General features: G+C 39.0%; 97 protein-coding genes, 3 tRNA genes and 1 pseudogene (1 of these 101 running past the window's edge). 63 read left to right on the top strand and 38 right to left on the bottom strand.

Annotation, left to right across the window (positions count from 1 at the left end; all coding sequences use genetic code 11):
• Window positions 1-711: 711 nt before the first annotated feature.
• The 3 genes from DBR40_RS09835 to DBR40_RS09845 all read right to left on the bottom strand — a co-directional run bounded on the left by DBR40_RS09835 (window position 712) and on the right by DBR40_RS09845 (window position 5,871).
• The gene (locus DBR40_RS09835) at window positions 712-2,901 is read right to left on the bottom strand and encodes a bifunctional alpha,alpha-trehalose-phosphate synthase (UDP-forming)/trehalose-phosphatase (RefSeq protein WP_124559582.1); all 2,190 of its coding nucleotides are present in this window, start codon (window positions 2,899-2,901) and stop codon (window positions 712-714) included.
• Window positions 2,902-3,060: 159 nt separating this feature from the next.
• Window positions 3,061-4,419, bottom strand: coding sequence for a sensor histidine kinase (locus tag DBR40_RS09840; protein ID WP_124559583.1), 1,359 nt, complete (start codon window positions 4,417-4,419; stop codon window positions 3,061-3,063).
• Window positions 4,420-4,500: 81 nt separating this feature from the next.
• Window positions 4,501-5,871 carry a sigma-54-dependent transcriptional regulator gene (locus DBR40_RS09845; protein ID WP_124559584.1) on the bottom strand — a complete coding sequence of 457 codons (1,371 nt, stop codon included), beginning with the start codon at window positions 5,869-5,871 and terminating at the stop codon, window positions 4,501-4,503.
• A 229-nt stretch (window positions 5,872-6,100) separates the two neighbouring features.
• Here DBR40_RS09845 and DBR40_RS09850 point away from each other — a divergent pair, with 229 nt between their 5' ends.
• The 20 genes from DBR40_RS09850 (at window position 6,101) to DBR40_RS09945 (ending at window position 36,039) form a co-directional block, all read left to right on the top strand.
• Window positions 6,101-7,345 (top strand): efflux RND transporter periplasmic adaptor subunit, encoded by a 1,245-nt coding sequence (locus tag DBR40_RS09850; RefSeq protein WP_124559585.1) that lies wholly within the window; start codon window positions 6,101-6,103, stop codon window positions 7,343-7,345.
• 171 nt (window positions 7,346-7,516) lie between these two features.
• Window positions 7,517-8,215, top strand: a complete 699-nt coding sequence (locus DBR40_RS09855; protein WP_124559586.1) for an ABC transporter ATP-binding protein — start codon at window positions 7,517-7,519, stop codon at window positions 8,213-8,215.
• A 277-nt stretch (window positions 8,216-8,492) separates the two neighbouring features.
• Window positions 8,493-10,862, top strand: a complete 2,370-nt coding sequence (locus DBR40_RS09860) for an ABC transporter permease (RefSeq protein WP_124559587.1) — start codon at window positions 8,493-8,495, stop codon at window positions 10,860-10,862.
• An 87-nt stretch (window positions 10,863-10,949) separates the two neighbouring features.
• Window positions 10,950-13,310 carry an ABC transporter permease gene (locus DBR40_RS09865; protein WP_124559588.1) on the top strand — a complete coding sequence of 787 codons (2,361 nt, stop codon included), beginning with the start codon at window positions 10,950-10,952 and terminating at the stop codon, window positions 13,308-13,310.
• A gap of 86 nt (window positions 13,311-13,396) precedes the next feature.
• The gene (locus DBR40_RS09870) at window positions 13,397-15,772 is read left to right on the top strand and encodes an ABC transporter permease (RefSeq protein WP_124559589.1); all 2,376 of its coding nucleotides are present in this window, start codon (window positions 13,397-13,399) and stop codon (window positions 15,770-15,772) included.
• Between the two features lie 70 nt (window positions 15,773-15,842).
• Window positions 15,843-18,215 (top strand): ABC transporter permease, encoded by a 2,373-nt coding sequence (locus DBR40_RS09875; protein WP_124559590.1) that lies wholly within the window; start codon window positions 15,843-15,845, stop codon window positions 18,213-18,215.
• Window positions 18,216-18,284: 69 nt separating this feature from the next.
• Window positions 18,285-20,666, top strand: coding sequence for an ABC transporter permease (locus DBR40_RS09880; RefSeq protein WP_124559591.1), 2,382 nt, complete (start codon window positions 18,285-18,287; stop codon window positions 20,664-20,666).
• Window positions 20,667-20,856: 190 nt separating this feature from the next.
• Window positions 20,857-23,247, top strand: a complete 2,391-nt coding sequence (locus tag DBR40_RS09885) for an ABC transporter permease (RefSeq protein ID WP_124559592.1) — start codon at window positions 20,857-20,859, stop codon at window positions 23,245-23,247.
• Window positions 23,248-23,316: 69 nt separating this feature from the next.
• Window positions 23,317-25,713: an ABC transporter permease gene (locus tag DBR40_RS09890; RefSeq protein WP_124559593.1), complete on the top strand. Its 2,397-nt coding sequence runs from the start codon at window positions 23,317-23,319 to the stop codon at window positions 25,711-25,713.
• Between the two features lie 73 nt (window positions 25,714-25,786).
• On the top strand, window positions 25,787-28,207 hold the full coding sequence (locus tag DBR40_RS09895; RefSeq protein WP_124559594.1) for an ABC transporter permease: 2,421 nt from the start codon (window positions 25,787-25,789) through the stop codon (window positions 28,205-28,207).
• A gap of 75 nt (window positions 28,208-28,282) precedes the next feature.
• Window positions 28,283-28,966, top strand: coding sequence for an ABC transporter ATP-binding protein (locus DBR40_RS09900; protein ID WP_124559595.1), 684 nt, complete (start codon window positions 28,283-28,285; stop codon window positions 28,964-28,966).
• Window positions 28,967-29,019: 53 nt separating this feature from the next.
• Window positions 29,020-29,817 (top strand): helical backbone metal receptor, encoded by a 798-nt coding sequence (locus tag DBR40_RS09905; protein ID WP_124559596.1) that lies wholly within the window; start codon window positions 29,020-29,022, stop codon window positions 29,815-29,817.
• A 57-nt stretch (window positions 29,818-29,874) separates the two neighbouring features.
• Complete coding sequence (locus DBR40_RS09910) at window positions 29,875-30,177, top strand: hypothetical protein (protein WP_124559597.1); 303 nt, start codon at window positions 29,875-29,877, stop codon at window positions 30,175-30,177.
• Between the two features lie 275 nt (window positions 30,178-30,452).
• Window positions 30,453-30,534: transfer RNA gene (locus DBR40_RS09915), tRNA-Leu, on the top strand.
• Window positions 30,535-31,096: 562 nt separating this feature from the next.
• Window positions 31,097-31,178, top strand: a tRNA-Leu gene (locus tag DBR40_RS09920).
• A 168-nt stretch (window positions 31,179-31,346) separates the two neighbouring features.
• A complete protein-coding gene (gene tig, locus DBR40_RS09925; RefSeq protein ID WP_124559598.1) occupies window positions 31,347-32,696 on the top strand; it encodes a trigger factor in 1,350 nt (449 codons plus the stop codon).
• A gap of 53 nt (window positions 32,697-32,749) precedes the next feature.
• Window positions 32,750-33,109, top strand: a complete 360-nt coding sequence (locus tag DBR40_RS09930) for a four helix bundle protein (protein WP_124559599.1) — start codon at window positions 32,750-32,752, stop codon at window positions 33,107-33,109.
• Window positions 33,110-33,163: 54 nt separating this feature from the next.
• Window positions 33,164-33,871: an ATP-dependent Clp endopeptidase proteolytic subunit ClpP gene (gene clpP, locus DBR40_RS09935; protein ID WP_124559600.1), complete on the top strand. Its 708-nt coding sequence runs from the start codon at window positions 33,164-33,166 to the stop codon at window positions 33,869-33,871.
• Complete coding sequence (gene clpX / locus DBR40_RS09940) at window positions 33,825-35,093, top strand: ATP-dependent Clp protease ATP-binding subunit ClpX (protein ID WP_370526539.1); 1,269 nt, start codon at window positions 33,825-33,827, stop codon at window positions 35,091-35,093. Before clpP ends, clpX begins: the two co-directional genes overlap by 47 nt.
• Window positions 35,094-35,175: 82 nt before the next feature.
• Complete coding sequence (locus DBR40_RS09945) at window positions 35,176-36,039, top strand: AMP nucleosidase (protein ID WP_124559602.1); 864 nt, start codon at window positions 35,176-35,178, stop codon at window positions 36,037-36,039.
• 89 nt (window positions 36,040-36,128) lie between these two features.
• Here DBR40_RS09945 and DBR40_RS09950 read toward each other — a convergent pair whose 3' ends face one another.
• The 10 genes from DBR40_RS09950 to DBR40_RS09995 all read right to left on the bottom strand — a co-directional run bounded on the left by DBR40_RS09950 (window position 36,129) and on the right by DBR40_RS09995 (window position 44,731).
• Window positions 36,129-36,788 (bottom strand): ATP-binding cassette domain-containing protein, encoded by a 660-nt coding sequence (locus DBR40_RS09950; RefSeq protein ID WP_124559603.1) that lies wholly within the window; start codon window positions 36,786-36,788, stop codon window positions 36,129-36,131.
• A gap of 402 nt (window positions 36,789-37,190) precedes the next feature.
• A complete protein-coding gene (locus tag DBR40_RS09955; protein WP_010601359.1) occupies window positions 37,191-38,051 on the bottom strand; it encodes an RNA polymerase sigma factor RpoD/SigA in 861 nt (286 codons plus the stop codon).
• A gap of 714 nt (window positions 38,052-38,765) precedes the next feature.
• Window positions 38,766-39,965 (bottom strand): ADP-forming succinate--CoA ligase subunit beta, encoded by a 1,200-nt coding sequence (gene sucC / locus DBR40_RS09960; protein WP_124559604.1) that lies wholly within the window; start codon window positions 39,963-39,965, stop codon window positions 38,766-38,768.
• 261 nt (window positions 39,966-40,226) lie between these two features.
• Window positions 40,227-40,538 (bottom strand): hypothetical protein, encoded by a 312-nt coding sequence (locus DBR40_RS09965; RefSeq protein WP_124559605.1) that lies wholly within the window; start codon window positions 40,536-40,538, stop codon window positions 40,227-40,229.
• A 141-nt stretch (window positions 40,539-40,679) separates the two neighbouring features.
• On the bottom strand, window positions 40,680-41,231 hold the full coding sequence (locus DBR40_RS09970) for a hypothetical protein (protein WP_124559606.1): 552 nt from the start codon (window positions 41,229-41,231) through the stop codon (window positions 40,680-40,682).
• Window positions 41,232-41,240: 9 nt separating this feature from the next.
• On the bottom strand, window positions 41,241-41,840 hold the full coding sequence (locus tag DBR40_RS09975) for a hypothetical protein (RefSeq protein ID WP_124559607.1): 600 nt from the start codon (window positions 41,838-41,840) through the stop codon (window positions 41,241-41,243).
• A gap of 15 nt (window positions 41,841-41,855) precedes the next feature.
• Window positions 41,856-43,424 (bottom strand): DUF4173 domain-containing protein, encoded by a 1,569-nt coding sequence (locus DBR40_RS09980; RefSeq protein WP_124559608.1) that lies wholly within the window; start codon window positions 43,422-43,424, stop codon window positions 41,856-41,858.
• A 12-nt stretch (window positions 43,425-43,436) separates the two neighbouring features.
• The gene (locus DBR40_RS09985; RefSeq protein ID WP_124559609.1) at window positions 43,437-43,742 is read right to left on the bottom strand and encodes a hypothetical protein; all 306 of its coding nucleotides are present in this window, start codon (window positions 43,740-43,742) and stop codon (window positions 43,437-43,439) included.
• A 55-nt stretch (window positions 43,743-43,797) separates the two neighbouring features.
• Window positions 43,798-44,094, bottom strand: coding sequence for a winged helix-turn-helix domain-containing protein (locus DBR40_RS09990; protein ID WP_124559610.1), 297 nt, complete (start codon window positions 44,092-44,094; stop codon window positions 43,798-43,800).
• Window position 44,095: 1 nt separating this feature from the next.
• Window positions 44,096-44,731: a hypothetical protein gene (locus DBR40_RS09995; RefSeq protein ID WP_124559611.1), complete on the bottom strand. Its 636-nt coding sequence runs from the start codon at window positions 44,729-44,731 to the stop codon at window positions 44,096-44,098.
• 169 nt (window positions 44,732-44,900) lie between these two features.
• Here DBR40_RS09995 and DBR40_RS10000 point away from each other — a divergent pair, with 169 nt between their 5' ends.
• From DBR40_RS10000 to DBR40_RS10030, 9 genes are all read left to right on the top strand, one after another.
• The gene (locus tag DBR40_RS10000; RefSeq protein ID WP_124559612.1) at window positions 44,901-45,551 is read left to right on the top strand and encodes an ABC transporter ATP-binding protein; all 651 of its coding nucleotides are present in this window, start codon (window positions 44,901-44,903) and stop codon (window positions 45,549-45,551) included.
• Between the two features lie 122 nt (window positions 45,552-45,673).
• On the top strand, window positions 45,674-46,153 hold the full coding sequence (locus DBR40_RS10005) for a hypothetical protein (RefSeq protein ID WP_124559613.1): 480 nt from the start codon (window positions 45,674-45,676) through the stop codon (window positions 46,151-46,153).
• Window position 46,154: 1 nt separating this feature from the next.
• Window positions 46,155-46,763 (top strand): HAD family hydrolase, encoded by a 609-nt coding sequence (locus DBR40_RS10010; protein ID WP_124559614.1) that lies wholly within the window; start codon window positions 46,155-46,157, stop codon window positions 46,761-46,763.
• 2 nt (window positions 46,764-46,765) lie between these two features.
• Window positions 46,766-48,265, top strand: coding sequence for a S41 family peptidase (locus tag DBR40_RS10015; RefSeq protein WP_124559615.1), 1,500 nt, complete (start codon window positions 46,766-46,768; stop codon window positions 48,263-48,265).
• A 148-nt stretch (window positions 48,266-48,413) separates the two neighbouring features.
• Window positions 48,414-48,680 carry a hypothetical protein gene (locus DBR40_RS10020; RefSeq protein WP_124559616.1) on the top strand — a complete coding sequence of 89 codons (267 nt, stop codon included), beginning with the start codon at window positions 48,414-48,416 and terminating at the stop codon, window positions 48,678-48,680.
• Between the two features lie 51 nt (window positions 48,681-48,731).
• Entirely contained in the window at window positions 48,732-49,001 is a 270-nt protein-coding gene (locus DBR40_RS27200; protein ID WP_317125526.1) for a helix-hairpin-helix domain-containing protein, read from the top strand.
• The gene (dprA, locus tag DBR40_RS10025; protein WP_317125528.1) at window positions 48,914-49,645 is read left to right on the top strand and encodes a DNA-processing protein DprA; all 732 of its coding nucleotides are present in this window, start codon (window positions 48,914-48,916) and stop codon (window positions 49,643-49,645) included. Before DBR40_RS27200 ends, dprA begins: the two co-directional genes overlap by 88 nt.
• A 69-nt stretch (window positions 49,646-49,714) precedes the next feature.
• Window positions 49,715-49,825: a hypothetical protein gene (locus DBR40_RS27205; RefSeq protein ID WP_317125529.1), complete on the top strand. Its 111-nt coding sequence runs from the start codon at window positions 49,715-49,717 to the stop codon at window positions 49,823-49,825.
• Between the two features lie 282 nt (window positions 49,826-50,107).
• Complete coding sequence (locus DBR40_RS10030) at window positions 50,108-51,469, top strand: pyridoxal-phosphate dependent enzyme (RefSeq protein WP_124559617.1); 1,362 nt, start codon at window positions 50,108-50,110, stop codon at window positions 51,467-51,469.
• 249 nt (window positions 51,470-51,718) lie between these two features.
• Here DBR40_RS10030 and murA read toward each other — a convergent pair whose 3' ends face one another.
• The 6 genes from murA to DBR40_RS10060 form a co-directional block, all read right to left on the bottom strand.
• The gene (gene murA, locus DBR40_RS10035) at window positions 51,719-53,044 is read right to left on the bottom strand and encodes a UDP-N-acetylglucosamine 1-carboxyvinyltransferase (RefSeq protein WP_124559745.1); all 1,326 of its coding nucleotides are present in this window, start codon (window positions 53,042-53,044) and stop codon (window positions 51,719-51,721) included.
• Between the two features lie 91 nt (window positions 53,045-53,135).
• On the bottom strand, window positions 53,136-53,822 hold the full coding sequence (locus tag DBR40_RS10040) for a DUF4290 domain-containing protein (RefSeq protein WP_124559618.1): 687 nt from the start codon (window positions 53,820-53,822) through the stop codon (window positions 53,136-53,138).
• 224 nt (window positions 53,823-54,046) lie between these two features.
• Complete coding sequence (locus tag DBR40_RS10045) at window positions 54,047-54,544, bottom strand: SixA phosphatase family protein (RefSeq protein ID WP_124559619.1); 498 nt, start codon at window positions 54,542-54,544, stop codon at window positions 54,047-54,049.
• Complete coding sequence (locus tag DBR40_RS10050; protein ID WP_124559620.1) at window positions 54,537-55,568, bottom strand: glycosyltransferase family 9 protein; 1,032 nt, start codon at window positions 55,566-55,568, stop codon at window positions 54,537-54,539. Before DBR40_RS10050 ends, DBR40_RS10045 begins: the two co-directional genes overlap by 8 nt.
• 113 nt (window positions 55,569-55,681) lie before the next feature.
• The gene (locus DBR40_RS10055) at window positions 55,682-56,284 is read right to left on the bottom strand and encodes a DUF4254 domain-containing protein (RefSeq protein ID WP_124559621.1); all 603 of its coding nucleotides are present in this window, start codon (window positions 56,282-56,284) and stop codon (window positions 55,682-55,684) included.
• A gap of 108 nt (window positions 56,285-56,392) precedes the next feature.
• Window positions 56,393-58,069 (bottom strand): helix-hairpin-helix domain-containing protein, encoded by a 1,677-nt coding sequence (locus DBR40_RS10060; protein ID WP_124559622.1) that lies wholly within the window; start codon window positions 58,067-58,069, stop codon window positions 56,393-56,395.
• A 91-nt stretch (window positions 58,070-58,160) separates the two neighbouring features.
• Here DBR40_RS10060 and DBR40_RS10065 point away from each other — a divergent pair, with 91 nt between their 5' ends.
• Window positions 58,161-58,790: a hypothetical protein gene (locus tag DBR40_RS10065; protein ID WP_124559623.1), complete on the top strand. Its 630-nt coding sequence runs from the start codon at window positions 58,161-58,163 to the stop codon at window positions 58,788-58,790.
• Between the two features lie 156 nt (window positions 58,791-58,946).
• Here the strand turns inward: DBR40_RS10065 and sppA are convergent, their stop codons facing one another.
• On the bottom strand, window positions 58,947-60,713 hold the full coding sequence (gene sppA / locus DBR40_RS10070; RefSeq protein ID WP_124559624.1) for a signal peptide peptidase SppA: 1,767 nt from the start codon (window positions 60,711-60,713) through the stop codon (window positions 58,947-58,949).
• Window positions 60,714-60,753: 40 nt separating this feature from the next.
• Here sppA and folK point away from each other — a divergent pair, with 40 nt between their 5' ends.
• Together folK and DBR40_RS10080 are read left to right on the top strand one after the other, a co-directional pair.
• Complete coding sequence (gene folK / locus DBR40_RS10075) at window positions 60,754-61,260, top strand: 2-amino-4-hydroxy-6-hydroxymethyldihydropteridine diphosphokinase (RefSeq protein ID WP_124559625.1); 507 nt, start codon at window positions 60,754-60,756, stop codon at window positions 61,258-61,260.
• 56 nt (window positions 61,261-61,316) lie between these two features.
• On the top strand, window positions 61,317-61,607 hold the full coding sequence (locus DBR40_RS10080) for an Hpt domain-containing protein (RefSeq protein ID WP_124559626.1): 291 nt from the start codon (window positions 61,317-61,319) through the stop codon (window positions 61,605-61,607).
• 46 nt (window positions 61,608-61,653) lie between these two features.
• Here the strand turns inward: DBR40_RS10080 and pssA are convergent, their stop codons facing one another.
• Window positions 61,654-62,346 (bottom strand): CDP-diacylglycerol--serine O-phosphatidyltransferase, encoded by a 693-nt coding sequence (pssA, locus tag DBR40_RS10085; RefSeq protein ID WP_124559627.1) that lies wholly within the window; start codon window positions 62,344-62,346, stop codon window positions 61,654-61,656.
• A 76-nt stretch (window positions 62,347-62,422) separates the two neighbouring features.
• Window positions 62,423-64,153 (bottom strand): transcription termination factor Rho, encoded by a 1,731-nt coding sequence (gene rho, locus DBR40_RS10090; protein WP_124559628.1) that lies wholly within the window; start codon window positions 64,151-64,153, stop codon window positions 62,423-62,425.
• Window positions 64,154-64,577: 424 nt separating this feature from the next.
• On the opposite strand from rho, the gene pyrF reads away from it, so the two are divergent.
• The 5 genes and pseudogenes from pyrF to DBR40_RS10110 all read left to right on the top strand — a co-directional run bounded on the left by pyrF (window position 64,578) and on the right by DBR40_RS10110 (window position 67,497).
• Window positions 64,578-65,408, top strand: coding sequence for an orotidine-5'-phosphate decarboxylase (gene pyrF / locus DBR40_RS10095; RefSeq protein ID WP_124559629.1), 831 nt, complete (start codon window positions 64,578-64,580; stop codon window positions 65,406-65,408).
• Between the two features lie 206 nt (window positions 65,409-65,614).
• A pseudogene (locus DBR40_RS10100) lies at window positions 65,615-66,621 on the top strand (DUF2851 family protein).
• A 112-nt stretch (window positions 66,622-66,733) separates the two neighbouring features.
• Window positions 66,734-66,898, top strand: coding sequence for a hypothetical protein (locus DBR40_RS27005; protein WP_233603855.1), 165 nt, complete (start codon window positions 66,734-66,736; stop codon window positions 66,896-66,898).
• Between the two features lie 32 nt (window positions 66,899-66,930).
• A complete protein-coding gene (locus DBR40_RS10105; RefSeq protein ID WP_124559630.1) occupies window positions 66,931-67,146 on the top strand; it encodes a hypothetical protein in 216 nt (71 codons plus the stop codon).
• Window positions 67,147-67,278: 132 nt separating this feature from the next.
• Window positions 67,279-67,497, top strand: coding sequence for a PspC family transcriptional regulator (locus DBR40_RS10110; RefSeq protein WP_124559631.1), 219 nt, complete (start codon window positions 67,279-67,281; stop codon window positions 67,495-67,497).
• A 120-nt stretch (window positions 67,498-67,617) separates the two neighbouring features.
• On the opposite strand, the gene DBR40_RS10115 is transcribed toward DBR40_RS10110, so the two are convergent.
• Window positions 67,618-68,274, bottom strand: a complete 657-nt coding sequence (locus DBR40_RS10115) for an ankyrin repeat domain-containing protein (RefSeq protein WP_124559632.1) — start codon at window positions 68,272-68,274, stop codon at window positions 67,618-67,620.
• 465 nt (window positions 68,275-68,739) lie between these two features.
• On the opposite strand from DBR40_RS10115, the gene DBR40_RS10120 reads away from it, so the two are divergent.
• The 5 genes from DBR40_RS10120 (at window position 68,740) to DBR40_RS10140 (ending at window position 74,482) form a co-directional block, all read left to right on the top strand.
• A complete protein-coding gene (locus DBR40_RS10120) occupies window positions 68,740-71,340 on the top strand; it encodes an FtsK/SpoIIIE family DNA translocase (protein WP_124559633.1) in 2,601 nt (866 codons plus the stop codon).
• 63 nt (window positions 71,341-71,403) lie between these two features.
• Window positions 71,404-72,054, top strand: a complete 651-nt coding sequence (locus DBR40_RS10125; RefSeq protein ID WP_124559634.1) for a LolA family protein — start codon at window positions 71,404-71,406, stop codon at window positions 72,052-72,054.
• Window positions 72,055-72,360: 306 nt separating this feature from the next.
• Window positions 72,361-72,633, top strand: coding sequence for a hypothetical protein (locus DBR40_RS10130; RefSeq protein ID WP_124559635.1), 273 nt, complete (start codon window positions 72,361-72,363; stop codon window positions 72,631-72,633).
• Window positions 72,634-72,756: 123 nt separating this feature from the next.
• A complete protein-coding gene (locus DBR40_RS10135) occupies window positions 72,757-73,668 on the top strand; it encodes an alkaline phosphatase family protein (RefSeq protein ID WP_124559636.1) in 912 nt (303 codons plus the stop codon).
• 49 nt (window positions 73,669-73,717) lie between these two features.
• Complete coding sequence (locus tag DBR40_RS10140; RefSeq protein ID WP_124559637.1) at window positions 73,718-74,482, top strand: MBL fold metallo-hydrolase; 765 nt, start codon at window positions 73,718-73,720, stop codon at window positions 74,480-74,482.
• Between the two features lie 222 nt (window positions 74,483-74,704).
• Here DBR40_RS10140 and DBR40_RS10145 read toward each other — a convergent pair.
• From DBR40_RS10145 to DBR40_RS10155, 3 genes are all read right to left on the bottom strand, one after another.
• Window positions 74,705-74,788: transfer RNA gene (locus tag DBR40_RS10145), tRNA-Leu, on the bottom strand.
• A gap of 260 nt (window positions 74,789-75,048) precedes the next feature.
• Complete coding sequence (locus DBR40_RS10150) at window positions 75,049-75,510, bottom strand: DsrE family protein (RefSeq protein WP_124559638.1); 462 nt, start codon at window positions 75,508-75,510, stop codon at window positions 75,049-75,051.
• Window positions 75,511-75,518: 8 nt separating this feature from the next.
• Window positions 75,519-76,427: a c-type cytochrome gene (locus DBR40_RS10155; protein WP_233603846.1), complete on the bottom strand. Its 909-nt coding sequence runs from the start codon at window positions 76,425-76,427 to the stop codon at window positions 75,519-75,521.
• Between the two features lie 540 nt (window positions 76,428-76,967).
• Here DBR40_RS10155 and DBR40_RS10160 point away from each other — a divergent pair.
• Window positions 76,968-78,641, top strand: coding sequence for a two-component regulator propeller domain-containing protein (locus DBR40_RS10160; protein WP_124559639.1), 1,674 nt, complete (start codon window positions 76,968-76,970; stop codon window positions 78,639-78,641).
• A gap of 410 nt (window positions 78,642-79,051) precedes the next feature.
• Here DBR40_RS10160 and DBR40_RS10165 read toward each other — a convergent pair whose 3' ends face one another.
• The gene (locus DBR40_RS10165; RefSeq protein ID WP_124559640.1) at window positions 79,052-79,903 is read right to left on the bottom strand and encodes a hypothetical protein; all 852 of its coding nucleotides are present in this window, start codon (window positions 79,901-79,903) and stop codon (window positions 79,052-79,054) included.
• Window positions 79,904-80,893: 990 nt separating this feature from the next.
• Between DBR40_RS10165 and DBR40_RS10170 the strand changes: the two genes are divergently transcribed.
• From DBR40_RS10170 to DBR40_RS10180, 3 genes are read left to right on the top strand one after another with little or no spacing between them, the layout of a single operon-like run.
• Complete coding sequence (locus DBR40_RS10170; protein ID WP_124559641.1) at window positions 80,894-81,946, top strand: sensor histidine kinase; 1,053 nt, start codon at window positions 80,894-80,896, stop codon at window positions 81,944-81,946.
• A 24-nt stretch (window positions 81,947-81,970) separates the two neighbouring features.
• A complete protein-coding gene (locus DBR40_RS10175; RefSeq protein ID WP_124559642.1) occupies window positions 81,971-83,119 on the top strand; it encodes a TlpA disulfide reductase family protein in 1,149 nt (382 codons plus the stop codon).
• Window positions 83,116-83,820: a LytR/AlgR family response regulator transcription factor gene (locus tag DBR40_RS10180; protein ID WP_124559643.1), complete on the top strand. Its 705-nt coding sequence runs from the start codon at window positions 83,116-83,118 to the stop codon at window positions 83,818-83,820. Before DBR40_RS10175 ends, DBR40_RS10180 begins: the two co-directional genes overlap by 4 nt.
• A 443-nt stretch (window positions 83,821-84,263) precedes the next feature.
• Here the strand turns inward: DBR40_RS10180 and DBR40_RS10185 are convergent, their stop codons facing one another.
• The 3 genes from DBR40_RS10185 to DBR40_RS10195 all read right to left on the bottom strand — a co-directional run bounded on the left by DBR40_RS10185 (window position 84,264) and on the right by DBR40_RS10195 (window position 88,831).
• Window positions 84,264-85,010, bottom strand: a complete 747-nt coding sequence (locus DBR40_RS10185; protein ID WP_233603847.1) for a LytR/AlgR family response regulator transcription factor — start codon at window positions 85,008-85,010, stop codon at window positions 84,264-84,266.
• A 1-nt stretch (window position 85,011) separates the two neighbouring features.
• Window positions 85,012-86,616, bottom strand: coding sequence for a sensor histidine kinase (locus DBR40_RS10190; protein WP_124559644.1), 1,605 nt, complete (start codon window positions 86,614-86,616; stop codon window positions 85,012-85,014).
• A gap of 328 nt (window positions 86,617-86,944) precedes the next feature.
• Window positions 86,945-88,831, bottom strand: coding sequence for a mechanosensitive ion channel family protein (locus tag DBR40_RS10195; protein WP_124559645.1), 1,887 nt, complete (start codon window positions 88,829-88,831; stop codon window positions 86,945-86,947).
• 256 nt (window positions 88,832-89,087) lie between these two features.
• Between DBR40_RS10195 and DBR40_RS10200 the strand changes: the two genes are divergently transcribed.
• The 5 genes from DBR40_RS10200 (at window position 89,088) to DBR40_RS10220 (ending at window position 97,390) form a co-directional block, all read left to right on the top strand.
• Window positions 89,088-89,654, top strand: a complete 567-nt coding sequence (locus DBR40_RS10200; RefSeq protein WP_124559646.1) for an RNA polymerase sigma factor — start codon at window positions 89,088-89,090, stop codon at window positions 89,652-89,654.
• A gap of 98 nt (window positions 89,655-89,752) precedes the next feature.
• Window positions 89,753-90,922, top strand: a complete 1,170-nt coding sequence (locus tag DBR40_RS10205) for a FecR family protein (protein WP_124559647.1) — start codon at window positions 89,753-89,755, stop codon at window positions 90,920-90,922.
• Between the two features lie 205 nt (window positions 90,923-91,127).
• Window positions 91,128-94,529, top strand: coding sequence for a TonB-dependent receptor (locus tag DBR40_RS10210; RefSeq protein WP_158674023.1), 3,402 nt, complete (start codon window positions 91,128-91,130; stop codon window positions 94,527-94,529).
• Window positions 94,530-94,539: 10 nt separating this feature from the next.
• Window positions 94,540-96,321, top strand: coding sequence for a RagB/SusD family nutrient uptake outer membrane protein (locus DBR40_RS10215; RefSeq protein ID WP_124559649.1), 1,782 nt, complete (start codon window positions 94,540-94,542; stop codon window positions 96,319-96,321).
• 151 nt (window positions 96,322-96,472) lie between these two features.
• Window positions 96,473-97,390, top strand: a complete 918-nt coding sequence (locus DBR40_RS10220; protein ID WP_124559650.1) for a metallophosphoesterase family protein — start codon at window positions 96,473-96,475, stop codon at window positions 97,388-97,390.
• Between the two features lie 395 nt (window positions 97,391-97,785).
• Here the strand turns inward: DBR40_RS10220 and DBR40_RS10225 are convergent, their stop codons facing one another.
• The 3 genes from DBR40_RS10225 to fucP all read right to left on the bottom strand — a co-directional run bounded on the left by DBR40_RS10225 (window position 97,786) and on the right by fucP (window position 101,734).
• Complete coding sequence (locus DBR40_RS10225; RefSeq protein WP_124559651.1) at window positions 97,786-98,568, bottom strand: SDR family oxidoreductase; 783 nt, start codon at window positions 98,566-98,568, stop codon at window positions 97,786-97,788.
• Between the two features lie 184 nt (window positions 98,569-98,752).
• Complete coding sequence (locus DBR40_RS10230; RefSeq protein ID WP_124559652.1) at window positions 98,753-100,390, bottom strand: UxaA family hydrolase; 1,638 nt, start codon at window positions 100,388-100,390, stop codon at window positions 98,753-98,755.
• Window positions 100,391-100,423: 33 nt separating this feature from the next.
• Window positions 100,424-101,734 carry an L-fucose:H+ symporter permease gene (gene fucP / locus DBR40_RS10235; protein ID WP_124559653.1) on the bottom strand — a complete coding sequence of 437 codons (1,311 nt, stop codon included), beginning with the start codon at window positions 101,732-101,734 and terminating at the stop codon, window positions 100,424-100,426.
• A 332-nt stretch (window positions 101,735-102,066) separates the two neighbouring features.
• Between fucP and DBR40_RS10245 the strand changes: the two genes are divergently transcribed.
• On the top strand, window positions 102,067-102,936 hold the full coding sequence (locus DBR40_RS10245) for an AraC family transcriptional regulator (RefSeq protein ID WP_124559654.1): 870 nt from the start codon (window positions 102,067-102,069) through the stop codon (window positions 102,934-102,936).
• An 87-nt stretch (window positions 102,937-103,023) separates the two neighbouring features.
• Here DBR40_RS10245 and DBR40_RS10250 read toward each other — a convergent pair whose 3' ends face one another.
• Window positions 103,024-103,983 carry a GlxA family transcriptional regulator gene (locus DBR40_RS10250; protein ID WP_124559655.1) on the bottom strand — a complete coding sequence of 320 codons (960 nt, stop codon included), beginning with the start codon at window positions 103,981-103,983 and terminating at the stop codon, window positions 103,024-103,026.
• 136 nt (window positions 103,984-104,119) lie between these two features.
• Here DBR40_RS10250 and DBR40_RS10255 point away from each other — a divergent pair, with 136 nt between their 5' ends.
• From DBR40_RS10255 to DBR40_RS10290, 8 genes are all read left to right on the top strand, one after another.
• Window positions 104,120-104,614 (top strand): DinB family protein, encoded by a 495-nt coding sequence (locus tag DBR40_RS10255; RefSeq protein ID WP_124559656.1) that lies wholly within the window; start codon window positions 104,120-104,122, stop codon window positions 104,612-104,614.
• Between the two features lie 3 nt (window positions 104,615-104,617).
• Window positions 104,618-105,133, top strand: a complete 516-nt coding sequence (locus DBR40_RS10260) for a DinB family protein (protein ID WP_124559657.1) — start codon at window positions 104,618-104,620, stop codon at window positions 105,131-105,133.
• Between the two features lie 4 nt (window positions 105,134-105,137).
• Window positions 105,138-105,554, top strand: a complete 417-nt coding sequence (locus DBR40_RS10265; RefSeq protein WP_124559658.1) for a hypothetical protein — start codon at window positions 105,138-105,140, stop codon at window positions 105,552-105,554.
• A gap of 21 nt (window positions 105,555-105,575) precedes the next feature.
• Window positions 105,576-105,965 carry a DUF1801 domain-containing protein gene (locus DBR40_RS10270; RefSeq protein ID WP_233603848.1) on the top strand — a complete coding sequence of 130 codons (390 nt, stop codon included), beginning with the start codon at window positions 105,576-105,578 and terminating at the stop codon, window positions 105,963-105,965.
• A gap of 33 nt (window positions 105,966-105,998) precedes the next feature.
• On the top strand, window positions 105,999-106,421 hold the full coding sequence (locus DBR40_RS10275) for a VOC family protein (protein WP_124559660.1): 423 nt from the start codon (window positions 105,999-106,001) through the stop codon (window positions 106,419-106,421).
• Window positions 106,422-106,548: 127 nt separating this feature from the next.
• Window positions 106,549-106,926 carry a DoxX family protein gene (locus DBR40_RS10280; protein WP_124559661.1) on the top strand — a complete coding sequence of 126 codons (378 nt, stop codon included), beginning with the start codon at window positions 106,549-106,551 and terminating at the stop codon, window positions 106,924-106,926.
• Window positions 106,927-107,024: 98 nt separating this feature from the next.
• The gene (locus DBR40_RS10285; protein WP_124559662.1) at window positions 107,025-107,456 is read left to right on the top strand and encodes a DUF2147 domain-containing protein; all 432 of its coding nucleotides are present in this window, start codon (window positions 107,025-107,027) and stop codon (window positions 107,454-107,456) included.
• 9 nt (window positions 107,457-107,465) lie between these two features.
• Window positions 107,466-108,479: a WD40/YVTN/BNR-like repeat-containing protein gene (locus tag DBR40_RS10290; RefSeq protein ID WP_199748314.1), complete on the top strand. Its 1,014-nt coding sequence runs from the start codon at window positions 107,466-107,468 to the stop codon at window positions 108,477-108,479.
• Between the two features lie 57 nt (window positions 108,480-108,536).
• On the opposite strand, the gene DBR40_RS10295 is transcribed toward DBR40_RS10290, so the two are convergent.
• Entirely contained in the window at window positions 108,537-109,388 is an 852-nt protein-coding gene (locus tag DBR40_RS10295) for a dienelactone hydrolase family protein (RefSeq protein WP_124559663.1), read from the bottom strand.
• A gap of 62 nt (window positions 109,389-109,450) precedes the next feature.
• Complete coding sequence (locus tag DBR40_RS10300; RefSeq protein WP_124559664.1) at window positions 109,451-110,455, bottom strand: phosphotransferase enzyme family protein; 1,005 nt, start codon at window positions 110,453-110,455, stop codon at window positions 109,451-109,453.
• Window positions 110,456-110,564: 109 nt separating this feature from the next.
• Between DBR40_RS10300 and DBR40_RS10305 the strand changes: the two genes are divergently transcribed.
• On the top strand, window positions 110,565-111,158 hold the full coding sequence (locus tag DBR40_RS10305) for a 2OG-Fe(II) oxygenase (RefSeq protein ID WP_124559665.1): 594 nt from the start codon (window positions 110,565-110,567) through the stop codon (window positions 111,156-111,158).
• 3 nt (window positions 111,159-111,161) lie between these two features.
• Here DBR40_RS10305 and DBR40_RS10310 read toward each other — a convergent pair whose 3' ends face one another.
• A complete protein-coding gene (locus DBR40_RS10310) occupies window positions 111,162-111,890 on the bottom strand; it encodes a LytR/AlgR family response regulator transcription factor (RefSeq protein ID WP_124559666.1) in 729 nt (242 codons plus the stop codon).
• A complete protein-coding gene (locus DBR40_RS10315; protein ID WP_124559667.1) occupies window positions 111,887-113,383 on the bottom strand; it encodes a sensor histidine kinase in 1,497 nt (498 codons plus the stop codon). Before DBR40_RS10315 ends, DBR40_RS10310 begins: the two co-directional genes overlap by 4 nt.
• Window positions 113,384-113,608: 225 nt before the next feature.
• Between DBR40_RS10315 and DBR40_RS10320 the strand changes: the two genes are divergently transcribed.
• Together DBR40_RS10320 and DBR40_RS10325 are read left to right on the top strand one after the other, a co-directional pair.
• Entirely contained in the window at window positions 113,609-114,505 is an 897-nt protein-coding gene (locus DBR40_RS10320) for an ABC transporter ATP-binding protein (protein WP_124559668.1), read from the top strand.
• A protein-coding gene (locus DBR40_RS10325; RefSeq protein WP_124559669.1) for an ABC transporter permease/M1 family aminopeptidase crosses the window boundary here: on the top strand, window positions 114,502-115,343 show its 5' portion. 2,677 nt of this gene lie beyond the right edge of the window; 842 of the gene's 3,519 nt are visible here — the first part of the coding sequence; it begins with the start codon at window positions 114,502-114,504; its stop codon lies beyond the right edge, outside the window. Before DBR40_RS10320 ends, DBR40_RS10325 begins: the two co-directional genes overlap by 4 nt.

Here is a 115,343-nt window from a genome sequence, read left to right on the forward strand (position 1 = left end):
CTAATTACAAATCCCGACCAACCTATGGTTTTTGGGAAACAAGATTAGCTTGTCATCCTGAGCCTGTCGAAGGACGGATTAAATCTTTTTAAAGGGGAAAACCCAGAATGGGATTATTAATCGGCCAACTTCTTGATCGTCATTCCCAGCTTGACTGGGAATCTTAATGCTGTAGCTATTCATTTATTTCGCTTTAAGATTCCCGTTTTCACGGGAATGACGGGTTTGTGTAGCCGGATCAAATCATTTTAAATCTTTTCAAAGGGGAAATCCAGGATGGGATTATTAATCGACCCACCACTTGATCGTCATTCCCAACTTGACTGGGAATCCTAATGCCTTAGCTACACATTTATTTTGCTTTAAGATTCCCGTTTTCACGGGAATGACCGGATTGCATACCGAACCAACGTTTAATTATTGTGGCAACTTTTGCGCACATAAGAAAAACCGCCACAAAGTTGTGACAATTTTTTTTGTGACAATTTTTTCGGTCACAAAAAAAAATGTCACAAAAGTTTTAAATGGTTAAAATAAAATATTAATAAGGCATTTATCCTCGGTTAGTATCTCCATCTATAGAAATAAGGGAGTATCGTTTTGCAGATAGGGCTACTGTAGGTATGTTAATCCGTGGTTGTCGGTGATGACACCGATAGCTAGTGTAAAATGATGTTCCGAACAATATGGTGTACACCGATCGGTAAAAGATTAACCCCGCTCCACAAATTCTTCCTTAACTAAACTCCACAATAATTTCCTCACCTCTTTATAATCGTTAAGGTAATATTTGGCTTCTGATATGTTATTGCCAACCTTAATCGTAAAAGCATCATCAGGTAAGGCCTTAAAAATATCTTCATCTGTATGGTCATCACCCAGCGCCAGTATAAAATCCGGATGTTTATTGTAAAGCCAGTTTAAAGCGGCTTTCCCTTTATTTACCTCCATATTTTTAAACTCAATAACCTTGTTGCCCGGCATCAGCTGCAAACCTTTATCGGCTGCTAAAATTTTTAAATGGCTCACAATTTCATTCGCCCGCAATTCGCCCAACCCTTCATCCGCTTTGCGATAATGCCAAACCAGCGAATAACTTTTTTCTTCAATAAAAGAACCGGGCGTTCTATCGATATAGGTTTCTAAAATGGCTTTCATCTCCTGCTTCCATTGGTCGGTTAAAAGGGGCAGGCAATTCCATTTATCGCCTTGTGTTTTTTGCCAGGCACCATGTTCGGCAATCATATCTACCTTTAAATGTCCGAACCATTTTTCCAGTGTTTCATTTCTTCTTCCACTTATAATTACCACTTTATTGGCTTCATCGCCGGTTAGTTTTTTAATCAGTTCATACAGTTCCTCATCTGGCGATGCATCATCTATATTTCCGGTAAAATCAACCAGGGTTCCGTCGTAATCGAGAAATAAAACACGATTGGCTGTTTGCTGGTAATGCCTGGTAATATTTTCGTTGATCAGGTTTACTGCGTGTTTGGTTAATAATGATTGTTGCGAATTTTTCACTTCGTTTAGTCTTAAAATAAAATTATTGACCCAATGTTTAACATTAAATTTTTGTACAATACCCCGCATGGCTTTCATGCGGGTTTGTTGTTCTACTAAAGGCATTTTTAAGGCCAGAACAATGGCCTCCATAATATCGCCTATGTTATTGGGGTTTACAATTACTGCATCGGTTAATTCTTTCGAAGCACCTGCCATTTCGCTCAGAATAAGCACACCATCATTGTTTTGCCTGCTGGCCACGTATTCTTTGCTCACCAGGTTCATGCCATCGCGCATGGGGGTAACCAGGCAGATATCGGCAGATGCATATAGTGCCGAAAGTACTTCGATAGGGAAAGAGCGGTAAAAATAATTAACCGGAATCCAGTTAATAGAACGGTAACGGGCGTTCAGGTTACCTACAAACTGATCGATTTGCTCCTTTAAATCGCGATATTGCGGAACAGTATCGCGCGAGGGCACTACCACCATATACAGCTCTATTTTTCCAATGTATTCGGGATGCAATTGCAGCAAGAGATCGAGTGCTTTTAACCGTTCTAAAATCCCTTTGCTATAGTCGAGCCGGTCGATAGAAAGAATCAGTTTAACATCTTCTTTACCCTTGCGGAAATATTCGATTTCTTTTTGAACTTCATCGCGCGAGGTTAGTTCAGAAAATTTATTGAAATCAATGCCCATCGGAAAGGCCTCAACTACAATTTGCCTTTCGTTGCTGTTTAAGATGTTGGCCGATGAGTTTACCGGAAGTAACCGGGTGGCTGTGCTTAAAAAATGGCGTACATCGTCGTAGGTGTGGAAACCGATTAGATCGGAACCGAGCATACCATTTAAAAGTTCGTCCCGCCAGGGAATCAACCTGAATATTTCGTAAGAGGGGAAGGGGATATGCTGAAAAAAACCAATGGTTGATTGCGGTAAATGCTTACGCAATATGCCTGGTAAAAGTAATAATTGGTAATCCTGTATCCATATTTTATCTTTTTTAGCAAGTACTTTTAAAGCTGCAGTAGCAAATTTATGATTAACAGACTGGTAACAATCCCAATAACTTTGTTCGTAATGGGCGTAAGTAACCAGGTAATGAAAAACCGGCCATAAAACTTCGTTCGAAAAGCCTTCGTAATAAAGGTTAATTTCATCTTGTGTAAGAAATACGGGGTAGAGGTTAAGTTTGGCAAGTTTAGCTGTTACTACTTGTTGCCGTTCTTCTGGCACTTCAATTCCGGGCCAACCAATCCATATGGAATTGCCCGATTTATAAACGTCGCCAAGCCCGGTGGCCAGGCCACCCTCGCTTGGGATAAACGTGTACTCATCATTTTCTTCAATAATCTTAACGGGTAGTCTGTTCGATATTATAACTGTCTTCATGCTTATATTTAATGTATCTACATTAATAAAGCCCGTTAAACTGTTTTTGTTTGAATTTTTAGGTTAAAAAACATTCAGATGATTGAGCGAAATATGATTATTGGCGTTGCTTTTGAAAATTAACTGCTGTTGTTGCACTATAGCTACAGTTTCGGTTGTTTACACATAATTAAATACAAGCGAAAAAGTAGTCAGTTCTTTTGGTGCAGATATAACTTCTATACTACCGCGATGCATTTTCATAATGTTGCGGCTAATGGTAAGGCCAATGCCCGAACCATTTTTTCTGGTGGTATAAAAAGGCACAAATATTTTCTCGAGGTCGGCTGCTTCAATTCCTTTTCCGTTATCGCTCACATCGATATATAATTTGGTATGCTCTAAACGGTAAGCTACCGAAATGTGCGGGTTTGCTGTTTCCTCAACCGAATAAATGCTGTTGGTAATCAGATTGATCAGTACCTGTTCAATTAACTTTAAATCGAGCTGAACAGTAATTTTGGATGAAGTTTGTTCTACATCCAGCACTACATTTTTTACCCTGGCAAAAGGCTGCATTAATACTTTGATGTGCTTCAGGATTTCGCCAATGGTATGCGATTCGAGATTTGGTGTGGGCAGCTCGGCAATTAGGCGGTAATCTTTTACAAAATCAAGCAAACCGGCAGAACGTCTTTTGATCGTTTGCAAGGCTGTTTTCAGATCCTCCATTTCAGACATGTCGAGGTTTTCCTTGTCGCTCACCATGCTGTTAATGGTATCGGATAAAGAACTGATTGGGGTAATGGAATTGAGGATTTCGTGCGAAATAACACCAATTAACCGGTTCCAGGCTTCGGTTTCTTTCTGCTCAATTTCATCTTTTATATTTTGAAAACTGATTATGGTATAGTTTTTCCCATATAGGTTCAGTGGAATAACCTCAGTAGAAAGCTGAATGAGTTTATCCTGTATTTTTAATTCCAAAAACCTTTTTCCGCCCTGAACAATGTGCTCTATTTCGTTGGCAAAGGCAGGCAGGTGCTGTTTTAACCTGTGCCAGTATTTATAAGCCGGAATGCTTAATAAGTTGGAGGCTGCCTGGTTAAAAAAGGCAATTTCCTCGTTTTCTTCGGCTGTTTTGGTATTATTGATCACAATTACGCCAACAGGAACCTGCTCAAGTATGGTTTTAATCAATTGAAACATGGCTTCCTGCTCCAGCCTGATTTGTTTATGTACCAGCAGGATTTCGCCAAAAGATTCATATAGCTCCGGAAAACTACCTTTTGTTGCTTTATTCTTGAAGTTTAAGGTATGATCGCGCGTTTTTACAGCCAATATAAAGCGTTTAATATCTGATCGGATTTCGTTAATGTAGTAATAAAGGGAAATAATGGCCCCCAGCAATACAAATGAAACACCAATAATAGTAAACCAGAGTTGGGTATTACTAATGAGGTAAAACAAAAGATAACCCAGCAGGTTGATAACCAACAGGCGAAATATTAAACGAAAAGTAAAGCGTTTGTAGAACATATTTTAAGGTTAAAGGAAGAAGGTTTAAAGGTAGGGGGCATAGCGAAAACTACCTTCTGCCATTTTACCCTCCACCTCCAATTAAATTCCAAATTTCTCAATTCTCCGGTACAATGCGGCACGGGTTAGGCCCAGCTCGGCTGCTGCCTTTGATATATTGCCCTTGTGCTTGTCAATTGCTTTTTGCACCATCATTTTCTCCATATCTTCTAAAGCCATTTCATCAGGCAAGGCAGTATTCTGCGCAAATCGCTGCGGACTTAACTGTAAATCTGCTTCAGAAATGTCGGTTCCATCGCTCATAATTACCGCCCGTTCTAAAACATGCTGCAGCTCACGCACATTGCCTGGCCATTTGTAATTTAGGAGTACTTCTTGTGCCTTAGCACTTAAATTACGGATTTCTTTGTGGTATTTAGAACTAAAAACCTGCATAAAATGATTGGCCAGGAGCAAAATATCTCCGCCGCGTTTGCGTAAAGGCGGCAGCAATAACTCAACAGTATTAATCCTGAATAATAAATCCTGCCTGAAGGTATTTTTGGCCACCATCTCATCAAGGGGCATATTGGTTGCTGTAATTAACCGCACATTTACCTTACGCTCTTTACTCTCGCCTAAGCGGGTAACGGTTCTGTTTTGCAAAACACTCAATAACTTGGCCTGAAGCGGTAGGGTTAAATTGCCAATCTCATCTAAAAAAATGGTACCTCCATCTGCCAGTTCAAAGCGGCCGGGTTTATCTTCCCGTGCATCGGTAAAGGCTCCTTTGGCGTAACCAAAAAGCTCACTTTCAAATAAATTTTCATTTAACGAGCCCAGGTCAACATGCATAAATACCTGATTTTTCCGTTGCGAGTTTCCATGTATTTCGTAAGCAAAAACCTGTTTTCCGGTACCATTTTCGCCTAAAATAAGCACATTGGCATCCGTAGGAGCAACTTTTATTAAGGTGTTTTGTAAATGTTTTATTCCTTCGGCCTGACCTACAATGTTATCAAAACCACGGGTCATATCTTTTTGCAGAGAAGAATGTATTTTTTCGAGTTTCTTAACCTTCCGGGTCGATTCGCGGAGTTTAGATGCGGCTGAGATCGTGGCAAAAAGCTTTTCATTTTCCCAGGGCTTCAAGATAAAATCGGTAGCCCCGTTTTTAATTGCTTTTACGGCAAGTTCAACGTTGCCAAAAGCCGTCATTAAAATGACCACATAGTCCTTATCGATCGATAAAATATGTTCGAGCCAGTACAGCCCCTCGCGACCATCGCTTGCACCTTTTTGATAGTTCATATCTAAAAGGATAATGTCGACTTCGTTTTTGCTTAGTAAAACATTGATCTCTTTCGGCGATTTGCAGGTAATCACCTGTTTAACCTGTTGCTTTAAAAATAAACGCGCACTCAATAGAATGTCGTCATCATCATCGATAATTAAAACTGTAGTGTCTAACATAACCTCTCCCTATTAAAGTTACTATACATATATTCTTTTTTACTATCCCTCTCCTGGGGGAGTGAGGCAAAATTAACTAAACTGTCCGCTCCCGCACATAAACTGTTCGATAATGAACAGGTTAAAATAGTGAAAACTTTTAAATATTTGATTATTAGTATTTTAATTGTGTTTTTGGGTTTTGGCACAAGCTTGGTTATTAGAGAAACCGAACAGTACAAGCGAACACATGGACAAGAAAATAGAGAAGAAAAGATTTAGCAGAAAAACCTTATTGATGATAGGCGGCGCCGTTGCTTTTGTGGCAATTGTAATTTATGGCTACACCTTATCGCTAAAGAAAGTATACAGTGCCGATGCCGATAAATTAACCATCAGCAAAGTAGAGTTTGGCGATTTTGAAGATGTTGTTTTGTTAAATGCCAGTGTGGTTCCACTAACCTCGGTAATTGTAAGTTCATCAGAAGGCGGAACAGTAGCCGAAATCTTTACCGAAAATGGTGCTTCGGTAGTAAAAGGTACGCCACTGTTACGGATCTCTAATTCGAATGCGATGTTAAGTTACACTTCGAGCCAAACAGCAGCTACCGAACAGATTAACCAATTGCGTAAATCACGTTTGGATTTGGAGCAAAACCAAAGGGTGCTAAACCAGGATTTACTGGATGTTGAAAATAACCTGCGTACAGCGACAAGACAGTTTCGTTTGGATAGTAACCTGTTCAGTAAAAAAGTAATTACGCTGCAGGAATTTAACAAATCGAGTCAGGATTACGAGTATTACCAGGGAAAACGTAAAATTGTAAGACAGGCTATTGCCCAGGAAAACCAAAGCAGAAAAATGCAACTCGCACAAATCGACCAATCGATGGGACAAATGAACGAGAGTTTGGAAATGATCAGGAAAAACATCGAAAATATGACGATCAAGGCACCCGTTTCAGGTAAATTGTCTTCTTACGATCCGGTAATTGGTAAATCTTACAATTCGAACGAAATGATCGGAAAGATTGATGTATTGCAAGGGTATAAATTGCAGGCAGGCGTTGATGAATATTACATTAACAGGGTAAAAGAAGGGCAAACCGCTACCTGCGAATTTAATGGTAAAACCTATAATTTAACCGTGAGTAAAGTAATACCAGAGGTTACAGCAGGGCAGTTTCAGGTAGAAATGGTGTTTAAAACTGCCGCACCTGATGGTTTACGTCGTGGCTTATCACTGCAAACCAAGTTAACCTTGTCTGATAACAGTAAATCGTTGCTTTTGTCGCAAGGGCAGTTTTTTCAAAGTACAGGCGGCTCGTGGGTGTTTGTGGTAAACAACGGCAAAGCGACCAAGAAAAATGTGAAAATTGGAAGGAAAAACTACCTCTACTACGAAATATTGGATGGTTTGCAGAAAGGCGATGAGGTAATAACTTCTTCTTACGATCAATTTAACCAGTACGATCAGGTAGAGATTAATAAATAAGATAAGCGATTGCGATAAGCCTTTGGCAGAAATTTTAAAATTAAATAAACAATATAATCAAGTCTTGCTACTAAATACCAGGTAATCGCTACTAAATACTTATTACTAGTTACTTGCTACTAAAATACTTGCTACTAGCCCTGCAACACTTGATACTCAATACTAAAAGCTATGATTAAAATAGAAAAACTGGAAAAAGTTTACAAAACAGAAGAAGTAGAAACAACAGCCCTTAACGGGATCGATCTTCATGTAAAAGAAGGCGAGTTTGTATCCATTATGGGGCCATCAGGCTGCGGAAAATCTACCCTCTTAAACGTAATGGGCTTGTTAGATAAACCAGAAAGCGGAAGCTACAAGTTTATTGATACCGAGCTTTTAACGCTTAACGATAGAGAACGTTCCAATTTCCGCAAAAGAAATATGGGCTTCGTTTTCCAGAATTTTAATCTGATTGATGAACTTACTGTTTTTGAAAATATAGAACTGCCTTTAATTTATAATAAAGTTCCGGCAACCGAGCGCAAGAAACTGGTTAACGAAATTATTGAGCGGATGAACATTGTAAACCGTAGCGGGCACTTTCCGCAACAGTTATCCGGTGGTCAGCAGCAGCGTGTGGCAGTAGCCCGGGCTTTAGTAACCAAGCCTAAATTGGTTTTGGCCGATGAGCCTACCGGGAACCTGGATAGCTCGCACGGTAACGAAGTGATGGAGTTGCTTTGTGAGTTAAACGAAACAGGAACCACTATTGTAATGGTAACACACTCGAGCCATGATGCCAGTTTTTCTAACCGGATTATTAACCTGAAAGATGGCCATGTAATTTCGGAAAAGATAAACAAGAGTAGAAACGAAGAGCTGATATAGGAAGGAAGGCAGAAGGTCAAGTTATACCAACCTTTAAGCTTCTGCCTTCAGCCATTAAAAAAGATTTTAGTTTAGTTTAATGATAGCCACCCAACAATCTTCCCGGATGGGGAGATTTGGGACAGGCAAGAGAAAGTCTATCGCTGCTCAACCCTTGATATTAACTACTTGATACTAACTACTTGATACTTTATACTAACTACCTGCTACTAACCACTTGATACTCGCTACTAAACACCTGCTACCTAAAGTACCCTAACTACCTGATACAAATAATATGTTCAAATTAAACCTGAAAATAGCCTTACGCAACCTTTGGAAAAACAAGGGATTCTCACTGATCAACATCGGTGGATTAGCCATTGGCCTGGCCAGTTGCCTGATTTTGCTTCTATATGTGGCTTACGAGTGGAGTTACGATAAGCAGTTTACAAATAACGAAAAAACGTATGTAGTTTATCAAAGTGTGGTAGCTAATGGTAAAACCTTCAGCTGGTCGTGGACACCCAATGTAATGGCCGGCGAGCTGCAGGAAAAATTACCCGGAGTAAAATATGCCTCTCATTCAACTTATCCGCAAACGAATTTAATCACTGCCGGCGAAAAAAAGATAAGCAGCAGAGTTGTATATGCTGATCCGAATTTTCTTAAAATATTAGATTATAAATTTATTAAAGGTAACTCAGCCAGGGCTTTAAAAGATATAAATACCATTATCCTTACTAAATCTTACGCCGAAAAATTATTTGGCAATGAAGATCCTGTCAATAAAACTGTAAAGTTAGAAAATGAGGATGTTTTAAAAGTAGAAGCAGTAATAGATGATGTGCCGGCCAATAGCAGTATAAATTTTGAGTGCATTATGCCCTGGGAATTATTCGAAAAAAGAGAAACCTGGGCAAAAGAGGCTAACTGGGGGAACAACATGTGCCTTACCCTGGTACAACTAAAAGATAATAATGCTTTTACTGAGGCGAATGCAGATATAAAAGACATTTACAAAAGACATAATAAGGAAATTGTTTCTGTAGCACTACTTCATCCCTTAACTAAATGGCATTTGTATGCCGATTTTGAAAACGGAAAATCAGTAGGCGGTAAAATAGACCAGCTGAAGATATTTTTGTTGCTGGCCTTTTGCATATTATTAATTGCCTGTATAAATTTTATGAATTTATCAACTGCCCGATCAGAGCGCAGGGCTAAAGAAGTTGGTGTTCGGAAAGCAATCGGATCCACACGTAGATCTTTAATAAGTCAGTTTTTTTTAGAATCGCTGCTAATCACATTTATTGCTACAGTGTTTGCATTTATTTTGGTTGAAGTTAGTTTGCCCTATTTCAATAATATACTAAATATCAAACTCACAATTGATTACCACAATAGTTTATTTTGGCTAATCTTAGTGGCATTAATGATTTTTACCGGATTCGTAGCAGGTAGTTATCCGGCATTATATTTATCATCTTTCGAGCCGGTTAAAGTATTAAAGGGCTTTAGCTTGAAAACAGATTCATCCGTATCGATCAGGAAAATTTTGGTGGTAGGGCAATTTGTTTTTGCCGCCTGTTTAATTGTTTGTACGATGGTGATTTACCAGCAGTTAAATTATATTAAAAATAAGCCCATCGGATATAATCAATCCAACTTAATTCAGATAGCCGTTGATGGAAAATTGCGTGATCAGCAAAAACTCGAATTGCTTAAAACGCAATTAATAAAATCGGGTGCAGCCAGTAATGTAACTTTTTTCAGCTCAGACTTTACGGAAGGAGGGAACAATACTACAAATATTGAATGGGAAGGAAAGAATCCGAAAGAATTGATTTCATTTAACCATAGGGGCATTGGATACGATTTTGTTGAAACAATCGGCACAGAAATAATTAGTGGAAGAGAGTTTTCTGCAAAATTTCCGAACGATACAAGTAGCGTTATGCTTAACGAAGCTGCCGTTAAAATGATGAATCTAAAAAATCCCATTGGTGCCACAATTAAATTTTGGGGTACCAGGTTAACCAATGTTGGTGTGGTAAAAGATTTTGTTGTAGAAAGCGCTTATCAAAAAGTAGCACCCATGATTTTCTATTTAAATACGAAAGATAATGCATCAATGATTATTGCCCGTTTAAACCCCAATCAGAATATCAGTTCTTCATTGGAGAAAATAGATGAGTTGGTTAAAGAAATGGAACCCAATTATCCTGTTAACCGAAAATTCGTGAACGAGTCTTTTGAGGTGAAATTTCAGGACGAAAAACTTTTGGGCACGCTTTCTAACTGGTTCGGAGGTTTTGCAATATTCATTTCGTGCTTAGGATTACTTGGTCTTGCACTCTTTATGGCCGAGCAACGCAAAAAAGAAATCAGTATCCGCAAGGTATTGGGGGCCAGTACAACCAATATCCTCACTTTACTGAATAAAGATTTTATTAAACTGGTGGCTATTGCCAATATCATTGCATTTCCGCTGGCTTACATCATTATCAATAAATGGTTATCCGCTTTCGAATATCGGGTTTCGATTTCACCATTGCCCTTTATTGTTGCGATTACACTATCGGTGCTGATTGCCATTTTAACCGTAAGTATCCAGTCGGTAAAAGTAGCCAAGGCTAACCCGGTTGATGCTTTAAAATATGAATAAAGCTGAAAGCAAAAAGACCAAAGACTAAAGTGAGCCACCACGGTCTTGATACTAAATACTTTTATCCTGATACTAAGAGACTGAAAAATGTTCAAATTAAACCTAAAAATAGCCTTACGTAACCTTTGGAGAAACAAGGGCTTCACGCTGATTAATCTGGGCGGATTAGCCATTGGTTTGGCAAGTTGTATGATTTTGCTATTGTATGTAGCCTACGAATATGGCTACGATAAACAGTTTACCGATTACGACAAAACTTATGTATTGTATAATAATCAGAAAACAGCTACAGAAACCTTCAGTTTTATGGCTTTTCCCGGGAAGTTGAAAGATGAAATCAGCGAGAAAGTACCTGGTGCTGCGCAGGTTAGTCGCCTGTCTTACCCAGAAGAAACGCTCCTGTCATACAACCAGAACAACTTTAAAAAGAGTGCAGTTTTTGGCGATCCCGGTTTTCTCAGGATGTTCGATTATAAGGTTTTAAAAGGGAATAAAAATACCTTTTTACAAAGCACTGATGGTGTGATTTTATCAGAAACCCTGGCTAAAAATCTTTTTGGTAATGAAGATCCTCTAAACAAAACAGTAAAGCTTGATAATAAAGAGAATTTAAGGGTAGAAGGAGTTATAGCAGACCGCCCTAAAAATTCGACTCTAGGGATTGATTATATCATGTCGTGGAAACTGTACGATAAGCTAAATCCGTGGACCCAAACCAGTGGCTGGGGTAATAACTACTGTATGATGTTTGTTCAACTGCAGGACAATGCGACTTTTGACCGGGTTAACAATCAGCTAAAAGGCATGATTAAGGCACATGATAAGGAGGCTACAGGCGAGCCCTTTATGCACCCGCTTTCCAAATGGCATCTGTACGATAAATTTGAGAACGGCAAAAATGTTGGTGGAAGAATAGACCAGTTGCGGATATTTTTTCTTTTAGCCTTTTGCATCCTCCTTATTGCATGTGTTAATTTCATGAACCTTTCTACAGCCAAATCCGAAAAAAGAGCACGCGAAGTTGGAGTACGAAAAGCCATCGGTTCATCACGTAATAACCTAGTAGGTCAGTTCATGTTCGAATCCGTTTTGCTTACCACGCTGAGTATGATGGTCGCTTTTGTATTGATCGAAGTTAGTTTGCCTTATTTTAACAACCTGTTAGGCATCACGCTAGGGATCGATTACAGCGATTATAAATTCTGGTCAGTATTTTTAGGTTTAACATTGCTAACCGCCATCATAGCAGGAAGCTACCCTGCATTTTACCTTTCTTCTTTCGATCCGCTTAAAGTGCTCAAAGGATTTAAACTCTCGGGCGGTTCATCTTTATCCATCCGTAAATTTCTGGTGGTTTTCCAGTTTGTGTTTGCGGCCTGTATAATCGTTTGTACCGCGGTAATTTATCAGCAGTTAAACTACATTAAAAATAAGCCAATAGGATATAACCGGACAAATTTAGTGCAAATTCCTACCGAAGGTGAGTTTGCAAAGCCCGAAAAACGTAAAATACTGCAAGATGAATTAATGAAAGCAGGCGCCATAACTGCTTTTACAGAGTATAGCCAATCTCTAACTGCCGGTGGCAACAATACCTATGGCATAAGCTGGCCTGGTAAAAACGCTAAAGACAAAGTACTAGTAAATTTTAGGTTTACCAATCTCGATCTGACCAAAACCACTGGAATGGAAATTTTGCAGGGAAGGGATTTTTCAAAAGAGTTTGTCGATACTGCCAATGTCCTGGTTAATGAGGCACTGGTTAAGGTAATGGGCATGAAAGATCCGGTTGGTAAAATGATTAGCTGGGACCAGCCAATCAGGATTATCGGAGTATTGAAAGATTATGTAATGGAATCGCCTTATCAGAAAGCTGCGCCATTGCTTATTGCGCAGAATCCTGATCGCGCTACCACCATCATTATGCGTTTAAACGATAAAAATAACATTACAACATCGGTTAATCAGATTAGCGAAGCCATTAAAAAATTAAATCCATCTTATCCGGCTGAGGTTAAGTTTGTGGACGAAAATTTTAAGGCAAAATTTAGAAACGAACAGCTATTGGGCACACTTTCTAACTGGTTTGGTGGTTTTGCAATATTTATTTCTTGCTTAGGATTACTTGGTCTTGCACTATTTATGGCCGAGCAGCGCAAAAAAGAAATTAGTATACGCAAGGTATTGGGAGCCAGTACAGCCAATATCCTCACTTTACTGAATAAAGATTTTATTAAACTGGTGGCCATTGCCAATATCATTGCATTTCCGCTGGCTTATATCATTATCAATAAATGGCTTTCCGCTTATGAGTACAGAATTAATGTTTCTGCTTTGCCTTTTATTGCTGCCATTACCTTGTCGGTGCTGATTGCCATTTTAACAGTAAGTATCCAGTCGGTAAAAGTAGCCAAGGCTAACCCGGTTGATGCTTTAAAATACGAGTAAAGCTGAAAACAAAAAGACCAAAGACTAAAGTGAGCCACTGCGGTCTTGATACTAAATACTTTTATCCTGATACTAAAAACTAAAAAATGTTCAAATTAAACCTAAAAATAGCCCTGCGTAACCTTTGGAGAAACAAGGGGATTACTGCCATTAATGTTGGTGGTTTGGCCATTGCTTTAGCTGCGTTTATTTTAGTAATGCTGTATTTTACTTACGAAACCAGTTTCGATAAGTCTAATCCGAACTATAAAAATATTTATGTTGTTGGGCGGATATACCCCGATTTTAAGACCAATTATACCCCGCCACCATTAGCAAAGGCAATTAAACAACACTTCCCCGAAGTTGAAAAGGCAGGTATCACCAAAGGTAGCTTTTTTGAACTTGTGCTTAAAAACGGCAAAAACACCATTTTTACCAATAATTTCATGCAGGCCGATTATGCTGCTGCCGAAATACTAGATTTAAAACCAACTGGTGGACTGGAAAGACCTGCGGGTAATGAAGAACGTGTTTCCTATTTAAGCAAGGAAAGTATGAAAACACTTTTCCCAAATAAAACAGATAATAAGCCTGAAATGGTGATCGTGGGAAGCAGTGTTATGGGGATAACCAGTAAGATTAATGGCTCAATTGTAAATAACACCCATTCAAATGTAACTTTCGATGGTATTTCAATTGGGAACGAGATAGGGCAGGGCGAAAATTATGGCCATAACAATTACACCACCTACATACAGGTTAAACCTGGAACTGATGTTGCCAATTTAACAGAAAAGATAACGAGCTTATATCGGGCAGAGTTACTGAAAGAAGAAACGGATCGGGAAACGATTGATAAAATAAAAGGAATCTCTACGTTTTTAGATCCCTTATCAAACCAGCATTTAAAACCTAAAGCAGGTAACGATGCACCTTATAAAATACTGATTGCACTTTCGGTTTTAGGAGTTCTGATTTTGGTAATTGCCAGTGTTAATTTTACTAACCTAAGTATTGCGCAGGCCACCAAACGGGCAAAAGAAGTTGGTGTTAAAAAAGTAATGGGGGCATATCGTTTCCAGTTAACTACACAATTTCTGGTCGAGATTTTAATGCAATGCTTTGCTGCTACCATATTGGCCTTAATTTTGGCTGAGCTTGCTTTGCCGGGCTTTAACAACCTGTTTCTTTTAAAGCTTTCTATCTGGCATGTAGATAATGGTTTGCTTTGGCAACTGCCTTTAATTTTACTTTTAATCACATTGATTGCAGGCATTTACCCGGCAATGGTTTTATCGGGTTTTAAGCCTGCACTGGTTTTAAAAGGCAATTTTTCTACCAGCAAGCAAAGCTATTGGTTACGCAATGGTTTACTGGTTTTTCAATTTAGCATTGCTGTTATTTTTATTATTGGCTTGTTCATTATCAATGCCCAGCTAAAATACATGCGTAGTCAGGATTTGGGTTTTAAAGCCGAACAGGTGGTTTACATTAAAAATATTAATTTGTTTAACAACCCGGCCAAATTTGAGCCAGTAAGAGAACGCATGTTAAAAATACCTGGTATAAAATCGGCAACAGTAGCAACCGGAATTCCGAATGGCGCAGCCAACGGAACCAATACCTATACCTCAAATGGGGTACAAGCCAGTATTGATTACCTGGATGTAGATTTCGATTACTTCGAAACCTTGGATATCAAGTTAAAAGAAGGTCGGTTTTTCTCCAAATCCTTTAAAACCGATACAGCAAATTCGGCCGTAATTAACGAGAGTGCTGCCGCCAAATACGGATTAACCAATCCGATTGGCCAAACCATAAGCGGTTGCCATACCGATTATAAAATAGTTGGGGTAATTAAAGATTTTAAGGCCCAGGGTTTCGAAAATGCCACCCAGCCAACCATTTACGCCATTAAAGATCCTTGCGGAAATGCGAAGATGGAAATCATGCTTAAAATTGAAGAGAATAAAATGGCGAGCGCATTGGCAGCATTAAAAGCACAATGGCCGGAAATTAACAAACTGGATGGAGAAGATTTTCGCTATGCGTTTTTAGATGAGCTTTACGGTAAACTCTTTAAAAAACAAGAACAGCTGCAGTCTGTCTTCTTCGCCGCTGCGGTGCTTACCATTTTTATCGCTTTGCTGGGTTTATATGCTTTTGCCAAATACATTACCAATGGCCGTTTAAAAGAAATTGCCGTGCGTAAAATATTGGGTGCAACCGATGTGCAGTTGCTCAAACTAATCAATAGTTCATTTTTTATCCTGGTGGTTATTGCCAACGTTATTTCATGGCCAATTGCCTACGTTATTACCAATATGTGGCTCAAAACCTTTGCATACCGGATCGATTTTCCTGTTTTGCCCTTTGTAACCACCACATTGATTACCATTTTATTAACCATTATAACCGTAAGCATACAGGCTAAAAAGGCAGTTAATGCCAACCCGGTTGATGCTTTGAAATACGAATAAACCAATTGGCAGTTTTCAGTTGGCAATTTAACAATTAACCAGTTTAACAATTAATACAGTTAACCCTACGATGTTCAAATTAAACTTAAAAATCGCATTACGGAACCTGTGGAAGAACAAAACCTCTTCTTTCATTAATGTAATTGGTTTGGCCATTGGCCTGGCTGCCTGTTTAATGTTGTTGCTTTATGTAACCTACGAATGGAATTTTGATAAGCAAGCTAAAAAATCGGCCCAGGTTTATACCACCATGACCAACATTGAGAGCGACAATAAGAAAATTTCGGGCACTTTTGAAGGTTCAGTTACCGCATTTGGACCGGCAATAAAAGCAGCTTTGCCTGAGGTAATGTATACTGCCCGTATGGATTATGGCAAAGAAAATCTGATTGCAAATGGTACGAACGCATTTAAACGGAAATCAAAATTTGCCGAGCCCGGTATCCTGAAAATGTACGATTATAAATTTACCAGCGGGGATGCTAAAACAGCTTTGAGTAGTCCAAATTCAATTGTGTTAACCGAATCTACAGCTAAACTTTTATTCGGTAATACCGATGTTTTGAATAAAGTGGTACGGTTTAAAGATAAGTACGACCTGAATATTACTGCTGTGATTAACGATCTGGCAGAAAACAGTTCGAATAAGTTCGATTATTTAATGCCTTGGTCGTTTTACGAATCGATAGATGAAAGCGCAAAATCGGTTAATTGGGGGAATTACAGTTACATCACGTTGGTAATGTTAAAGGAAAATGCCGACTTAACTGCTGTAAACAAAAAAATCATGGGGGTAATTAAAACAAATACCCAGGATGATTTCCAAATACAGGCATTATTCCCTTTAAGTAAACTACACCTCTACGGAAAATTCGAAGATGGAAAAAGCACTGGCGGAGCTATTGAACAGATATATCTTTTTATTGGCCTGGCCTTTGGCATCCTTTTAATTGCCTGTATCAACTTCATGAACATGGCCACGGCCAAATCAGAAAAAAGGGCCAAAGAAGTAGGAATAAAGAAAACCATTGGCGCAAACCGCAGTTCGTTAATTCTCCAGTTTTTAACAGAATCGATGGTGCTAACACTTATTGCGGTAGTTATTGCCATCGCCCTGCTCGAAATCTGCCTGCCGGCCTTTAATCATTTACTCAATATTAACCTGGGCATATCTTATTTCAATGTAAGCAGTTGGAAAGGAATTTTGGCCATTGTATTTGCTACAGGCTTAATTGCAGGAAGTTATCCGGCATTTTATCTTTCTTCCTTTAATCCGGTTCAAACCCTTAAAAGAAAAATAGGTGCAAAAGGATTGTGGTCGGTTAGTTTGAGGCAGGTACTCGTTGTAGGGCAGTTTTGTTTTGCCATTATTCTGATCATTTCAACCCTTGTTATTTACCGTCAGATTCAGTTCATTAAAAACAGGCCGGTTGGTTTCGATATCAATGCTTTAGTCGAAATTCCGCAGGATGGCGAGTTGAAAGGGAAGTACGAACTGTTAAAAAGCGAATTACTTAAATCAGGCGCTGTTTCTGCCATGTTCCAGTCGTCGGTAAGTTTATCGCACCATGGCTCCAACTTCATGGATATGGCCTGGGAAGGAATGACTAAACCAACCAACACTGTATTATTTAATCAGGTAGCTACCACATACGATTTCATCAAAACCAATGGAATTAAGCTAACCGATGGACGTGATTTTTCAAAGCAATTCGCTTCCGATTCAGTAGGCGTATTAGTAAGTGCTTCGGCAGTAAAGGTTTTTGGTTATAAAAATCCGGTAGGTAGAACTGTAAGTGCTTTTGGCGATAAATACCACATCATTGGTGTGTTTGACGATTACGTTTGGGACTCACCTTATAAATCGAACAATCCGATGCTTGTATTTTTCGACCCACGCAGAACCGGATACATTACCATGCGTTTAAACGAAGAAAACGGCTTGCAGCGCAACATCGAAACAATAAGCAAAGTTACCCAGGCATTAAATCCGGCTTTTCCGGTCGAAATAAATTTCCTAAACACTTTGTACCTGGATAAATATAAAACCGAAAAAACACTGGGAGTACTATCTAACCTCTTTGGTGGCCTGGCTATTTTCGTTTCCTGCTTGGGTTTATTTGGGTTAGTTGCCTACAGCGCTGAACAACGTACCAAGGAATTTGGTGTACGGAAGGTTTTGGGTGCATCGGTTGCCAATTTAATGCAGTTGCTATCGCTTTCTTTCCTTAAAATGATTGCCGTAGCCATTGTAATTGCTATACCAGTAAGTTATTATGCCATGGGCAAGTGGCTTATAAAGTTCGAATTTCATACCGATATCAGCTGGTGGATTATGCTTGTGGCAGCTATGGGTACCTTATTGATAGCCTTAATTACGGTGAGCTTTCAGGCCTATAAAACTGCGAAGGCTAACCCGGTAGATGCTTTGAAATACGAATAAACCAATTGACAGTTTTCAACTGGCAATTCACAATTAACCAGTTTAACAATTTATACAGTTAACCCTACGATGTTCAAATTAAATCTAAAAATCGCATTGCGCAACCTGTGGAAACACAAAGGCTTTACGTTAATTAATGTAGGTGGCCTGGCCATCGGCATGGCTTGCTGTTTAATGTTGTTGCTGTATGTAAATTACGAGTGGAGTTTCGACAAGCAATATAAAAATGCAGATAAAGTGTATTTTGCCGCATTAAACCTGAAATTTAACGGTAAACTGGCTACTACAATGGCCGTACCGAATAAGTTGGCTAATGCAGCCGCAACAGAATTGCCAGGTATTAAAAACGCAGCACGTATTTCTATGCCCGGTGGCTCCAGGCTTTACAGTCACGATCAGAACCATTTTAAGCTGGAAGCACTGAGTGTAGATCCAGCTTTTCTGAAAATCCTCGATCAGAAATTTATTTACGGCGATCCCGAAACAGCATTGGCCGAACCCCATAATGTGCTAATCAATGCCTCTACTGCTAAAAAGTTATTTGGCGATCAAAATCCACTTGGCCAAAGCATTACTTACGACAATAAGATAAGTTTGAAGGTGAGTGCAGTGATTGAAGATCTGCCTAAGAACCAAAGTATTCAATTTGATATTTTACAGCCATGGGCATTTCTAGAACAGGAAAACCCAGCAGAGAAAGAATATGGTTGGGGTGCTATTACCTGCTTAACTATATTCCAGCTGAAAGATAATGCCAATTTAGAAGCTACGAATACAGCCATTAAAAATTTTGTGGTAAACAAAGAACCTAACCTGAAGGAAATGACCTACCAGATTTTTCTTTTTCCACTGGCTAAACTCCATCTGTACGATAAATTTGATAATGGAGAATCGACTGGCGGTAAAATAGATCAGCTAAAATTATTCGTTTTTCTAGCCATTTGCGTGTTGCTTATTGCCTGTATCAATTACATGAACCTTTCTACCGCTAAATCTGAAAAACGGGCGAGGGAAGTAGGGGTACGTAAGGCTTTAGGCTCTACCCGCAATACCATCATGGGACAGTTTATGATCGAGTCGCTTTTGTTATCGGTTCTGGCCATGGCCATTGCTTTTATTACGCTCGAGGTTTCTTTGCCTTATTTCAATAACCTGCTTGATATTTCGATTAAGATCGACTACAGTTCATATCAGTTTTGTGGATTGTTACTTTCGATGGTATTGATTACCGGCTTACTTGCCGGAAGTTACCCTGCTTTCTATCTTTCCTCTTTTATTCCTGTCAAAGTACTTAAAGGTTTTAAAGGCTCCACCGGTTCACTTTCTATCCGCAAAACATTGGTGGTGGTGCAGTTTAGCCTTTCTATTTGTATGATTATTTCGGCCATTGTAATTTACAGCCAAATTCAGCACCTTAAAAATAAACCACTGGGCTTCGATCAAACTGCGCTTGCTCAGATTGATCTGGAAGGCGAGTGGGCCAAGCCGGAGAAGCTCGCACTGTTTAAAAATGAATTGCAAAAAGCAGGAGCTATTACCTCGGCTACAGAATATGCTGGCTCATTTACCAGCGGCGGCTCTATTACGGGCGATATTTCATGGCCCGGAAAGCCTAAAAATGATGTTTCGATTATTAATTATAGAAGCACTGGTTTCGAATTCGCCAAAACTACCGGTGTAAAAATCGTAGCGGGAAGAGATTTTGATCCTAAATTTTCTGCCGATACTGCCACCTCACTTTTACTTAATCAAACCGCTGTTAAAACCATGGGATTAAAGAATCCGGTTGGCACTGTGATTCATTGGGGCGATAATCCACCGCTTAAAGTAGTAGGCGTAGTGCAGGATTATTCAAATGAATCTCTTGCTTCCAAAATACAGCCAACAGTTTATTATTATAACATCAAGACCAGCAAGGTTTTATTGCTTAAACTAAACCCTGCGCAATCGTTAGGTACTTCTGTTGAAGCGATAAAATCGGTTAGCAGCCGTTTAAATCCTGCTTATCCGGTTGAAGTAAAAATGGTTAGTCAGGGGATGGCCGAAAAACTCCGTAGCGAAAGGTTGCTCAGCGTACTTTCTAACCTGTTTGGCGGCTTTGCCATTTTTATTTCATGCCTTGGCTTGCTTGGCCTGGCCTTGTACACTGCCGAACAGCGGAGCAAAGAAATCAGTATCCGTAAAGTTTTAGGAGCTAATCTTTCTGACATTCTGATCCTGTTAAACAAAGATTTTATGAAACTGGTGGTAATAGCCAATCTGATTGCCATTCCGGTGGCTTATATCCTTGTGGCTAAATGGCTGGAGAAATACGATTATAAAATTTCGATCAATCCATGGCCCTTTTTGCTGGCGCTTTTAACCTCGGTACTCATTGCCCTGATAACAGTAAGCATGCAGACTTTTAAAGTTGCCAAAGCCAATGCCGTTGATGCACTAAAATACGAATAAGGATAAAGGTAGAGGAAAGGAAGGTAGGCGGCTCTAATGTCCAATCCTGTCTCCCAATCTTTAATCTTAAAATATGTTGAATTAAACTTTAAATTATAAATAATGGTGGGTAAGTTGATAATAGGTAAGCATAAGGGTTAAACGCCCAGTCCTTCAACCTTCTGGCCTTCCAACCTTCAACCTTAAAACAATGTTCAAACTTAACCTAAAAATAGCCTGGCGCAACCTCTGGAAAAACAAAGGTTATACGCTCATTAATATTCTTGGTCTTTCTATCGGGATGGCAAGCTGTATTTTGATCTTTATTTTTATTCGTTATCAGATGAGTTTTGATGAGGGTTTTAAAAATGAGGACAGAATTTATCGGGTAGTTTCGACCTGGGATTATGCCGATGGAAACCAGTTTTCTTCGCAAGGTGTTCCTTTGCCGCTTACTCCTGCCATGCGCAATGATTTTTCACCTTACATGGAGAAAATTTCGGCGATAGAAAATGGCTCAGGATTAATTAAAATTACAGATAACAACGGGAAGGAAAAGCTAAAAGCAATAGAAAATGTATTCTATGTGGAACCCGATTTTTTTGAAATTTTCAGCTACAGCTGGCTTTCAGGTAATTTTAATTCATTGGCTAATCCCGGCAATGCAGTGTTATCTAAAGAGATGGCTACAAAGTTTTTTGGCGATTGGCAAAATGCTTTAGGTAAAAGTTTAAGTTTTGATGGAAGTATAAATTATACGGTTAGTGGGGTAATTGATGATGTTGCAGAGAATAACTCAGTTCCGCTAAAGATTATGCTCTCTTATAAATCATTCAAAAATAGAAATTTAACCAACTGGGGTTCGGTTGGATCTAATTCTGAGAGTTACTTTAAACTGAAACCAAATATTAAGATCGATGCGCTTTCAGAACCTTTAAAAGCTTTTATTAAAAAGTATTATGTAGAAAAGGCACCAGGCAAAGAAGGACATTTGTTTCAGCCCTTAAACGATATCCATTACAATCCTAAGTATGGGAATTTTTCGGGCAGAATTATGCCGAAGAAACAACTTTATGGCCTGGCTGTAATCGGGTTTTTCCTCATCATCACGGCATCAATAAACTTTATCAATCTGGCAACAGCACAGGCAGTAAGCCGTTCAAAAGAAGTAGGCGTACGCAAGGTAATGGGCAGTCAGAGAAGCCAGCTTGTTGTACAGTTTTTAACCGAAACGTTAACCATAGTAGTTATTTCATTGCTAATTGGTTGTGTGCTAACCGAAATTGCTTTGCCCGGAATGCAGCGCCTTTTTAACTCAAAAATCTCTTTCAGCATTTTTCAGCATCCCATTATTCTGGTTTTCATGTTAGGGCTGGTTGTTTTTGTGAGTTTCCTTGCCGGATTTTATCCTGCCGTTGTCATGTCTCGTTTTAACCCGGCGCTGGCCATCAAAAATAAAATCGCAGCCAATACAGGTGGACTGGGTTTAAGGAAAATTTTGGTTGTTGTGCAGTTTGCACTAACGGTTACCTTAATTATAGGTACGTTGGTTATCCTTAGCCAAATGAAGTACATCAGGGAGCAGCCGCTTGGTTTTAATCCAACGGCCATTGCCATGGTCGATTTGCCTAACGACAGCCTGACTACACCACGCTTTTCCAGTTTCAAAGCACGGTTAAAGCAGGTTCCGGGTGTCCAGGAAGTAAGTTTTTGCCGTACAGCCCCTTCATCTCAAAATAACAACGGAAATACCTTTTCTTACAATGGAGGTAAAGATGTAGACTTTCAGATAAATACAAAAAATGCCGATGAGGACTACTTAAAAACCTTCGATTTAAAACTTGTTGCCGGTAGAAATCTGGTTAAATCAGATACCGTAAATGAGTATTTGGTAAACGAAACCTTATTAAAAAAACTGAATATAAGAAACCCTAACGAAGCCATCGGGAAAGTAATTTCGATGGGTGGAATGAAAGCTCCGGTTGTGGGTGTGATACAGGATTTTAAAAATAAAAGTTTGCACGAGGCGATCGATCCGATTTTGATAGGCGCACTTAAACCCAGGTTTTTTTATGCTGCCATCAAATTAAATTCAAAAGAAATGATGGGTACAATGAAAACGGTAGAGAAAATATGGCAGAATACCTTTCCCGAATCGGTTTATAACGAATCATTTTTAGATGATGAAATTAATAATTATTACCAGGGAGAAAAGATAATGGGAACCTTGTTTGAAGTTTTTGCAGGCGTAATCATTTTTATCTCTTTTATCGGTTTGTTCGGACTAATTTCATTCGTTGCCACCCAGCGCACAAAAGAGGTAGCCATCAGAAAAGTTTTAGGTGCATCTACAATTGAGCTGGTTAAAATGCTAAATGGTTCGTTCCTGATGATGGTTTTTATTGCCAATGTAGTGGCCTGGCCATTGGCTTATTTATTTGTGTCGAAATGGTTAGCTGGTTTTGCCTACCGGATTAATATCAGTATCTGGCCGTTTGCACTGGCAATGGTTATATCCATGGTAATTACATTAATTACGGTAAGTCTCCGCTCTTATAAAGCTGCAGTTGCCAATACCATTGATGCACTTAAATACGAATAAAGCAATTGGCAGTTTTCAGTTGGCAATTAACAATTAGCCAGTTTAACAATTTATACAGTTAACCCTAATATGTTCAAACTCAATCTCAAAATCGCTTTGCGGAACCTTTGGAAAAACAAGGGCTATGCGCTAATCAATATTCTTGGTTTATCGATCGGGATGGCCAGCTGTATCCTCATTTTTATTTTTATTCGTTTTCAGTTAAGTTTTGATGAGGGGTATAGAAATTCAGATCGTATTTATCGGGTAGTTACCGATTGGAAGTACAATGCTTTCGACGATTTCTCTGCAGGTGTACCCTTACCTTTTACTGCGGCGGCCCGAAATGAAATTGCCGGCATAGAAAAAATAGGCGGCATAGCGCAAATAGATGAAGTTATTCATGTTAAGGACCTTACCGGTAGAGAAATTATTAAAAGTCGTGAGGTGATACATTTTGCCGAACCCGACTTTTTTGCTGTGTTCAATATAAACTGGAAATATAATAAAGCAGCCGAAACGTTAAAAGCCCCTAACAGTGTGGCCTTATCAGAAGCCACAGCCCTTAAATATTTTGGCAGTATAGAAAATGCAATTGGCAAAAGTATTACCCTGGGTACCAAAACACAATTAAAGGTTACAGGAGTATTTCAGGATATGCCTCAAAATAGCAGCTTCCCTTTAAAAATAGTAATCAGTTACCAGAACTTATTTAGTTATTATGGCAACAAGGATTGTTGGGATTGTATAAACTCCAGTTTAAGTAGTTACGTGTTACTTAAAGCAGGGCTTAAAAGCTCAGATCTGGATGGAGCAATGGCAAAATTCAATAAAAAATATTATACAGATAAAAAGATTGAAGGCAATCAGGTAAACAGGCTTCAGGCGTTAAAAGAGATCCATTTTGATGGACGTTACGATAATTTTATAAATACAACAATTGCCAAACAGCAAATTTATGGCCTGGCCATTATTGGTTTGTTTTTAATTTGTACCGCTTGTATCAACTTTATTAATTTAAATACGGCACAGGCAGTTAACCGATCTAAAGAAGTTGGGGTACGTAAAGTAATGGGAGGTAAACGCAAGCAACTTGTTGTACAATTTTTAACAGAAACGGTTGCCTTGGTTTTTATTGCCCTGCTGGTTGCCTGTATGATTAGCGAACTGGCTATACCAGCCATGCAGAATCTCTTCAAAAATCAGATTGTATTCAGTTTGTTTGGCCATCCGGTTATTTTTGTATTCATGACTTTGCTGGTTGTATTTGTTAGCTTGCTGGCAGGTTTCTATCCAGCTTTGGTGATGTCGGGTTTTAATCCGGCATTGGCGATAAAAAATAAAGTTACGCTCAATAACAACGGTTTAAGTTTGCGTAAAATCCTGGTGGTGGTACAGTTTGCAATTACCGTTATACTCATTATCGGTACCATTGTCATAGTAAATCAAATGGATTATCTGCAGCAAAAGCCATTGGGTTTCAATTCTGCGGCGGTAGTGATGGTGGGCATGCCAGGGGATAAGGTAAGTAAAGATAGGCGTGAGGTTTTTAAAGAAAGGGCTCTGAAAATACCCGGAGTGCAGTTGTTAAGTTATTGCCAGTCACCACCCTTATCTCAGGATGTAAATTCGACCAACTTTACTTTTAATGGAGCGATGAATAAAGATTTCGAAGTGAGAACCTGTAAGGCCGACGAAAACTTTTTTAAGCTTTTTGATTTAAAACTTGTTGCCGGTAAAGTTTTTATGCGGAGCGATACCGCCAATGGTTATGTGGTTAACGAAACTTTCCTTAAAAAAGTGGGGATTAGCAGTGCGGAAAATGCCCTCGGTAAAATGATTAATGCCTCAGGAGTTAACATTCCTATTGTGGGTGTTGTAAAAGATTTTAATGATAAATCGTTAAAAGAAAGCATTTCAGGTCTGGCCATTTCGGCTGATAAGAACCAATACTGGCAGGCCGCAATAAAGTTAGATGGAAGGCACCTGCTAACTACCATGAAGCAAATAGAAGCCTTATGGAATAATACTTTTCCAAATAGCATTTACCATTCAGGTTTTGTTGATGATCGGATAAAAAGTTATTATGAAAGCGAGCATGTAATGGGCGTACTGTTCAAAATATTTGCAGGTGTAATCATTTTCATTTCTTTTATCGGGCTGTTCGGCTTAATTTCTTTTGTGGCTATGCAAAGAACCAGAGAAGTTGCCATCCGTAAAGTTTTAGGTGCTTCTACCTTACAGCTGGTTAAAATGTTAAATGGGTCCTTTTTATTGATGGTGTTTATTGCAAACGTTGTAGCTTGGCCAATGGCTTATTTATTTGTGTCGAAATGGCTTTCTGGCTTTGCATATCGGATTGATTTAAGTATTTGGCCCTTTGTACTGGCCATGGTTGTATCCATGCTCATCACTTTAATTACCGTAAGCTTCCGCTCTTATAAAGCGGCCAATGCCAATACAATTGATGCACTTAAATACGAATAAAGCTAGAAGGTAAAGGTCCAAAGCAAAAAGCCAGCGTCTCAATACTTCGTACTTGATACTAGAGATAAAAAAAATGTTCAAACTCAACTTAAAAATCGCATTGCGCAACCTGTTTAAAAACAAGGTGTACGCAGCCATTAACATCGGCGGACTGGCCCTTGGGTTAACTGCGTTCTTATTAATGCTGCTATATATTAACCACGAAGAAAGTTACGATACCTGGTCGGCAGATTTAAAGAATGTTTACCAGATCAGAGAGAAACACAGCTTTTTTACGCCCGATAATCAGGATTACTGGCAGGAAATCAGTAATTCGAGAGTTGCGGCTTTAATAAAACAAAATGTACCGCAGTTTACTACAGTTACCAAAGTAGATCAGGAATGGGGGAATGGTTTTTCAGTTAAAATAGATCATGCCGATCCCATCCTAATAAAGGGGATTAAAGACGCCGATTCTGCCTTTTTTAATGTTTTTCCTTATCATTTTGTTCAGGGTAACGAAAAAACCGCTTTAAAAGAACCCAATACTGTAGTTTTAAAACAGGGTTTGGCCATTAAGCTCTATGGAACTGACCGGGTGCTGGGTAAAGTGTTTAAACTGGTTAGATGGCGGAATGATGAAGGTACACCATTGAAAATAACAGGGGTAATTGCAGATACGAATATGCCAGAAAGTGTAAGCTTTAATGCAATAAGCCATACCGGAGATCAGGACCACGATCCCGATCAGGTAGGTAGCTCACACTACAATCAGGTATATGCAAAATCAGCCAATTATATCGATACCTTATCGGCCAATAAAAGTTTGCAAAAAGTATATGTAGATTTTAAAAAGAAATCATTGGCTGCTGAGAAAGGGAATTTTAATGACATTTATAAAAACGGAAGAACACCGGGGCTTAAGGCCATTCCATTAAAAGATGTTCATGCCAATCCACCTTTTGCAATTAACTGGTTAAATAAATTAAAACCTGTAATAGGGATTACTATTTTCTTACTGCTTGTATCCATTATCAATTTCGTTAACCTGGCTACAGCACAATCTGTTCAGAGAGCAAAAGAAGTTGGTGTAAAGAAAGTGCTTGGTGCCTACAAAAAACAATTGATCGTTCAGTTTTTAATCGAATCGGCTTTACAAAGTGTGGTTTCACTTTTTTTAAGTGTTATTTTAATCGAAGTGTTGTTACCGGCATTTAACCACCAGTTTAATGTTGAGTTAACTTTCTGGCACAATCAGCATTTTTTAAGTATTGCATGGCAGCTCATTGTAGTTTTTATTGTCGTAACACTCCTGGCTGGCTTCTATCCGGCGTGGATATTATCCGGTTATCACCCAGTTTCAGTACTTAAAGGCAATTATGAAAATAGCCTGAAAGGAATTGTGCTGCGTAATATTCTGGTAGTTTTTCAGTTCGGAATCTCTGTAACCTTTATTATTGCCATTGGAGTAATGCAAATGCAAACCAGGTACATCAGCAATAAAGATCTGGGATTTGAACGCGATAAATTGATTAATCTTCAAACAGGCTACGATCAGGATTTTGCCAATAAAATAAGGCGTATTCCGGGTGTTCAATACGTTTCTACTACCACCCAGGTAATGGGAAATGCTTTTAACAACAAAAGTGAAATTGTATATAAAGGCCGTGAAATTAATCTGAATGGTGTTACCGTTACCGTGGATGCCCTGCAAACACTGGGTGTAAAGTTAATATCCGGACGGTTGTTTGCTAAAGAGTATAAACAAGATACCATTAATTCGGTTGTACTTAACGAAGCTGCAGCTAACCTGCTGGGTAAAAATATGGTTGGCCAAACCTACGGCAAGGTCGATTATGAAGGTAAAACCATTACCTTTCAAATTGTTGGTGTGATTAAAAATTACCACAATGAGGGTTTTGATAAAGCCGTATTACCTACTGTTTATAAAGTAACCAGCTTAGGGGGCACTTCTAATACCAATAACCTGCTGGTTAGGTTCGATACCAAAAACTATAAAGGAATTATCAATAAAATAGAAGCGGAGTGGAAAAAACTTTACCCCGATTTTCCTTTGCAATATCAATCTATGGATGAGGCCTTTTCTGAAATTCTGGAAGAGAATAAGCGGTTTATGAACATGATCGTGCTGTTTAGCGTCGTATCAGTTTCTTTATCGTTACTGGGCTTGTTTGCCTTATCTACCTTTGTTGCAAAACGCCGAACCAAAGAAATTGCTGTTAGGAAAGTTTTGGGCGCATCAAACATCCAGATTGTAAACCTTTTAAATAAATCCTTTCTGATTTTAGTAATAGTAGCTAATTTAATCAGCTGGCCCATAGCCTATATTTTAGTCAAAAAATGGCTTGAAGGTTTTGCCTACCGGATAGATATGCCGGTTTATCCATTTATGTTAGCCACTGTTATTTCAATTATTATAGCCGTTTTAACTGTAAGTATACAGGCAAGAAAGGCCGCTACCGGCGATCCGGTAAATGCACTTAAATATGAATAAGACCTGCGTATAGCGATTGGCGATAAGCGATAAGTTCGCCAAACGCCAAACGCTCTGCGCCCAACGCTAAAAAATATGATACAACTTACCAATATCGAAAAGTATTACGCCAACAAAGGCGTTAAAAATTATGTGTTACGTTTGGTAACCACAACCATTAATCAGGGCGAATTTGTTTCCATTATGGGCCCCTCAGGTGCCGGGAAATCTACCTTGCTCAACATCATCGGCATGTTAGAAGAACCAACCTATGGCACCTATAACTTTTTTGGCGAAGATGTAACCAGTTTAAACGAACGTAAACGCATCGAACTTTACCGCAACCACATCGGCTTTGTATTTCAGGCATACCATTTAATCGATGAAATGACGGTTTACGAAAACATCGAAGCCCCGCTTTTATATAAGAAAGTAGGAAGTGCCGAGCGTGCCAGCAGGATAGCCGATCTGCTTGATCGTTTTAATATTGTGGCTAAAAAGGATTTATTCCCTAACCAGTTATCGGGTGGTCAGCAGCAATTGGTAGGTATTGCCCGGGCATTAGCAGCACAGCCTTCACTTATTCTGGCCGATGAGCCTACGGGAAATCTGCAGTCGGCACAGGCCGAAGAAATTATGAGCTTGTTTAAAAAACTCAATGAAGAAGAGGGGATCACCATTATCCAGGTAACACACTCAGAAAAGAACGCGCAATACGGAAACCGGATATTACATATTGCCGATGGGGTGGTAAAGGAAGACGTAGCCGTAATTGCTTAATATAATTTCGATCCAATTAATCCTTTTTATCTGTGGTTAACTACCTTTGCGTTATGCAAAAAACGTTTACCGACCAGATGGGGCGGGAAATTACCTTTAATTTTCCGCCGAAACGGATTGTCTCTGTTGTTCCCTCTCAAACCGAACTGTTATTTGAACTGGGGCTGGATACCGAAGTTATCGGTTTAACTAAATTTTGTATTCATCCGATAGAAAAGTTTGCTACGCGCACTAAGGTTGGCGGAACTAAAAAACTAAATATCGATTTAATTAAAGATTTAAAGCCCGATTTAATTATTGGCAATAAAGAAGAAAATACGCAGAGCGATATTAAAGAACTTGCAGGTTATTTTCCGGTGTGGATGAGCGATATTTTTACCCTCGATGATGCTATGAAAACCATTGGCCAGATCGGTGAGCTGGTAGATCGTGAGCCAGAAGCGGGTTATTTAAACCATTTAATTGCTGCCGGTTTTAACGATTTGAAAACACTTGCCTTACAACAGGGTATAGATAAGAAAGTGGCTTACCTCATATGGCGGAAACCTTTTATGGCTGCAGGCAAAAATACTTTTATCGATGATATTTTGTTAAGCAACGGTATGATGAATGTAATCAAGCAGGAACGCTACCCGGAACTAACACTCGAGGAACTGAAAACTTCAAATTGCGAACTGATTCTGCTTTCTTCAGAGCCTTATCCTTTTGCCGAAAAGCACATCGAAGAAATACAAGCTGCGGTACCAAATGCCAGAATTATGCTGGTAGATGGCGAAATGTTTAGCTGGTATGGCAGCAGGCTGGTTAAAGCTGTGCAATACTTTTTTGAGTTTCAAAAGGAATTATATTAAAGGCCTTGCTTTAATTTTCTTAAATTGTAGCATATTTAAATATACATCTTAACTATCATGAAAAAAATATTAATCCTATCCCTGTTTGTTGCAACACTTTCCGGCTGTACAACAATGAATAATGGCAAAAGTGCTGGTACTATAACTGTAAGTGGTAAAATAGAAAAATTGGGCATGTCAACCTTCCAGTACGGTACCCATTTACTAAAAGCTGAAAATAAAACCTATGCATTAAAAAGTGCCAGCATTAACTTCGATAATTACGTGAATAAAGATGTTACTGTAAAAGGGAAAAAAGTAGCTGGTTATCCGGTTGATGGTGGACCGGAGCTGATTGATGTAACCCTCATTAAATTCTAGGATAGAAAATAAGGGATGACCCTGGTTTAATCCAGTAAAGCCTGAATTTGATGCGTGATATGACTCTCATTATGCAAAATGTGAAAATATTTTTTTAGCCAGTTGTGCATCGGAAGTAATTAAGAAGGATGCTATCTGTCAGCAACACAGTGGTTTCTTTTTTAGGATGGAATTTAGTGAACGAAACCTGTGCTTAATTTATGTTTTCGTGTGGCATAATACAGTTTGATTATTCAATCTAATTTCTATCTTTGCAATCCTTAAAACATCCTAATGCGGAAGTGGCGTAATTGGTAGCCGCACCAGACTTAGGATCTGGCGCTTCACGGCGTGGGGGTTCGAGTCCCTTCTTCCGCACAACAATTTAAAAACCGTTTTGGTAACCCTGAACGGTTTTTTTTATGGCATACACCCAGGTGTATCGGTTGATGTCTTCGCTACCGTACAGATGTGAAACGCTGGTCGGTGAGGACACCGACCAGTAGATCTTTATTTCGGTCGATGGAGACACCAACCGATAGCATAAATGCTATATTTTCTTTTAACCATTTAAAACTTTTGTGACAATATTTTTTGTGTCTGAAAAAAATGTCACAAAAAAAACGGGCACAACTTTGTGGCGGTTTTTTTCTTTATGTAAAAGTTGCCACAATAATTACAGATCAACACCAATATTGCCGGATGGAGTGCAGTAGATATTACTTTGTTGTATAAAAGCAGGAGGAACATCGAAGTGTTTTTCAATTTCCGTAGGCAGGAATAGAGGCAAAGTGCATTCAGAGCGCTTCCTGCGAAAAATTTTCTCCTTAAAAATTAGTGAGTTAGCATTTTTTTGAAAGAATAATCTATAAAATATTACCGATGCCTTTTGATTATTCAATCTTGTTTCTATCTTTGCAGTCCTTACAACATCCTAACTGCGGAAGTGGCGTAATTGGTAGCCGCACCAGACTTAGGATCTGGCGCTTCACGGCGTGGGGGTTCGAGTCCCTTCTTCCGCACAACAAGATAAAGGCCGTTTCGATTTAACATCGGAACGGTTTTGTTTTTTTAAAACATTGATTAATAAAAATTGATGTGCTGTTTAAATCGCGGAGCGATATATGAAATTTGTCTCAAATCTCATGTCTCAAATCTCAGGTCTAATTGCATATCTCAATCGCTAAAAAATGAATATTACACAGGAAAAAACCGGCAACTTAAATGCTGTTGTAAAAATCAAAATCGCACCAGCTGATTATTCTGGCAAAGTAGAAAAAGCCATCAAAGATCAAGCTAAAAAAGCACAATTACCTGGTTTCCGTAAAGGGATGGTTCCTGCTGCCCACATTAAAAAAATGTACGGTAAAAGCATTTTGGTAGAAGAGGTTAACAATTTGTTAAACGACACTTTATCGAACTACATCGCTGAGCAGAAATTAGAAATTTTAGGTCAGCCATTACCACAAATGGATGATGAGCGCGAATTTAAATGGGATAACACCGACGAATTCGAATTTGATTACGAGTTGGGTTTAGCACCTGCTTTTGATGTAAATGTTACATCTAAAGATAAATACACCGAATATGTGGTTAAAGCTGATAAAGAAACTTTAGAAAGCCGTATCAAAAATATCCGTCGTAGCTATGGTAAAATGACTAATCCTGAAGTTTCAGCTGAAGGTGATGTACTTTACGCTGAGTTAACTCAGCTAGGTGCTGATGGTGCTGTTTTCGAAGGTGGTATTTCAAGCACTGCAACACTTCGTTTAGACTTGGTTAAAGACAAGAAAATCCTTAAAACATTAGTAGGTTTAAAGAAAGAAGACGAAGTTACTGTTGATTTAGTAAAAGCGTTTGACGATGCTGCAGTTGTAGCTAAAGCTTTAAACATTTCTGAAGAAGATGCAGCTGATTTAAAATCTAGCTTCAAACTTTCAATTAAAAACGTAAACCGTTTAGAAGAGTCAGACTTAAACCAGGAGTTTTTCGATAAATTATTTGGTGAAGGTACTGTAACCGACGAAGCTGGTTTCAGAACTAAAATTACTGAAGAAGTAGAAAGCATGTTTAAACAAGATGCTGAGCGTAAATTATCAAACGATATTTACGAAGATCTTTTAAAGAAACACACTTTTGAATTGCCGGATGAGTTTTTACGTCGTTGGTTAAAAGCAACAAACGAAAAATTAACCGACGAAGAATTAGCTGAAGGTTATGATGATTTCGCTAAAAACCTGAAATGGACTTTAATCGAAAACAAAATCATTAAAGATAACAGCATCGAAATTAAATATGAAGATGTTGTTCAGGCAGCTAAAGCTAAATTAGACGCACAGTTCAAGATGTATAGCCCAAGCCCGCTTCCTGAAGATCAATTAGCACAATACGCTGTTCAGTTCTTACAGGAAAAAGAAAATGCAAACCGTGTTTTCGAAGAGGTTAAAGCTTTAAAAACTTTCGAACAAATTAAAACCATCGTTACTTTAGAGCAAAAAGACATTGATTACGATAAGTTTATAGCTTTAGACAAAGCGTAAGGGGCTTAGCGTTTGGCGCTTTGAAATTGACAGTCCTATTTCTATATTTAGTTATGGCTCAATTCAAATTTCAATCGCTGGAAGTTTGGCAGTTATCAATAGCAATAACTGATAAATTACTTGATGTAGCTGACCGATTGTCAGTTGATAAAAAATACAGATTTGCAGAGCAGCTCAATGGGGCTGCTCTTACCATATCTAACAATATTGCCGAAGGTTCAGGCACTGTTTCAAATAAGGAATTTGCTCATTATCTGAATATTGCACATCGTTCTACGTTCGAGAATGCAAATATTTTAGTAGTTTTAGAACGGAGAAAATATATTTCTGACATAGAGTTGAAGGATTATCTGGAAGAATTAGATAAATTGGCACGGAAATTAACCAACTTCAGAAAATATTTATTAAAGTAACCCGCGTATTTGGATAGCCTAAACGCTTATCGCAAAACGCCAAACTCTATAATCATGAACATAGACTCACAAGAATTCAGGAAATTTGCCGTTAAACATCAGGGAATTGGCGGTTTACACGTAGATAAATTTATTGCACAGGCTAATCTGAACCCTCAGAATATGACGCCATATATCATCGAAGAACGTCAGTTAAACGTTGCTCAGATGGATGTATTTTCGAGGTTAATGATGGACCGTATTATCTTTTTAGGTGATGCGATTTATGATCAGAATGCAAACATCATCCAGGCTCAGTTGTTGTTCTTACAATCGGCTGATGCAGAGCGTGATATTCAGATCTATATTAACTCTCCGGGTGGCTCAGTATATGCTGGTTTAGGTATTTATGATACCATGCAGTACATTCAGCCAGATGTAGCTACAATTTGTACTGGTATGGCAGCATCAATGGGCGCTGTTTTATTGGTAGCAGGAGCTAAAGGTAAACGCGCTGCTTTACCACACTCAAGAGTAATGATTCACCAGCCATCAGGAGGTGCACAAGGTGTGGCATCTGATATGGAGATCAACCTGAGGGAAATGTTGAAATTGAAAAAAGAATTATACGATATTATTTCAGAGCACTCTGGCCAAACTTATGATTGGGTAGAGAAAGCTTCAGACCGCGATTACTGGATGACTGCCGACGAGGCAAAAGGATTTGGTATGGTTGATGAAGTGTTATCGAGAAACGCAAAAAAAGATGGCGAAACAAAATAAAGAATCCCGCTGCTCATTCTGCCATTCTGGCAAGCATGAAACTTTAATGTTAATTGAAGGTATGGATGCATTTATCTGCGATAAGTGTGTTACCCAGGCCAATCAATTGCTTGCGCAGGAACTAGGAAGCAAAGGGACGAAAAATATTCAAGAGGCAATAAATTTATTAAAGCCTCTTGAAATTAAACAACACCTCGATCAGTATGTAATTGGCCAGGATGATGCAAAAAAAGTATTATCAGTTGCGGTTTACAACCACTACAAACGTTTAAACCAAAAGGTAGATAAAGATGAGATTGAGATCGAGAAATCGAATATCATGTTGGTTGGCGAAACCGGAACGGGTAAAACCTTACTGGCTAAGACCATTGCTAAAATTTTGCATGTGCCTTTCTGTATTTGCGATGCAACAGTTTTAACAGAAGCCGGTTATGTAGGAGAGGATGTGGAGAGTATTTTAACGCGTTTGCTGCAAGCTGCAGACTATGATGTAACTGCTGCCGAACGTGGTATTGTGTATATTGATGAGGTAGATAAAGTTGCGCGTAAAAGTGATAACCCATCTATCACACGTGATGTATCAGGTGAAGGCGTTCAGCAAGCATTGTTAAAGATATTAGAGGGTACAGTGGTAAACGTTCCACCTCAGGGCGGACGTAAGCACCCGGACCAGAAAATGATTCCGGTAAATACCAATAATATCCTCTTTATTTGCGGTGGTGCATTTGATGGTATTGAACGTAAAATTGCCAACCGTTTAAGAACACAGGCTGTAGGTTATAAAGTAAAGAAAGATGAAACAGTTTTAGATCTTAAAAATCTTTATAAGTATATTACACCTCAAGATTTGAAATCTTTTGGATTAATTCCAGAGCTGATTGGCCGTATTCCGGTGCTTTCACACTTAAATCCATTGGATAAAGAATCGTTGAGAAATATCTTAACGGCACCAAAAAATTCATTAATTAAGCAATATGTTAAGCTTTTTGCTTACGAAGATGTTAAATTAGTGTTTGATGATGAAGTTCTGGATTTTATTGTGGATAAGGCAATGGAATATAAGTTGGGCGCACGTGGTTTGAGGTCAATCTGCGAAGCGATTATGCTTGATGCCATGTTCGATACGCCAACCCAGACGGATGTCAAGGAATTGCATATCAATCTCGATTACGCGATAGAAAAATTTGAAAAGGCCGACTTTAAAAAGTTGCAGGCTGCTTAAAAAAAATCAATCCTTCCCGTAATCGGGAGGGATTTTTTGTAAATACGCTTAGCGCATGGCGCGTGGCGCTAAACTTATTATTATGAACGAAGAAAAAGACGTAAAGAAAGATGAAGCCGCAGTAGAGAAAGCAAAAAAAGTAAAAGAAGTAGAAACTCCGGTTAAAGCCGGATTAAAATCTAAAGATGAGATTGTAAAGAACTGGCTGCCACGTTATACGGGCAGGCCTTTAGATCAGTTTGGCGATTATATTCTGCTTACCAATTTCAGTAAATATGTAACCATGTTTTCTGAGTGGAATGATAATGCACCGATTATGGGCTTAGATAAACCCATGCAGAGTGTTACGGCTAACGGGATAACCATAATTAACTTCGGTATGGGTAGTCCGCTGGCAGCAACCATGATGGATTTGTTGACGGCCATTAAGCCAAAAGCAGTTTTGTTTTTAGGTAAATGCGGTGGTTTAAAGAAGAAAAACCAGTTGGGCGATCTGATCCTGCCAATTGCGGCGATTAGGGGAGAAGGTACATCTAACGATTATCTGCCTGCTGAGGTGCCTGCATTACCGGCTTTCGCCTTGCAGAAAGCGATATCGACCACAATACGTGATTATGGACGCGATTACTGGACCGGAACCTGTTATACCACCAACCGCAGGGTTTGGGAGCACGACAAGGAATTTAAGAAGTATTTAAAAACATTACGGGCAATGGCAGTAGATATGGAAACAGCAACCATTTTTACGACAGCATTTGCCAATAAAATACCTGCTGGCGCATTGTTATTGGTTTCTGATCAGCCGATGATACCAGAGGGTGTTAAAACCGCTGAAAGCGATAGCAGCGTTACCGAGAAATATGTAGAAACGCATCTGCACATTGGTATCGATTCGTTAAAACAGTTAATAAATAACGGTTTAACCGTGAAACACTTGTTGTTTTAATATAAAGTTAGCAAGCCACAAAGACTCAAAGCACACCAGGAATTCATTTATTCTTTGTGTTCTTCGTGTCTTCGTGGTGTATCATTGCGTTATGCTGTGAACCCTGGTAAATAACCATACAATATCAAGTCATCTTCGCTATTGATATTGTAATTGCACCGGTTGTGTAATAAAACAATCCTGTCCGAAACATCGAGGATCGATTTGTATAAATGATCCGTTATAATAAAGCCTTTGTGCGTTTTGACGTGGTTGATGTGGTGTTTTAATTCTTCTACCCACAATGGCGATAATTGTGAAAAAGGTTCATCGAGCAATATATAGTCTGCATCACTGTAAATCATTAGCAAGCATTCTAAAAATCTGCATTCCCCACTGGATAAATTATAGAATTTCGAATTCAGATGATTAGCTATCAATTCAATTTTGTGTAATTCTGCCTGGTAAGTTTTGCAAAATATATTAATTGCTTTCGAAACGCTAATTGATGTAGGTATGAAGCTGTTCTGCGGTAGGTAAGATATATTTTTAGAATGGTAACCTTTGCTATATATCTTGTTGTTTATGTTAAGGTATTTGAAGTTTGCGTTTATACTTCCAAAAATAATCTTTAACAATGTTGATTTACCGGATCCATTCCTTCCTAATAAGCCTACTACCTCCCCAATCTCACAGTTTAAATAAACACTGCTTAATATTTCCCTATCTGCAAAAGATTGGTTAACGCTATCAATAAAAAGTCTTTGCATAGAAATGATATTATTAAGATTCCGATAAAAACAATTAAATCATACAAGACTAAGTTTGCCATTATTTGTCTAAAACCTACGCCCTGATTTTTGAAAAAGTATGCAGTAGATTTATAAAACAATAAATAAATTGCGACAGAAAACAGCCAGCCTGTAAGTTTGAAGAACATAGCTAAAGAGTAAATAGCTGATTCTTTAAAACCACCTAAAATAAAAAATACTGATATCAATAGACTTACCAGTATGTTCCATGCAAAAATAAGTTTATAAACTTGAATGGATTTTTTGAGTAGGCTAACTGACATGATTTAAAGATAGAAAATCATAACGGTAAAGTTAGTTGTGTTGCAAAAAAAAAAGACCCGCAAATTTTGCAGGTCTTTTTTTATGAAGATATTTTACTTATCCTAAGTAAGATTTTAAAATCTTACTTCTTGAGGTATGACGTAAGCGTTGTAACGCTTTATCTTTAATCTGACGAACACGCTCGCGTGTTAAATTAAATTTCTCACCAATCTCTTCTAACGAAAGTGGGTGGTTAGAACCTAAACCGAAGAATAAAACGATAATTTCTCTTTCTCTTTCTGTTAAGGTAGAAAGTGAACGTTTAATTTCCTCTGATAAAGATTCGTTAATTAATGAGCTATCTGTGTTTGGTTCGTGGTTTTCCAATACATCCAATAATGTATTTTCTTCACCCTGAACAAAAGGAGCATCCATTGATACGTGACGACCAGAATTACTTAAAGTGTCCGAAATTTTATCCACAGTTGTTTCCAAAATATCAGCCAGTTCTTCTGGTGATGGCTCGCGCTCGTATTCTTGCTCTAATTTAGAGAAAGCTTTACTGATTTTACTTAGCGAACCTACCTGGTTTAAAGGTAAACGTACAATACGGCTTTGCTCGGCAATAGCCTGTAAAATCGATTGACGAATCCACCAAACGGCGTAAGAGATGAATTTGAAACCTTTGGTCTCATCAAAACGTTTTGCCGCTTTAATTAAGCCCAGGTTACCTTCATTAATTAAATCTCCTAAAGTTAAACCCTGATTTTGGTATTGTTTTGCAACAGATACAACGAAACGTAAGTTGGTTTTAGTTAATCGCTCTAATGCAGCCTGATCGCCCTCACGAATCTTCCTTGCTAAAATTACTTCCTCTTCTGCTGTTATTAAATCTACTTTACCAATTTCGTGCAGGTATTTATCTAACGATTGGCTTTCACGATTGGTAATGGATTGCGTTATCTTGAGTTGTCTCATTTATACGTTTTGTGTGCTCTTTAATTATTGAGTGTGCAAAGTTACGAAATTGTATAGCATTCCGAAAGGATAATATGCTGAAAATGTTATCGTTTGCACAAGATTTTTACAGTTTTACTTATAGCAAAAATCATTCCAAATAAAATTGTGTCATTAAAAATTGTTAGGTGTTAATAATGATTAATATTCGGTTATTTTTTATTGTTTTGCAATATTTATATTTCGATTTATAATAATTTTAGGTTTATATCTGTGTGATAAATAATTAAATTATTATGACGTTTTTTAGTTTCCCGGTTTTTATATCAAGAAATACAAGCTTGTATTTTCTGGCAACTAAAGGTAACCGGATTTTCTGTCAGTAAGACGATACTTTTAATATTTATTCGAAATAGAATAACGATGGTAATGCCTTTAAGGGGATGCTTTTTTGCCCATGAACCAGCAGCTTAAGTTCAATAAACCTGATAGAACGGAAAGCCCGGAGCGAAGTATGAGTGAGGACTTAGAGGGATAGCAGGGCAGGAGGCCGCCATAAGAACAGAAACCGATCATTTTCAGAAAACGAAACACGTCTAAATAGATCTCTCCGTTCCGCTATGCTACAGTCGAGATGACGATATTTATTATAGGTTTTGGGAAAATAAAAGCACATAAAAAACCTNNAGGTTTTTTATGTGCTTTTAGCCTTAGTCTTTCAACTTTAAGCTTAAATTATGCTTGCTCTGCCAACACTTTAGTTACTAAATCAGCAGCTTCTTTTAAAGCAATTGCCGAGTAAACCTGAAGACCAGACTCGTCGATTAATTTTTTAGCCTCTTCTGCATTTGTACCTTGTAAACGACAGATAATTGGCACAGGGATATTACCGATTTCTTTATATGCATCGATAACACCTTGAGCAACACGGTCGCAACGTACAATACCACCAAAAATATTGATTAGGATAGCTTTAACGTTAGGATCTTTCAAAATGATGTTGAAAGCCGCTTTAACGGTTTGTGCATTTGCAGTTCCACCTACGTCAAGGAAGTTAGCAGGCTCACCACCAGCTAATTTAATGATATCCATGGTAGCCATAGCCAAACCAGCACCATTAACCATACAACCTACGTTACCATCAAGGTTAACGAAGTTTAGGTTACTTGCACTTGCTTCAACTTCCATTGGATCTTCTTCCGTAACATCGCGCATTGCTGCGTAATCAGGGTGACGGAATAAGCCGTTCTCATCCAGATTTACTTTAGCATCAACTGCAATTACTTTATCATCAGAAGTTTTTAATACCGGGTTGATTTCGAACATTGAAGAATCGGTAGCTTCGTAAGCTTTGTATAAAGCAGAAACGAATTTTACCATTTCTTTGAAAGCGTTACCGCTAACACCTAAGTTAAAGGCAATTTTACGTGCCTGGAAACCTTGTAAACCAACTTTAGGATCGATTTCTTCTTTGAAGATTAAGTGTGGTGTGTGCTCAGCAACTTCTTCAATATCCATACCACCTTCGGTACTGTACATGATGATATTGCGACCTTTAGCACGGTCTAACAATACTGAAATGTAGAATTCTTTTGTTTCAGAAGCACCTGGATAATAAACATCCTGAGCAACCAAAACCTTGTTCACTAATTTACCTTCTGGTCCGGTTTGAGGAGTTACCAATTGCATGCCGATGATATCGGTAGCACGTTGTTTTACTTCTTCAAGGTTTTTGGCCAACTTGACACCACCACCTTTACCGCGACCACCAGCGTGGATTTGCGCTTTAATTACAACCCAATCAGAATTATAATCAGTTTTCAGTTGCTTAGCAGCCTCAACAGCTTGCTCAGGAGTGTCGGCAACTATTCCTTCTTGAACGTTAACACCGAAACTTTTTAATATTTGTTTACCCTGGTATTCGTGAATATTCATCTGTTTATATTTTTGTCTTTATCTGTCAGATGGAGCCTTTTACCATTAAAATAATTAATTTAACAGTATTTGGTTCATTTGCTACAAAATTTGCCCAAAGCTACAATTTCAAAGCCTTTAAACAAATAGAATTTACCGATTTTTTCGGAAAATGAACGTTTTATGTTAATCTGAAATTTTAAGCATCTTTTTGTTGCTCCCCTTATAAAAACAGGAGCAACTTTATCGCAGGTTAGTACAAAATGAAAGGCAAAAAAAGGTTTAGCTGCCGGCAAAGGGTGTTCCGAAGATACCCACTGCCAATTCGGCCCAGATGAGGAATAAGGCGAGTAAAATGACGATTAAAATTACTGTTCTTAATGTGCCGGTTTTTAAGTTTCTGATTACAAGCTCTATGGCCAGGCCCGTGCTTAACAAGAGAATACCAGCTACCATGAAATCGGTTAAATCCCATTTTACTTCGTTAGTAAATTGCATGGCTATAAGCGGAATACTTAAAATTAAAGCCACAACACCAAGGATAATAGCAATCCTTGTTGCTGGCGAACTTAATGTTGACTGTAGATTTTTCATGATTTTAAATTTAATATAGTGTTTAATTGTTTAACTGTAGTAAAATCTTTGCTTCCCGATGCAAGGTGCATCGGGATAAACTAAATCCAACAAAAGTTAGCAAAGGCGAGAGGTTAATTGTACAGGATTTTTAAAATTTGCTTAAATGCTTACGTAACAAATAATGATGTCTTTTTGGTTGTTTACGAACCCGATGAAATGGTGTTGCCAGCCTTCGTTTTGATTTTTGTGTCCCTTCCAGATAATCTCCTTGATGTTTTTATTTGAATCTAAGAGCTCATTAAGTGTTTCGGTATGGACGAGATCGGCTTGTTCAAAATCTTTACTTTGATCAATTTCCTTGTAAAGATTGCAATAGTCTGTTTCTGAAAGTCTTATTAGTGAAACAGAATTATAACTGCCTTGAAAATCAGGATAACTTGCCGATTTGTCAATAATTTCAGCTGATTTTGGCGCCAACTTTCCTACAACATTTTTGTATTCTTCGAAATAAAATGACTCGTTGGGATAAAATGCAATGTAGACTGAATAAAAAATCCACAGTTCCAGTATACTTAACAATGAAATTAAGACATACCTTAATTTCCGGTTTGATTTCTTTTGGCTAATAAAAGCAATGAATACTAACGGAAGTATAGCAACTATTGCGGCGATTACCAGAACAGTTAAAAATTTAATCAGAAAAAAATCCATAAGTAGTTGTTAAGGTTTCTCAAAACATTGCTGTCCAACTGCGCCTCCACCAAACTCCAGGGCAACTTTATTATTATATAAAATGTGTGCACAACCATCGTTGTATACTTTTTTTAAGCTATCGGTTAGTGGTTTGTCAAATAGATTATAGAAATACATGCCCATGCCGCTTCTCTGATAACCGATTGTGAAAGGCTCCCCGGTTTCTATTGAAATACAGTTGGCGAGGTCTAACTTTTCTTTCAATGTGGTCAAAGTTTGTTTTGTCCAGCCCAATACATTCAAAAGTGAATCTGTTTTTTTATCATTTGTGCTGAGACTCCAGTTTCTGGAGTCGCTGTTTTTATCAGAAAGGTGGAAAATAAATAATGACTGATCGTTTTCAAATTCTATTGTAACCTTCTTTCCTGTAGGTATTATAGATTTTGCATATCCTTGCGCTTCATAAATTTCTTTACTTTTGATTTTATAATTTTCTATTAAATCCTTCTTACTATATGTTCGATCGAACATCGAGAAGAAAGTTAAATACCCCCAAATCAAGTAACCTATAAAGAAAATTGCTCCTGAGCCCACCACTATCAAACATAATTTTAAAATTCTGTTCATTCTGTTATTGACTTTTTAGTGTTCATTAACCCCAAAATATTTCGCTGTATTCCAATCCTGCAAATTCCAGGATAGCCAGCTTACCGTTTGATAGCGTTCTTTAAAATAACCAATGCGCTCGTCCAGTAGTTCGCCATAAAACTGTGTGGTTTTTGGTTTGGCAATTTCTTTTCGGTAAAGGTCTTTTGCTGGAATGTAATGCAGTTTTGAACGATTTTGATCCAATAAAGGCAACGTTTTATCAGATAACGATAGCAGGTAATCGGCATCTACTGCAACCTCATCGCTATGCGCCAGGTTATATTTGGCAATAAAAACATCCCAGTTTACGAGACTGAAAGCAAGCAGAAGTACAAACCAGATATTTCCGTTTACTTTAAACAGGTAAAACAAGGTTCGCTCTTTCGCAACTTTGAGGTAAACGGTGGCCAGGCCAATGATACAAAGGATAGCGAAAACCAAAACACCGATTCTCTTGTGGGTGAGACCATAAAATTCGATATAATAGCCATCACGAATGAACACGGAAATGATGAGGATAAAATTCTGCACCATCCAGGCAATAGCCAAGCTTTTTAGGGTTTTGCTTTTATGGTAAAAATTAAGGTTGCCGCGGAAGAAATATAAAATTACTGCCATGGCCAATATGATACTGAAAATTAAGGCGTTTGTGCCGTCGTGCAAGTCGGCTGAGAAATTACCTGCTGGTTTATAACCGAACCAGAGCGTAGAAATATCGATCAAGTTAACACATAAGAGCAGGAGGTTTAACGAAATAAAGGATATGAGCCCGATGATATATTCGGTTTTCAGGGCCATTTTTTTAGTGATAATCTGGCTGGTAAAAGTGTGGGCAACTTCGTACCAGATGCTTCTTGGTTTTTTGTTCCGTCTTATCCTTAATAATTTTTCGTTACAGCTGGCTTCAAGTTTTTCAATGCTTTTGTTGTAAAAAGTGATAATTAATCCGGCAGTTAAAAATACTCCGAAGCAGAAATGCATAAAACGTGGAAGACTTAAATCCCGGAAGATAAAACCGAAAATGTTATTGAAGAAATTATAAATCCCGGTGAAAGTTGTTTCCAAATAGTGCCCGAAAATTTGGTTGGCGCCACTGTATATCGCAGTGAATATGAAAATGATAAATAGCGGAAGTATGATGTACTTAATGGGCTTAAATACGGGTTTCAAATCAAATTTGCCAATCTTAAGTTCAGAGAGCCTTTTAATTAAAGTTGCCGGTACAGTAATGATCTGAAGCGCAGTAGCCAATGCCGCAATGTAAATGGTACGTACTGCCTGATAATGGGCAAAGCCCACAAAGAACAAGAGGCTTATACAATAACTTACGCTGGTTAGTACCGAATTGTTTACTACGACAAGCACTGCCGCCAGCAAGTGAGCCAAAGCATAAATTTTGAATTTGTTGCTTTTGGCTACCTCGCTGTTGAAGAGGGTAACTGCTATAATAAAAATACTATAAATCAGTTGGTTCAAAGCCAGCCACTCTTCCCAGAAGATGTAGCTAAAAAGCAATCCGCCGAGCAGGGTAGAAAGCAGTAAAAAGTTGGATTTCGTTTTCATTATGTTTAAGGTTTAAAAATTGAAATAGCTTATTAAAAAAATATAGATGATAACTAAGGGAATGTTTAACAACATGCAAATGATAGTAACCACTGAACTTCTCCAGGAAGATTGGTTGCAGATAAGTTCTATTAAGACTACTATCAGTACCAATGTATTTACGACAGCTGCGCTGAGAATATAAATGACTCCTACTACAGCTAAAAAGTCAGCATGAGATATTAGATAGGTTATTAAAATCAGTGTGCCGATAAGCGCAGAATAATAAGCCATTCGTTTGCCTACATAATTCATTTGAGGTTCTATTGTTTCTTCCATTTTTATGTTTTTAAAAGTGCTTTGAATTTCAAAGTAATTAATTAAAAAAAATTGCTTACAGCTTTTTTATCATTTTTTCGAGGGCATCTAAGTGTGCTTTAAAAGCTTGCTTGCCCAATTCGGTAATAGAGTAGGTGGTACTGGTTTTGCGACCAATAAAACCTTTGTGTACTTTAATAAACTCTGCTTGCTCCAAAGTGCTGAGGTGCGAAGCCAGGTTACCGTCAGTAAGTTCAAGCATCTGTTTTAAATCGTTAAAGCCGATCTCATCGTTCACGATCAGTACAGACATTACGCCCAGCCTGATCCTGCTATCGAAAATCTTGTTTAAATCTGCTATCGGGTTCTTCATCTTATTGGCCTCTTTCGTATTTAAAATACATTACCAATCCGTAAATAATGTGTAAAACGCCAAAACCAAATGCCCAGAAAAAGAGTCCGTAGCCAATATAAAACATGCATACTAAGCCCAAAATAACTTCGCAGTAACCCAGGTAACGGATATCGCTGTAGGTGTACTTACTGGCATTGATTAGCGATAATCCGTAAAAAATTAAACAGGTTGGCGCAATAATGCTATAGGTATTTGGATGGTTGAGGAGTAGGGCAATAATGAATAGACCACCTGCAGCCAGGGGTGTAAACAAATTAATCAGTAAAGATTTCGAAGTTTTATCCCAGATGGGCAAGTTGTTTTTCTGGCTTTTGCGGTAAGTAAATAAAATACCACCGGCCAAAGCAATCACCAAAACAAATACACCAAGCTTAATGAGGTTAAATTCGAGGTCCATTTCTCCGCTTACACCATAGCCATAACCTCGTTTATTTACAAATTTGTCAATCTCATCATGCGCAAAATAAGCACCAATTAATGCAATAACGCCGGCAAAAACGCCAGATAAACCACTCAATGAAATAAACCTCGACGATCTATCCATCATTTGCCTGATATCTTTTAATGCATTTAGCTGTTCTTCTGAGTTGCTCATTTTAAAAGTGCTTTGTTTTTCAAAGTTAAATAAGAAAATGATAATTGCAAATTTTATTTTTTTTGGATGGATAGTATCAGGATGAGATAAGTTAGCCCGAGTGAGTCTTTTCGCTTTGGTCTTTGGTCTTTCAGCTTTAGCCTTTAAGCTTTTTTACTAAATTTGACACATGCTAAAAGCCACTGGAATAAAAAAGTCGTACGGAAATCTGCAGATCCTGAAGGGAGTTAATTTTGAAGTGCAAAAAGGAGAGATTGTGAGTATAATAGGGCCATCTGGTGCCGGAAAAAGTACTTTACTACATATTTTAGGAACTTTAGATAAACCTGATTCGGGCGCTGTTGAATTAAAAGGATCGGTAATCAGCGGTTTAAGTGGCGATTTATTAAGTACTTTCCGCAATAAAAACATTGGCTTTGTATTTCAGTTTCACCATTTGTTACCCGAATTCAGTGCGCTTGAAAACGTGTGTATTCCAGCTTTCATTGCCAAAACAAATAAAAAACAGGCCGAAAATAGAGCGCTGGAATTGCTTGAGCTTTTTGGACTGAAGGATAGGGCACATCACAAGCCCAATCAATTATCGGGGGGCGAGCAGCAACGTGTAGCCATCGCAAGGGCACTGATTAATAACCCATCAATTGTATTGGCCGATGAACCTTCGGGTAATCTTGATTCTGAAAATGCTGCAGCCCTACACCAGTTGTTTGTTAGTTTGCGCGATAACTTTCAACAAACCTTTGTAATTGTTACGCATAACGAACATCTAGCAAAAACAAGCGACAGGGTGGTGATGATGAAAGACGGGCTAATCGTATAACCAGGATTAAAGAATTGCAAGATTTTGGGAGAAATACAAAAAACATTCTTTTATTCAAAAAATCAATCACTATCTAATTCTCTCACTCAAAATTTAATCATTAACCAATTCATTATTCAACATTGAAAATACTCATTACCGGAGGAAACAACGCAAAAGCCTTGAAGCTGATGAAGGCATTTCCGAATCATTTTGTTTTGCTTGCCGATTATGGCGAGGTGGCAGCCATTGCTACCGAAAAGTATGCTTTCACCTCTTTAGGCGTACTTAATCAAGACAGTATTGCGCACATTTTATTGAATTTTTGCATTACTGAGGGTATCGATTGCATTATTCCACTGCACCGTTACGAGGTTGAACCATTGGCTAAATCGGCTGTGCTTTTTGGCGAATATGGCATTCAGGTTTTATTGCCCGATGCTGATTCTATAGCAGCATATTTGGGACCCGAGCAAACTACATTTCAAAGTTTCGCTGTTTTTGTAGGTGGCGAATGTGTTTTTGCAAGTGGTAAGGAAATTTTTGTCAGGACTGAAGAAAAATTAAATGGCGTATTTGGTTATCAGGTAGCAGACGATGAATTAAAACTTTTTACAATATAATATGGATGTTAATCAACATATAAAAGATAAGCAGCTGGTTATTTTCGAACTCGATAATGTACTTTTTCCCGAAAAGGATTATCTGTTACAGGTTTATTACCTGTTTGCACAGTTTATTGAATATAGCGAGCAAAAGGGGGCAGGACCAATTATTGAGTTTATGCGAGCTGAATACGAAAGAGCAGGTACTACACAACTTTTCGAAAACACAGCCAAACAATTTGGCATAGACAGCAAGTACAAGTACAATTTTGATTTGTTACATCAAAATGCGCGCCTGCCTTTAAAGCTCTTGCTTTATAAAAATATGCTGTCGTTTATGCAGGAACTGGTTGTAGACCGTAAAAAAATATGTATTGTAACAGCAGGAAATGCCGAACAGCAGCTCAACAAAATAAAGCAAACCGAGTGGAATGGTTTGGAACAATACCTAACCGTTTATTTTAGTGATGAACTAAACCAGTCAAAAGCAGAAATTTTCCAGAAGATACTAAACGACAATAATTTATCGCCAAATGAAGCGTTAGTTGTTGGTGCAAATAATTTTGATGAAGAACAATCTAAATTAGTTAATTTGCCGTATATTGTGTCACTAGAAATTTACAAATAAATATGTTTAGAAAATCTTTCTCACAAAATGTATTTTTGGGCGCTTTGATTGTAGCGGTTGGCTGCACTGTTTCTTGTAAAAAAAGCAAAACAGAGCCCGATGCTGTTGTTGAATCTAACTTGTTGCAAACACCAACAAAAGATAGGTCGTTACTAACTAAAGATTCGATTTTTTTATATGCCAAGCAAACCTATTTTTGGAATGTGGGCATGCCCAATTACGATACTTTTAACCCGAGGCAATACAGCTCAAATAATGCCATAATAGCTGCATTTAAAGCGCTGCCAAGTACGGGTGGGAAAGATAAATATTCTTTTATTGATGATGGATCTGTAGCAAGCCAACTAAGCGGTGCTGGCGAAGATTATGGTTTTTCTGCTAATTTTGATGCCTCCGATCTGTTAAGGGTAACCTATGTTTATCCAGGCTCTCCGGCAGATCAGCAAGGGTTAAAGCGGGGTTACCAGCTTACGAAAGTTAACGGCGGTGGCACTTCACGATCGAGCAGTACCGATATTTCCAATTTAAATGCTTCAATATTTGGCGATAATCCGTCAATTTCATTAAGCTTTTTAAAACCAGGCGGAACTTCACAAGATGTTGTGATTAACCGCGGCAGCTACAATATCAATCCTGTTTTGTTTAGCAATACCTACACGGTTGGGGCAAAAAAGATTGGTTACATTGTATTTAATAGTTTTACTACCAATGCATCAACAGCTTTGGATGCTGCTTTTACAAAATTTACAACCGATGGGGTTACTGAGCTGGTGGTAGATTTAAGGTACAATGGCGGTGGTTCTGTAGCTACTTCCGAATTGTTTACTAATTTAATTGCACCTCCTGCCCAAAATGGTAAAATTATGTACACTACATACTGGACCAAAACCATGCAGGATGGCAACGCAACGATTTTGCAGAACCAGAAATTTTATGCCAAAGGCAACGATGGTGTAACCAGGCTGTATTCTTATTCCGATTATTCTTATAAGCCAACAATGGCGGCCGGTAATCAGGAGACTTTTGCCAAACGTGGTGCTTTAAACGGTTTAACCAGGGTTTATTTTTTGGTTACCAGAAGCACAGCCTCAGCCAGTGAGCTATTAATTAACAATTTAAAGCCGGTGTTGGATGTGAAATTGATTGGCAAAACAACATACGGCAAGCCAGTAGGTTTCTTCTCTATCCGGATTGATAAAAATGATTTGTACATCCCGCAGTTTCAAACCAAGAACCAGTTGGATCAAGGTGAATATTTTGCAGGTATGACTGTTGATAAAGATGTTGCAGATGATTTAACAAAAGATTTTGGAGACCCTTCAGAAAAAATGCTGGCACAGGCTTTATACTATTCTGCAAACAATAATTTTTCTGCTTTAGCTAAAGATAATACACTTAGCAGTACTTCTGGTGCGGTTAGACAACAAATTGATGCAGCCAACGAAAAGCTCGATCATGGGTTTAAAGGAATGGTAGAAACCAGAAAGCTGAGGTTTAAGTAATTAACTATATTTTTTGAAAGGCTGAACTGGTAAAATCCGGTTTCAGCTTTTTTTTAATTTAAATTATTACACAAAAGGAGTAAATTTTGGTTGTTTTTTTTTGAAAAAATCGATAAGCTTGTTTAACATTAATCGTTAAAGAGATACCATGTCAGTAGAAATTGTAGAAAAGGAACATATCGGCTATTTAAATATCATCAACGCAAAAGAAGATCACACCAGTGAATTAAAAACTAAGCTTGGTGAAGCACAACGGCTTGGAAACGAATTTAAATCGAAAGCTGTAATTACATTTAATACCACCATTGGTCCGAAGAGGGTAGATACTACAGTTTGGTCGGTTACAGATAACTATATTCAGCTTAAAAACAATATTCATATTCCGCTAAAAAGCTTAATTGATATTGATTTTTAAGGCTGCTATAAGGAAAATAAATCATCCCGCATTTATTTAACCTTATACATAATGAGTACACTTCATCAAATTGCCTTAACTTTTATTAAATCTATCGGGCCGGTTACGGCTAAAAATTTTTTGGGCTATTGTGGTAGTGCCGAAGCGGTATTTTCGGGATCTAAAAAACAATTGCTGCAAATTCCAGGTGTTGGTGCCAAAACAGTCGATGCTATTTTAGCTACTGATGCATTATCACGCGCCGAACAGGAGCTTGCCTTCGTACAAAAGCACGGTATAGAAGTACTTTTTTTTCGGAAGCGAATTACCCGAAACGTTTAAAGAATTGTTTCGATGCGCCCATATTACTGTATTTTAAAGGTAATGCCAATTTAAACCAGCAAAGGATTATCAGTATTGTAGGCACCAGAAATGCCACAGATTACGGTCGCAACCTCTGCAGGCAGTTATGTGAAGTGCTGGCACCTTATAATGTTTTGGTGGTGAGCGGCCTGGCTTATGGTATTGATGTGGCTGTACACAAAGAATGCATCGCCAATCAAACCACAACTGTTGGTGTGTTGGGCCATGGTTTAGACCGGCTTTACCCGCAGGTACATAAAGCCGTTTCGCAAAAGATGGTATTAAATGGAGGCCTGCTTTCCGAATTCCCTATTTTAACCAACCCCGACAGGCAAAATTTCCCACAGCGTAACCGCATTATTGCCGGCATTGCCGATGTTACAGTGGTAATAGAAGCATCAATTAAAGGAGGTGCACTAATCACTGCCGAGATTGCCAATTCTTACAATAAAGATGTGTATGCTTTCCCTGGTCGTACCAACGATGTGTACTCTGAAGGATGTAATTTCCTGATTAAAACCAACCGTGCAGGGTTAATTAACCACCCTAAAGACCTGATGTATTATTTGGGTTGGGATAATGAGGTGCCCGAAAAGAAAACGCATGTGCAAGCCACTTTGTAGTTAGGCTTTACCACCAACGAACAAAAAGTAGTAGATGCTTTGCAAAAAGGGCAGCTCTCTATTGATGAGTTGTCCCTTGCAACCAATATTCAGCAAAGCAAATTGGCCATTGTTATTCTTACACTCGAAATGCAGGGGAATATTGTTTCTTTGCCGGGTAAAATTTATAAACTGCTTTAAATTTTCCGAAAAGGAGGTTCCTATTCTATGGTTTGGTGCTCTGTTATTCCATCTATATTATCAGATTTATTAGCGCTGATCATTGCCAAAAATCTCAAATAAAGCAGGTAAGCAGATCTGCTTTAAACAGACAATATTGTGTTTTGCCCAATAATCAATCTATAATGCCTATCATAATTATAGATTATGGAATTAAATTTTTTAAAAATTGAATTTTTAAAATTATGTTTCAAATATGTATTAGTCTGTAAAATACTTAATGCCTTTGCTTAATTTTGTAGCATGTGGTACAATAATATTTTAGAAACAATTGGCAATACGCCATTGGTAAAATTAAATACAATTACTAAGAATGTTCCGGGTACAATTCTGGCCAAAATAGAAACTACCAATCCAGGTAACTCCATTAAAGACCGTATGGCGGTTAAAATGATTGAGGAGGCTGAAAAAAGTGGTAAGCTAAAACCAGGGGGCACCATTATCGAAGGAACTTCAGGAAATACAGGGATGGGCCTGGCTATGGCAGCCATTATTAAAGGTTACAAATGTATTTTTACCACAACTGATAAACAATCGAAAGAAAAGGTTGACGCTTTACGTGCTTTTGGAGCTGATGTAATTGTGTGCCCTACCAACGTAGAACCAGAAGATCCACGCTCTTACTATTCAGTTTCTTCGCGCTTGGAGCGCGAGGTTCCTAATTCATGGAAACCAAACCAGTACGATAATTTAGCCAACTCGCAGGCACATTATGAACAAACTGGTCCCGAAATATGGGAGCAGACTGAGGGTAAAATTACTCACCTGGTGGTTGGTGTTGGTACTGGTGGTACCATTTCCGGAACAGGGAAATATTTAAAAGAGAAAAATCCTGATATTCAGGTTTGGGGAATCGATACGTATGGTTCGGTTTTCAAAAAATATAAAGAAACCGGCATTTTTGATAAAGATGAAATCTATCCTTATATCACTGAGGGTATTGGCGAAGATTTTCTTCCGGCAAACGTTAATTTTGATGTAATCGATCTGTTTGAAAAGGTTACCGATAAAGATGCGGCATTAATGACCCGTGATATTGCCCGTAAAGAGGGGATTTTTGTGGGTAACTCTGCTGGTGCTGCCATTGGTGGCTTAATCCAGTTAAAAGATAAATTAAAGCCCGAAGATGTGGTGGTGGTAATTTTCCACGATCATGGAAGCCGCTACATGGGTAAAATGTATAACGAAGACTGGTTGCGCGAGCGCGGGTTTTTACAAGATGAAAAACTTACGGCTAAATCGATTCTGGCCAAGAAAGAAAGCACAGAAATTGTAACCTTAGATGCTCAAAAATCGGTGTTAGAGGCAATCAATACCATTAAATCGATGAACATTTCACAAATTCCGGTTACCCAACAGGGAATGATTGTGGGTAAAATTGCTGAAAGCGATATTTTATCTGCCCTGCTTGAAAATCCGGGATTAAAATCTGCTCCTATTGCTGAAATTATGACTGCTACTTTTCCTTTTGTTGATCTGAATACTTCGATCGATAAAATTTCGTCGTTAATTAATAAAGAAAATTCTGCAGTATTGGTTGAGGATGAATCTGGTAAAATTGAGATTATCACGCAATATGATATTATAAATGCCATTTCTGGATAGAACGGTTTCTGTCTGTGGAGACACAGACCGATAAATTGATCGTCATTGCGAGGTACGAAGCAATCCTAATGCATTAGCTTTCGAATACCGTTCGTTGTAAGATTGCCTGCCTGCAGCAGGCAGGCTTCGTGCGTCGCAATGACGAAAATCAACAAAAAACGCCCAGCTAATTTTTACCTGGGCGTTTTTATTAGCACTATTATCGGCTTTGGGTTTTACCTTTTACCCTCTACCTTTAAACCTTCAACCTTAATGGCTAGGTGCATCTGCATTTACACGCTTAATCTGCGCGCCTAAGGCACGTAAACGGGTATCGATATCCTGATAACCGCGTTCAATTTGCTCGATGTTATAAATAGTTGATTTTCCTTCTGCAGATAAAGCTGCAATTAATAAGGAAACTCCTGCTCTGATATCAGGAGAAGTCATGCTGATACCGCGAAGTTTGTATTTCTTATCAATACCGTTAACCGTTGCACGGTGCGGATCGCAAAGGATGATTTGTGCGCCCATATCAATCAGTTTATCAACAAAGAATAAACGGCTTTCGAACATTTTCTGGTGAATTAGCACGTTTCCTTTAGCTTGTGTGGCTACAACCAAAACGATACTCAATAAATCAGGGGTAAAACCTGGCCAGGGTGAATCGGCAATGGTTAAAATAGAACCATCGATAAAGGTGTCAATTTCGTAGTGCTTTTGCGAAGGAACATAAATATCATCGCCACGACGCTCTAATTTAATACCCAGTTTTTTGAAAACTTCTGGAATTACACCAAGCTCATCGTAACATACATTTTTAATGGTGATTTCTGATTCAGTCATTGCCGCCATACCGATAAACGAACCAATTTCGATCATATCAGGTAGCATTCTGTGCTCAGTTCCGCCTAATACTTCAACACCTTCAATGGTAAGCAGGTTAGAGCCAATGCCCGAAATTTTTGCGCCCATGCGGTTAAGCATTTTGCAAAGTTGCTGCAAATAAGGTTCGCAGGCTGCATTGTAAATGGTGGTAGTACCTTTAGCTAAAACAGCTGCCATTACAATGTTTGCTGTTCCGGTTACTGATGCTTCATCTAACAGTATGTAGGCACCTTGTAAGTTGGTGGCATCAACATTAAAGAAAGATTTTTTGCTGTCGTAAACAAATTTGGCACCTAATTTTTCAAAACCGATAAAGTGTGTATCCAACCTTCTGCGACCAATTTTATCGCCACCTGGTTTCGGGATTGCTGCTTTACCAAAACGGGCCAATAGCGGGCCAACAATCATAATCGAACCACGTAAACCACCACCTTTAGCTTTAAAAGTTTCCGATTCGAAAAAGTTTAAATCTATGTTTTTGGCCTCAAAAGTATAGGTATCCTTATCAATACGCTCTACTGTAACACCTAAATCGCCCAGTAGCTCAATCAGTTTGTTTACATCTTTAATGTCGGGTATATTGCTAATGGTTACCTTTTTTTCGGTAAGCAACACCGCCGATAAAATCTGTAAAGCCTCGTTCTTGGCTCCCTGGGGGGTAATTTCGCCTTTTAATTTAATTCCGCCTGTTATTTCAAATGCGTTCATATATGTTTCTTCTTTAACTAAATTCATGTGTCATACCGAATAAATTCAATAGCTGATTTGGAGATACTGAAACCAGCAAGACAATGTGCTTTTAATATTTAGGTTTGTTGTTATTTCGTTGACGGTTGTTGTTATTGTTGTTTTGGCGATTTTTGCCATTGTTATTATTGTTGTTGCTTCTGCCGCGGTTATTGTTGTTGTTATTATTTTGTCGCGGATTTTGAGCCCTGAACTCTACTTTGGCCAGATTTACGCCTTCTTCAAGCTCAAGCAAACCACCAGAAAGGTATCTTAGGTCTTTAATAATGGTATCGTCGCTTACATTATCCTTGTTCCAGGTAACGTAAGCCATTTTCATAAAATTGGCAATGCTCTGAACCATGGCTTTTTTAATCTCAGGGTTATCCTCTCGCATGGCTTTTTCAATTAAATTTTCAACGGTTTTACCATAATGTTTGTAGGTAATGCGTTGTTGCGGGTAGGCCAGGGGCTCTGGTTTAATATAGGCATTCTCGATCAAAGGCTTTGGATAAGGACTATCTACATCAATTTGATAACCAGAAATAATGTGCAGGTGATCCCAAAGTTTATGCTTAAAATCGGCAACATCACGTAAATGCGGTTGCAAGAATCCCATCAGGTCGATAACCGCCTGGGCATATTTATTACGTTCTTCAATGGTTGGTAATTCGCAGATATACTTTACCATATTTTGTACGTTACGGCCATATTCCGATAAAATTAAATGGCTACGTGTAGTATTATAATCAAAACTCATGTATAGATAAATTAATGGATAAATATTCCGGCGATACGAATTATGAAATAACCAGAAGAGTTTAGGTTATGAATTCACCGAAATGTCTATTGCCGGACTTTCGTTTTTATATACTCAAAGGTAATAAAATTATTTTAATATGCTCAATTGTGTCGACTGAAGTCAAGAGTTATAAATCAAAATAATTTTCCGTGTTAATCTGTGAATCCGTGGCTAAGTATTGCCTAAATTTCATCGGTATTTTTAGGGTAATCGAAAAAGATTAATTCCCCCGTTCCGCGGCTTACCAGTTCCCACGAATCAAAGGGGAAAGTAATAAATACCATACCTGCTGTTGGAATATTGTAGATATCGGCATTGCAGAGTTCGTTCGCAAAATCGGTAAAGCCCGGATTATGCCCAAACATCAGCACTTTATCGGCTGCATCATCCAATGCATTAACCACTTTAAGCAAGGCAGTTGTATTGGCTTCATAAATAGCTGCTTCGAATTGGATTTGGTCAAAACCATAAGCTTCGGCGAAGTATTTGGCGGTTGATTTTGCCCTTTTTGCAGGACTGCTCACCAATAAATCGGGTCTAAAACCTTTGTTTACCAGGCGTTCGGCCATTTCTGGCGCATTTTCTTTTCCACGTTTGTTTAAAGGCCGGTCGAAATCTTTTAAGTCTAAATTTCCCCAATCCGATTTTCCATGACGGACCAATAGTAATTGCTTAGCCATTGAGTTTCTCCTTAATTTTATTTACAATTGTTTCAGGTTCGATTAAATCTATACAGTTTTCAACACCGCAAAGGCAGGGTTTGTTTCCGTAAATGGAATTTGGTCTGGCCGGGTGATCGATCTGAATACAATCGCTTTCCGATTGCCCATAGCCAAGGAAGCCAGCATAAGGATGCGTTGGTCCCCAAATAGAAACAACGGGCACACCAACCAATGAAGCCATGTGCATACCAGACGAATCCATGCTTACCATTAAATCGAGGTTCGAAATAATGGCCAGTTCTTCGGTAAGGTTGTAGTTGCCAATTAAATTATGAGTATTGGCGTGTTTTTTTGCCCATTCTCCGGCAACTGCCTGCTCGGTTTTACCCCCGCCAAAAATAAAAAGCTGATAACCCAGATTGCTCAGAGAGGCTACTAATTTTTCCATTTTAGCCAAATCGTAAACTTTATAAATATGCTGTGCAAAAGGAGAGATGCCGATTTTTTTTGTACCATGATCGGCAAATAATTCTTTTGCTTTTTCAGGTAAGTCTTGTACTGATCTGTTAATCTGATGACTGAGCTTAAGTTCAAAACCCAACTCCCGAAAAACATCGGCATAACGCTCTACTGTTTTTCTTAATGGCTTAAAAATTTTGTTTGTAGTGCGGGTTAATGCTTTTTTCTCATCTCTTCCTTTGTCAATGCGCTTAATTGTAGTGCCGGCTAAACGAAAGAAGGTGGAAATTACCCGGCTTCTTAAATTATCGTGTAAATCGGCTATTGCAGCAGGTTTATAGCTGCGAAGTTCCTGAAAAAGCTTGTAAAGGCCGCCAATTCCTTTGTGAATGGTTTTGGGTTCAATCGCATGAAAAATGAGATTAGGAATACCCGCAAAAAATGGCTTGAACGCTAGTCTGCTCACCATGATCAGCTCAGTGCCTGGATTTTGTGTTACAAATTCGTGTAACACCGAGGCCACCATGGCTACATCGCCCATAGCCGAAAAACGTAAAACGATAATTTTTTGGGTTGCGGCCATAGTTTTTATTCGTTGTCCGTCATTGCGAGGCACGAAGCAATCTTAATGCTATGGGTTTTGAATAGCAAATGTTGTAGGATTGCTTCGTGCCTCGCAATGACGATTCAGAGGAATTATGCTTTATTATACAACACCGGGTTTAAACTTGGGTCGTTGTACATTTTCATTTGCTTATAAACTTTCATGTATTTTTTACCAGCCTCAATATCAGCCAATAATTCATCTATACTGGTTGATAAATCTTCACGTTGCGATAACAAAACATTAAGCTTGGTTTGGCATTGGGCGCGGTGCTCGGCCGATGCGCTTTCACGTTCAGCTTCTTCCTGCATGTGATAAATTTTTAGTGCCAGAATAGAAAGCCTGTCAATTGCCCATGCCGGACTTTCTGTATTGATTTTTGCATCAGGCAGAGCCGAAACACCCTGATAAAGATTTAAGAAATAACCATCTATAAACTCTACCATATCAGTACGCACCTGGTTTTGCGCATCAATGCGTCTTTTCCAGCTTAAACCTTCTACAGGATCAATGTTTGGATTGCGCACTACATCTTCCATGTGCCATTGTGCGGTATCGATCCAGTTTTTAACGTAAAAAAGATGTTCTAAACTTTCGGCATCGTATGGGTTTTCAACCGGTTGGTCAATATTGTCAAACTTGTGGTAGTCTGTAATTACTTCATTAAATATGCGGTTGGCAATTTCACTTATCATGGGGCAAAGATATTAAAAGATTCCTTACGGGATGATTACACAGATTATAAGATTACACAGATTTTTCCTGACGGGTTGAAACAACATCAATCAGACCCTGTTTTTCCATTAACCATTCTTATTTTCAAAATACGCTGTAATCTCTTCCAAAGAAAAAGCATTTAAACATTTATCGGCACTTAAACCGCCTTTGCGTGCAACCAGAATACCATAGTGCATATCATGGAAACCTTCGGTGCGGTGTGCATCTGGATTTACCGATAATAAAACGCCTTTTTCGAGCGCATAACGGTGCCAGCGCCAGTCTAAATCTAAACGTAAAGGGTTAGCATTGATTTCGATAACCACTTTGTTGGCCGCACAGGCATCGATAATTTTTTTATAATCAATCGGATATCCGGCCCTGCTCAGTAGTAACCGGCCTGTTGGGTGACCTAAAATAGTGGTATAAGGGTTTTCGATTGCTTTTAACAAGCGGGCGGTTGCCTTGGCTTCGTCCATGCGTAAATTGCTGTGTACTGAGGCCACAACAAAATCGAAAGTTTTTAAAATTTCATCCGGATAATCTAAAGAACCATCGCTCAGGATATCGCTCTCAATACCTTTAAAAATTTTAAAGGGAGCCAGTTTTTTATTCAGTTCATCAATTTCCTGGTGCTGCGCAAAAACACGCTGTTCGTTTAAGCCCTTTGCATAAACGGCAGTTTTAGAGTGGTCACAAATACCCAGATACTGCAGGTTCAGGTTATCTTTACAATAAACCGCCATTTGCTCCAGTGTATGTACGCCATCGCTCCAGGTAGAGTGGTTGTGCAAGCTGCCTTTCAAATCTTCGTGCTGAATTAATGTTGGAAGCTGATTGGCTTTAGCCAGCTCAATTTCGTCGAAATCTTCGCGCAGTTCGGGTACAATAAAAGCTAAACCTGCCTTACTATAAATTTCTTCCTCATTGGCAAACGGCCCTTCGCCAGCTAATTTTAAAACTTTATCTACATGCTCGGTATTTCCGGTTAATTTAATCCATTGTAAATAGAAAACTGATTTTTCAACCACGTGGATTTTTATTCTGAAACCTGCCTCAGTAGTGCAAACGAAAGCATTTTCAGCTTCGGTTAGCGTGAGTGGTTCAAAAGCTGGCAGGTTGAGTTTAACTGCCTCCAGATCATGTGCACCAATTACAATTTCAAGTTCATCAATAATTTCGCAGGCGCGGCGGTACTGACCAGCAAAGCCTAGAAGCGAATCTTTATCTGTTTTCCCCAACCATTCTGATAGTTGCGTAAACAGGGTTTGGGCGAAACCCTCAACCTGGGCATATAAAAACCTTCCATTGGCTGCCAGTTTAAACTCGATGGCATTTTTAATTTCTTCCTGGGTTTTTAAACCAAAACCTTTAGCTTCAATTAAGCGGTTTTCGTTGCAGGCGTAATACAATTCACCAATGGTTTCAATACCCAGGTCGCGCCAAATGATGAGGATCTTTTTCGGACCAATGCCTTTAATCCCCAGCATTTCTACCACACCATCTGGTGTTTGCTGTACAATTTCATTCAGCTCCTGCAGTTCGCCGGTTTCGAGCAATTCGATTATTTTGGAAGCCAGTCCTTTACCAATCCCGTCAATTTTATCAATTTCTGCAATGGGCCTATCTTTTAAGGCAAAGGGTAGTTTATCTACCTTGAAGTAAGCATTTGCTATAGATTTGATCTTGAAAGGATTCTCTTCATGCAGTTCCATTAACTGCGACAAAAGGCGTAAAGTACGGGCGATGGTTTTATTTTCCATAAGCTGTAAAATTAGAAAATAATGCCTCAAATTACGATCAAGCCGCGCTAATTTTATAAACACAATTTAGCCCGGGTGTTGTTTAATAGGGATGAAATTGATAAAAATGGCCCTTTTGGCCCTAAGTATAAGTGTAGTAGGCTGCCAATCGTCCAACCGTAAACAGGCAGTTCAGAACGATTCGCTTACCCATGTTTCTACAGTGGTAGGGCAAATTACAGATGAACGGTTTTTGGTTGTGGCTGGCCGCTCGGTTGGCGAAATTGCCATTGGCGCCGATATGGAACAGGTTGGCCAAAAACTAGGTAAGGCCGATGCTGGTGATGCAGCCATGGGTAAAGCCTGGGGAATTTGGTACGGAAACGATTCGACCGGGAGGCAAAGAAATGAAATTGCCGTTTACTCATCTTACCGCGATACCAGCATGCGTGTAAAAGACGTGAAACAAATCAGAGTTACTTCTGATAAATTTAAAATCGTCGATAGTTTTTCGCTGGGTACCACACTAACTGCCTTACAATCAAAATTTCCGGATTTAAAGCAGGTAAGCCGCTACGTGAATGCACAAAAAGATACCGTATTGGTTTACGATTCGAAAAAAAGAGGAATCAGTTTCGAGTTTTTAAAAGGCAAAAGTATAGCCTTAACTGTTCATCCAGAAAATGTTGCTGTTAATGCAACTTATCTTACTTTGCATCCCGAATGGAAAATAGTGGAATAAGGGTAGTATGTATAATGGAAGATGGAGGACAGTTGATGTGGAATGGGGGATAGTGGATAGATCATAGTTGATAACCATTTTGCCATGAGCTATCAACCATGTACCTTTTTTAAAACCTTAGCCCATCATCCGTTTTACATTCCCCATCTCACATCATTATTTTATCACTGCTTCAAATGGCATCCTGGCCTGGATACCAGAGCTTGCGATTACCTTTTTCATTTGCTGATAAAGGTAATAGTTTTCACCAAGTTCTTGTTTGGTATAGTAAGTTTTAACCTTATCGGTACCTTCATCCATTAACGATTTCCACGGATCGATAACCTCAGGGTATTCTACAACCTTATAATCTTTAAGCTTTGCTTTTTTGGCAGCAGCTTTAATGGCATCGTTAAAACTGCCAATTCTATCGGCCAAACCAATTTGAACGGCATCGGTTCCAATCCAAACATGACCACCGCCAATGCTATCGATATAAGCCTTACTTTTCTTACGGCCATCGGCAACCCGACTCACAAAACCGCTGTAAATCCTGTTCAGCTCATTTTGGATAATAAAGCGTTCTCCGGCGGTCATTGGTCTGTTAGTAGCCATAATATCGGCATATTTACCGGTTTTAACGCCATCAAAAGTAATTCCCAGCTTGTTAGTCATTAAGTTTTGGAAATTCGGAATAATGCCAAACACACCAATAGAACCAGTAATGGTATTGGGCTGTACAAAGATACTATCGGCAGCACAACCAATGTAATAACCACCTGATGCGGCTACATCGCCAAACGACGCAATAACTGGTTTTTCTTTTTTAGTGAGCACAATTTCTCTCCAAATCACATCAGAAGCTAATGCGCTACCTCCCGGTGAGTTTACACGTATTACAACAGCTTTAATGTCATCATCTAAGCGTGCTTTTCTAATGGCCCTCGAAATACGTTCAGATCCAATCTGGTTATCAGAACCCTCGCCGCCATTAATTTCGCCATTGGCATAAATTACAGCCACTTTATCTTTGCCTGTACCTGTATCGGTATTGTTTTTAGCATAATCGTTAATGGTAACCGTGCGGATGTTTTCGCCACGTGTACGTCCCGATAAGCCCTTTAATTCCTCTAAAATCTGATCTTTATATTTTAAAGCGTCGACCATTTTAAAATTAACAGCATCCTGAGGTTGTTGTACCTTATAATTATCGGCAATGCTATAAAGGCTATCTTTCGGGATGTTTCTGCTTTGCGCAATATCTGTTAAAAAAGTATTGTACAAGCCACCCACATAAGCAGTAACCTGCTTGCGGTTGTAGTCGCTCATTTTATCCAAAATAAACGGCTCTACCGCACTTTTATAATTTCCTACACGGATTACCTGCATTTCTACCCCAACTTTTTCTAGAGTTCCCTTAAAGAAAGTGAGTTCTGAGCTAAAGCCTTTAAATTCTAAAGCACCTTCGGGGTTTAAATATACCTTATCTGCCACCGAAGCAAGGTAATAAGCACCCTGTGTATATACTTCGCTGTAGGCAATAATCTTTTTATGCGATTTTTTGAAATCGATCAGTGCATTTCTTACCTCACGCAGGGTAGCAAAACCAGCATTCGGGCTGCTTACATTCAGGTAAATACATTTAATGTTATCGTCGGTTTTAGCCCTTTGTACCGATTTAAGGAAATCGTTTAAACCAATGCCGTCTTTTTCTTCGCCACCCACAATAGGCAAATTGCCGAAAGGATTTTTAGGAGTACGTTCAGTAATGGCCTGATCTAAATTTAAGAACAGTACCGAATTGTTGGATACAATAACGGTTTTATCGTTATCGATTGATGAAATTACGCCCACAACAATTACGAAGCAGATAATAAATATAATTACCATCGATAAGAAAAAGCCCAACATAGAGGCAAATAAATACTTAAAGAATTCTCTCATTTAAATGTTTTAGTTTTGTGCTGTAAAGATATAAAAATACATGATGCTTAATAAGGCTTTAGAGTGCAGCACGGCTTATTTGTTACTGGGTGGAAATTTGGGAAACCGGGAGGCAAATTTACAGCTTGCAGTTGCACTTTTGAACGAAAAGGTGGGAGAGGTTGTATCAGTTTCTGCTTTGTACGAAACGGCTGCCTGGGGCAAAACAGACCAACCTGCTTTTTTAAATCAGGCTGTGGCATTACGAACCAGTTTAACCGCTTTAGAGGTTTTAACACAGGCATTGGCCATTGAACAGGATTTAGGGCGAGTAAGAAAAGATAAATGGGGCGAACGCCTGATTGATATCGATTTGATCCTTTTCGGCGATGAAATTATCGATATTCCCGATAAACTCCAGGTACCACACCCGCATATGCAAAACCGGAGATTTGTAATGGAACCACTGGCCGAAATTGCGCCGGGAGTAATACATCCGGTACTCAGACAAACCATGTTAAGTATCAGTCAAAACATTCACGACCCACTGACCGTTAAAAAATTATAACTCAAATTGCTAAGCAGACATAGGAACGAGTTTTAGATTTTTCGTATGTAATAAATATGGTAGGCGATGACGCGGAAGTATTAATAGCCGTTTTTGAAACTTTTTTAACACAACTGCCAGTTTATCTTGAAGAATTGGATCAAGCTTTAGTGTATGAGGATTGGGATAAAGTGGCCCGATATGCACATAAAATTAAGCCTGTTTTTACTTATATAGGTTGCAACGATGTTAGAGATTTGGTGCAGGGTATAGAGCAAAAAGCTCAAAATAGAACCACGTTAGCCAGTATACAAACCGATATAACAACTTTAAAAGCGCGTAGTGCTACTATTAATAGGACTAATTGAAGCAGAAATAGATAGGCTGAGAAAGAAACTACGAGGGGGCAGCTGATTAATTTTTTTCCAACTTTGGTTTATCTTTAAAGTAAAGTAGCGATAGGACAATGTAAAGTACCAGTACAAATGGTATTGCTGCAAATTTTAAGAAAGCAATCAACACAGCCGATAGTATCAAAAAGATAAACTTGATTTTGTTTTTGGCCCAGCTCAGGTCACTGAATTTTAAAGAAAATATCCTGATTTCACTTACCAATAGAAAACTGGTTATGGCTGTAATGGCAATCAGCAGTATGCCCGAATAAATTACCTGCGGATAATCAGCCGCAATATAAGGTAACGAGCAAATAAACAAAGTGTTCATTGGGGTGTTTAAGCCAATAAAATCTTCTGTTTGGCGGGCATCGTTGTTAAACTTAGCCAATCGTAACGCCGAAAAAACAGTAATTATAAAGCCCAGATAGGGCAGATATTCCGAAGGGTAATCGCTTAATTTCAGTAGCTGAAACATAATTACGCCCGGTAAAAAGCCAAAACTAACCATATCTGCCAAAGAATCGAGGTCTTTGCCAATAGCCGATTTAACATTTAACAAGCGGGCAACCATACCATCAAAAAAGTCGAAAATCCCTGAAAAAATAACGAAGTAAGCTGCGGTTTGTAAATCGCCTTTAAATGCAAAAACGATTCCGATACAGCCCGAAAAAAGGTTAGCACAGGTAATCGCATTAGGGATATGCCTTTTCATAGGATGGAAGATGTAATATGTAAGATGGTAGATGGAAAGTTACCTTATCCATTTACCATCTTACACTTTACCTTTTTTAGCTGTTCATCGAAATTAAGAATTCTTCATTGCTTTTTGTTCCTTTTATTTGAGATTGAACAAATTCCATAGCTTCCTGGCTGTTCATATCGGCAAGGTGGTTGCGTAAAATCCAAACACGTTGCAGCGTATCCCTGTCGTGTAATAAATCGTCTCGACGTGTGCTCGAAGCAGTAATATCAATTGCAGGGAAAATACGTTTGTTAGATAATTTACGATCCAACTGAAGCTCCATATTACCTGTTCCTTTAAATTCTTCGAAAATTACTTCGTCCATTTTAGAACCTGTATCTGTTAATGCAGTAGCTAAAATGGTTAAAGAACCACCGTTTTCGATGTTACGTGCAGCACCGAAGAAACGTTTTGGTTTGTGTAAAGCATTTGCATCAACACCACCCGATAAAATTTTACCCGATGCCGGAGCAGTAGTATTGTAAGCCCTTGCCAAACGCGTAATCGAATCTAATAGAATTACCACGTCATGACCGCTTTCTACCAAGCGTTTAGATTTTTCCAGTACAATATTGGCAATTTTAACGTGGCGTTCTGCAGGCTCATCAAAAGTAGAAGCAATTACTTCTGCTCTTACACTACGAGCCATATCAGTTACCTCTTCCGGACGCTCATCAATTAAAAGGATAATTAAATAAACTTCAGGGTGGTTTTTGGCAATTGCATTTGCAACTTCTTTCAATAAATTGGTTTTACCCGTTTTAGGTTGTGCAACAATTAAACCACGCTGCCCTTTACCAATTGGGGTAAATAAATCCATAATACGGGTCGAATAGTTGTTCGTATCCGTAAACAGATTTAATCTTTCAGTTGGAAAAAGCGGAGTTAAGTAATCAAAAGGAACCCGGTCGCGCACATCAGCAGGGATTCTGCCATTAATGGTTTCTACACGCACCAATGGGAAATATTTTTCGCCTTCTTTTGGTGGGCGGATGCTACCTTTTACGGTATCGCCGGTTTTTAATCCAAAAAGTTTAATTTGCGATTGTGATACATAAATATCATCAGGAGAGGTAAGGTAGTTGTAATCTGCCGAACGTAAGAAACCGTAACCATCGGGCATAATTTCCAATACGCCTTCGTTTGTAATTACGTTATCGAAATCCAGGTTAGAATAGCTGTTTTCGTTTTTATGGTGGCTACCTCCGCCCGGTTGTTTCTGTGGGCGGTTTTCATCACGCTGTGGTTTTTCCTGTTTCTCCTGCTTTTCTTTTGGCTCTTGTTTTACCTTTGGTGCAACAGGCAGTACTTCTGCACTTTCTTCAATTAAAGCCGAAATGGGTTTTACACTTTCTTCTGCTTCAAAAATACGATCAGGCTGACGTTCTGGTTGGTGTTGTGGTTCATCAAAAAGGGTTACAGACTCTCTTTTTCTGCTTGCCGGAGCTATTGCAGGTTCATCTTTAGGCAACCTCGCTCTCTTTTTTACCGGTTTTTCGGGAGTAACTGCGGCTGCTTCGGCGGCTGCAGCTGCAATTTTTGGTGCTTTTTCTGCTTTGGCAGCTTTAGCTTTTGGTGCAGGGCTAGCCGCTACCGGTTCGCCTTCACTGTAAGGGTCGCCAGCTGATTTAGCGGCATTTATAATTTCTTGTTGGTGTAAAAGTACTTCAACAAGGTCTATTTTTCTAAGGGAGTCGGCACCTTCAATGCCATAGGTTTTTGCCAGCTCACGCAATTCTGTTGTGAGCTTATCATTTAATTCTGTTTTGCTGAACATTCTAAATATATATGTTTCAAGAAATTTTTCATTTGCTTATAACGCACATATGCCGTTATAAAATCTATGCAGGCCTAAAAATATTTCTGTTAAGGTAAGCCAAACTGTTTCATTGTATATAAATTCTTATGGCTATAAAACCTAATTGAGTTTATTTTAGAAAATACTCAAATTGTTTTATATTGTTTATAAGCTGAATAAAGAGCAAATTTTGCTTTTAAAAAATGGTAACAAAAAATAAATCTTGATAAATTTTTCTGGGATATTCAGATAAACGATTGAGAAATTATGTTGCAATTGTATGTATTTGAAACGTAATCTGCAAGCAAAAGTTTAAAATGTTTATAAAAATAATTCATGCTGGCATATTTTTGTTGTCCGGAAAACTTAAAAATCTTCATATTTGCAGCAAATAAGCCCATATATGACCAAGCAACAACTTTTCGAGCAAATTCAAAAAAAACGTTCATTTTTATGTGTAGGATTAGATTCAGCCCTTGATAAAATCCCTAAACACCTGTTGAAATATGAAAATCCGATTTTAGAATTCAATAAGCAGATTATAGATGCAACCCAGGATTTATGTGTGGCCTACAAACCCAATACCGCCTTTTATGAGTGTTATGGTAAAAAAGGATGGGAAACTTTGATCGAAACCTGGAAATATATACCTAAAGATACTTTCTCTATTGCTGATGCCAAGCGTGGCGATATAGGAAACACCTCGGCCATGTATGCAGAAACATTTTTTAATGCCGCATCTTCCGAAATGAGTTTCGATTCGGTTACCGTTGCCCCTTACATGGGAAGTGATTCGGTAACTCCTTTTTTAACTTTCGAAAATAAATGGGTTATTCTTTTGGCCTTAACTTCAAACACTGGTCATGCCGATTTCCAATTGCAGGAAATTGGTGAAGACAGGCTTTTCGAAAAGGTACTTAAAACATCGCAACAATGGGCTACTGATGAGCAAATGATGTATGTTGTGGGCGCAACCCGCGGTGCAGCATTTGGCGATGTACGCAAACTGGCACCTAACCATTTTCTTTTGGTACCTGGCGTTGGTGCACAGGGAGGCGATTTAAATGAAGTATGCAAATATGGTTTAAATGCACAATGTGGCTTACTTATCAATTCATCGAGAGGAATTATTTATGCCAGCCAGGGCGAAGATTTTGCTGAAAGGGCAAGAGAAGAAGCCTTGAAACTGCAAAAAGAAATGGAGCAGATATTGATTGAGGCTGAATTGGTGTAATTTTATTATTCGGTCTCTAAAAATTTATGTTAACTATATTAGATTGCTTCGCCGATGAAAAATCGGCTCGCAATGACGAAGAACTTACGTCATTGCGAGGAGGAACGACGAAGCAATCTATTTAGAGGTAAGTACATACGGGTTTTCGGGCATTAAAATTAAACTTATAAGTTAGTTTTAGCGAAATCAATTAATTATCTTCAATAATGAATTTTCCGGAAGATTTTCTTCATTACGTATGGCAGTTCAGATCGTTTGATAACAACGGGCTGCAAACCTGCGATGGCGAAAAACTGGAAATCATCAATCCCGGATTACTGAACAGAAATGCAGACCCCGATTTTTACCATGCCAAAATTAAGATTGGCAATACCTCTGGGCCGGAAGTGTCGAAATACACCTCAAATCGTCTGATTGGTTAAAACACAACCACCACAAAGATCATAGTTATGGAAATGTAATTCTCCATGTGGTTTATGAGCATGACATAGAGATTAAACGTATAGATGGTACTGTACTGCCAGTATTAGCACTGAAAAACCGGATTGCAGCCAGTTTAATCAGCAAATACGAAAACCTTTTTTTAACCCTAACCGATTTCCCTTGTGTGGCTCAGATTGAGTGTGTAGGCCGTTTAATTGTCGATTCATTTTTATCCAGAACACTGGTAGCGCGTTTTGAAGAGAAAACCAGCGCTATTAACGAAACATTGAGCGAATTGAATCGCGATTGGGATGAAACTTTTTATCGCTTTATGGCACGGAACTTTGGCTTTAAGGTAAATGCATTACCCTTTGAACTGGTTGCCAAGGCCGTTCCACAAAACATTTATGCCAAACACTAAGATAATCCCTTGCAAATTGAGGCTTTGGTTTTTGGTGCTGCCGAGTTTTTAAAAGATCAGTTTACCGGAGCCTATCCTTAAAAATTAAAAGCCGAATTTGAGTTTCTGGAAAAGAAATACAACATTAAGCCGCTCGAAATATCCATCTGGAAATTTATGTGCATGCGGCCACAGAATTTTCCAACCATCAGGCTGGCACAATTTGCCACATTAATTTTAAAATCCAATCACCTTTTTTCTAAAATTATCGAAATAAGAAAGGTTGTCGAATTACATACTTTATTCGAAGCATTGCCCGTAAACGATTACTGGAAATCGCACTATCATTTTAAAAAGGAAGCTGAGGGCGTAAAAACACAAATTAGGTAAAACATCTGTTGATAATATTTTGTTAAATACGGTAGCCTTGTTTTTATTTGCCTATGGAAAATACACCGATACCCCATTTTACCAGAGCAGGGCAATAAAATTATTAGAAAGTTTGTCCGCCGAAGAAAACGCTATAAAAAGTAAATTTTTGGCAGCAGGAGTTCAAATTGAAAGTGCATTTGCATCGCAAGGTATTTTACAATTGAAAAAACAATATTGCGACCAGAAAAAATGTTTAACTTGTGGTATTGGTATTAAGATTTTAAAACAGGCTTAAACAAAAAGATTTACCCTAACCGTTTTATAATTATGGAATTTCCGCACGAATTAAAAGAACTTTATCCTAATCAGATTATAGAAGTTAGGGGCAATGCTGATGCCTTAACGGTTATTCTGGATAAAGACGTTGACCTGCATAAATTTAAGGCCGAACTGGTTAAGAAATTTTCAGGACTGGAAGAACAGCAGATTCTTTTTATCAAACATGAAGATAAACAGGATTTCGAAAAGCTGATTTTAGAATAATTAGAAACCGATTTTACCTGTTTAACCAATTATTATTTATAAATTAGAATAAGAAAACCAATGTTATAGCGTTGGTTATTTATTATTTTATCTGTTGATATGATAATTAAAGCGTGTTAAAATAAGCTTAAAATGTTTCAAAGAATTATAACCTATTTTGAGCAGCAGAGTTTTGGTGTTTCTACTTATCTGGCTAACAAGCTACACATGAGCACAGCAAAAGTCCGCCTGTTTTTTATTTACTCGTCTTTTTTGGCTGTAGGTTTTCCCATACTATTTTATTTTCTGGCAGCCGTGGTTTTGGACATCAGAACCTATATGAAGCGCATGAGGCTAAGGGTTTGGGAGTAGTTTTCAGTTGGCAGCTCTCAGTTCATAGTTTGCAGCTCTCAGTTCATAGTTTGCAGTTTCCAATACGCAGTTTGAAGTTCTAAGTTCGCTATTTTCTACTATAGGTAACTGAAAACTAATTTAATCGTCGTCTCTCAAAATTTCAGCAATTTCGTTAAAGCCTTTCTCTGCAGCTAAATCGGCAGGTAATTTTCCGCCTTCCATGCGCAACGAAACTTCGGCGCCATGCTCCAGCAATAAAATAATAAGCTCAATATTGCCCAGTTGCGCAGCAGTGTGTAAAGGTGCCAGGCCAGCTTTTTGGCAAACGTTAGGGTAAGCCCCGGCTTCTAAAAGCATTTTGGTAATGTTAAAATTGTTTGCCGCAACCGCCGAGTGGATGGGGAAAACATTGAATCCGTTTTTCGAAGCTAAATTTACATCAGCACCTTTTAATACCAAAAAGCGGGCTAAATCTTCATGCCCGAAATAGCAGGCCAGGCCCAGCGGTGTAAAGCCATCATCCGAGAACTCGTTAACACTCTCGGGTTTTTGAAAAATCAATAGGGTAGCGGCATCAAATTTACCAACTGCGCAGGCTTCGAACAGGGTAAGCTGATCAACAAATTCTGCAATTAAATCGGCAATCTCCTGCTTTTTATAATAGCAGGCCAATAATAATGGCGAAATGTGGTGCGATGTATCGGTAACGGCCAATCTGGGGTTTTGTACCAAAATTTCCTTTACAGCATTTAAGTTGCCGGCTTCAATTTGTTCTTCTAGCTGCGTTATACCCATAGTATTGTATAAAAAATCGACTTAAATTAACAAAAAATAAATAATTATCTAATTTTCTAAGAAACTGTTTAAAAATGAATAAAAAATTCAAAGGTCTATCAAGTGGGTGAGGGCACCTACCACTAAACGGGTGTCTTGGGCGGTGTCTACACCGTTCATTTGATATTTTGCAGAAATTAAAAAGTTCCTATGGTTTGTTGACAGCGATTTTAAATGTATTGCTTTAAAAGCTAAGCGCATAAAAAATCCCGTCTCACCTCTCCAGGTCAAACGGGATAAAACCTAAAACAAAATCCGTTTCATTTATGATAAAACGTAACAACTTGCGTGTTGTTAAAATAATAGACTATATTTTTTGTTTAAGGTTTAATATCCCAACGAATATTTTTATTTAATTTAATGGGGAATAGAAAACTCGTATCAGTTATTTTATATTTGTTGATCAAAAAATACTTAGGATAGAAAATGTCGGCAAGGGGTAATCAGTTTAAAACGAACACATTCAGAGATAAAGGTGCTGAAAATGCATCGGGCAGAGGGACATCAAACCGCCAGCCAAAAGAAAAAAGGGAGTTTCTGCCCCGTTTCGACCTGTCGGATGGACGTGCAGTAAAGATTTTGGGACTGTTCTTTGTAATCCTTTCCCTTTATTTTTTAATTGCCTTTACTTCTTATTTATTTACCTGGCAGGACGACCAGAGTTATGTAATAGATGCAAATGGCGGTTGGGGAAATTTATTTAAAACAGCCGAAGAACTAAAAAATGCAGGGGTAACCACTCCGGTAGTGCAAAACTGGCTGGGTAAATTTGGTGCTTTACTATCGCACCAGTTTATTTACGAGTGGTTCGGTATTGCCTCATTCTTATTTGTACTAGCCTTTTTTATTATTGGCTACCGCTTATTGTTTAAAGTTAAAATCCTTTCTATCTCAAAAACATTAGGCTACAGCTTTTTCTTTTTGTTATTTATTTCACTAACCTTAGGTTTTGCACACAGTTTCTGGTCAGAATCGCCTCATTACCTCGAGGGTGAATTTGGTTACTGGTGCAATAAATTATTGGCCGCGCAAATTGGTGCTGCCGGTGTTGCAGGTTTAATTGCCTTTGCCGGTTTAACCATTTTAATTATTGCCTATAACATCGATTTTAAATTCCCTGAGCGTAAAGAAAAAGAAGTATACCTCGATTCGGAAGTACCTGATTTTGTAAACGAAGTGAGGTCGCAGCATGCAGGCAGAGAAAATGTTTACGAAGAGCCTTCAGAACCCATTGAATTTCCGGTGCGCGAAAAGCCACTTGGCAATGAGCGTAAACCACAAAATGTAACCTTACAGCCTAGCCGTTTCGAAGAAAAAGAACCCGAAGAAGAAGTAACCCCTCCGGTAATTTTATCGCCTTTGGCTACCAACTTGCCATTAGCCGGTGCAGCAGCAGCAGCGGCCATGCCTTTGGTTGTTGAGCCTACTGTAGAAGAAGAAAAAGAACCTGCTTTTACCATCGAGAAAACAGAAGAAGAAATTAAATCGGATGATTTGGTAGAACAGTTTGGTAATTATGACGAGAAGCTCGATTTATCGGGCTACAAATACCCAACGGTTGATTTATTGGAAAACTACGGTACCAACAAAATTTCGGTAAATGCCGAAGAACTGGAAGCCAATAAAAATAAAATTGTAGAAACCCTTAACCATTACAATATCGAAATTGATAAAATTAAGGCTACAATTGGTCCAACCGTTACACTTTACGAAATTATCCCGGCGCCGGGTGTGCGGATTTCGAAAATCAAGAACCTGGAAGATGATATTGCCCTATCGCTGGCTGCTTTAGGTATCCGTATTATTGCACCAATGCCGGGTAAAGGTACAATTGGTATCGAAGTGCCAAACCAGCACCCTGAAATGGTGCCGATGCGCAGCATTTTAAATACGGAGAAATGGGTACAAAACACCATGGATTTACCAATTGCCTTAGGTAAAACCATCAGTAACGAAGTATTTATTGCCGATTTGGCTAAAATGCCACACTTACTGGTAGCAGGGGCAACAGGGCAGGGTAAATCAGTTGGTATTAACTCTATCCTGGTTTCGCTTTTATTTAAGAAACACCCGGCACAGTTAAAATTTGTACTTGTCGATCCGAAAAAGGTAGAGTTAACCCTTTTTAACCGTATTGAAAGGCACTTTTTAGCTAAACTACCGGGCGAGGCCGATGCCATTATTACCGATACAAAGAAAGTAGTAAATACTTTAAACTCGCTTTGTATTGAGATGGATCAGCGTTACGATTTGTTGAAAGATGCACAGGTAAGAAATTTAAAAGAGTATAACGATAAGTTTATCAAGCGCAAGCTGAATCCAAATAATGGTCACCGTTTCTTACCATTTATTGTTTTGGTAGTAGATGAGTTTGCCGATTTAATGATGACGGCCGGTAAAGAGGTAGAAGCGCCAATTGCACGTTTGGCTCAGCTGGCCCGTGCCATTGGTATTCACCTGGTATTGGCAACGCAGCGTCCATCAGTAAATATTATTACTGGTACCATTAAAGCCAACTTCCCGGCAAGGTTAGCCTTTAGGGTTTTATCAAAAATCGATTCGCGTACCATTCTCGATAGCGGTGGTGCCGATCAGCTGATTGGTCGTGGAGATATGCTTTTATCAACGGGTAGCGACTTAATCAGGCTACAGTGTGCTTTCGTTGATACACCAGAGGTTGATCGTATTTCGGAGTATATCGGTAACCAGCGTGGTTATTCAGATGCTTATCAGTTGCCAGAATATATAGATGAAGCAGGTGAGGGTGGCAAGGCCGATTTTGACCCGAATGAGCGCGATAAGTTTTTTGAAGATGCTGCGAGGCTGATTGTAATGCACCAGCAGGGTTCAACTTCATTAATTCAGCGTAAACTGAAATTAGGCTACAACCGTGCCGGCCGCATTATCGACCAGCTGGAGGCTGCCGGAATTGTTGGGCCGTTTGAAGGAAGTAAGGCCCGCGAAGTTTTATATCCCGACGAATATTCTTTGGAACAATTCTTGAATAGTATGGATAACAAAGATTAGATTAAACCAATACCAAAAAATCTACTCTAACGTTACAAAAGAAAGAAAATTAAAAAAGAAAAGATGAAGAAATTAATTTCAGCATTAATGGTTGTAGTTGCTTTTACAACATCAACTTATGCTCAAACTGATGCGAAAGCTAAAGAGATTTTAGCTGAGGTAAGCAAGAAATACAAATCGTACAATGTAGTTAAAACAGATTTTACTTTCACTTTGGATAATCCAAAAGCTAAAGTAAAAGAAACCCAGCAAGGTACCTTATATGTTAAAGCCAACTCTAACAAGTATAAAGTGGCTATGACCAACCAGGAGTTGTTTAGCGATGGCAAAAGCCAATGGACTTACCTTAAAAAAGATAAAGAAGTACAGGTAAGCAACGTAGATAACAGTGGCGATGCCATTAACCCTGCTAAAATTTTTACGGTTTACGAAAAAGGATTTAAATACGTGTACACTGGTGAAGAAAAAGCAGGGGCTAAAACTTACCAAATGATTGATTTAACGCCGGCTGATGCTAAAAAATCGATCTTTAAAGTGCGTTTAAGCATCGATAAAACCGCTAAGCAAATTGCTAATGTAGTATTGTTCGATAAAAACGGAAACAAATACACTTACAACGTGAGAACTTTTTCGCCAAATGTAAATGTACCAGAAACTACCTTCGCTTTCGATGCCAAAAAATATCCTGGTGTTGAAGTGGTAGACTTAAGATAATTGTTATCTCCGCAAATGCGGGATGAAACCTGGAGGTTCAGTTGGAAACAGCTGAACCTTTTTTTATGCGTTATGCCAATCCGATTACATTTTCATTCTGTGCGGAGTCGAAGGACCTTCACCATTCCATGTCCTCCATCGTCATGCTGAATTTATTTCAGCATCTCTTATTTTTTATCATTAATCTTTTTATAGTTATGATTTAAATTTGTTAACCTTTATCGAACACCCTCCCACAATTAACCAGTTAAAATAATTAACCATTTATTCGCCGCAAACTATTTCTTATTGTTTACATTTGTTCTAATGTCATTGCCACTTACCAACAATACTTTAGAGAAATTAGAAACCTTACTTTTTGCAATGGGTTATAAAGTCCGTTACGAAAAAGGAAATTTCAGAACCGGATCATGCCTGTTAGAACACAATAAAGTAATTGTGGTAAACAAGTTCTCCAATCTGGAAGGTAAAATTGCTGCCCTGGTAACGCTGGTAAAACAAACTACTGCCGATGAAAACCTGCTGGATGAAAAACAGCGTCAGTTTTACCTCTCTTTACAACAAACCGAATTATTTTAACATATAGGCTGTTACGCAAGCTTCCAATGTAAAAATATTATTCTTCCGTTTAGTTTTACTAAATTTTGTTTACTTATTTTGTTTTGTAATCGTTAGTTTTGACATTCACCAGAACAAGAAAAAATGAATCTCTTTAAACACACATTTTTAGCCGTTTTATTAATTGCTGCAATGGGCAGAGCTACCGCACAGCAAGCGCAGCGGGTAGTTATTATTGGTTTTGATGGTTTTAGCGCCGAAGGTTATAAAGCTATTAAGCATCCCAATATCGATAAGCTTTTTGCCGATGGGGTTATTTCGGTAACTACAAGACCGGTAATGCCATCAGTAACATTACCCAACTGGACCAGCCATTTGACCGGATCGGGGCCAGAAGAGCATGGTGTAACCAATAACAGCTGGACGGTGGCCAAGCATGAACTCGAACCGATAGATAAAGATGCGGAAGGTTATTATCCTTCAATATTTAAGGTATTGAAAGAGCAGGTGCCCAATGTTAAAACGGCCTATTACTGGAACTGGCTGGAGCTGGTAAATTCGATGAATAAAAAATACCTGGACGAATCGGCTTTTGAAGAAAAGGATGCCTATACCCAAAATTATGAGAAGGCCGTTAATTTTATGGATGCGAACAGAAAGAACCCAACGCTGGTTTTCCTGTACAGTGTGCACACCGATCACGCCGGCCATGGTTTCGGTTGGATGGGTCCCGAATATATTGCTGCGGTTGAAAAGGCCGATGTTGCAGTAGGCGATTTAATTAAGGCCTTGCAGGCGAAAGATCTGTTTAAGAATACTCACTTTCTACTCATTACCGATCATGGTGGTATAAATAAAGGACATGGAGGTACAAGCATGCGCGAAATGCAGGTGCCCTGGGCTGCAGTTGGACCTAAAATAAAGCAATTGGGTTTAGCCGATTTTTACAACAGCAATAAAAATACTGCGCTGGTTGTGGCCAGACTGTTTAATGTTAAAGAAGATAAACTGCCAAAATCATGGACAGGTGTTGCTCCAAAAGTGATATTTAAATAAAAAGCTTTAAATTGCAGCAAAATAGCCCGTTCACTTTTATAACTGCAATTTGAAGATCACATTTTTAGGCACAGGTACATCACAAGGCGTTCCCGTAATCGCTTGTAAATGCGACGTTTGTCGTTCAACAGATAAGCGGAATAACCGTTTAAGAACATCTATTTTAATTGAAACGGCCGATAAAACCATTGTGGTAGATAGTGGCCCTGATTTTCGTTACCAGCTTTTGCGCGAGAAAGTTGAAAACCTCGATGCGGTTTTGTTTACGCACGAACATAAAGACCATATTGCAGGTTTAGACGATATCAGGCCCTTTAATTATTTATTGCACAAAGTTATTGATGTATATGCCACCGAAAGGGTACAAACTGCATTAAAAAGGGAGTTTTACTACATTTTTGCCGAAAAGAAATACCACGGTTTACCACAGATTAACCTGCATACGGTAACCAATGATGAAGATTTTAAAATAGGAGAGACTACCATAACGCCTTTTGAAGTGATGCACCATTTGTTGCCCATTAGTGGCTACCGCATTGGCGACTTTACTTACATTACCGATGCCAAAACAGTTTCGGAAGAAAGCTTTGCAAAAATTAAAGGCACGAAAATATTGGTGATTAACGCTTTGCAAAACGAGGCACATATTTCGCATTTTACGCTTGGCGAGGCCAGGGCATTTGCAGAGAAAGTGGGCGCAGAGATAACTTACCTTACCCACATTAGCCATAACCTGGGTAAACATGCCGATGTGGAGCAAAATCTGCCTGATTCGATCCGTTTGGCTTATGATGGGTTAAAAATAGAATTGTAAATAATTGTTTCCGCTCTTTAAGTTATCGTGTGGACACATCTTTTTAAATTTCCTTTACACTATCCGTCATTGCCAGCTTGACTGGCAATCTTAATGCAGTAAAAACGCTAGTGATACCTGCTTAAGGCTTTATTTAGCTTCGGTGAGCAATATTTGGTCGAATTACCAGGCCGTTACCTTGCTATAAAAAACAAAAGAGTTTGGTAAAAACCAAACTCCTTGTACCCAGAAGCAGATTCGAACTGCCACGCCGTTGCCAGCGCCACCCCCTCAAGATGGTGCGTCTACCAATTTCGCCACCTGGGTTTGTGCTGCAAATATATCATTTGAAATGAAAAAAATGAGGTATTTATAAAAATATTGCGATTTAAGTTAAATCCTTTTTTGTTTTTAATTGATGTTGATATGGAAATGCACATGCCACATTGCGGGTGCCAGGAGGATGAAAGCGATCATGCGTACATTTATTGTTTTTTGCAAACCTAACCCATGTCTTTATAGTCGTACCAGCTTTTGCTTTGGCACCTTTAATGGGAGTGTTAGTTATGATAGCTGACATGGTATGTTTAAGGATGTATAATGGCCCAGCCTTGCTGCTGACGGATGATGAGCTCTCCATTTCCACTGGGAACAAAAGAAATAAAATCAAAGAGTTCGTCTTTTGAAATGTTTCGCTCCCTCAGCGTGTTTTCGCACTCTGCCAGAATTACGCCTGCCTTTTGCAGCGCGAGCAGCTGCTGCTCGTATGCCGAACCTTTCTTAAATGCGGCTACACCAGCACCATGTACAACCAGTTCAAGCTCCAGTTTTCCTTTTAAACGCGGGTCTTCAAGTGAATTCGCAATATTCTTTAATGTACCCATTATTTTTTTGTCATCATCAGTGTTGAGCTGATAAACCGCTTTATAATGTTTAGCTGTTGCTACTGCTCCGTGAAAACTTTTGGGGTCGGTTTGCTTTTGCTGGGCAGATAAATTTAAGCTTAAAAAGCTGAATACCACTATCGGGAGTAATTGGTAATTTTTCATGTTGTTGTTTATAAATTTTTAAGATGGGCTTTTTTAATGGGATTAAAAGGGCCGTATTTATGTTGTACTTCGGTAAATTGATCCGTATAGGGCCCAAAGGGAAAGTCTATTGGCTTTTTCGAATTATCCGACCAGTCGCTGTGCTGATCTTTATGGGGTCGCGACTGGCTGTTTACGAAGGCCGCCAGGTCCCACGATTCTTCATCGTTGAGCAGCTGGTTTTTATAACTGGCGCCATAAGGCATATTATTTTTAATGTAACCCGCAAAATTTGAAAGCCTGTAAAGACCGGCTGCATCATTGTAACTATCTGGTCCCCATAAAGGCGGATAGGTGAATGTTTTTTTGCCTGCAGCGGGCAGGCCTTCGCCATTACGGCCGTGGCAGGAAACGCATTTAGCCTGATAGATCAATTTTCCTTTTAAGGGATCTGCTGCCCGCATCATAAAAGTAAGTTTTTGGATACCACTACCCTGAGGCGAAATTCCTTTTTTTACATCACTTCCCAAAAAACTGATATAGGCAATCATGGCTTTCAGCTCCCTGCTTGTACTATCGGGCGCTGTACCATTCAGGCTTCTCTCAAAGCAATCTGAAATGCGTTTAACTATGGTTTCTTTTGTGCCCGACCTGGCCCTGAATTTGGGGTAGGTAGAAAATACAGCCGCGTAATTGTTCCCAAATGGTTTAGTTCCTGCATCCAGGTGGCAGTTTTGACAGTTCATGCGGTTGCTGTGCCTGCCTACTGTACCCTCGGGCCCGAGATATTTGGCTGTGTTGGCAATCAGTTCCCGGCCATAACTCACCAGTTCTTTCTCCTGCGGATCGTTAATGGCAGCTACATCAGGCGATTTCCAGATTGACGCCGGTTGGCTATCCTGCTTTTTTTCTTTCCGGCTAGTGTTTCTTTCAATCAAAAATGAAGCATGTTGGTTTGTCCTTGTTAAAACTAAAGCTATAACAAGGCCTAAAAGTATCACCATAAGGATGCTAACCCTAATTAAATTTTTGCTGATCTTTCGTTGTAATTCTTCCATTCGCTGCTGGCCAATATGATTGGGATACAAAATAATGGCTAATCTCTGCATCTTCGGTTAAAATTCCAATTTCTTATCTGCAATTACTTATTGGCTGTTTGTTTTCTTAGTTATCCGTAGAACTCCTGCGGAAGACTGCGGACAGTTAGGTGTCAGGCTTCTCTAAGAGAATCGTCACTGCGAGAGGTCAGTTTTTAAAAACACAGGAGTTGGAATGACAAAATCAGCCCAAAGGGGATCGTAATTTCGAGTGGAGTGCAACGCAGTCGGGAACAACGTAGTGTACATTTAAGCTACCACGCTGCATGTAACCACTTTATTTACAAAATTTACATTATTATTTACAATCCAAATTCGTTGCAGCGAAGCATATCAAGGTAGATTTGTTGAATCAATGCTATAGATCAATAAATAAAAATTATGAAATACATACACGTATATGCTTTGTGCTTAATGTCTGTTTTGCTCACTGCCTGTGCCCAAAGGCAAACCAAGGTACCAACAGGCATCAACCAGAGCGCTGTCGGCACCGAGATTAAAAACATAGGGCCTAACATCATGGTTCGTAATATCAAAAAAGGCAGCAATGGTACCATTTTAATTGCTGGTCCCAACAACTTATCATATGGAGATGTTTTTCGATACGATGCCCGCCTGCCCGAAGGGAAGGGGAAAACTTTTACTAACCTTAGCAGTAAAATAGGTTCGCACCGGTTCTGGGATGTTTTGGAAGACCGGCAGGGAAATATCTGGTTCACCACTACCGATTCGGGCGTTTATTATTACAACAATTCGGCTGCGCTCAGTGCAGGCACTAAATCCATTCAACATTTTACTACCAAAGATGGGCTTGCCGATAACCGGGTGATGAGTGTTTATGAAGATAAGGCCGGCGTTATTTGGTTCGGCACCGGGGCCGGTATAAGTCATTACGATGCCAGCCTGCCGAAAGGGCAATCTTTTCGGAATTTTAAATCTCCAAACGCCCCGCTTTTTTATAAAGACGCACACTTGAATAATGATATCACTACCATCATTGAAGATAAAACCGGCAAATTGTGGGTTGGTACAAGGGGCGATGCCTTTGTTTACGACGGAAAAAAATATACCACTTTAACCCATAACGGCCAACCCTTTCTCGATGTTTGGAGTATAATGGAAGATAAAAAAGGCAATATTTGGCTCAGTGGTTTCAACGGCTTTAACGTAAGCCAAACCGGTGGCCTTTGGCGTTATGACCCTTCAACTGGTGGTACCTTTACTAAAGTATCGCAACGAGGAGCTTATGCCATCATTCAGGATAAAGCAGGAAACATCTGGACTACCGGTTCGGTAAATCCGGCTAATGCGCGTGTTCAGGCACTTACCCGTTACGATGCAAAATCGTTGTATAGTAAGCAACCCGTTGTAACCGAAATCATGTCGGGCAAGGCTTTCTTTGGACTTTTAGAAGCTAACGACGGAAGTATTTGGTTTGGAGATGCCACCGGGGTGTATCGTTATGCAGGGCAGGGGAAACCCATTACCGACTTTTATAGTAAAGTGGGGCAGAAAAAATATAGCATAGATACCAAACAAAGTGCTATTGTATGGCAAGCATCTATGTATTTGGGTGGATGGGAAGGCACTAAGTTAATTAGTGATGGTTCGAGTACGGGTAACGTAGCTATATTAAAAGGAGAATTGTCTATCGAAAACAGTGAGCTGGTGGGCGGTGCGGTAGATGTTGACATGAATACCATTAAGCAAATATTTGAAGATGAAGGGCCGCACAATAAACTACCTGATTTTTTTGATGTCAAAAAATTCCCTGTATCTACATTTGCCATTACGAAGGTCGAAAGCGGTAATCATGAAAATATAAAAGTTACAGGGAAGCTCACCATCGAAGGTATTACGAAGACAGTTACTTTTCCTGCCCAAATGTATTTTAAAGATGGTATGGACGGAACTGTAGAGATAAATGGTGCGTTGATTCTTAACCGAACAGATTGGGGTATCTATTATCGATCAGAAAAGCGCTTTGATGAGTCTGGCGACCTAACCATTTCGAACCAGGTTAAATTCTTTATCAAAATCGTAGCAAAAAAATAATAACCAAAAAACGCTTAACGCCAAGACTCAATCAATCGTCGGGATTGCTTTGGGCTAAGCAAAAGCCTTAACAAGAAATTGTTAAGGCTTTATTTTTTATCGGTATTGCTAAATTGGCAACACATTATTGCTATCGTTAATCCGGAGTTAGTTTTATGGATATCACTAAAGTATATGCCTATCAGATAATGGGGGGATTTAATTGTAATATGAACTTTAGGTGCTATGATTTAGATTCGAGAGTGCAAAAAACACTATGATTGTTGCCAAAATCATGAGTCCTAAAAAGAAAGCATCCGCTTTTAGTTTGCCAGTATTATTCTTTTTAATATCTCTAATGATATCATTTATCTTTTTGGCAAAAGATATCACAATAAAAAAACCAAAAAGAAAATAAGCTATGTTCATATTTAATGTTGTTGTATGTGGTCAGTAGCGTAAAGACAGAAGCCAAAGCTGGCTATAGTAATTGCGACTCCAATTGGGCCCAATACCTTTTTAGCTACGGTTCCAAAGGCTTTTTTCATTAATGGAATAGACCATGTCGACAAGGTAGACTGGCTAAGCGCATATAGGATATCTACTCCCAAAGCAGCTACTGCGCAATTAATGTAATCCTGTGCATTTAATTTCGCATTAGCTGTGCTGATAAAAGGATTATAGTTTTTAGTGATTTCTACTGGTGCCTGTGTTTCGGCCCAGGTTAATCCAATTACGAATGGAACCAAATCTTGCTGGGTACCGTTATGTTCTGCTATCATATCGGTAATATCATTGGGTGTAAACCCTTTTGCATACAAATATTGTTTTGCCTCCAATATTACAGGGTCTAGTGCCTGATTAATAGCTTGAACATCGACAACTATTGTATTTCCAGAATTGGTTGGTGTTGGCTCATATTGTACGGTTCCGTCTGTAGCATACAATAGTTCTGCTAGCTGTGAAACGTTGTTGACTGCCTGGATCGGATAAATTTCAGGATTTGTGCCAGGAGGATAGTCGACATATATGGGTTCATAAACCGGATTATTGGGATTTTCAACCATCAGTTTTCCCTTCCCACCGCCGATCTGGGATTTATTATTTAATGCATAGGCGCCAAAGGCAGTACTTCCCACCTTCTCTTTCTGTGTTTTCAGGGCATTCATAAAACGGGTTCTTGCCAGGCCGTGGTCGTCTTTTACGAGGTCATTTTTTTTACAGGAATCAAAGACAAATACGCATACAAATGCAATGGCGTAGAGCACAGACATTGCGAACATGCCTTTGAAAATTTTTTTCGCAGGCTGCAACAGAGTGTTAATAATTCTCATTTTTAGAATTCGATTAATTTAGATTAATAATGATTAGTTCCAGGGTAGTGTTGAGTCAATTCCCCATTATCTGATGGTTCAAATGTAGTTAAGGATGTGTGTAAGCGGTAGCGTTAAATTAAGTCAATGCTAAATTTTACATCAACCCTATGAAATCTTACACGAATCTCTAAAGAATTTTACATCAATCCCCCATTACTCAAAAATACGCAAGGCGACTAAACTAAAGGAAGGCCAAAATAAACTGGTAATTTTTTGCATGACTTTAAGGGAGCTCGTTGGGATTACGGGTAAGGCGCTGCCACTTCTTTTAGCTGTTTACCCTTCAAGGCTATCGGAGTATTTATTCGATTGAATTTAATAAAATTATTAGCTATAATGCTCCAAACATGGTTGTTCTGTTAAACATAGTTTAGATAAGCATTCCTTTTTAGCCCGAAAAGAAAAACATTAATTGAATTGATTATTAGCATTAAAAGGAAAAAAGCTTAAAAATCAGTTAAAAGCCAGTATATCTACTATTGGTGAAATTCCAATTAATGTATAAATAATAAACCATAATCGGATTTTAGCCCATCCGATGAAAATATTTTGTGACAATTTTTTCTGTGACAAAAAAAACTGTCACAGAAAAAAGGGCCACAACTTTGTGGACAAATTTTAACGGACATAAAAAAGTGCCACAGTTAAAATGGTCACAACGCTGGCTGAAATAACAAATTGTGGTGAAAGATGCGCTGATCATTAATGGAACAGATTGGGGTAGCGTTTGGTGTTTGCCAAACGCTGCTTTGTTAAATGGTATCGGTTTATATTCTTCCTTAAAAAAGTACAGCCGCTACTTATTTTATTACTCACCACATATTTAATAGCACTTGCCACATTAATTATATATTATTCTTTTAGTTTGCGTCCTTTGATCCGAACCAAAAGAAATATATGTTAGCCGCTTTTAAAAAATTACTGATAAACTGGATTGCCCACTTTTTAATTATGTGGATTGCAATTACTGCATTTACGTTAATTCCTTATTTGTATCATGTACATATCTGGGGTAATTACATCTACAATACCGATGGTACTCCTGTAACAGGTTGGCAATATGCTACCAATTTAAATAGTGATTTATTCGTTGTTGCAATTTTTATCTTTTTGACTGAAGTAGTAAGGCAATTTCTTTTTAAAAAGCGCCATTTCATTGTTTTTATAGCAGGATGTTTATTAACCGGAATGATCTCATGTGCAGGAATTGTTTATTTACGTCCGAACGTTTTTAAGCAGCAAGGTAAACTTTCTGCTGTTGAACCTATTTTATATATAGCAGTTTATGCTTTTGTTTATACAATAGTGAGAGATTATTACCTTCAAAATAGAAATAAAAAGTTGCAAAGAATCCAGCAATCAGAGAATGAATTGCATGCTTTAAAGGCCCAGCTAAATCCACATTTTCTATTCAATGCCTTAAATTATCTTTACGGTACCGCTTTAAAAGAAAAAGCACCCAATACCGCCCAGGGCATTGATACCATGTCGGATATGATGCGTTACACTATACATGGAATGCAAGAAAATTTTGTTCAACTTGGGGATGAACTGAAGTTTATGGAAAACTATCTCAAACTTCAGCAGCTACGCTTACCCATAAAAGATAATATCAAAATCAGCAGTCAAATTGATTCTGATGATCATCATAATCAACAGAAAATAGCACCGCTATTGCTGCTGCCTTTTATTGAAAATGCTTTTAAATACGGTATAAGTATAGATACACCCTGCGAAGTTCGGATAAAGATTGTTGTGGATAAAAACGAGCTGCACATGGAAGTGTTTAATACCATTGTTCAGAACCGTACAGAGGTTAGTGGCAATAATACAGGAATAAAAAATACAATTAAACGTCTCGATCTTCTTTATCCGGATAGTTATCGCTTAGATCATCAAAACACCGGTTTAGCTTATAATGTTTCATTTAGGTTGAAACTCAGTTCTTAAACACATCATTCAATTTTCGTAATCATGCTTAAAAAAGTAATGTTACTGCTTTGCGGTGCAGCAGTTCCCCTTATGTCTGTAGCTCAGACCAAAAATTCGTTATTTACAGTTAAAATAACTGCAACAAAAATGCCCGCAATGGCTAAAATTTACCTGCTATACCAGGTAAATGGTAAAAAAATAATCGATTCTGCAATGCAGACTAATGGCTTGTTTGTTTTTAAAGGTAATATAGATAGACCAAGGTATAGTACCCTTGTTTGCGATACTAACAATATTGGTTTATCGGGAATGATTAAAAAACAACACGATAAACCAGATTTATTGCGCATGTATACTTATCCGGGGCAGGTAGTGTTAAAAACCTCAACCCCTTTAATTGCAGATGCAGGTTTTGTAGGGAAGGGCATCAATGCTGATCATTTTAAACTGGAACAGCTGCTTAGCCCGGTTTATGCAGCAATCGACAAGATCAGTAATTTAGCCGAAACAGCTCATGAGCCAAAAAACTCGCCCTTGAACATTAAATTAGATAGTTTAAATTTGGTTAAGCAGGCTATCAGGCGGAAATTCGTTATCGATAATCCAGACAGCTTTATCGCCTTAGTTGCATTAAATGACTATGCCGGAATCTCGCCTGATGTTGCAGTTATTGAACCCATGTTTAACAGGCTTTCTTTAAGATTGCAACATACTCCATCGGGCAAAGAATTTCGGAAATTTCTTTCGGATCAAAAAGCCCTTAATCCAGGTGCAATGGCTCCTGTTTTTGTTCAAAATGATACAGCCGGCAATCCTGTTAATTTGACCTCATTTAGGGGTAAATATATATTGATTGATTTCTGGGCTTCCTGGTGCGGCCCTTGCAGAGCTGCCAATCCTGAGCTTGTTAAAATCTATAATGAATTTAAGGATAGAAATTTTACTATCTTGGGTATTTCTCTTGATGGTGCGGATGCAAAAGATGCATGGTTAAAAGCAATAAAGAACGATGGGTTAAGCTGGCCCCAGGTTTCGGATTTGAAGCATTGGGAAAATGAGGTGGCCAAGCTTTATAGTGTCAGAAAAATTCCACAGAGTTTTCTCATTGATCCCAAAGGTGTAATTATAGCAAGAGATATTGAACCGAAAGAACTAATGAAGAAGCTTAAACAAGTATTACTGATAAAATGATCAAAGTAATTGCAGTTGATGATGAGCCTGTAGCGCATGATATTATTCGTGCCCATGCCGAAAAAATACCTTTTATTTCGCTCGATGCTACGTTTTTGAGTGCTACAGATGCATTGGTTTACATTAAAAATGAGCGGGTAGATTTAGTGTTCCTTGATATTGCTATGCCCGATGTTTCGGGTATTGAATTTGCCTCGATGATAAATCCTGAAATTCTGGTCATTTTTACTACCGCTTACCCCGAATATGCATTAAAAGGTTTTGAGTTGGCTGCAACAGATTATTTATTAAAGCCTATCAATTTTACCCGCTTTTTAAAGGCTTGCCAGCTTGCCGAAATGAGACTTCAGGTGCACGATATAAAAAAAAGGGATAAAGAGCAGTCGTTATTTGTAAAGGATGGATATGACTGGGTGCAAATAAAGTTTAGCAACCTGGTTTATGCCAAAGCTGAAGATAATTATGTTGATTTGCATGAAACTGGTAAACATACCCTTACACGCATTACCTTGACTGAATTGCAGGGAAAACTGCCCGCAGATCAGTTTTTACGGGTTCATAAATCGTTTATAATTTCCAGACAGAAAATTGAACGGATTGAGAAACACCAGGTAATTGTGGCAGGGAATAAGATTCCCTTATCCAAATTATATAGAGATCAGCTCCTGCAAAATCTGGGAGGAGAATCATCGGTTAATTAACGTTTTCAACACGAAACTGGGTGGCAGGGTGGAATGGTGCTGATGATTAATAGAACAGATTGGGGTATTTGTTATAGATCAGAAAAGTAATATCGTTAATGCGGAGTTGATAATTTATTTATAAACAATTACAAAAATAGAAAGCTAAAGATCACTCTAATTAGTGAAATAAAAACTCCATTCAAGTTAAAAGAATACATCGATAAAATAGAGAGCCTTTTACTAAATATCGGGTGGGAAAATATCGAAGTAAATATAATAAGACATAATAAAGCTTTTTACCCAAGGGCTTTGGATGAAGGATTGCACGCTAGGTTGATACTAACAAATTACATGCAAATAATTTCAGGCGTTTAGCATGTCGCTTGCTACTCATATGCCCTTAAATGTCTTATATGTTTAAAAAGTCAGAAGATCTGGGTGCTTAGCTTAGCTGGGAGTTGTTAAAGCTGCTGCAAGGCTTTTTTTACCGTATCCTTGTTCGGCTTAGAAATGGGTATTTTTTCTCCGGAGGTTAAGAGCAATAGGCCACCATCTTCCTTTAACCAGCTTTTTACATATTTCGGATTAACCAAATGGCTTTGGTGTGTTCTTAAAAAACCATTGGGGCGCAATAAATCTGCATACTCTTTAAGTGATTTAGAAACCAATATTTTTTCATTGCCCGTAAGGAAGAAATGCGTATAAGTATTGTCTGCTTCGCAACGCACAATTTCTGATAAGGTAACATACCTGATTTCGCTTTGCATTTGCAGGGCAATTTTGCTCACATTGGTTTCGGGCTTTTTTAATTGTTGCAGTAAAAAATCGAGCTGCGAAGCCGTTTGTGTGGCCAGTTTGCATTCGGCTTTATTTACCGCATCCTTCAATTCTTCAATATCAACAGGTTTTAAAAGATAATCGAGCGCCGCAAATTTTACGGCCTGTATACCATATTGATCGTAAGCGGTAACAAAAATAACTTCAAAATTACGTGTTGGGAGCAGCTTTAATACTTCGAAACCCGTTTGTTCGCCCATTTGTATATCCAGAAACACCAAATCGGGTAAATGTTTTGCAATGGCATTAACCCCATCGCTTACATTTTGAGCTGTGGCTATTATGGTTACCTGCGGGCAATGCTTTAGTAGCAATGCCTGCAGGTTTTCTAAGTTTGAAATTTCGTCGTCTATTAATACTGCTCTCATCATGTTATAGCCAATCGGTTAAGGTTAAGCTTATTTTAGTACCGTTATGGGTTGCTTGTATGGCCAGGGTAAAGCGGTTTTCTTTATAAATATTATTCAATAACGCTATTCTGCTATTACTTAATTGGAGCCCTAAGCCATTGTGCTTCTTTTCCGTATCGAAACCATTTCCATTATCGCTAACTGTTAAAACCAAATCATTTCCCTGTTCAACAAATGTGATGATAATTTTTCCGTCAGCAGCTTTTTTCGATATGCCATGTTTTACAGCATTTTCTACAAAAGGTTGCAGCAGCATGCCTGGTATTTCTATAATCGCTAAATCTAAATTTTCGGCATGCTTAATTTCGTAGGTAAAGCCGAAACGCAGCTGCTCCATTTGCAGGTAATCATCCAATAAAGTTTTTTCTTGCGATAAGCTGATCAGTTCCCTGTCATCGAGTACATTGCGGGTTAAGCGCGCAAATTTAGACAGGTATTTATTGGCATTATCTATCTCGTTCTTGTTCATTAAATTTTGAATGCCTGAGAGCGCGTTAAACAAAAAATGAGGGTTTAACTGCGAACGAACGTAGTTAAGCTGCAGCTTTGCGCTGTTTTTTTGCTGCTCATTTTCTTCCAGCTTTTTTTTGTTTCGTTTTTTAACGAAGTAAAGAACAACGAGAAACACTAATCCAATAAGTAATGCTACAATAAATGCATATATAAAAAGTTCTCGTTTGCTGTAGTTTTCTTCCGCTAAAGTGATAGAAAGTGTATGCCGGGTTGTGTACTTTTCCATTTCCTTTGGCGGCATGTTATAGCGGGAAAATGATGAAGGTTGAATAATAATTTCATAATCACCAGATTTTTTGAAAATGTTTCTGTCGATTTTTACGTTGGGTAAAAACTCATGTTCGTCAACTATGCCGCCATACTCCCAGGTAGTTGATTCGAAGATTATCTTATTGGTTTGCTTATCTCTTATTGAGATATAATAGATATAATCTTCATCTGACCTGTCTTTTACGATGGTTAGCTCGTCATCTTTTTCGGTGAAAATAAGTTTTGTTATATCCTTAGGTTCGGTAATCCAGCTGTAATCAACACCTTTATCAATAGTAAAGCGCTTTCTAATACCTTTGATTTTTGCCTTTGGAATTGGCTTACCATAAAGAACCGATTTTTCAATATCGAGTGGTTTTTCGATGCTGTAAACCAATACGGTAATGATTTTGCCTTTTACAGGAAAAGTACCCAGTATTGCAGAACGGAATATTTCTTCATCACCCCCGGCATGGGTATCTTTCAGCAGAGCTTCGTTAATCAGTTCATTTACAACCAATGGTTTATTATCGGATATTATGGTATACCGATAGTGCTGTATGTTAATATTTTTTCTAAAATTAATCGAGATACTTACCTGGCTTACTTCGGGTACATAACTAAAAAAAGTATTCGGTTGATTGGGAAATACATTGGCGTAATAAATGTTTTTTGCCGAACTGTCTACACACATGAGCAGTCTTCCACCGGCAGGGTATATGCGATTAAAGTTAATGCCTTTTTGTGCATTTACTGTAGCTAGCGCGATGATGAAACTGAGAAAAGTAAATACTATTTTTTTCATAATGTTAAGTTGAATTTTCATCAAACTTGCGGCAATAATAACAAAACTAAAACCATAAAACAGTAAAGGCAGTGTTTAGAATAGTAGCCATATCATTTTGTGCAGTATTGGAATGTTGCCTTCAAAAAAGGAATAGGTTAGTGGATTTAAAGATCTCCTGAATTATAAAGTAAAAGATAGAAGGTTTTTTACGCTAAACCCTCAGTTATTGCGGTTTTTAAGCTAAAATAAAAAAGGATTGCGTTTCTGGCCGCAATCCTTTTTTGTTTTAATAAACCAGTTACCGTTAAGGTAATGTGCTGGTTTTCGGTTTTAAATGTAAGTTAATCTAATCCGTTTTTTTCGGGTCAGTATTTTCCATCCGTGTACTTGTTCTAAAAACAGGTACACTGTAATCTTTTGGCAAATGCGCTGCAGGTATGGTGGTTTCATTTCCATCGCGCAATGCTTTATAATGTGGCGACATAATTTCTACGCCGGCTTCGTTAAAAATATCTTGTATGTTGGCATGCAGGCTGGAGTATATTAAGGCCTGTTTATTGGGCGATTTGGTGTGTGCATTTATGCAGTAGCTAACATAATAATCGTCAAGGCTGGTTTGTAGCACATAAGGCTTAGGGTCGGCCTCTATCATATCCGAACTCAGTGCGGCATCAATAAGCAGTTGATGTACCTGGCGCCAGGGCGCATCGTAACCAATGGTAACCGTAGTGTGTATAATGAGGCCTTTTTCTGATGCTTCTACACTGTAGTTAATGGTGTGGTTGCTCATCACAGTCGAATTGGGAATCGAAACTACTTCGTTCTGGATAGTTCTTACCCGGGTAACCAAAAGGGTTTTCTCGATAATATCGCCCGTTACCTCACCAATTTTTACACGGTCTCCAATTCTGAAAGCCCGCATGTAAGTGAGTACCAGGCCGGCAACCACGTTACCCAAAGCCCCGGCCGAGCCGAAGGTGAACAGAACGCCCATAAATACCGATACGCCTTTAAACACACCAGAGTCTGAGCCTGGCAGGTACGGAAAGATAACAATAAGCATAAAGGCCAAAATAAGTACCCTAATGATTTGGTAAGTAGGGTTGGCCCAATCTTTATAAAAGCCTGGTATGGTAAGTTTGCCACGTTCTACCTCTGTTTTAATAAAGCGCACAAACCGCAGTACATAGCGGAAAACCACCAGCAATACCAGTATTGTCATTAAATCGGGAATGTAATTCCAAATGGCACTTCCTATTTTTTTTAAAGGGCCCAGAATATAGGCCAAAAGATTTTCGGAAAGATCTTTGGTAAATGGAAATATACCAAACAGCACCGGCAGGGCCAGATAAATTAACAGGATGATAATTATCCACCGGGCAATAGATAAGGCGGCACCGATTACCCAAAGCTGCCGGTCGGGATCTAAAAGTTGATAATTCTTAATCCTGATGCCATCTTTAAACCGCCCTTCGCTTTTAAGTAGTTTGGCGGTGAGGGTTCTAAACAGCCGGTTTACCAGGTATACCAGGCCAATAACCACCGCTATTACCAATAAGGTGAGTAAAATTTCTTTTATAATTACCTGCAGGCTGTTTTCATCGCGATAATTGATTACAGATTTGCCTACTGCAGCTTTAACATCGGCTGATAGGGTATTAATATCTTTTTTTGCCCAGATGGCATCTTCTTCGTTGATGGATAGGAGCAAATTATTTCCATAAATCAGGTCGATTGAGCTTTCGGCCTGGCTAAGTTTTAGCGAATCGGTATGGAAGGTTGTACCACCGGCAATTTTTTCTAAACGGTTGGCAATGGCCTGCGCACGATCGGCTGCGCTGAAACTGCCAAGTTTGGCGTAAATATAAAATAGCGTATCGCGGTTAAAAACTACGGGAACTCCTTTAATAAACTTCCTGAGCGAATCGATCTGTTTTACCTGCTTTACTTGCTGAAGCGAATCTTTCTTTTTCAATGCGCCAAGTTCGAGCAACAAGCGGTTACGTTCGGTATCATCTCCTTTACCCAAAGCATTTACCTGTTTTTGAAGTACATCGCGTTTTAAGGAGTCTGCAATCCGTTCGGCCGATAACTGGCTTACCCGGTCGAGCCCACTGTTCATTTTTTTAATCTGTGTAGAATCGACAGGTTTTTTTAGGCTATCAGTTTGGGCATAAAGTTGGGTTCCGAGAAAAACCAAAGCAAAAAGATGGAGGGTAAAAAGTCTTTTCATAATCGTTTGTACTTGGTTAAATGTAATTAAAATTAGGCTGATAATGATTTTTGGTACTTAAGTTTATCCAGAAAAATAGTTCAATTGCTTTTCAGCGGTAAATTGTTCAAATTTAACAGCTCAATTAGCATAAGCCCGAAAAGTAATTTAGTATTTGTATACAAAATTATTTTTATACTTAACAAATTGTTAATACGGATAGAATTGTATATTTAACATCTAAATGGTTTTTTTGCATTGAAATTTAGGCAGGGTAATGGGTGATTATAATCTGAATACTGATGATGAGCTTTTACTACTTCTGAAGGAGCGTAACCACCGCGCCTATGCAGAAATTTACCAGCGCTACTGGGCCATGTTGTTCCGTTATGCGCGTAAAATACTCCAAAACGACGAAGAATCGAGGGATGTAGTACAGGATGTTTTTGTGATGTTATGGTCGAAATCTGAAGCACTCGAAATCCACACTTCCTTATCCTGTTTTCTGTATGCCGCCGTGCGCAACAGTATCCTTAAACTTTTTCAGCGCGGAAAGGTAAAAAACAACTATTTAAATTCGCTCGAAAAATTTATCGAAGCCGGCAACAATACCACCGATCATTTGGTACGCAACCGCGAACTGGCCAAACGCATCGAACTCGAAGTTGCGCAGCTGCCCGCAAAAATGCGCGAGGTTTTTGAACTAAGCCGCAATGCACATTTATCCCATCGCGAAATTGCTGTGCGCATGGATATTTCTGATAAAACCGTTAAAAAACAAATGAATAATGCCTTAAAAATACTCCGTTTAAAACTGGGCAGTTTATTCGTTTTGATCTTCTGATTTTACCCGATTAATTTTTTTTTATTTTTTTTATTTTTTTCTACGCCCTGGCCGCGGGCAAATGTTCATAACCATACATCAACCTATAAGTGTTAGTTATGGAGCATAAAAGAGCTGAAGCATTACTGGAAAAATATCTGGCCGGGCATTGTACGCCCGAGGAAGTGGCTATTGTAGAGTCGTGGTACCTGCAAGTAACCGAAAATCCTGAGGCTTTAGCTCCCGAACCGGATTATGCTTCGCTTGGAGATAGCATGTGGGGCACCATACAAGAGCGAAACAATCCGCCTAAAAAAGTAAAACTGCAATGGGGCTGGGCTGCAGCAGCAGTTATTTTGCTGGCGCTTGGCTTTGGTTTATATCAATACAAAAATACCAGTCAGCCCGAAATGCAAAGTGTTGGGTATTTAGTTAAAAACGATATTAAACCCGGCGGAAATAAAGCTTTTCTTACACTGGCCAATGGGGCTAAAATTTCGCTCGATGATACACAGAATGGTAAAATAGCCGAACAGCAAGGTGTAAGCATTACCAAAACAGCTAAGGGCGAGTTGGTTTATACTGCTAAAAATGCCACTGCACAATGGCTTGCAGGGAAACAGCAATTTAATACTATAGAAACGCCAAAAGGTGGCCAGTACCAGATAAACCTGCCCGATGGTACCAAAGTATGGCTAAACGCGGCTTCATCTTTAAAATACCCTACATCTTTTGCCAGTACAGGTCGCGAGGTACAGCTTAAAGGCGAAGCCTATTTTGAAGTGGCTAAAAAAACTACACAGGGGCAGCGGGTTCCGTTTACTGTAAAAACCGAAACGCAGGTGGTAGAAGTTTTGGGTACGCATTTCAACATTAACAGTTACAATAACGAAGAAAATACCAAAACCACACTGGTTGAAGGATCGGTAAGGGTTACACCTGTTACCGGATCGGGAAATTTAGCTGTACTGGCCAAAGTTTTGAAACCCGGCGAACAATCGTTGTTAAAAGGATCGTCGGTTAAAATAACAGCAGTAGAAACCGAAGAGGCCCTGGCCTGGAAAGAAGGCCTTTTTATGTTTGATAATGAAAACCTCGAAAGTATTATGCATAAAGTAGCCAGGTGGTATGATGTAGAGGTGGTATTTAAGGATAAAGTTTTATTGACTAAAGATTATAGCGGTACCGTTTCCAGGTTTGGAAATGTATCGCAGGTGCTTAAAAAGTTAGAATTAACGGGATCAGTTCATTTTAATATCGAAGGAAGGAGGATTGTAGTAATGAAATAAACCTTAAAACTGCAATCCAAAAAAAAGTCAGCAATGCTACCAACATTACTGACCCTGAACCGGCGTAAACCGGCTAATGTTTGGATCAGTTCAAAATAAACTATGCGATAGAATAATAGAAACCAAAACAAACAAACAAATGTATATAAATTCTGCTAATAATTTTTGCAGGTATAGCTCCTGCATGACCAAATTTTTGCTAGTGATGAAACTCCTTATAGTTTTAATGGTAACTGCTTTACTACAGGCAAGTGCTGCAACAAGCAATGCCCAGAGCCTTTCTCTAGTTAATAAACACATTACCATTAAGCAGGTTTTCAAAGAAATTAGAAAACAAACCGGCTATAATGTATTGTGGGAAGCCGATAAATTACAAACCAACCAAACCATTAATGTAAGTTTTAATAATACCCCACTTGATGAGGTATTGAAAAAATGCCTGGCAGGCAAACCATTAACCTACGCCATTGATGAAAAAACAGTGATTATTAAAGCTACCGAAATTTCGGTATTTGAAAAACTGTTAAACCTGTTTAAAAACATCGAGGTAAGTGGTAAAGTGGTAGATGAAAAGGGGGGCGCTATGCCCAACACCTCCATACTGATTAAGGGAACCAAAATTTTTCATAAAACAGACGAAGGCGGAAACTTTAAATTTACAATAGCCGGAGAGGGCGCAGTTTTAGTGGTATCGTACCTGGGTTACAAAACCCAGGAGGTACCGGTAAATAAAAGTGGAAGTTTAACCATTTCGCTGCAGCCTGATATGGCCGACTTGGAAGATGTAGTGGTAGTAGGTTACGGAACACAGAAACGGGCAAACTTAACTGGTGCAGTTGATGCAATAAGTGCCAAACAATTAGAAAACAGGCCAATTGCCAATATTGGGCAGGGTTTACAGGGCTTAATTCCGAATTTAAATATTTCTATTGCCAATGGCAGGCCCAATACGGCGCCCGATTTCAATATCAGGGGATTTACCTCTATTAATGGTGGTGCACCTTTAATATTGGTAGATAACGTACCTTTCAGCAGTTCCGATTTGTTAACACTTAACCCTGCCGATATAGAAAGTGTATCGGTATTAAAAGATGCAGCTTCATCGGCCATTTATGGTGCGAGAGCACCATTTGGGGTTGTTTTAATTGTTACCCGCACAGCAAAAAGCAGCAAATTAAATGTTGGGGTAAACAGTTATATGGCCTACCGTACCGTAGGTAAATTGCCAGAAGTGGTTACCGATCCGTACCAGGTATTGAAAGCTAAAAACGAAGCCGCCTTTCCTTTGTACAACCCAGCCTATAGCGCTACATTGGTAGAAGCGGCCAGGTTACGCTCATTAGATCCTTCGTTGCCAGATGTAATTACCGATCCAACCGACCCGAACAAATGGTTCTACATCGGATCGACAGATTGGCTTAGAGAAGCTTACAATCAATCGGCACCAACTTACAATGTGGGCGTAAATGTATCTAAAAGGGCCGAACAGGTGAGTTACTATCTTTCTGCCAATTATTACAGGCAGAATGGAATGATCAAGAATGCAAATGAAAACAACAACATTTATAACCTACGTGGAAAAGTTGATTTGAATGTAACCAAATGGCTTACGCTCTCTAACAACACCATGTTAACCTCTACCTTTTACGAGGCTCCTACCTTTATTGATGGAAACTATTTCTGGAATATAAACCGTACCAACGTAACCGATATTCTGCGCAACCCCGATGGTTCGTGGACTTCGGCAGGTGCATCTTTGTTAGGTGCAGTGCAAGAAGGTGGCCGCAAAACTTTAAGCTCGAACACGGTGCAAACCACTTTCTCTTTCGATGCTTCGCTGGTTAAAAATATCTGGAGTTTAAAGGGCGATGCAACTTTAAGGCGGGTAAATAACCTAAACAAATCATACGAAATTCCGGTGCCATATAAAACCGGACCTAACTTATCACCTCCTTTATCTACTTCCACTTCGGCAGCCGATCAGCATGCAAATACCAAATACAATATTATTAACCTGTATACCGAAGCACACAAAAAGCTAGGGAACCATTTTGTATCGGGTTTGGTAGGTTACAACCAGGAGGAATTGCGTTACAATGCCTTTACAGCTTCGCGCAAATTGTTAATTTCCAATAGCCTGCCTTCTATAAATCTGGCTACCGGCGATCAAACGGTAAGCGAAAGCATTTCTGAATGGGCAGTACAAGGACTTTTTTACCGCGTAAACTATAATTTTAAAGAACGTTACCTGTTGGAGTTAAATGGCCGTTATGATGGTTCATCGCGTTTTGCACCAGGTAAAAGATGGGTTTTTGTTCCTTCAGGCTCGGCAGGCTGGTTACTATCTGACGAGAAGTTTTTTGCCCCGGTAAAACAATTTTTAGCAATGGATATGTTTAAAATCAGAGGTTCTTACGGTGTGCTGGGTAACCAGGCTGCGGTAGGAGAGTACGATTACCTGTCGAAAATGACCAGCGGTAAAACCTCGCAGATTTTGGGCGGTGCACAACCAACTTATGTTAATCCGCCGGCAGCTATCTCAAGTAATTTTACCTGGGAAAAGGTATCATCTGTAAACCTCGGTATCGATGCGGCTTTCTTCAAAAACAGGTTAGAGGTGAATTTTGACCGTTACACCCGTTTTACTAAAAATATGCTCGTAGCTGGTAAACCTTTACCTGGAGTTTTTGGGACAGCATCGCCAACTACCAATGCTGCCGATTTAAAAACCAAGGGCTGGGAGTTAAAACTGGGTTGGAAAGATCAGGCTACTTTAGGTGGTTCGCCATTTAGTTACAATGTAGTGCTGGCCTTAAGTGATAGCAGAACTTACATTACCCGTTTCGATAACCCAAATAAATTGCTGACTGGTGTTTCATTTTACGAGGGCATGGAGTTAGGCGAAATATGGGGGCTGGAGGCCGAAGGCTTTTTCCAGAATGCTGATGAGTTGAAAAACCACGCCAACCAAACTGCAGTAGGTACCGACGATCAGCGTTATCAGTATTTTGTGGGCGATATTAAATTTAAAGACCGCAACAACGATGGTAAAATAGACTTTGGTAATAAAACAGTTGATAACCCTGGCGATTACTACAAACTGGGTAACAACAGAAACCGCCTTCCGTACAGTATCGATTTATCTGGTGCATGGAAAGGTTTCGATTTACGCGTGTACATTCAGGGCGTGGCCAAAAGAGATTGGTATGCTGATGGTAGCAACATTTATTTCTGGGGAATTTATGCACAGCCATGGACCAACGTTACCGTGCAAAACCTCGATCACTGGAGCCCTGAAACCCCAAATGCTTATTTCCCGAGGATAAAAGCCTATGCTGCTGAAGATACCGGAGAGGAATTGGGTATTCCGAATACCAAATACCTGCAAGATGCTTCGTACATGCGTGTTAAAAACATTACACTGGGTTATACTTTACCTAAAAGTTTATTAAAACGTGCTAAAATCGAAAATGTACACTTTTATGTAAGTGGCGAAAATTTATTCGAACACTCCAACCTAAAAGTGAAACTAGATCCAGAAGGCCTGGGCGGAAGTATCTATCCATTTCAACGTACTTATTCATTTGGTCTGAACTTTAATTTCTAATACTAAACAGATGAAAACAAAATATTACATCAATATATTAGTGGTTATCCTCACCGTTGGCTTTTTGGCCGGATGTAAGAAGGATTTTTTAGACCGCATTCCGGAAACCACCATTACCCCGAACGAGTTTTTTAAAACCACAGCCGATTTGGAAACCTACAGCAATGGTTTTTATGGCATGTTTGGTGCCGGTACCGACGATGTTTTTTCAGACAATATATCGGTTTACCTGGGCGGGCATGAAATGGATAACATGATTAGGGGCAAAATTACGCCCGCTAACGTTGGTGGCTGGAGCTGGGGCAACCTGCGCACCATCAATTACATGATCAATAATCTTCAAAATGTAAAAGGCGATGCAGCTACCATTAAGCACTTTGTTGGTATTGCCCGTTTTTACAGGGGGATATTTTATTATAACATGATTCGCAGATATGGCGATGTACCTTATTACAATACGGTTTTAGGTACCAATGATGAAGCACAGCTTTATAAAGCCAAAGATCCACGAACGCTGGTAGCGGATTCGGTTGTTGCCGACCTGGAATATGCTGCCGCCAACGTGCTGCCAACAGGAACCAATACCCGCGTAACCAAATGGGCTGCATTAACGGTTTTATCGAGGTTTTGCCTGTACGAAGGTACTTTTAGGAAATACCACGATGAACTGGGCTTACAAAGTTCGGCCAATACCTTTTTGCAAAGGGCTGCATCTGCTTCTAAATCGGTAATGACCGATGGTGGTTTTAGCATTTACAATACCGGTAAAAAAGGAGAAGATTACCAGAAACTGTTTACCAGCGAAGATTTAAGCGGTATTAAAGAAATCATCTTTTACGATGATTATAACCGAGCTTTAAACCGGTCTAATAGCACACATTATGTGTTCGATTGGCAATGGTCGTTAAGCAAAAGTTTAATCGATACCTATTTAATGACAGATGGAACGGCTTTCACCTCAACAACCGATTGGGACAAGAAGCCTTACTCCGAAATCTTCAAAAACCGCGATGCAAGGATGGCGGTAACGGTTGCGCCTCCCGGATTTTCGACTACTTTGGGTGGAGCGCCAAATAAAACCCGGCCAACTTTTGGCGGTTATCCTCAAATTAAGTTTTATGCTATAGATCCTGTCAGCAAATCATATACTGAGTTTACCGACCTGCCAATATTACGTTATGCAGAGGTATTGTTAATTAATGCTGAGGCCAAAGCAGAGCTGGGTACCCTAAGCCAAACCGATTTAGACCTGACCATTAATGTGTTGCGCAACCGCGCTGGTGTAGCAGCATTGAATATGGTTACTGCAAATGCCAGTCCCGATAACGTTTTGGCAGCCATGTACCCTGCGGTTAATGGTGTTAACAAAGGTGTGCTATTAGAAATCCGCCGCGAACGCAATGTAGAGCTGGCCTGCGAAGGTTTCAGGTTTGCAGATTTGTTGCGTTGGAAAGCTGGTAAATTATTAGAGAAACCTACCCAGGGTATGTACGTGGCTAAGCTGGGTGCTTACGATGTTACCGGAGATGGGGTAGAAGATGTTGCCATTTTGCAGGCCGCAGGTCAGGAAACACCACTTGATGGTTTACCTGCTGATGTTAAAGCTAAACTGGTAAAATATTATTTAAGCGATAATAGTTTTTATCTGAGCAACGGCACTTCGGGCTTCGTTATGTTCCCCGAAAACCAAACCAACCCAAGGTCGTTTATCGAGCCGAAGTATTATTATTACCCAATACCAATGCAGCAGATTTTACTAAACCCGCAACTTAAACAACCAACAGGTTGGTAATAGTATAAATCAATAGTATAAATAAGAGACCGTCATCTCGACTGAAGCGCAGTCCCGACATTAAGTCGGGAGAGAGAGCTATTACTAAATTTCTCGACATCGTCGCACTTCGTTCGAAATGACGGTCTCTTTAACCACAACACAAATGAACATGAAAAGAAGAAGTTTATTAAAAGCACTCCCATTGGCTACCGCTGCATTGGCCCTTGGCGATTTAAACGCCGTTGCATCGGCACCCGCAGAAAAAGATAAGAAGAAAAAACTGGTATTAACCATTGCGCATATTACCGATGTACACATCCGTCAGGGCGATAATGCACCGGCAAGGTTTGAAAAATGCCTGCAAAAGATTAAAGACCTTAAAGTAGATTTTTTTCTCAACGGAGGTGATAGCATCCACGCAGCCGATTATAACGATATTAAACGCGAAAGTGTGGTAGAGCAATGGGGGATATGGGATAAATGCATTAAACAGCTTGATGGCTATGAACTGCACAGCTGTATTGGTAACCACGATATCTGGTGGGCAGCCCCCTCAAAAGAGGACGAAATGTATGGTAAAGATTACGTGGTAAAAAGGCTCAAAATTCCTAACCGTTATTATAGTTTCAGTAAAAATGGCTGGCATTTTATCATTTTGGATGGGAACAATAAAAATACCGCATTAGATGCCGAACAATACAAGTGGCTGGAAAGTGAATTAGAAAAGCTACCGGCAAATACACCGGTATTGCTCATGTCACACTACCCGATATTAACGGTAACAGGTACCTGGGAAGGTGGGCAACATGGCGATCATAAAGAATTGAAACAGCTTTTTTATAAGCATAAAGATAAGGTGAAGGTTTGCCTCAGCGGTCACCAGCATTTGCTGGATAGGGCCTGGTACAATGGTGTAGAGTATTATTGCAACGGTGCCATGAGCGGTTTTTGGTGGGGTAAAGGCGATAAACGTTCTGCCCAGCCTTATTACTACCAGGAAACACCTCCAGGTTATGCCATTTTAAAGCTGTATAGTGATGGTACGCTCGAAAACAAATATATCGTAGAAACAGAAGGTCAATCGTAACTGAAATTTGGTTTCTACTTTGATAAAGTGCCGCCGAAAGGTGGCACTTTATTTTTATATAAGTTCTACTACTGAGGTTATCCAGTCCCCCCTTTGAAGGGGGTAGGGGGATGATTAGGTACATTACAAAGCACCTTTAAAAGTTTCCCAAGGGTTAATTTATTGGATAAAAATCAATATTAGTTACAGCTCCTTCGGAGTCGTCATTTCGAGCGAAGTGCAGCGTAGTCGAGAACCACGAAGTGCTCAGCGAAGCTAAATCTTATTAGATAGATCTCTCCCTGCCCGAAGCAGGCGGGCGCTCCACTGCGTTCCGGTCGAGATGACGTTTCAAAAAAAAAGGATTACCCATTGTTCAGGTAATCCTTTTATTACTTTATAATGAAGTGCATCGGTTACAACAATGCCCGGTCTAAGTGCACATAACCACCATCAACATGAATAAGCTGACCTGTAGTATGGCTCGATTTATCTGACAATAAGAACACTGCTGTATTGGCGATCTCCTCTACGGTGGTCATCCGGTTCTCAAAAGGGATTTTATCGGTAATGCTTTTCAGTTTCTCTTCCGGCTGATCGAATGTGCTGATCCATTTTTGATAGAGGGGAGTCCAGGCCTCGGCCACGATAATGGCGTTAACGCGGATGCCGTATTGCAATAACTCAACCGCCCATTCGCGGGTTAAGGCATTACGCGCACCATTAGCTGCTGCATAACCCGATGTACCACCCTGACCGGTTTCAGCAGTTTTACTGCCAATGTTTAAGATTGAACCCTTATTCTTTTTCAGCTCAGGCAAAACGTGCTGGGCCAATAAATAATAATGTACTACGTTTTTGTGTAACGATTCCATAAAAGCCTCGTAGGTGCCGCTTTCGAGGCCTACGCCGTCGTTAACCCCGGCATTGTTAACCAAACCATCAATGCGGTTGTATTTGGCTAATATGGCATCAACTATATTTTTACAACTATCGGGTGCAGTTAGTTCGGCAGTAAAATAATCGCCATTCAATCCAAGGTCTTTAATTTCCTGCAACATGCTCTGGTTATCGGCTTCGTTACGGCCAATAATGATGGGGAATGCGTTTTCAATTGCCAAAGCTTTAACAATTGCTGCGCCAATGCCTTTTGCACCACCACTTACCAAAATTATTTTTCCTTTTAAATTTAAATCCATATTAGGGGATATTTTTATTTATTGTTTTAAAACAGGACAGATGGAGCTTTAAGTTTAAAGCTAATGCTTTGTTTCGAATAAAACCCGTACAAATGCATTAAGATGCCCGCCTGCGCGGTAAAGAAGAATTTGTATTGAGGTCCTTCTTCCCCTCATTCATCTTCCATTATACGTCTTCCATCATTTACAGGCTAACACCTCTTTTCCATGGAATAAAATCATCCTGGTTAAGTTGTACAGCTTTTGGTATTTCCTGACCGCTTGCTACTTTAATACAGTACTCCAAAATGTCTTCGCCCATTTCGTTAATGGTTTTTTCGCCGCTGATAACCGGTCCGGTATCAATGTCGATAATATCGCTCATGCGTTTTGCCAAAACGGCGTTGGTGGCTACTTTAATGGTTGGACAAACCGGGTTACCCGTTGGCGTACCCAATCCTGTAGTAAATAAAATTAGTGTGGCACCCGCTGCAGCCTTACCAGTGGTGGCTTCAACGTCGTTACCCGGGGTACATACCAAACTTAAGCCAGGTTTTGTTGCCGGCTCGGTATAATCGAGTACATCTACCACCGGCGAAGCACCAGCTTTACGCGCAGCACCAGCCGATTTAATGGCGTCGGTAATCAATCCATCTTTAATATTGCCCGGCGAAGGGTTCATGTAAAAACCCGAGCCCACTTTATGCGCAAGGTCATCGTATTCTGTCATTAAGCGGATAAACTTCTCTGCAGTTGCGCGGTCTACCGATCTGTCGATCATTTCCTGTTCTACACCACATAGTTCAGGGAACTCGGCTAACAATACTTTTGCGCCAAGGGCTACCAGTAAATCGGCGCAGTAACCCACTGCAGGGTTTGCCGAAATGCCACTGAAACCATCGCTACCACCACATTTTACACCTACACACAATTTATTTAAAGGTGCAGCCTCGCGTTCGTGTTTATTAATGAACATCAACCCTTCAAACGTATTTCTAATTGCATCCTGAATCAGCTGTTCTTCGCTTTGTGTTTTCTGTTGCTCAAAAATCAGTAATGGCTTATCAAACTCCGGATCGAGTGCAAGCAGATCGCGTTTAAAATCGGCTACCTGTAAATGCTGACAGCCTAAACTTAAAACGGTAACGCCGGCAACATTGGGGTGATTGGCATAAGCTGCCAATAGTTTGCTTAGAGTATCCGAATCTTGCCTGGTACCACCACAGCCACCATTATGCGTCAGAAATTTAATGCCATCAACATTTTTAAAGGTGCGGGTAGTGCGGTCGGCTTTAGGTTCGAAACTGATATTGTGGATATCTTCTCCATTTTCGAAAGCCTGAACCAGCTTATGCGTATACGATTTGTATTTGTCGCCCACAGCATAGCCCAGTTCACTGTACAACGATTCGCGGATGATATCTAAATTGCGGTTTTCGCAAAATACCGTTGGGATAAACAACCAGTAATTGGCAGTACCCACAGTACCGTTTTTACGGTGGTAACCATAAAATTTGCGATCGGCATATTTCTGCACATCGGGTGCTTCCCATTTATAGTCTACATCGCGATAAGCAAATGGCTCGGCTGCATGTTTGGTATTTTCTACATTCATGCGCATGCCGGCTTTAACGTCGAACTGCACTTTGCCAACCAAAACACCATACATCATAACCTCATCACCCGCATGCATATCCTGCATAAAAAACTTATGCTTCGCCGGAATTTCTTCCTGCGTAACGTAAGTATTTCCTTCATGTTCTATTGTGGCACCCTGTGGTAAATCCTGCAAGGCAACCAAAACGTTATCGGCATGGTTAATTTTGATGACTAGTTTTTTCATCTATAAATTGTATTTGTTATTTTTTTAATCTGATTAAGCTGCTAAAGTCACTTCTTTTTCAACGTGATTGGGTTTCCATCCTTTCCAACCAAAATAGAATACCACCAAAAAGCATACAAAAGGTACTACATAACCGTATTGGATATTGTGGGTAGCATCAGAAATTAATCCCAATACTGGTGGTAAAAAGGCACCACCCACAATCGACATTACAATAAGTGAAGAACCCAGTTTGGTATCTTTGCCCAAACCGGCAATACCCAATGAAAATATGGTTGGGAACATAATCGACATGAAGAATGCAACTCCAATTAAGGCGTAAACGGTAATCATGCCTGTGGCAAAAATAGATACTAAGGTTAATACGGCGCTGATTAAGGCGTAAAGCATTAACAGTTTATGCGGTGCTACAAATTTCATGAAAATTGTGCCTATGAATCTACCCGCCAAAAATGCAAGGCCTGCAGCACTTGTATACAATGATGCTTTTGCCAGCGTAATGCCAGCCGATGAGGTAATGAAACTGATAAACATACTCATTACACAAACCTGGGCGCCTACATAAAAAAACTGCCCAATAATGGCCCAGCGCAAATGACTGTGACCCAATACATGGCCAAAAGTGCTTTTTTCGTCAGCATGCTCTTCTTCTTTAATATCAGGGAGTTTGGTGAAAATAAATAGAATGGCCACTACAATAATCAGGATGCCTAAAATTAAATAGGGCGCTTTTACAGTCGAGGCTTCCTGCAACACATAGGCTTGTTTGGCTGCTGGCAACATTTTAGCCAATTGCTCATCGGTATAGGTAGATTCGGTGAAAATAAGTTTACCACCTACAATCGGGCCTAAAAATGCAGCCAAACCATTAAAAGATTGCGAAAAATTTAAACGCTGGGTAGCTGTTTCTGGCGGCCCCAATACCGTTACATAAGGGTTTGCTGCAGTTTCTAAAAAGGTTAATCCACAGGCGATAATGAAAAGTGCACCCAGGAAAAAGATGTATTTGGCGGTATTGGCAGCCGGTATAAATAATAAGCAACCAACAGCAAATAATATCAGTCCCACAATAATACCACTTTTATAGCCGTATTTGCGCATAATATAGCCCGCTGGTAATGCCAGTAAGAAATAGGCAATAAAAACCGACGAATCGACCAGGGTAGATTCGAAAACGCTGAGCTGAAAAGCTTTACGCAGGTGCGGAATCAATACCGGATCGAGATTGTGAACAAAGCCCCAGAAAAAGAACAGGCTGGTGACTAAAATTAACGGGAAAAGATATCCTTTACCGCTCTTTGCCGTATCGGATGTTGTGAAATTCGTTGATGTGCTGTGGCTCATATTTGGTTTTTATATTGGTTATGTGGTTTGATCTAAAATAAAGATTATTTGCAAAAAAGAAATCGCCGATAGATGATTTAAATGGCTATAACCCGAATTGGCCAAAGGTTGGCCACAATAAGTTTGTTTAACAGAGAAATGGACATTGGTCTATATAGCAAAGAATAAATAATCCCACCTTCATATGTATGTTTGTTTAGTTGAAACTTTACAAATTAAGTCCTAAAGCGGTAATAAAAATTTAACTTTATCATCTAATTATTAAATGATATTGTCTTAATTTTATACATTGCGAAATATTACTGCATATTAGATTGATTTTTTAAGATTCTATGAAACCGCATTTACTTAATGTATCTACTAATTCGGTAGATTCTTTTAGTGCCCGAAGGGATATTATGCCAGATGTAAACAACCTGTGGCATTATCATTCTGCCTTAGAGTTAATTTATATCAAAAAAGGGCGGGGGACACAATTTATTGGCGACAGCATTAAAAATTTTAATGATGGCGATGTTGTTTTACTCGGAAGTAATTTGCCGCATTACTGGCGCTTTGATCCGGAGTTTTTCGAAACTAGCGATGGGGAACCGGTTGATGTTTATGCCGTACATTTTAAGGAAGAGTTTTTGGGTAAGGATTTTCTTAACCTGCCCGAGAACCAGGAAATAAAAAGAATTTTTGCCCAGGCAAAGCAGGGGATTAAACTACAAGGAGCTGCCAAAGAGAAAATTGCGGTTTTGATGCCTCAGATAATCGAAGCTACAGGCACCATGAGGATTATCAGGTTGCTGGAGGTGTTAACGGTAATTGCCAATTGCAGTGAAAAAAACATTCTGGTTTCCCTTGGCTTTAAACCTAATTTTCTGGAGAACGAAAAAGACCGCATCCAATCTATTTATAATTATACCATCAGCAACTACAAAAAGAAAATCGAACTAAAAGAAATTGCGGCCGTGGCTAAGATTAGTCCGAACTCTTTTTGTAAATTCTTTAAAACCAAAAGTAGAAAAACCTACACCCAGTTTCTTAACGAGATCAGGGTGGGGCAGGCTTGTAAATTGCTTATCGAAAACGATTTAACCGTGAAGGAAATCTGTTACGATTGTGGCTTTTATAACTTTACAAGTTTTCATAAATATTTCAGGGAAATAACCGGAAAATCGCCGTTAAAATATCAGCAGGCTTTTTCTAAGCAATAAAACAACGGGATCATTATTGCAAAGTCAATTTTGCTTTCGTTAATGTTTTGACAGGGCAAGCCTGACAAATTTAATGATCTGCTACACTTACCTGGCCTGAAATTTATCGCGGTATTGGGTAGGTGTCATACCAACCGATTTTCTAAATACTTTTCTGAAAGCTTTAGGATCGTTGTAGCCAGAGTTATAAATTACCTCAGTCATTTGCTGTGCCGTTTGCTCCAGTAATTTTTTTGCGGCTTCTATACGCGTTTGTTGCAGGTACTCAATAGGCGTAATGCCAATTACCTGCTTAAAGCGACGCACAATGTTCCTTCTGCTTGATGGAATATCTTTAATCATCTCTTCAATGGTGGCCACATCCTGGTAATTATTTTCTATTTTTTCCTGTGCAGAGGCTACAATATCATCGTTATGGTGCCGTATAGGCTGAAAAGTGCTAAAATACAATTGGTTTACACGGTCCATATCAATGGCAAAAATTTTAGCAACTTTAATAGCCATTTCTTTTCCGCAATGGATTTGTAAGAGGTGCAGCAACAGGTGGAAAGTAGAAGTTGCCCCACCACTGGTAAACAGTTTGCCATCTTGTGTTACCGTTTTATCGGCCTTTAAATGCACCAAAGGGAATGCGGTAGAAAATGCCGTGCAAGCATCGACATGTGTTGTAGCTGCCCTGCCATTTAGCAGACCCGATGCTGCAAGCAAAAATGCACCTGTGCAAAATGTGGCAATTTCTGCCCCCTCACGATGTTGTAAATTTAGCCATGGCAGGTAATGCCTGTTTTCTGCAATACTTGCTGCCATATCGTTGGTAGAAAAAGATGGAATCAAAATCAAATCAAGCGGCAGTACATTTTCTATCGAAATAGACGGATGCTCGCTAAAATTGTAGTTTTTGTCATCCAGTGTAACTAAACTAATGGCAAAAGGTGTTTCAAGATTATCTTTTCTGTAAAAGCCATTTACGGTATCAAAAACGTCTAAAATGGCAGCTATACTCAATAACCTGAAGTTCTTGGGCATTAATACACCAACTTGTATCATTTGGTAAAATTTAGGTTCTGCGTACAAGATAGAAAAAAAATGTCTGAAATGCCCCTCAATATTGACTTTTACGGCAAGGGTAGGTGGTTAAATAAAGCATTAACTTTATACTTATAATCAACCTAATAACAATAACATGAAAACAAAACCAATAAGTAACAGGATGTATGGCATTATGGTGTTGTACGAAATGCAAACCGATTTTTTATTAAGGGCTTTGGCTGGAATTGATGAAAAAGATGCCCTGAAAAGATTAGATACCAAGGCTAACCACCTCGCCTGGATAACCGGTAGTGTGGTAGATGGCAGGTATTTCCTGGCTAAATATTTTGGCATTGAGCTTAAATCAGCAACGGGCGAACTTTTTGTCGATCATAAAGGGATTATAGATGATGCAGTTTACCCTTCTTTAGCAGATTTTAAGACAGACTGGGCACAGATTTCGCCTTTATTACAGGATGCACTTACCAAGGCTACAGATGAAAAGCTCGACGAGCAATTAGAAATGCCAGGCATGGAAATGACCCTTTATGAGATGATCAGTTTTAATACCTACCGCGAAGCCAATTGCATCGGGCAAATTGCACTCTGGCGCAGGCTGCTCAATTATCCTGGAATGAATTATATGTAAACTATGGAAAAGGTAATTAAAGAAGCCGATGGTACTTTATCGGCATTGGAAAATCTGCTTTCAAATTTTAATGCACAGCAGGTTAATCAAGTGCCTTTTCCCGGCAGCTGGACGGCGGGGCAACTAGCTCAGCACCTGATTATGGCTAATGGTGGTTTTGTAGAGGTAATTAACGGGCCAACCACAGAAACCAATAAGCCAGCCGATATTATGGTAGAAAGGATAAAGGCTGATTTTTTGAATTTCAATACCAAATTTGATTCGCCGGAATTTATTTATCCAAAAAACAAGGAATACGACCAGACCGAATTACTGGCGAAATTAAAGCAGATTCGAAAAAACGTTGTAGATGTGGTTACTACATTAGACCTCACTAAAACCTGTACAGCATTCGAGCTGCCTGTTTATGGATTTTTAACCCGCCTTGAAGCCGCTTATTTTATTATTTATCATACGCAACGGCATACGCAGCAGTTAAAAAATATTTATAGTAAATTAGATACTGCCGATTTTAACTAAATTTATGAGAAATCAAAAGCTTGATCTATTAAATCCATATATTGGTAAATGGCAAACAGAGGGGCGCACAAAAACAGGTGATGTAATTAGTGGCACCGATTGTTACCAGTGGGTTGACGGCGGTTTCTTTTTAACGCACCATGTTGACGTAAAGTTTAATGAAAGGGAAATCAGGTCGTTGGAAATTACCCACTACGATGATATGGATGATGTTTTCAGATCTCAGTCTTTTGGTAATGATGGGATTATTTCGATCGCTACGCTAAAGATAATCGACGATATTATTTTAATATTTGGAGATAATGAAAGGTTTAAAGGTAATTTTAAAACCAATACCATCGAAGGATTGTGGGAGCGTTTTGATGGTGAATGCTGGATGCCCTGGATGGATATTACATTAACAAAGTTAGCCGGTGAATAATAATAACCCGCGTGTATGGCAATGAAAAAGAACCTGCTTTCAGGTAAAAGCGAAGTGGATGAGTACATGCTTAAATTAATACATCCCTATAAACAGGAGGTAGAAAAACTAAGAACTATTATCACCAACGCAAATCCGCTAATGCAGGAAAGAATAAAATGGAATTCGCCAAGTTTTTATTGTCTTAAAGATTTTGCAGCTTTTAATTTAAGGGCTAAAGGGTATGTACAGATCATCTTTATTTTTTACGATGAAAATATGATCGAAGACCCCTCATTTTTACAGGGCAATTGGAAAGACCGGCGTGAAGCCAGATTTTACGGGATGGACGACATTGAAGCAAAAAGACCAGCGCTTGAGCAATTTGTTAACAACTGGATTGAATTAATAAATAAACCAAATAATAATTAACCTTCCCGAAAGGGATTTAACAACAACAAAACAATGGCATCAGTTAACACGTATTTAAATTTTAATGGTAATACCGAAGAAGCATTTAACTTTTACAAATCAGTTTTCGGTGGGGAGTTTGCAGTGGTGCAGCGCTTTAAAGATTCGCCGGGGTGTGAAGGAATGGCAGTGGGCGATCAGGAAAAAATAATGCATATCGCATTGCCGATTGGTGGAAATGTACTAATGGGAACTGATATTACCGATCCTTCGCCTGCATCTACTTTTGGAACCGGTATCTCACTTTCTGTTGATGCGGCTACTGAAGAAGAAGCACATCAGCTTTTTAATGGCCTTTCAGCTGGAGGTACTGTAACCATGGAATTACAAAAAATGTTCTGGGGCGCTCTTTTCGGCATGGCAACCGATAAATTTGGAATCCAGTGGATGGTTAACCACGATTATAAGGAAAAATAAATCTGATAAAATTGCCACGGATGCACAGATTAACACGGAGTGTTTCTGTGTTTTCTTTGTCTCCGTGGCTTAAAAAAAATAATATGCCGTTGTGGCAAAACTAAACAGTCACCTAAAAACTTATGATATGAAAATTGCAGTTATTGTTGTACGCGTGCTTTTAGCCGCCATGTATTTATTTGCGTCGGTAAGTTATTTTCTTCATTTGATGCCAAAGGCACCAGAAATGACACCCGCGCAAACTACCTTTATGACGGGACTGATGGCATCGGTGTATCTTTTTCCGTTACTTAAAATTACAGAATTAATTGGAGGCTTATTGCTGCTTATCGGAAGAACAGCACCCCTGGCTACGATAATTATTTTCCCGGTTACCCTGAATATTTTTCTGTACCATGCATTTTTAGGACCAAAAGATTTACCTATGGTTGGCGTAATGCTTCTCTTTAATATTTTCTTGTTTTATGCTTACCGCCAAAAGTATTTGCCTATCGTTTCTAAGTAAATTTTAAGGGATCTAAAACTTTCTTATACTTTTTCGCTTTATTTAGTGTTTCCTGTAAAGTCAAATTATTATCTTTAAAAACTAACTAGAAAAAAAATATGAGAAAGTTCCCATTTTTAATGCTGCTGTTATTAGCAGTTTCATTTTCTGCTTTCGCACAAAATAAAGATGCAATTATCGGCAAATGGCTTAATCCATCGGGAGAGGGGCAAATTGAGATTTACAAAAAAGGCGATAAATACTATGGAAAGTTAGCCTGGATGAAAGAGCCGAATCTAAACGGTAAACCAAAATTAGATGCTAAAAATCCTGATGAAAACTTAAAGAAACGCGCATTGTTAAACCTCGAAATCTTAAAGGATTTTGATTATGATGGCAGTAAATGGACAGATGGTACAATCTACGATCCGAAAAGTGGTAAAACATACAGCTGTAACCTGAGTCTAAAAAGTACCGATGTATTAAATGTTAGGGGCTATGTTGGTATTTCGCTTTTAGGCAGATCGGAAACTTTTAGAAGGGTTAAATAAATTTTATACATGAAAAAATTACTATGGTGCCTGTTAATGGCACCTTTTTTTTGCGTTGCACAATCGTATTCGGTAAAACCTTTGAATGAAAGTGCCAAAACCAGCTTGCGCGGTTTGAGTGTGGTTTCTGATCAGGTAATCTGGGTAAGTGGAAGCAATGGCTCGGTGGGTAAAACTACTGATGGCGGTGCAACCTGGAAGTGGTTAAAACCGAAAGGCTACGAAAAAATCGATTTCAGAGATATTGAAGCTTTTGATGACCGGCAGGCAATTATTGTCGGTATCGCATCTCCGGCCTATATTTTAAAAACAGTTGACGGTGGCGAAACCTGGACCGAAAATTATAAAAACGTAGATTCAGCTATATTTCTGGATGGTTTGGGTTTTTGGGACAAGAATAAAGGCATTATTTTCGGCGACCCGATTAACGATAAAATGTCCTTGTTAAAAACAACCGACGCAGGTAAAACCTGGTTGGATGTCTCTACGAATTTAAAACTTCCGCTGGCAAAAGGCGAGGCTGGTTTTGCGGCCAGTGGTACAACGATTAAAACCTTACCAGGCGGTAGAACCTGGGTTGCAACAGGAGGAACAGTTTCTAATATTTACTTTTCGCCTGATTACGGAGAAACCTGGCAGGTTTTTAAATGCCCGATTTTACAAGGCGGAAATAGCACTGGCCCCTTTTCAATAGACTTCCTTAACGAAAAAACAGGTATAGTTGTGGGGGGAGATTATTTAAAAGACAAAGAAAATTCTAATAACGTATTGTTAACTAATGATGGCGGTAAAACCTGGCAGAAACCTGCAACGCCGGTATTGGGTTTTCGGTCGGCAGTAACCTATATCAACTCAAAAAACCTAGTAGCTACAGGAACCTCAGGAACAGATATCTCCACTGATGGTGGCCAAAACTGGAAACACATTTCGGATAAAAGTTTTAATGCAGTTCAAAAAGCTAAAAAAGGTAAGCAAGTTATTTTAGCCGGCGAAAAAGGATCGGTTTATCAGTTGGTATTTTAGATCGTCATTTCGATCTGATAGCTATCGGATCGAAATGACGATTATTTATACAAGAAATCAGCCTAGTTTCTGCTTAAACAAATCAATTGTACGTTGCCAGGCCAATTTTGCGGCGGCCTCGTTATACCTCGTAGGCGAGGTGTTGTTGTTAAAAGCATGGTTTACGCCATCGTAGATATAAAGTTTATAATCGATATGGTTTGCTTTTAAAGCCGTTTCGTATGCAGGGATACCAGCATTAATGCGTTCGTCTAAACCACCGTAATGGAGCATTACACTTGCTTTGATCTTTGAAACATCGGCTGCATTTGGTTGGGCACCGTAGTAAGCCACAGCAGCTTGTAACTTCGGATCGTTAACGGCTAATTTGTTAGCCATACCGCCGCCCCAGCAAAAGCCCATACAGCCTACTTTACCATTACCATCTTTACGCTGGCGTAAATAATCCAATCCTTTTAAGTAATTCTGCAGGTTTTTTTCAGCATCCAGTTTACCAATTAGCTCACGGCCTTTATCTTCATCTGCAGGGGTTCCACCAAATGGCGAAAGTGCATCAATACCAAGGGCCAGGAAACCCTCGGCAGCTACCCGTTTGGTAACATCAATAATGTGTGGGTTTAAACCACGGTTTTCGTGGATAACCAAGACGCAGCCCAGCTTCTTTTTACCTTTTGGTTTGGCTAAAACAGCTTTCATTTCTCCCTCAACGCCCGGATAGCTAATGTTTTCAACTTCAATATCATCGCCTGTGAAATCGGCCGCTGCTACATAATTGTTTTCGAGCAGGGGCAAAATGGTTGCCGCTAAAGCGGTACTGCCGGCAAGAATGGCCAGCTTTTTCATGAAATCTTTTCTGTTTATCTGACTGTGGGTGTACGCATCGTACAGGTTGATTATTTTCTGGTCCATCTTGTTGGTTTTGAATAACTATACAAGATAAATAAGCCTTCTGGAATTTGAGCAAGCCTTGCCTAAAAGTTACAATACAGCGCTTCCCATTTTTTGATGAACCCAACACGTTGTTTTACATACCGTGGCGTTAAAAAAATGTTCGACCAGTCGTCGTAATTATCGTAAAAGAATTTCAAAAAGAAGATATGGAAACAAATGCCCAGATAGGGGATTGCAGCTAATTCATCGCTGCTTAAAGGCCTTACCTGCTGATAAGCTCGTAAAAAGACATCAAAATCTTTTTCAGCCTGCTCTTTAGTGGTTAACTGATTAATCTGGTGGAAAAAGTAATGGTTCAGGAACGACATGTGGTCGTTAATCAGGAAACCCTCGCCGGCAAAATCGAAATCAAAAAAGGTAATCCTTCCCCTTTCATCAAAATGAAAATTCTTTGGGAAGAAATCGTAATGGCAATAACCGGTACTAAATTTAGCAGTATCGAAAGTTTCGAATTTTTTTACCACCTTACCTGCAACCTGGCTCAGGTATTCATATTCCTCGGGCATGGTTTCAAAATGCGGTGCCAAAACCCTCAGCGGTTCAAATAAAGTGGTTTCGAAATTAAATACAGGTCGCGGGTTTTTAAGTTTTACTACCGAAGTAGTTTCGTGGAGTTTGGCAATGTCTTTACCTAACTGGATGAGTTGTTCATTTTCCAGCTCATGAATAACCATTCCTTCTGCAAAGGAGAATAAAACACCATTCCTTAATCCCTCAATGGCATTAAATTGTTGAATTTGCTTACCCTCGCGATCTGTAAAAGGGTAAGAAACCGAATTGCCATTGGCTTTCAGTAAATTAAGGAGCTCAACTTCTGCCTCAATTTCGTTTCTTTTCCGGTGCGCATCGCGGTAAATTTTAAAGATATATTTCTGCTTTTCATTTTCCAGAATATAAGTATCACTAACATTTCTAATCAGCAAGCGGCAGGTTGTGGCCTGATCGAGATCGTAGGCCTCAATTAAATAATCTTTTAAAGCTGCGGCAGATAAGGTGGAGTATTGTGCAGGGAAAACGTTTTGCATAAAATGGCGTTGGGATTTTCAAATATAAATTTTCAAAGCGAGATCTAAATCATTAATTAAGATTACCTTACTAAACTTAGGCACGTTGTTATAAGATTAAACCAATCTGGTGGAAAAAATATTTGATTGCCTTATCGATAGTTTTATCGAAGATAAAGTAGGAATTGCCGAGAATTTCCTAAACGTTTCATTAGCTGCCCACCTTAAAAATAACCTGACCAGGTTATTCGAAAATAAAGCACTTTTAAATGCTGGTGTTGGTAATAGTGCAGTTATCAATCAGGATAAATTAATCAGGAGCGATGTAATTTACTGGTTAGACAGAAAACATCAGAACAAACATGAAAATGATTTCTTTGATTTGATGGACGAATTTGTGGAGTATTTGAACCGGACCTGTTATACTGGAATTACAGGTTATGAGTTTCATTACACGCTTTATGAGTCGGGTACATTTTATAAAAAACATATCGATCAGTTTCAAAACAATGGGAGTCGCCAATATTCGATGATTATGTATTTGAACGCCGATTGGAGGATAGAAGATGGTGGAGAATTACGCATTTATCACCAGGATGAAGAACAGGATATTGCGCCTAACAATGGTAAAAGTGTTTTCTTTAAAAGTTCAGATTTGGCGCATGAGGTTTTGCTTACCTATAAACAGCGCATGAGCATTACAGGCTGGCTTAAAATCGGTTAACGTTTAATCTTTAATATCGAGCAACTGTTTAATAATGCTCTTATAGTTTTTGCCAACTGATACCCTTTGTCCGTTTTTAAGAACGATGGTATTTCCTTCCAGATAACTGGCGTATTTTTTATTCAGGATGAAGGATTTATGGATCCGGATGAAATCATCGGCTGGCAGTTGCTCTTCAAAACTGCCCAATGTTCTGGGGGTGAGTAAATATTTGTGATCTTTCCAAACTTTCACATAATTCCCTAAACTTTCTAAAAATTGTATTTCATCCAACTGCAACAAAATATGCTTTTTATCTGCTTTGATTGAAATTTGTCCATTGCGCTGCTGATCTGGGTTTATGGTTTCAACAGGAGCGCCAGATTGTTTTTTTAATTGTTGAAAGTTTAAAGCACGGTTAACAGCTATTAAAAAACGCTCTAACTTGAAAGGCTTTAACAGGTAATCGCAAACGGCAAGATCGAAACTCGCTAAGGCATATTCTTCATAAGCCGAAGTAATAATAACCTGTGGTTTGTGCTGCAGGGCACGCAGAAAATCGAGGCCGTTTAATTTGGGCATTCTGATGTCGAGAAAAATCAGGTCTACTTCCTGTTTACTTAAAAAATCCAATGCTTCTGTAGCCCGATAACAGTGCGCAGCAATTTCTACAAACGGAATATCTTTGGCATAAGCCACAATGATTTCATGCGCAAGGGGTTCATCATCTACAATTAAGCAACGTAAACTCATGTAAATTGGAGTTTTAATTCGGCCTTAAAGATATTGCCAATCGTGCTAATATCCAAAGTATGCTTACCGGGATAAAGCAGTTCGAGCCTTTTCCGCAGGTTATCTATCCCAATCCCGCTATCGGGCCCTATCTCTTCAGGATCGAAAGAGTTTTCTGCACAAAAAGTTAAGGTTTGTGTGTTGCTGATTAATGATAATTTTAGGCTTGCTTCTCCATCGGCAGGCTCAATGCCATGTTTAAAAGCATTTTCGATAAACACAATCAGTAAAAGTGGGGCAATTTCAACCTGATCGTTACTAACCTGCTTTACAAATTCAAAATGTAGTGTTTTGCGCAACCTGATTTGCTGCAACTGGATATAATCCGTAATGTAATCCAGTTCCTGTGCCAGTTTAACCGTTTTTTCTTTCCCTTTGTAAATGGTGTAGCGCATCAGTTCCGATAACTGTAGTATGCTTTCGGGCGTTTTATCCGATTTTTGCAGGCTCAGGGCGTACAGATTATTCAGGGTATTGAAAAAGAAATGCGGATTGAGCTGCTGTTTCAATAAATCGAGTTCGTTTTGCGATTTTTCTTTTTCTAAAGAAAGGATAATGTTATTCTGTTTGCCCCATTGCAGGGCCAATACCACGGGTAAACTGATAAGCATTATGGCAAAAGCACCAAAGGCATTTTCCAGTTCGAAAGGATTGGCCTCGAATATGCTTCTGCCAAATACAGTATTAATGGGTAATAAAATAAGGAGTTGTGCCAGCAAGGGATAAAGTAGGGCAACGGTAGCCGATACGCTTAACAAATAGATTAGCAAGCCTTTTTCTTTCAATATTTTAGGAACAAGCCAACGGCTATTGATGAAAAAAAGGAGGTAACCACACAAATACATAATTAAAAACTGAGAGAAAAAGCTCAGGAAAGCCCCAAAATTGTGTAGCAATTGCCTGATATTAAATTCAAAACCAATAAGCCAGAAGCCTTCTCTTTGATAAACCGGATTGTTTAAACTCGATACCGCCATTATAGAAATACTTAATGCGATTAAAACGATAGAAATAAGTACGGCGTTTTCCAAACCAATTTTCTTTATCCATTTGATATGTTGCACTTTTTTCTGATAATATTGGTTAAGGATGAGCAAAAGCTCGAGTGTTAATGCACCAATAGCTGTAGTAAGCTTATCCGATAAATCGACCGGTTCGGTTTGAAACTGAGTGGCCAGCAACGTAAAAACGGGCAAAAGTATCAAAAAGCAACCGCACCAGTAAAGGATGTACTTTTTGTTGGAGAGTTTTTCCTTTAAAGCCTGTTTAAAAAAAGAAAACATAAGTACAGGCAATAAGCAAAAGCCCAAAGTTAAAATGCAGGTAGCATAAGTAAGCCAAACAGCTGTATGCTGATCGTAGCAGTTGCATATGGCTACCCAAAGTAACAGCCCTGTAAATATGAAAAAGTCCTGGTGTTTATAGTTGGGATTGAAATTTTTTGTATTGGGCATGGTTACGATATAGAAAAGCCTGTTAAAATTAGAAAAGACATTGAAACCATTAAAATATTAATGACGAAGGGCTGGTTTTTGGTGATGAAAGGAAGGAAAGGCATAAAATCAGGTCTAAAGGATGGCTCCTCGTTCTTTCGTCATCACTTTTGTTGCCTTCATCACTTAAATGTGGAAATCAATTTTGGTGAGCTTAATTTGCGGCCATTCTGAAGTTAAAATTCTATGGTACGACTTAAAATACAGCAACTTACAAAAACTTATGGCAATGGCGTAAAAGCACTTGATGAGGTAAGTTTAAATATCCCTAACGGCATGTTTGGTTTATTAGGCCCAAACGGTGCCGGCAAATCGTCGCTTATGCGCACCCTGGCTACCTTGCAGCTGCCCGATAGCGGACAAATCCATTTTGATGGAAACGATGTGTTGCAGAACCCACAGGAAATGCGCAATAAACTGGGCTACTTGCCGCAGGATTTTGGCGTTTATCCTAAAATTTCGGCTGTTGATTTATTAACGCACCTGGCTGTTTTAAAAGGACTGCCCAATACTAACGATCGTAAAGAACAGGTGCTGTCGTTATTGCAGCAAACCAATTTATTCGAGGTGAGAAAAAGATCGGTGGGAACCTTTTCAGGTGGTATGAGACAACGTTTCGGCATTGCACAGGCGCTGTTAGGTAATCCGCAATTGATAATTGTTGATGAGCCGACAGCAGGATTAGACCCACAGGAACGTAACCGTTTTCATGATTTGTTAAGTGAAATAGGCACTGAAAGGGTGGTGATTCTTTCTACACATATTGTAGAAGACGTGAACGACCTATGCCCCGAGATGGCTGTAATGGCCGATGGGAAGCTGATTTTGCAGGGAAAACCTGCCGATCTGACTAAAAACCTGGGCGGAAAAATCTGGAGAAGGGTGATTACCAAAGCCGACCTCGATCAGTATGCTACAGCTTTCGATGTGATTTCGACCCGGATTATTGCCGGCCAGTTAAATGTTTTTGTATTATCGGCTCAACTACCTACAGCAGGATTTGAGCCGGTTTACCCCGGCCTTGAAGAAGTTTATTTTACAGCTTTATTTGGGATAAAAGGCAAAAGGGAGGCTGTAGTATGATTGCTGCATTACTGAAATTTGAACTGAAGTATCATTTTAACCAGATGGCCTTCAAAATAGGGGCAATTCTGTTTCTGGTTTTGGGTATGGTTTGCGTAGCCAAGGGAGGTTTTGGTACCGATGAGGTACACAAGAACTCTCCTTATGTAATTACCAATATCATAGCCTTACTCTCCTTGTTTTCTATATTTTCGAGCACGCTTTTTAGTGCCAACGTAGTGCTTAGAGATGCCATGTACAAAATTGAATCGGTTATATTTACCACTGCTATTACCAAACCTGTATATTTTGTGGTAAGGCTTTTGGGCTTACTTATTGCGGTTTTTACCTTACTGCTCCTGGTTGCCATTGGCATTTTTATCGGTACTTTCTTTGTGGGGGGCGATCAGCTGGGTGCTTTTAATATTGGCTATTTTTTGCATGCGCTTTTGGTGTTTGCTTTACCAAATGTTATTTTTTCGGCTGGTGCCTTGTATTGCACCGGCTTGTTAACCAAAAACGTGCGGGCCATTTACGTAGTGGGTGTGCTGATTTACATTTTGTACATGCTGGCTTCTATATTTGGAAACTCGCCCTTACTGGCTACATCTGCCTTAAAAGGCACCACACCCGATGCTTTGCCTATTCTTTTAGATCCATTTGGCCTGGCTTCGTTTTTCGGCGAAACCAGAACTTGGACAAGTGCACAGCGTAACGGGCAACTCTTTCCTTTAACCGGATTATTTCTGCTTAACAGGTTATTGTGGTTTACTTTTTCGGCTATACTGATGTGGCTAACGTACTGCATTTTTAACTTCAGGGTGCAGCGGCAAAAACAGGCAAAACAGCAAACAATCCC

It is taken from the genome of Pedobacter sp. KBW01, from assembly GCF_003852395.1.
GTDB lineage: Bacteria > Bacteroidota > Bacteroidia > Sphingobacteriales > Sphingobacteriaceae > Pedobacter.

Excerpts from the sequence above, each read along its gene's own strand:
- DBR40_RS09835 (WP_124559582.1), bottom strand. The coding sequence starts at position 2,901 with ATGAAGACAGTTATAATATCGAACAGACTACCCGTTAAGATTATTGAA.
- DBR40_RS09840 (WP_124559583.1), bottom strand. The coding sequence starts at position 4,419 with ATGTTCTACAAACGCTTTACTTTTCGTTTAATATTTCGCCTGTTGGTT.
- DBR40_RS09845 (WP_124559584.1), bottom strand. The coding sequence starts at position 5,871 with ATGTTAGACACTACAGTTTTAATTATCGATGATGATGACGACATTCTA.
- DBR40_RS09850 (WP_124559585.1), top strand. The coding sequence starts at position 6,101 with ATGGACAAGAAAATAGAGAAGAAAAGATTTAGCAGAAAAACCTTATTG.
- DBR40_RS09855 (WP_124559586.1), top strand. The coding sequence starts at position 7,517 with ATGATTAAAATAGAAAAACTGGAAAAAGTTTACAAAACAGAAGAAGTA.
- DBR40_RS09860 (WP_124559587.1), top strand. The coding sequence starts at position 8,493 with ATGTTCAAATTAAACCTGAAAATAGCCTTACGCAACCTTTGGAAAAAC.
- DBR40_RS09865 (WP_124559588.1), top strand. The coding sequence starts at position 10,950 with ATGTTCAAATTAAACCTAAAAATAGCCTTACGTAACCTTTGGAGAAAC.
- DBR40_RS09870 (WP_124559589.1), top strand. The coding sequence starts at position 13,397 with ATGTTCAAATTAAACCTAAAAATAGCCCTGCGTAACCTTTGGAGAAAC.
- DBR40_RS09875 (WP_124559590.1), top strand. The coding sequence starts at position 15,843 with ATGTTCAAATTAAACTTAAAAATCGCATTACGGAACCTGTGGAAGAAC.
- DBR40_RS09880 (WP_124559591.1), top strand. The coding sequence starts at position 18,285 with ATGTTCAAATTAAATCTAAAAATCGCATTGCGCAACCTGTGGAAACAC.
- DBR40_RS09885 (WP_124559592.1), top strand. The coding sequence starts at position 20,857 with ATGTTCAAACTTAACCTAAAAATAGCCTGGCGCAACCTCTGGAAAAAC.
- DBR40_RS09890 (WP_124559593.1), top strand. The coding sequence starts at position 23,317 with ATGTTCAAACTCAATCTCAAAATCGCTTTGCGGAACCTTTGGAAAAAC.
- DBR40_RS09895 (WP_124559594.1), top strand. The coding sequence starts at position 25,787 with ATGTTCAAACTCAACTTAAAAATCGCATTGCGCAACCTGTTTAAAAAC.
- DBR40_RS09900 (WP_124559595.1), top strand. The coding sequence starts at position 28,283 with ATGATACAACTTACCAATATCGAAAAGTATTACGCCAACAAAGGCGTT.
- DBR40_RS09905 (WP_124559596.1), top strand. The coding sequence starts at position 29,020 with ATGCAAAAAACGTTTACCGACCAGATGGGGCGGGAAATTACCTTTAAT.
- DBR40_RS09910 (WP_124559597.1), top strand. The coding sequence starts at position 29,875 with ATGAAAAAAATATTAATCCTATCCCTGTTTGTTGCAACACTTTCCGGC.
- tig (WP_124559598.1), top strand. The coding sequence starts at position 31,347 with ATGAATATTACACAGGAAAAAACCGGCAACTTAAATGCTGTTGTAAAA.
- DBR40_RS09930 (WP_124559599.1), top strand. The coding sequence starts at position 32,750 with ATGGCTCAATTCAAATTTCAATCGCTGGAAGTTTGGCAGTTATCAATA.
- clpP (WP_124559600.1), top strand. The coding sequence starts at position 33,164 with ATGAACATAGACTCACAAGAATTCAGGAAATTTGCCGTTAAACATCAG.
- clpX (WP_370526539.1), top strand. The coding sequence starts at position 33,825 with ATGAAGTGTTATCGAGAAACGCAAAAAAAGATGGCGAAACAAAATAAA.
- DBR40_RS09945 (WP_124559602.1), top strand. The coding sequence starts at position 35,176 with ATGAACGAAGAAAAAGACGTAAAGAAAGATGAAGCCGCAGTAGAGAAA.
- DBR40_RS09950 (WP_124559603.1), bottom strand. The coding sequence starts at position 36,788 with ATGCAAAGACTTTTTATTGATAGCGTTAACCAATCTTTTGCAGATAGG.
- DBR40_RS09955 (WP_010601359.1), bottom strand. The coding sequence starts at position 38,051 with ATGAGACAACTCAAGATAACGCAATCCATTACCAATCGTGAAAGCCAA.
- sucC (WP_124559604.1), bottom strand. The coding sequence starts at position 39,965 with ATGAATATTCACGAATACCAGGGTAAACAAATATTAAAAAGTTTCGGT.
- DBR40_RS09965 (WP_124559605.1), bottom strand. The coding sequence starts at position 40,538 with ATGAAAAATCTACAGTCAACATTAAGTTCGCCAGCAACAAGGATTGCT.
- DBR40_RS09970 (WP_124559606.1), bottom strand. The coding sequence starts at position 41,231 with ATGGATTTTTTTCTGATTAAATTTTTAACTGTTCTGGTAATCGCCGCA.
- DBR40_RS09975 (WP_124559607.1), bottom strand. The coding sequence starts at position 41,840 with ATGAACAGAATTTTAAAATTATGTTTGATAGTGGTGGGCTCAGGAGCA.
- DBR40_RS09980 (WP_124559608.1), bottom strand. The coding sequence starts at position 43,424 with ATGAAAACGAAATCCAACTTTTTACTGCTTTCTACCCTGCTCGGCGGA.
- DBR40_RS09985 (WP_124559609.1), bottom strand. The coding sequence starts at position 43,742 with ATGGAAGAAACAATAGAACCTCAAATGAATTATGTAGGCAAACGAATG.
- DBR40_RS09990 (WP_124559610.1), bottom strand. The coding sequence starts at position 44,094 with ATGAAGAACCCGATAGCAGATTTAAACAAGATTTTCGATAGCAGGATC.
- DBR40_RS09995 (WP_124559611.1), bottom strand. The coding sequence starts at position 44,731 with ATGAGCAACTCAGAAGAACAGCTAAATGCATTAAAAGATATCAGGCAA.
- DBR40_RS10000 (WP_124559612.1), top strand. The coding sequence starts at position 44,901 with ATGCTAAAAGCCACTGGAATAAAAAAGTCGTACGGAAATCTGCAGATC.
- DBR40_RS10010 (WP_124559614.1), top strand. The coding sequence starts at position 46,155 with ATGGATGTTAATCAACATATAAAAGATAAGCAGCTGGTTATTTTCGAA.
- DBR40_RS10015 (WP_124559615.1), top strand. The coding sequence starts at position 46,766 with ATGTTTAGAAAATCTTTCTCACAAAATGTATTTTTGGGCGCTTTGATT.
- DBR40_RS10020 (WP_124559616.1), top strand. The coding sequence starts at position 48,414 with ATGTCAGTAGAAATTGTAGAAAAGGAACATATCGGCTATTTAAATATC.
- DBR40_RS27200 (WP_317125526.1), top strand. The coding sequence starts at position 48,732 with ATGAGTACACTTCATCAAATTGCCTTAACTTTTATTAAATCTATCGGG.
- DBR40_RS10030 (WP_124559617.1), top strand. The coding sequence starts at position 50,108 with ATGTGGTACAATAATATTTTAGAAACAATTGGCAATACGCCATTGGTA.
- murA (WP_124559745.1), bottom strand. The coding sequence starts at position 53,044 with ATGAACGCATTTGAAATAACAGGCGGAATTAAATTAAAAGGCGAAATT.
- DBR40_RS10040 (WP_124559618.1), bottom strand. The coding sequence starts at position 53,822 with ATGAGTTTTGATTATAATACTACACGTAGCCATTTAATTTTATCGGAA.
- DBR40_RS10045 (WP_124559619.1), bottom strand. The coding sequence starts at position 54,544 with ATGGCTAAGCAATTACTATTGGTCCGTCATGGAAAATCGGATTGGGGA.
- DBR40_RS10050 (WP_124559620.1), bottom strand. The coding sequence starts at position 55,568 with ATGGCCGCAACCCAAAAAATTATCGTTTTACGTTTTTCGGCTATGGGC.
- DBR40_RS10055 (WP_124559621.1), bottom strand. The coding sequence starts at position 56,284 with ATGATAAGTGAAATTGCCAACCGCATATTTAATGAAGTAATTACAGAC.
- DBR40_RS10060 (WP_124559622.1), bottom strand. The coding sequence starts at position 58,069 with ATGGAAAATAAAACCATCGCCCGTACTTTACGCCTTTTGTCGCAGTTA.
- DBR40_RS10065 (WP_124559623.1), top strand. The coding sequence starts at position 58,161 with ATGAAATTGATAAAAATGGCCCTTTTGGCCCTAAGTATAAGTGTAGTA.
- sppA (WP_124559624.1), bottom strand. The coding sequence starts at position 60,713 with ATGAGAGAATTCTTTAAGTATTTATTTGCCTCTATGTTGGGCTTTTTC.
- folK (WP_124559625.1), top strand. The coding sequence starts at position 60,754 with ATGATGCTTAATAAGGCTTTAGAGTGCAGCACGGCTTATTTGTTACTG.
- DBR40_RS10080 (WP_124559626.1), top strand. The coding sequence starts at position 61,317 with ATGGTAGGCGATGACGCGGAAGTATTAATAGCCGTTTTTGAAACTTTT.
- pssA (WP_124559627.1), bottom strand. The coding sequence starts at position 62,346 with ATGAAAAGGCATATCCCTAATGCGATTACCTGTGCTAACCTTTTTTCG.
- rho (WP_124559628.1), bottom strand. The coding sequence starts at position 64,153 with ATGTTCAGCAAAACAGAATTAAATGATAAGCTCACAACAGAATTGCGT.
- pyrF (WP_124559629.1), top strand. The coding sequence starts at position 64,578 with ATGACCAAGCAACAACTTTTCGAGCAAATTCAAAAAAAACGTTCATTT.
- DBR40_RS10105 (WP_124559630.1), top strand. The coding sequence starts at position 66,931 with ATGGAATTTCCGCACGAATTAAAAGAACTTTATCCTAATCAGATTATA.
- DBR40_RS10110 (WP_124559631.1), top strand. The coding sequence starts at position 67,279 with ATGTTTCAAAGAATTATAACCTATTTTGAGCAGCAGAGTTTTGGTGTT.
- DBR40_RS10115 (WP_124559632.1), bottom strand. The coding sequence starts at position 68,274 with ATGGGTATAACGCAGCTAGAAGAACAAATTGAAGCCGGCAACTTAAAT.
- DBR40_RS10120 (WP_124559633.1), top strand. The coding sequence starts at position 68,740 with ATGTCGGCAAGGGGTAATCAGTTTAAAACGAACACATTCAGAGATAAA.
- DBR40_RS10125 (WP_124559634.1), top strand. The coding sequence starts at position 71,404 with ATGAAGAAATTAATTTCAGCATTAATGGTTGTAGTTGCTTTTACAACA.
- DBR40_RS10130 (WP_124559635.1), top strand. The coding sequence starts at position 72,361 with ATGTCATTGCCACTTACCAACAATACTTTAGAGAAATTAGAAACCTTA.
- DBR40_RS10135 (WP_124559636.1), top strand. The coding sequence starts at position 72,757 with ATGAATCTCTTTAAACACACATTTTTAGCCGTTTTATTAATTGCTGCA.
- DBR40_RS10150 (WP_124559638.1), bottom strand. The coding sequence starts at position 75,510 with ATGAAAAATTACCAATTACTCCCGATAGTGGTATTCAGCTTTTTAAGC.
- DBR40_RS10160 (WP_124559639.1), top strand. The coding sequence starts at position 76,968 with ATGAAATACATACACGTATATGCTTTGTGCTTAATGTCTGTTTTGCTC.
- DBR40_RS10165 (WP_124559640.1), bottom strand. The coding sequence starts at position 79,903 with ATGTTCGCAATGTCTGTGCTCTACGCCATTGCATTTGTATGCGTATTT.
- DBR40_RS10170 (WP_124559641.1), top strand. The coding sequence starts at position 80,894 with ATGTTAGCCGCTTTTAAAAAATTACTGATAAACTGGATTGCCCACTTT.
- DBR40_RS10175 (WP_124559642.1), top strand. The coding sequence starts at position 81,971 with ATGCTTAAAAAAGTAATGTTACTGCTTTGCGGTGCAGCAGTTCCCCTT.
- DBR40_RS10180 (WP_124559643.1), top strand. The coding sequence starts at position 83,116 with ATGATCAAAGTAATTGCAGTTGATGATGAGCCTGTAGCGCATGATATT.
- DBR40_RS10185 (WP_233603847.1), bottom strand. The coding sequence starts at position 85,010 with ATGATGAGAGCAGTATTAATAGACGACGAAATTTCAAACTTAGAAAAC.
- DBR40_RS10190 (WP_124559644.1), bottom strand. The coding sequence starts at position 86,616 with ATGAAAAAAATAGTATTTACTTTTCTCAGTTTCATCATCGCGCTAGCT.
- DBR40_RS10195 (WP_124559645.1), bottom strand. The coding sequence starts at position 88,831 with ATGAAAAGACTTTTTACCCTCCATCTTTTTGCTTTGGTTTTTCTCGGA.
- DBR40_RS10200 (WP_124559646.1), top strand. The coding sequence starts at position 89,088 with ATGGGTGATTATAATCTGAATACTGATGATGAGCTTTTACTACTTCTG.
- DBR40_RS10205 (WP_124559647.1), top strand. The coding sequence starts at position 89,753 with ATGGAGCATAAAAGAGCTGAAGCATTACTGGAAAAATATCTGGCCGGG.
- DBR40_RS10210 (WP_158674023.1), top strand. The coding sequence starts at position 91,128 with ATGAAACTCCTTATAGTTTTAATGGTAACTGCTTTACTACAGGCAAGT.
- DBR40_RS10215 (WP_124559649.1), top strand. The coding sequence starts at position 94,540 with ATGAAAACAAAATATTACATCAATATATTAGTGGTTATCCTCACCGTT.
- DBR40_RS10220 (WP_124559650.1), top strand. The coding sequence starts at position 96,473 with ATGAAAAGAAGAAGTTTATTAAAAGCACTCCCATTGGCTACCGCTGCA.
- DBR40_RS10225 (WP_124559651.1), bottom strand. The coding sequence starts at position 98,568 with ATGGATTTAAATTTAAAAGGAAAAATAATTTTGGTAAGTGGTGGTGCA.
- DBR40_RS10230 (WP_124559652.1), bottom strand. The coding sequence starts at position 100,390 with ATGAAAAAACTAGTCATCAAAATTAACCATGCCGATAACGTTTTGGTT.
- fucP (WP_124559653.1), bottom strand. The coding sequence starts at position 101,734 with ATGAGCCACAGCACATCAACGAATTTCACAACATCCGATACGGCAAAG.
- DBR40_RS10245 (WP_124559654.1), top strand. The coding sequence starts at position 102,067 with ATGAAACCGCATTTACTTAATGTATCTACTAATTCGGTAGATTCTTTT.
- DBR40_RS10250 (WP_124559655.1), bottom strand. The coding sequence starts at position 103,983 with ATGATACAAGTTGGTGTATTAATGCCCAAGAACTTCAGGTTATTGAGT.
- DBR40_RS10255 (WP_124559656.1), top strand. The coding sequence starts at position 104,120 with ATGAAAACAAAACCAATAAGTAACAGGATGTATGGCATTATGGTGTTG.
- DBR40_RS10260 (WP_124559657.1), top strand. The coding sequence starts at position 104,618 with ATGGAAAAGGTAATTAAAGAAGCCGATGGTACTTTATCGGCATTGGAA.
- DBR40_RS10265 (WP_124559658.1), top strand. The coding sequence starts at position 105,138 with ATGAGAAATCAAAAGCTTGATCTATTAAATCCATATATTGGTAAATGG.
- DBR40_RS10270 (WP_233603848.1), top strand. The coding sequence starts at position 105,576 with ATGAAAAAGAACCTGCTTTCAGGTAAAAGCGAAGTGGATGAGTACATG.
- DBR40_RS10275 (WP_124559660.1), top strand. The coding sequence starts at position 105,999 with ATGGCATCAGTTAACACGTATTTAAATTTTAATGGTAATACCGAAGAA.
- DBR40_RS10280 (WP_124559661.1), top strand. The coding sequence starts at position 106,549 with ATGAAAATTGCAGTTATTGTTGTACGCGTGCTTTTAGCCGCCATGTAT.
- DBR40_RS10285 (WP_124559662.1), top strand. The coding sequence starts at position 107,025 with ATGAGAAAGTTCCCATTTTTAATGCTGCTGTTATTAGCAGTTTCATTT.
- DBR40_RS10290 (WP_199748314.1), top strand. The coding sequence starts at position 107,466 with ATGAAAAAATTACTATGGTGCCTGTTAATGGCACCTTTTTTTTGCGTT.
- DBR40_RS10295 (WP_124559663.1), bottom strand. The coding sequence starts at position 109,388 with ATGGACCAGAAAATAATCAACCTGTACGATGCGTACACCCACAGTCAG.
- DBR40_RS10300 (WP_124559664.1), bottom strand. The coding sequence starts at position 110,455 with ATGCAAAACGTTTTCCCTGCACAATACTCCACCTTATCTGCCGCAGCT.
- DBR40_RS10310 (WP_124559666.1), bottom strand. The coding sequence starts at position 111,890 with ATGAGTTTACGTTGCTTAATTGTAGATGATGAACCCCTTGCGCATGAA.
- DBR40_RS10315 (WP_124559667.1), bottom strand. The coding sequence starts at position 113,383 with ATGCCCAATACAAAAAATTTCAATCCCAACTATAAACACCAGGACTTT.
- DBR40_RS10320 (WP_124559668.1), top strand. The coding sequence starts at position 113,609 with ATGGTACGACTTAAAATACAGCAACTTACAAAAACTTATGGCAATGGC.